The sequence below is a fragment of the Microcoleus sp. B3-A4 genome, from assembly GCF_036705385.1.
GTDB lineage: Bacteria > Cyanobacteriota > Cyanobacteriia > Cyanobacteriales > Microcoleaceae > Microcoleus.
Genome location: NZ_JAUBUI010000022.1, coordinates 1 through 83,118 on the forward strand (window position 1 = coordinate 1; position 83,118 = coordinate 83,118).

General features: G+C 46.4%; 71 protein-coding genes and 1 pseudogene. 37 read left to right on the top strand and 35 right to left on the bottom strand.

What is annotated here, in order from left to right:
• Nucleotides 1–639: 639 nt before the first annotated feature.
• The 3 genes from QUB33_RS11610 to QUB33_RS11620 all read left to right on the top strand — a co-directional run bounded on the left by QUB33_RS11610 (nucleotide 640) and on the right by QUB33_RS11620 (nucleotide 3,621).
• Nucleotides 640–2,004 (top strand): P-loop NTPase fold protein, encoded by a 1,365-nt coding sequence (locus tag QUB33_RS11610; protein ID WP_333350497.1) that lies wholly within the window; start codon nucleotides 640–642, stop codon nucleotides 2,002–2,004.
• 175 nt (nucleotides 2,005–2,179) lie between these two features.
• A complete protein-coding gene (locus QUB33_RS11615) occupies nucleotides 2,180–3,082 on the top strand; it encodes a shikimate dehydrogenase (RefSeq protein ID WP_333350499.1) in 903 nt (300 codons plus the stop codon).
• Nucleotides 3,083–3,189: 107 nt separating this feature from the next.
• A complete protein-coding gene (locus QUB33_RS11620; protein WP_190657424.1) occupies nucleotides 3,190–3,621 on the top strand; it encodes a hypothetical protein in 432 nt (143 codons plus the stop codon).
• Nucleotides 3,622–3,881: 260 nt separating this feature from the next.
• Here QUB33_RS11620 and QUB33_RS11625 read toward each other — a convergent pair whose 3' ends face one another.
• The 3 genes from QUB33_RS11625 to QUB33_RS11635 form a co-directional block, all read right to left on the bottom strand.
• The gene (locus QUB33_RS11625; RefSeq protein WP_333042371.1) at nucleotides 3,882–4,169 is read right to left on the bottom strand and encodes a YggT family protein; all 288 of its coding nucleotides are present in this window, start codon (nucleotides 4,167–4,169) and stop codon (nucleotides 3,882–3,884) included.
• 231 nt (nucleotides 4,170–4,400) lie between these two features.
• On the bottom strand, nucleotides 4,401–4,724 hold the full coding sequence (locus tag QUB33_RS11630; protein ID WP_333042370.1) for a hypothetical protein: 324 nt from the start codon (nucleotides 4,722–4,724) through the stop codon (nucleotides 4,401–4,403).
• Nucleotides 4,725–4,923: 199 nt separating this feature from the next.
• Complete coding sequence (locus tag QUB33_RS11635) at nucleotides 4,924–5,298, bottom strand: YkgJ family cysteine cluster protein (protein ID WP_333188185.1); 375 nt, start codon at nucleotides 5,296–5,298, stop codon at nucleotides 4,924–4,926.
• A 350-nt stretch (nucleotides 5,299–5,648) separates the two neighbouring features.
• On the opposite strand from QUB33_RS11635, the gene psb30 reads away from it, so the two are divergent.
• Complete coding sequence (gene psb30 / locus QUB33_RS11640) at nucleotides 5,649–5,789, top strand: photosystem II reaction center protein Ycf12/Psb30 (protein ID WP_015175616.1); 141 nt, start codon at nucleotides 5,649–5,651, stop codon at nucleotides 5,787–5,789.
• A gap of 121 nt (nucleotides 5,790–5,910) precedes the next feature.
• Here the strand turns inward: psb30 and recJ are convergent, their stop codons facing one another.
• The gene (gene recJ / locus QUB33_RS11645; RefSeq protein WP_333350501.1) at nucleotides 5,911–7,992 is read right to left on the bottom strand and encodes a single-stranded-DNA-specific exonuclease RecJ; all 2,082 of its coding nucleotides are present in this window, start codon (nucleotides 7,990–7,992) and stop codon (nucleotides 5,911–5,913) included.
• A gap of 370 nt (nucleotides 7,993–8,362) precedes the next feature.
• Here recJ and QUB33_RS11650 point away from each other — a divergent pair, with 370 nt between their 5' ends.
• Nucleotides 8,363–9,268: a bestrophin family ion channel gene (locus QUB33_RS11650; protein ID WP_333350503.1), complete on the top strand. Its 906-nt coding sequence runs from the start codon at nucleotides 8,363–8,365 to the stop codon at nucleotides 9,266–9,268.
• Between the two features lie 60 nt (nucleotides 9,269–9,328).
• Here QUB33_RS11650 and lnt read toward each other — a convergent pair whose 3' ends face one another.
• The 3 genes from lnt to QUB33_RS11665 form a co-directional block, all read right to left on the bottom strand.
• Entirely contained in the window at nucleotides 9,329–10,930 is a 1,602-nt protein-coding gene (gene lnt, locus QUB33_RS11655; protein ID WP_333350616.1) for an apolipoprotein N-acyltransferase, read from the bottom strand.
• A gap of 280 nt (nucleotides 10,931–11,210) precedes the next feature.
• On the bottom strand, nucleotides 11,211–12,293 hold the full coding sequence (gene psbA, locus QUB33_RS11660) for a photosystem II q(b) protein (protein ID WP_333350506.1): 1,083 nt from the start codon (nucleotides 12,291–12,293) through the stop codon (nucleotides 11,211–11,213).
• 549 nt (nucleotides 12,294–12,842) lie between these two features.
• A complete protein-coding gene (locus QUB33_RS11665; RefSeq protein WP_333229492.1) occupies nucleotides 12,843–13,190 on the bottom strand; it encodes a histidine triad nucleotide-binding protein in 348 nt (115 codons plus the stop codon).
• A gap of 206 nt (nucleotides 13,191–13,396) precedes the next feature.
• On the opposite strand from QUB33_RS11665, the gene QUB33_RS11670 reads away from it, so the two are divergent.
• From QUB33_RS11670 to QUB33_RS11680, 3 genes are all read left to right on the top strand, one after another.
• The gene (locus QUB33_RS11670; RefSeq protein ID WP_333350508.1) at nucleotides 13,397–14,926 is read left to right on the top strand and encodes a YifB family Mg chelatase-like AAA ATPase; all 1,530 of its coding nucleotides are present in this window, start codon (nucleotides 13,397–13,399) and stop codon (nucleotides 14,924–14,926) included.
• Between the two features lie 316 nt (nucleotides 14,927–15,242).
• The gene (locus tag QUB33_RS11675) at nucleotides 15,243–15,383 is read left to right on the top strand and encodes a hypothetical protein (protein WP_333350510.1); all 141 of its coding nucleotides are present in this window, start codon (nucleotides 15,243–15,245) and stop codon (nucleotides 15,381–15,383) included.
• Between the two features lie 353 nt (nucleotides 15,384–15,736).
• Nucleotides 15,737–17,122: a hypothetical protein gene (locus QUB33_RS11680; protein WP_333350512.1), complete on the top strand. Its 1,386-nt coding sequence runs from the start codon at nucleotides 15,737–15,739 to the stop codon at nucleotides 17,120–17,122.
• A 293-nt stretch (nucleotides 17,123–17,415) separates the two neighbouring features.
• On the opposite strand, the gene QUB33_RS11685 is transcribed toward QUB33_RS11680, so the two are convergent.
• The gene (locus QUB33_RS11685; protein WP_333350514.1) at nucleotides 17,416–18,258 is read right to left on the bottom strand and encodes a hypothetical protein; all 843 of its coding nucleotides are present in this window, start codon (nucleotides 18,256–18,258) and stop codon (nucleotides 17,416–17,418) included.
• Between the two features lie 985 nt (nucleotides 18,259–19,243).
• Entirely contained in the window at nucleotides 19,244–19,642 is a 399-nt protein-coding gene (locus tag QUB33_RS11690) for a DUF4342 domain-containing protein (protein ID WP_190735383.1), read from the bottom strand.
• A 1,431-nt stretch (nucleotides 19,643–21,073) separates the two neighbouring features.
• On the opposite strand from QUB33_RS11690, the gene QUB33_RS11695 reads away from it, so the two are divergent.
• On the top strand, nucleotides 21,074–22,558 hold the full coding sequence (locus QUB33_RS11695; protein WP_333350517.1) for an ATP-binding protein: 1,485 nt from the start codon (nucleotides 21,074–21,076) through the stop codon (nucleotides 22,556–22,558).
• A gap of 120 nt (nucleotides 22,559–22,678) precedes the next feature.
• Here the strand turns inward: QUB33_RS11695 and QUB33_RS11700 are convergent, their stop codons facing one another.
• The 5 genes from QUB33_RS11700 to QUB33_RS11720 all read right to left on the bottom strand — a co-directional run bounded on the left by QUB33_RS11700 (nucleotide 22,679) and on the right by QUB33_RS11720 (nucleotide 28,331).
• Nucleotides 22,679–23,065: a hypothetical protein gene (locus QUB33_RS11700; RefSeq protein WP_333350520.1), complete on the bottom strand. Its 387-nt coding sequence runs from the start codon at nucleotides 23,063–23,065 to the stop codon at nucleotides 22,679–22,681.
• A gap of 74 nt (nucleotides 23,066–23,139) precedes the next feature.
• Nucleotides 23,140–24,108: a protein translocase subunit SecF gene (gene secF / locus QUB33_RS11705; RefSeq protein WP_333350522.1), complete on the bottom strand. Its 969-nt coding sequence runs from the start codon at nucleotides 24,106–24,108 to the stop codon at nucleotides 23,140–23,142.
• Between the two features lie 137 nt (nucleotides 24,109–24,245).
• Nucleotides 24,246–25,643 carry a protein translocase subunit SecD gene (gene secD, locus QUB33_RS11710; RefSeq protein ID WP_333350524.1) on the bottom strand — a complete coding sequence of 466 codons (1,398 nt, stop codon included), beginning with the start codon at nucleotides 25,641–25,643 and terminating at the stop codon, nucleotides 24,246–24,248.
• 185 nt (nucleotides 25,644–25,828) lie between these two features.
• Nucleotides 25,829–26,812, bottom strand: coding sequence for an alpha-ketoacid dehydrogenase subunit beta (locus tag QUB33_RS11715; protein WP_333350526.1), 984 nt, complete (start codon nucleotides 26,810–26,812; stop codon nucleotides 25,829–25,831).
• Nucleotides 26,813–26,963: 151 nt separating this feature from the next.
• Nucleotides 26,964–28,331 (bottom strand): NACHT domain-containing protein, encoded by a 1,368-nt coding sequence (locus tag QUB33_RS11720; protein WP_333350528.1) that lies wholly within the window; start codon nucleotides 28,329–28,331, stop codon nucleotides 26,964–26,966.
• A gap of 248 nt (nucleotides 28,332–28,579) precedes the next feature.
• Between QUB33_RS11720 and QUB33_RS11725 the strand changes: the two genes are divergently transcribed.
• Nucleotides 28,580–29,422 (top strand): SH3 domain-containing protein, encoded by an 843-nt coding sequence (locus tag QUB33_RS11725; RefSeq protein ID WP_333350530.1) that lies wholly within the window; start codon nucleotides 28,580–28,582, stop codon nucleotides 29,420–29,422.
• Between the two features lie 74 nt (nucleotides 29,423–29,496).
• Here the strand turns inward: QUB33_RS11725 and QUB33_RS11730 are convergent, their stop codons facing one another.
• Nucleotides 29,497–30,222 carry a M15 family metallopeptidase gene (locus QUB33_RS11730; RefSeq protein ID WP_333350532.1) on the bottom strand — a complete coding sequence of 242 codons (726 nt, stop codon included), beginning with the start codon at nucleotides 30,220–30,222 and terminating at the stop codon, nucleotides 29,497–29,499.
• A 94-nt stretch (nucleotides 30,223–30,316) separates the two neighbouring features.
• Between QUB33_RS11730 and QUB33_RS11735 the strand changes: the two genes are divergently transcribed.
• Nucleotides 30,317–30,553, top strand: coding sequence for a hypothetical protein (locus QUB33_RS11735; RefSeq protein WP_333350534.1), 237 nt, complete (start codon nucleotides 30,317–30,319; stop codon nucleotides 30,551–30,553).
• 75 nt (nucleotides 30,554–30,628) lie between these two features.
• Here QUB33_RS11735 and QUB33_RS11740 read toward each other — a convergent pair whose 3' ends face one another.
• Together QUB33_RS11740 and purB are read right to left on the bottom strand one after the other, a co-directional pair.
• On the bottom strand, nucleotides 30,629–31,279 hold the full coding sequence (locus tag QUB33_RS11740) for a pyroglutamyl-peptidase I family protein (protein WP_333350536.1): 651 nt from the start codon (nucleotides 31,277–31,279) through the stop codon (nucleotides 30,629–30,631).
• Between the two features lie 183 nt (nucleotides 31,280–31,462).
• Complete coding sequence (gene purB / locus QUB33_RS11745; protein ID WP_333350618.1) at nucleotides 31,463–32,758, bottom strand: adenylosuccinate lyase; 1,296 nt, start codon at nucleotides 32,756–32,758, stop codon at nucleotides 31,463–31,465.
• A 367-nt stretch (nucleotides 32,759–33,125) separates the two neighbouring features.
• Between purB and QUB33_RS11750 the strand changes: the two genes are divergently transcribed.
• From QUB33_RS11750 to QUB33_RS11770, 5 genes are all read left to right on the top strand, one after another.
• Nucleotides 33,126–33,572 (top strand): helix-turn-helix domain-containing protein, encoded by a 447-nt coding sequence (locus QUB33_RS11750; protein WP_333350538.1) that lies wholly within the window; start codon nucleotides 33,126–33,128, stop codon nucleotides 33,570–33,572.
• A 19-nt stretch (nucleotides 33,573–33,591) separates the two neighbouring features.
• Nucleotides 33,592–34,389: a PIN domain-containing protein gene (locus QUB33_RS11755; RefSeq protein WP_333350540.1), complete on the top strand. Its 798-nt coding sequence runs from the start codon at nucleotides 33,592–33,594 to the stop codon at nucleotides 34,387–34,389.
• A 77-nt stretch (nucleotides 34,390–34,466) separates the two neighbouring features.
• Nucleotides 34,467–34,697 (top strand): type II toxin-antitoxin system HicB family antitoxin, encoded by a 231-nt coding sequence (locus tag QUB33_RS11760; protein ID WP_333350542.1) that lies wholly within the window; start codon nucleotides 34,467–34,469, stop codon nucleotides 34,695–34,697.
• Between the two features lie 155 nt (nucleotides 34,698–34,852).
• Nucleotides 34,853–35,257 (top strand): helix-turn-helix domain-containing protein, encoded by a 405-nt coding sequence (locus QUB33_RS29660; RefSeq protein ID WP_445299521.1) that lies wholly within the window; start codon nucleotides 34,853–34,855, stop codon nucleotides 35,255–35,257.
• Entirely contained in the window at nucleotides 35,254–35,985 is a 732-nt protein-coding gene (locus QUB33_RS11770) for a restriction endonuclease (RefSeq protein WP_333350544.1), read from the top strand. The genes QUB33_RS29660 and QUB33_RS11770 overlap by 4 nt, the downstream gene beginning before the upstream one ends.
• Here the strand turns inward: QUB33_RS11770 and QUB33_RS11775 are convergent.
• Complete coding sequence (locus tag QUB33_RS11775; protein WP_333350546.1) at nucleotides 35,948–37,141, bottom strand: DNA cytosine methyltransferase; 1,194 nt, start codon at nucleotides 37,139–37,141, stop codon at nucleotides 35,948–35,950. The two genes, QUB33_RS11770 and QUB33_RS11775, sit on opposite strands and share 38 nt — an antisense overlap.
• Nucleotides 37,142–37,523: 382 nt before the next feature.
• On the opposite strand from QUB33_RS11775, the gene QUB33_RS11780 reads away from it, so the two are divergent.
• The 5 genes from QUB33_RS11780 to QUB33_RS11800 all read left to right on the top strand — a co-directional run bounded on the left by QUB33_RS11780 (nucleotide 37,524) and on the right by QUB33_RS11800 (nucleotide 42,877).
• On the top strand, nucleotides 37,524–38,579 hold the full coding sequence (locus QUB33_RS11780; protein WP_333350548.1) for an alpha/beta fold hydrolase: 1,056 nt from the start codon (nucleotides 37,524–37,526) through the stop codon (nucleotides 38,577–38,579).
• A 407-nt stretch (nucleotides 38,580–38,986) separates the two neighbouring features.
• The gene (locus QUB33_RS11785) at nucleotides 38,987–39,133 is read left to right on the top strand and encodes a hypothetical protein (RefSeq protein WP_333162925.1); all 147 of its coding nucleotides are present in this window, start codon (nucleotides 38,987–38,989) and stop codon (nucleotides 39,131–39,133) included.
• 118 nt (nucleotides 39,134–39,251) lie between these two features.
• On the top strand, nucleotides 39,252–40,853 hold the full coding sequence (locus QUB33_RS11790; RefSeq protein ID WP_333350550.1) for a metallophosphoesterase: 1,602 nt from the start codon (nucleotides 39,252–39,254) through the stop codon (nucleotides 40,851–40,853).
• Nucleotides 40,854–40,999: 146 nt separating this feature from the next.
• On the top strand, nucleotides 41,000–41,728 hold the full coding sequence (locus tag QUB33_RS11795; protein WP_333350552.1) for a DUF3891 family protein: 729 nt from the start codon (nucleotides 41,000–41,002) through the stop codon (nucleotides 41,726–41,728).
• Nucleotides 41,729–41,908: 180 nt separating this feature from the next.
• Nucleotides 41,909–42,877, top strand: a complete 969-nt coding sequence (locus QUB33_RS11800; protein WP_333350554.1) for a YegS/Rv2252/BmrU family lipid kinase — start codon at nucleotides 41,909–41,911, stop codon at nucleotides 42,875–42,877.
• Nucleotides 42,878–42,929: 52 nt separating this feature from the next.
• On the opposite strand, the gene QUB33_RS11805 is transcribed toward QUB33_RS11800, so the two are convergent.
• The 4 genes from QUB33_RS11805 to QUB33_RS11820 all read right to left on the bottom strand — a co-directional run bounded on the left by QUB33_RS11805 (nucleotide 42,930) and on the right by QUB33_RS11820 (nucleotide 48,008).
• A complete protein-coding gene (locus QUB33_RS11805) occupies nucleotides 42,930–43,286 on the bottom strand; it encodes a hypothetical protein (RefSeq protein WP_006631047.1) in 357 nt (118 codons plus the stop codon).
• A 282-nt stretch (nucleotides 43,287–43,568) separates the two neighbouring features.
• On the bottom strand, nucleotides 43,569–45,293 hold the full coding sequence (locus QUB33_RS11810) for an ABC transporter ATP-binding protein (protein WP_333350556.1): 1,725 nt from the start codon (nucleotides 45,291–45,293) through the stop codon (nucleotides 43,569–43,571).
• 314 nt (nucleotides 45,294–45,607) lie between these two features.
• Nucleotides 45,608–46,090: an FxLYD domain-containing protein gene (locus QUB33_RS11815; RefSeq protein ID WP_333350559.1), complete on the bottom strand. Its 483-nt coding sequence runs from the start codon at nucleotides 46,088–46,090 to the stop codon at nucleotides 45,608–45,610.
• Nucleotides 46,091–46,304: 214 nt separating this feature from the next.
• Nucleotides 46,305–48,008 (bottom strand): NAD(P)/FAD-dependent oxidoreductase, encoded by a 1,704-nt coding sequence (locus tag QUB33_RS11820; RefSeq protein WP_333350561.1) that lies wholly within the window; start codon nucleotides 48,006–48,008, stop codon nucleotides 46,305–46,307.
• A 93-nt stretch (nucleotides 48,009–48,101) separates the two neighbouring features.
• Between QUB33_RS11820 and QUB33_RS11825 the strand changes: the two genes are divergently transcribed.
• Nucleotides 48,102–49,013 (top strand): PPC domain-containing protein, encoded by a 912-nt coding sequence (locus QUB33_RS11825; protein ID WP_333350563.1) that lies wholly within the window; start codon nucleotides 48,102–48,104, stop codon nucleotides 49,011–49,013.
• A 286-nt stretch (nucleotides 49,014–49,299) separates the two neighbouring features.
• Here the strand turns inward: QUB33_RS11825 and QUB33_RS11830 are convergent, their stop codons facing one another.
• Complete coding sequence (locus tag QUB33_RS11830; RefSeq protein ID WP_333286581.1) at nucleotides 49,300–49,896, bottom strand: hypothetical protein; 597 nt, start codon at nucleotides 49,894–49,896, stop codon at nucleotides 49,300–49,302.
• A gap of 45 nt (nucleotides 49,897–49,941) precedes the next feature.
• On the bottom strand, nucleotides 49,942–51,117 hold the full coding sequence (gene ribD, locus QUB33_RS11835) for a bifunctional diaminohydroxyphosphoribosylaminopyrimidine deaminase/5-amino-6-(5-phosphoribosylamino)uracil reductase RibD (protein ID WP_333350566.1): 1,176 nt from the start codon (nucleotides 51,115–51,117) through the stop codon (nucleotides 49,942–49,944).
• A gap of 11 nt (nucleotides 51,118–51,128) precedes the next feature.
• Here ribD and QUB33_RS11840 point away from each other — a divergent pair, with 11 nt between their 5' ends.
• The 3 genes from QUB33_RS11840 (at nucleotide 51,129) to QUB33_RS11850 (ending at nucleotide 52,773) form a co-directional block, all read left to right on the top strand.
• On the top strand, nucleotides 51,129–51,311 hold the full coding sequence (locus QUB33_RS11840) for a hypothetical protein (RefSeq protein WP_333350568.1): 183 nt from the start codon (nucleotides 51,129–51,131) through the stop codon (nucleotides 51,309–51,311).
• An 83-nt stretch (nucleotides 51,312–51,394) separates the two neighbouring features.
• Nucleotides 51,395–52,255 (top strand): FAD-binding domain-containing protein, encoded by an 861-nt coding sequence (locus QUB33_RS11845; protein WP_333350570.1) that lies wholly within the window; start codon nucleotides 51,395–51,397, stop codon nucleotides 52,253–52,255.
• Nucleotides 52,256–52,359: 104 nt separating this feature from the next.
• Entirely contained in the window at nucleotides 52,360–52,773 is a 414-nt protein-coding gene (locus QUB33_RS11850) for a hypothetical protein (RefSeq protein ID WP_006631038.1), read from the top strand.
• Between the two features lie 79 nt (nucleotides 52,774–52,852).
• On the opposite strand, the gene QUB33_RS11855 is transcribed toward QUB33_RS11850, so the two are convergent.
• A complete protein-coding gene (locus tag QUB33_RS11855; protein WP_190657511.1) occupies nucleotides 52,853–53,392 on the bottom strand; it encodes a cyclic nucleotide-binding domain-containing protein in 540 nt (179 codons plus the stop codon).
• A gap of 160 nt (nucleotides 53,393–53,552) precedes the next feature.
• Here QUB33_RS11855 and QUB33_RS11860 point away from each other — a divergent pair, with 160 nt between their 5' ends.
• From QUB33_RS11860 to QUB33_RS11895, 8 genes are all read left to right on the top strand, one after another.
• Nucleotides 53,553–53,837: a hypothetical protein gene (locus tag QUB33_RS11860; RefSeq protein ID WP_333350573.1), complete on the top strand. Its 285-nt coding sequence runs from the start codon at nucleotides 53,553–53,555 to the stop codon at nucleotides 53,835–53,837.
• A 213-nt stretch (nucleotides 53,838–54,050) separates the two neighbouring features.
• Nucleotides 54,051–55,160: a hypothetical protein gene (locus QUB33_RS11865; RefSeq protein WP_333350574.1), complete on the top strand. Its 1,110-nt coding sequence runs from the start codon at nucleotides 54,051–54,053 to the stop codon at nucleotides 55,158–55,160.
• A 248-nt stretch (nucleotides 55,161–55,408) separates the two neighbouring features.
• Nucleotides 55,409–55,771: a hypothetical protein gene (locus QUB33_RS11870; RefSeq protein ID WP_333350576.1), complete on the top strand. Its 363-nt coding sequence runs from the start codon at nucleotides 55,409–55,411 to the stop codon at nucleotides 55,769–55,771.
• Nucleotides 55,764–56,105: a type II toxin-antitoxin system PemK/MazF family toxin gene (locus QUB33_RS11875; RefSeq protein WP_333350578.1), complete on the top strand. Its 342-nt coding sequence runs from the start codon at nucleotides 55,764–55,766 to the stop codon at nucleotides 56,103–56,105. The genes QUB33_RS11870 and QUB33_RS11875 overlap by 8 nt, the downstream gene beginning before the upstream one ends.
• Before the next feature lie 64 nt (nucleotides 56,106–56,169).
• A complete protein-coding gene (locus QUB33_RS11880; RefSeq protein WP_333350581.1) occupies nucleotides 56,170–59,289 on the top strand; it encodes an SMC family ATPase in 3,120 nt (1,039 codons plus the stop codon).
• 378 nt (nucleotides 59,290–59,667) lie between these two features.
• Nucleotides 59,668–62,976 (top strand): PAS domain S-box protein, encoded by a 3,309-nt coding sequence (locus QUB33_RS11885; RefSeq protein ID WP_333350583.1) that lies wholly within the window; start codon nucleotides 59,668–59,670, stop codon nucleotides 62,974–62,976.
• 159 nt (nucleotides 62,977–63,135) lie between these two features.
• A complete protein-coding gene (locus QUB33_RS11890) occupies nucleotides 63,136–65,010 on the top strand; it encodes an adenylate/guanylate cyclase domain-containing protein (protein ID WP_333350586.1) in 1,875 nt (624 codons plus the stop codon).
• A gap of 120 nt (nucleotides 65,011–65,130) precedes the next feature.
• The gene (locus QUB33_RS11895) at nucleotides 65,131–65,733 is read left to right on the top strand and encodes a Uma2 family endonuclease (RefSeq protein WP_333350588.1); all 603 of its coding nucleotides are present in this window, start codon (nucleotides 65,131–65,133) and stop codon (nucleotides 65,731–65,733) included.
• A gap of 9 nt (nucleotides 65,734–65,742) precedes the next feature.
• Here the strand turns inward: QUB33_RS11895 and QUB33_RS11900 are convergent.
• From QUB33_RS11900 to QUB33_RS11920, 5 genes and pseudogenes are all read right to left on the bottom strand, one after another.
• A pseudogene (locus QUB33_RS11900) lies at nucleotides 65,743–65,892 on the bottom strand (YebC/PmpR family DNA-binding transcriptional regulator); the annotation flags it as partial.
• Nucleotides 65,893–65,987: 95 nt separating this feature from the next.
• Nucleotides 65,988–68,234, bottom strand: coding sequence for a restriction endonuclease (locus QUB33_RS11905; protein WP_333350590.1), 2,247 nt, complete (start codon nucleotides 68,232–68,234; stop codon nucleotides 65,988–65,990).
• Nucleotides 68,235–68,244: 10 nt separating this feature from the next.
• The gene (locus QUB33_RS11910; protein WP_333350592.1) at nucleotides 68,245–69,012 is read right to left on the bottom strand and encodes a YebC/PmpR family DNA-binding transcriptional regulator; all 768 of its coding nucleotides are present in this window, start codon (nucleotides 69,010–69,012) and stop codon (nucleotides 68,245–68,247) included.
• 145 nt (nucleotides 69,013–69,157) lie between these two features.
• On the bottom strand, nucleotides 69,158–69,796 hold the full coding sequence (locus QUB33_RS11915; RefSeq protein ID WP_333350594.1) for a histidine phosphatase family protein: 639 nt from the start codon (nucleotides 69,794–69,796) through the stop codon (nucleotides 69,158–69,160).
• A gap of 166 nt (nucleotides 69,797–69,962) precedes the next feature.
• A complete protein-coding gene (locus QUB33_RS11920; RefSeq protein WP_333350596.1) occupies nucleotides 69,963–71,159 on the bottom strand; it encodes an endonuclease NucS domain-containing protein in 1,197 nt (398 codons plus the stop codon).
• A gap of 183 nt (nucleotides 71,160–71,342) precedes the next feature.
• Here QUB33_RS11920 and QUB33_RS11925 point away from each other — a divergent pair, with 183 nt between their 5' ends.
• Nucleotides 71,343–71,699 carry a DUF4864 domain-containing protein gene (locus QUB33_RS11925; protein ID WP_190738115.1) on the top strand — a complete coding sequence of 119 codons (357 nt, stop codon included), beginning with the start codon at nucleotides 71,343–71,345 and terminating at the stop codon, nucleotides 71,697–71,699.
• A 7-nt stretch (nucleotides 71,700–71,706) separates the two neighbouring features.
• Here the strand turns inward: QUB33_RS11925 and QUB33_RS11930 are convergent, their stop codons facing one another.
• Nucleotides 71,707–72,408, bottom strand: a complete 702-nt coding sequence (locus QUB33_RS11930; RefSeq protein ID WP_333350599.1) for a class I SAM-dependent methyltransferase — start codon at nucleotides 72,406–72,408, stop codon at nucleotides 71,707–71,709.
• A gap of 331 nt (nucleotides 72,409–72,739) precedes the next feature.
• Here QUB33_RS11930 and QUB33_RS11935 point away from each other — a divergent pair, with 331 nt between their 5' ends.
• The gene (locus tag QUB33_RS11935) at nucleotides 72,740–74,605 is read left to right on the top strand and encodes a polysaccharide biosynthesis/export family protein (protein ID WP_333350602.1); all 1,866 of its coding nucleotides are present in this window, start codon (nucleotides 72,740–72,742) and stop codon (nucleotides 74,603–74,605) included.
• A gap of 620 nt (nucleotides 74,606–75,225) precedes the next feature.
• Here QUB33_RS11935 and larE read toward each other — a convergent pair.
• The 4 genes from larE to fraC all read right to left on the bottom strand — a co-directional run bounded on the left by larE (nucleotide 75,226) and on the right by fraC (nucleotide 78,962).
• Nucleotides 75,226–76,053 (bottom strand): ATP-dependent sacrificial sulfur transferase LarE, encoded by an 828-nt coding sequence (larE, locus tag QUB33_RS11940; protein WP_333350604.1) that lies wholly within the window; start codon nucleotides 76,051–76,053, stop codon nucleotides 75,226–75,228.
• Between the two features lie 358 nt (nucleotides 76,054–76,411).
• On the bottom strand, nucleotides 76,412–77,185 hold the full coding sequence (locus tag QUB33_RS11945) for an ABC transporter permease (protein WP_333350606.1): 774 nt from the start codon (nucleotides 77,183–77,185) through the stop codon (nucleotides 76,412–76,414).
• Nucleotides 77,186–77,439: 254 nt separating this feature from the next.
• Nucleotides 77,440–78,438, bottom strand: coding sequence for a DUF5357 family protein (locus tag QUB33_RS11950; protein ID WP_333350608.1), 999 nt, complete (start codon nucleotides 78,436–78,438; stop codon nucleotides 77,440–77,442).
• A 5-nt stretch (nucleotides 78,439–78,443) separates the two neighbouring features.
• Nucleotides 78,444–78,962, bottom strand: a complete 519-nt coding sequence (gene fraC / locus QUB33_RS11955) for a filament integrity protein FraC (protein ID WP_333350610.1) — start codon at nucleotides 78,960–78,962, stop codon at nucleotides 78,444–78,446.
• Between the two features lie 227 nt (nucleotides 78,963–79,189).
• Between fraC and QUB33_RS11960 the strand changes: the two genes are divergently transcribed.
• Both QUB33_RS11960 and QUB33_RS11965 read left to right on the top strand, forming a co-directional pair.
• A complete protein-coding gene (locus tag QUB33_RS11960) occupies nucleotides 79,190–80,323 on the top strand; it encodes a cob(I)yrinic acid a,c-diamide adenosyltransferase (protein WP_333350612.1) in 1,134 nt (377 codons plus the stop codon).
• Nucleotides 80,324–80,786: 463 nt separating this feature from the next.
• Complete coding sequence (locus QUB33_RS11965; RefSeq protein ID WP_333350614.1) at nucleotides 80,787–82,757, top strand: calcium-binding protein; 1,971 nt, start codon at nucleotides 80,787–80,789, stop codon at nucleotides 82,755–82,757.
• Nucleotides 82,758–83,118 lie beyond the last annotated feature (361 nt).

Genomic DNA, 83,118 nt, shown 5'->3' on the forward strand with positions numbered 1-83,118 from the left:
TGATTTTAAACCATCCTAATCTTCCTTCAGTCTTGTCTTATGGTACTTTGGCTGCTTAAAAACTGTCCGGAGTATTGAAATAAGTAGATCCTAAAAAAATATCGCACCAAGAAACCCGGTTTCTTACACAACACCTTCGCGCCTAAGTCAAAATGCTCTAAGAAAGTAGGTTGGGTTGAGGCACTCGTACCCAAAATTTTAGATTTTACATTTTTGCTCCCATCTAAAATAGCCAATCTAAAATCTTTTGTTGGTTTCGCTCCACTAGGGTTCAACCTACAAGGTATTATAAAAAAAACCTGGTTTATGGATACCTGATTTATACCTGTTTTTTATTCGGTTAACCGTACTTCAATAATCACTTTATTGGAGAACCTTACTGTAATTTTTTCGTCTCTCCTGTCAATGAAGTCGCGTTCGCTATACGAGGATTACTTACTGCTTTATGGGAGTTTTTAGTGAGTTTTATTTATTTCCAGTACCCAAAAAAAGTATAATTTTGGAGTGCTGATTTAGGCAGGGAGCAAGATATTGATTCCGCCGTAAAACAGCGAAATCAACTGAGAAGTTGAGCTGATTATTACCATAGCGAAACGAATAAGCTATTAGGGCATAATGTTGTGAAAGATGGAACAGGGTATGGAACTAAATTTACAGAAATTTTATAGCGCCTGCAATCCCAGCTACACCCTGGCAGTAGCAAATCAAAAAGACCGACAATACTATATCGATTTCTCTTCAGTGCGTGGCGGCACAATCGTCGAACAATTGGAGCGCACCATCAGCCGTCTGTCCCCCGATTCACCTACCTGTCAATTATTCACCGGCCACATTGGCTCTGGTAAATCAACTGAATTGCTGCGGCTGCAAGCTCAATTGCAGCAACAAGGATTTCATGTTGTTTACTTTGAGTCGAGTAAAGACTTAGACATGGCCGATGTAGATATCACTGACATTTTGTTGAGCGTTGCTCGTCAGGTGAGCGAAAGCATCGAGAAAATGAAAATCAAGCTCCAACCGACAGGTTTTAAAGCTTTGCTCAAAGGGGTTGCTGATGTTTTTCAAACTCAAATAGACTTGAGGGCTGAAGCTAATGTCCCCGGTTTTGGGGAAATAAATGCTAGCACGGAGGGAGAGTTTTCTCTGGCGCTGGGAATTGGCAAAATTACTGCTAAGGCGAAAGATGCTCCGAATCTGCGATCGGAGTTGAGGCAATATTTGGAGCCGCGAACTAACGTAATTTTAGATGCGCTTAATAAGGAGTTGTTGGAGCCGGCTAATCAAGAACTCAAACGCCAAGGTAAACAAGGACTTGTAGTAATTATCGACAATCTCGATCGCATACACCTGTGCGCGAAACCGACGGGGCGGCTTCAGCCGGAATACCTGTTTGTCGATCGGGGTGAACAGTTGGCAAGACTAAATTGCCACGTCGTGTATACAATTCCTTTGGTGCTAATTTTCTCTAACGATTTGGGCCAGTTGACCAATCGATTTGGGGTAGATCCGAAGGTTTTGCCGATGGTGCCGGTGCAGTTGAGCGACGGTTCTGAGTGCTCTGAGGGTGTGGAATTGCTGCGACAGATGGTTCTGGCGCGGGCTTTTCCAACGGTGCATCCTTCGCAGCGCTATGCTTTGGTAGGCAAAGTTTTCGACTCTGCCGAAACTCTCGATCGCCTGTGTCGAGTCAGTGGCGGTCATGTCCGCAATTTGCTGCAACTACTGTATGGCTGTCTGCAGAAACAAGACCCTCCTCTGTCGCGGGAAACTTTGGAAAATGTGATCATCCAGCGCCGCCACCAGCTTACTTTGGCGATCGAACCGGAGGAGTGGCAATTGCTGCGCCAAGTATCCGCTACCAAAACTGTGAACGGGGAAACTAAATACCAAATCTTGCTGCGTAGTCTCTGGGTGTTTGAATACCGTTACGGCGAGGATTATTGGTTTGATGTCAATCCGATTTTGGCTGACGCCAAAGAGTTTCGGCAAACAGTTGAGAATTGAGAGTTGACAGTTAACAGTTGACGGTTTACAGTCACTCGGCGAGGAAAATCGCTTTTGAACCAACGAATTTCACTGCTAGCCGACGAAAGAATAAGGGCCCAACTGTAGCAGGATCTGGTATGAAATAACAAAACTAAACCGTTAACAGTCAACTCTCAACACTCAACTAACAAAAATGATTAAAGGCACTACTAAACTGCTGGGAGTAATTGGCCATCCTGTCGAACATTCTCTGTCGCCGGCAATGCACAATGCTGCTATTTCCCACTTGGGAGTCGATTTTGTTTACTTGCCGTTTCCAGTAAAACCAGGGGATTTAAAAGCTGCTCTTGCAGGATTTGCTGCGATCGGCGTTCGCGGATTTAGCATCACGATTCCGCACAAACAAGCAATTTTACCGCTGCTGTCGGAAGTTTCCCCGATCGCCCGAGCGATCGGCGCAGTCAATACCGTATACCTTACTGACAAAGGTTGGTGCGGCACAAATACTGACGTTGAAGGCTTTCTCGCGCCGCTGCAAAGCCCCCCAACCCCCCCTTACCAAGGGGGGGCTAGGGGGGGTTCCGATTGGAGTCAGAAAGTAGCGGTCATTTTGGGGAATGGCGGGGCGGCTAGGGCTGTTGTGGCTGGATGCGCTCAATTGGGATGTGCAGAGATTCACGTTGTCGGCCGCAGCGAACAAAATTTAGCGGAATTTCAGCAGAGTTGGGTCAATTCTCCGATGCCCGTGCAGAATTTGCAGGTTCATACTTGGGAGAATTTGTCAATGTTAATCTCACAGGCAGATTTGCTGGTGAACACGACGCCTGTGGGGATGTACCCGCAGGGCGAAAAGTCGCCGGTTGTGGCTGGTGAGATCGATCGAATTTCAGCAGGTGCGATCGTCTATGATTTAATTTATACCCCTAATCCTACCCAGTTTCTCAAAGATGCACAGCTTAGGGGAGCGCGAGCTATTGACGGACTCGAAATGCTAGTTCAACAAGGAGCAGCCGCCTTAAAAATTTGGCTCAACAAAGAATCCGTCCCAGTCGATGTGATGCGCCAAGCCTTGCGACAGCATTTAGGTCTAGATTAATGCCATTTCTTAAAAAAGTAGCTGTAGTTTTCCGAATTCCTATAAGTAGGAATTTGAGGCTGAATTCGCGCTAAGCTGAGAATTAAAATATACTTGCCCCGCAATTTATGAAATTTCGAGCTATCAGCCTTTTTTTTGCTACTTGCCTAATCGGAATTTTTAGTTTGGTATTCACTCCACCTGCTTGGGCTCTGACGCAGATTAAACTTTCCGACCTTTCTTATCGCGAATGTCCGGCAGAGATGGGAGAAGGAACAGTCACCAGTGGCAGTTCTATGGAAGCTACCTGCTTTTTGATTACTGGGAAAGCTGAAAATAGCACGGGCAAACCAGTTGTCAATGCCGATATTTTCGGCCGCATTTATGATGCTGACGACAATCCGGTGATGCAAAACCGGACTCGCTTGGGTTCTATAGAAGAAGTTCCTCCCGGAGTTAGCGATTTTCAGCTCAGAATTTCGGTTGCCGCCAATCAACGAACACCTTTGAAGCTCAAGCAATTTAAAGCTACAGGTTTTACTGGCGTGGTTCGCCGCTAACGAAACTCTTGGAGATTTTAGATTGCTGAGAAAGAGATTTTGGGTTGGCTGTCCGTGAAACCGCGAGGCAGTTTTGGATTGTAGATTTTAGATTTGAGATTGTTGAGTGGCTGGCAATTTCTGATTTCTCATGTACGATGAACTCCCCAGCTTTTCAACCGGGGAGTTCATCTAAAAATCTCAACTCTAAAATTTAGTTGCCTGCAGCTACGTCTGCCAAACAATTTACGCTCGATGCTTAAAAACTTAAGCTTTTCAAACTACAAGGATGTTTGCAAGCTGGTCAAAAGATTGATCAAGAATTCCGAGCCGAACTGAAGTACAAAAAAAGCAATCAGTGGCGAAAAGTCAATCCCTCCCAAGGGGGGGATAATCGATCGGAATAGATTCAGGTAAGGATCTGTTAACTGACTCAAAATCGAAAACGGGGGGTCGTACCAATTGATATTCGGGAACCAGCTTAATAGCACCCGAAAAATCATTAGGGCTACATAGATTTGCAGAAAGGTGGACAGCGTGGTTGCCAAAAGGCCTATGGAATAACTCATATATTCTCGTTGAAGTTTGAGTAAAGTTTACAGACACTTTAACTTAAAGTTTAGCATAGGTGGGGGAGAGGGGTAGCATGAGGCTGTTTACGGGCGGGCTAGAAGAGTAACGGCCCACAATAAAATTCACTCTTGGCTTCACAGGCCTGAAAAGCCTGTGAAGCGAGAATGGTGCAAGATGTCAGTAGCGCGCATTGATCTGCCCGACTAATCTAAAATCTTAAAAAGGAGTTAGGAGTCTTGAGGGATCGAACCCTCGCTGCCCGGCGCCGGCGCGTTGCCGTTTACGTCGCCGAGTTGCAGCCGCACGTCATCTATTGCCTGATTAAGCTGGGCAATTTTATCTTCTAAACTCAGCCTTGCTACTTCCATGCTGTCGGCTTCGAGTTGGCTGGCTTTCCTCTGGCGGATTTTTCTGGTTTTTGCGTCTGAAGGTTCATTCAGCAAAGCTTCAGCAGCGCGCCGCGACAGCACCGCACCCAAAACTGCACCCACCAAGCCGCCAACGGCAGCTCCGGCAATAAATCCCCCTGTAAAACCCTCTCGATTACTCATAGCTCAACTCAACTGCGCGATATTTCCTTGATTTGTTTATTTTGACACTCTACCGGTGAGAAACTGGGAGATTGTTAGTGGTGAGGTAGGCGTTGCCCCATTTGATGAGGATGGTTGTGGGGTGTCCCGCCTGCTGTGAAAATACACGCCTTCGGGATCAGGGGCCCATCCCCCAAAAAAAATCAAAATTATCCCGCAATTATGAAACACCGTCAGGTAAGGCGAGAATTCCGACTTCAGAGTTAAAGCGGATCATTTCCAAAGATCGATCGCCATAAAGATCTTCAATGTGCTCCAAGCAGCACTCGATCGCGAAATCGTTTAATTGGGCCGGCTCAACGCCGTACATCTCCTCAAACACCTCTGAGTCTACCCGACAAAAGCGCGGTCGATCGGCGTAAATTCCGCATTCTCGCGTCGCTCTGTCAAAATTGATACACCAACCGTCCTCTCCGACTAAGCTCAAATAGAGCGCTAATTCGTCTTCAGATAAATACTCGTCTAAGTCTGGGCGCTCTGTTGGGTCGAGGTAACAACAAGCACCGCACTGCTTTACGCAACGCCAAGTAGCCATAGTTTGATTTTAGATTTTAGATTTTAGATTTTAGATTTTAGATTCGGAGCATTATGTGGAAAATGCCAAACTTTAGGAGATTGGGGCTCTTAAAGTATATCAATTGCCAGCGCCGGAGACGGAGATTCCGAAGGGGCGGTTCGATTTTAGATTTTAGATTTTAGATTGGGGGCACTTTCCGGGAAGGGGCATCAAGTCTCTGGTTTCCTGTGACTGGGAGGTCGATCGTAGTTTACATTTTGTTGAATTTTGTAAAGTTCCTTAAAAAATATGGTCGATCGCCCGGTAAAATCAGAAGCGGATTTTCTAATTCAACAATCTAGACTTAATCACTACAGTCAGGAGGACAAATGGACTTTATAACCGATCTTTTCAGTGGTCTGGGTGGTGTAGACTACCAACTCATTGTTCAGGTAGCTTTACTCGCAGCCGTCGTGCTTTCTGGCCCGATCGTGATTTTTCTCTTGGCAGCTAAAGGCGGCGACCTGTAATTATAGCACGCTCCGGGGCGATCGAGAGTTGGGAGTTTTGAGTTTTAAATTATTCAAAATTCACAACGCTCGATGGCCAATTTTCCCTGCTGCACGAGCTTTCCTATCAAATACCGAGTTATCAAATACCCAGGGCGTGTTTAGCAGTTTGAATCAAATTCTCAAAAAAAGGTAGAGATACATCGACTTCTCTAGCATCTTTGCGGGAGTTACCTAACAAACCGATGTTTTGTCCGGGTGAAACAGCCAGAACTTGCCCTTGAGAGTTGCGAATTCTCAATTCCTCGATCGAGCCTGCAGGAGAGAGACTGCAAGAATAAGTGCGATCGCAATAATCAAACTCAACTTTTCCGAACCTCGGCGGCCTGGAAGTAGCAGCATTTGCCGGTAGCCGAACGCCCAACAATTCTAACTCAACTGATGTCTTGCCATTAAAACTATTTTCCCGCAATCGGTAAGCAATATCAACCCGCCGAGGCAAAGGAAAATATTCCCCCCAACGCCAAGCAATCGCCTTCACACTAGCCGATACATTTCCATCTTGAGTTGCAGTTAGTTTAACGTGACCTCCTTTCCCCACAATTTTCTGTTCAGTTATGCAAACATTAGGCGTCCAAAAGACAGGAGCCTTATTTTCAATCCCACAAGGTTCCAAAGCATCAATTTGTCGGTAAAGGTCAAGATTAATCTCAGCCAAATCTGCTCGCACGTCAACTGAAACCAGCGGCTTTAGGTGTTCCGGCTGCAAACATTGATTAGCAAAAATTGACAGTTGATTGCGGAATTGTTCGAGATTCTGGGCCGGCATAGAAAAACCGCCAGCCGCTTTATGTCCGCCAAATTTAGTTAATAAATCAGCGCAAAAATTCAGCCCGTCAAATACATTAAACTCAGGAATTCCTCTCGCCGAACCCCTGATAATTTTATGGGCAACCTCCCCTACAGCCTCATCCTCAAAAGTACCGATAAACACAGGTACGCCGTAGCGTTCCACCAACCGAGAAGCTACAATCCCGATAACCCCGTGGTGCCAACCCGGTTGCACGACAACTAAAACTCGTTCTTGCTGCAAGTCTATCGCCCTTTCCTCGCACCAAGCGATGGCTTCCTGCTCAATTTCCTGGCACAACTCCTGCCTGCGCTGATTGATTTGTTCGCACTGCATCGCGTTTTTCAGAGCCAATTCGCGATCGTCCGTAGTCAGCAACTCTATCACAATTTGAGGATCAGCCAGGCGCCCCACAGCATTAATCCGGGGCCCCAGCCTAAAACCAATATCTTCTGGCTTTAAGGAATTATTAGTTTTATTTTGCGAGTTAAGAATTGAGGGACTTTCCGCACTTCCCGGCTGCACTCCCGCCACCTGAATCAAAGCCTGAATACCAGCCAATTGCGAGTGAGGCAACAGCCGCAAACCCCGCTTTACCCAGCGCCGATTAACTCCTGTCAAAGGCGCTAAATCCGCAATAGTTCCTAAAGTAAATAACTCCAGAAGCGGATTCACCAACCCGCCAACTTTTTTCATATCCTGAGCCAAAGTAATCGCCAAAACATAAGCAACGCCTACGCCAGCCAAACCGCGATAAGGCGAAGATTCTGCAATTAATTTCGGGTTGAGAATAGCATCTGCAGGGGGCAGTTTTGGCGGCAAATCGTGGTGGTCTGTAATAATAACTTTGACACCGAGTTCTCGCGCTCTAGCAACCGGGCCGTAGGCTGCAATTCCGTTGTCAACAGTGAGAATGAGAGCGACACCTTCCGAGTGAAATTCTTCTACAATGCGATCGTTAATCCCATAACCTTCTCGCATCCGGCTCGGAATAGCATAATCCACATTCGCGCCCAGAGCCCTGAGAGCTCGCAGCAACAAAGCCGTGCTCGTCATCCCGTCAGCATCGTAGTCGCCGCAAATCGCAATTTTTTGCCCTCCCGAAATCGCCTCCCGCAACAATTTGACACTCGCAGCCAAATCTGGAAACTCATCCATTGGCGCGGGCAAAACCAGAGATTCCGGTTCGATAAACCCTTGCACTTCATTGAGAGAATCGATGCCCCGGTTAATCAGCACCTGTGCCAGCAAAGGCGACAAACCGATTTCAGTGGCAAACTGTTCGGCTTGCTGTGGTTGAGGCGAATAAATTTGCCACCGTTGGTTTGGCAATCGGTGAAAATGCGGGGGCACAGATGTCGGTAGCTCTTGCACGGAAGCTGAGGTTTAAATATACATAGTTAATCTTACCTAATTAAGTCACTGCGTCAATCAATTGTAGATTGTAGATTTTAGGTTTTAGATTGAGCGTAAAGATGAGTTTTTTGGGTAAAATCCAAAGGTTGTTTGTAGGAAAGCTTTTTTCGGAAGCTGTTACCGCACCCAAATAGGGATATAAGCCCTGACAGCAGTCGTGGAGAGCAAAAAATTTTAGACCAAAGTTCAAACCCCCCAGATTTATCTGTGGAGTCAATCTAAAATCTCGAATCTCAAATTGACTGGCGGGAGCCGAAGAACTAAGTTTAGCAGGCATTTGCGCTGCCAGCCCTAGGGCGCAGACTACTAATTTAATGAGGAGACTTGCATGAGTGTCGATCGACCGTCGTGGTTTAAAATTGCATTACAGGTTCGGGGGTCTGTCATTCCCTCAATTTTGCCCCGCGTTTTGCTGTGCGGCGGCTTTGGAGTTTTTATTTCCCTGCTGCACTTTTTTAAGTTGCCGGTGTCCATGCCCATTTTATCGAGTATTGTACCGAGTATTGTTCTGGGTTTACTGTTAGTTTTTCGGACAAACACAGCCTACGAAAGATTTTGGGAAGGTCGGAGATTTTGGGGTACTTTAAACAATAACATCCGCAATTTGGCTCGTCAAATCTGGGTAGCAATTGAGGAAAAAGACCCGCAGGATATCATAGAAAAAAAGTCAGCACTGCGCCTATTAGTTGCCTTAGCAGTGGCAATGAAACTGCACTTGCGGCAAGAATTAGTCAATCCAGAGTTGGAGCCGTTAATGTCCCCAGCGCGGTACCAAAAGCTCAAATCAATGAACAATCCGCCCCTAGAAATTGCCTTTTGGATTGAGGATTATATGCACGAGCAGTACGAGCGCAATTGCCTGGATGTTTATCAGTTAACTGCTATGAAGGAGTTGCTCAACTCTATGATTGATGTATTAGGCGGCTGCGAGCGGATTTTGAAGACGCCTATCCCTTTGGCTTACGCGATTCACCTCAAACAGCTATTATTACTTTACTGTTTGGCACTGCCCTTTCAAATGGTGAAGGATTTGGGTTGGGGAACCGGCCTTGTTGTGGCTTTAATTAGTTTTACTTTGTACGGAATCGAAGAAATCGGCATTGAAATAGAAAATCCCTTCGGGCACGATGCCAATGATTTGCCTTTGGACAATATGTGTGCTGCCATGCAGCGCAATATGGACGATTTAATTTCTTTATCTCCTAGCGTTCACGAACAGGTGAAAGATAAGTAAATTAATTCCATTTTAGATTTTAGAATTGTATCGAAAATCTAAAATGGTATAAGCTAGTGGTTAATTTTTAACAATCAACCGCATTAACCCCGCCAATACTAACAATACAGGCGTCAGCCAATCTCCCCACCGCACGTACAAAGTCCGAGTTTGCCGCCGATAAATAGTAGCATCTCGGACTTCATAGGTATTAATTCCAGACTTCCAAACCGTCTCGCCGCGAGGATTTACAAAAGCAGAGTAACCCGTATTAGTTGCGATAACTGCCCATCTATCCGTCTCAATTGCTCGCATCACATCGAGAGCATGGTGTTGATCCAACATTGGTGGTTTGTAATGGGCATTGTTGGAAGCGGTGATCATAAATTCGCCTCCATTCGCCGCCTGATATCGGAAATTTTCAGCAAAGGCTGAATCGTAACAAATTCCGACAATGGCGCGGCCAAACGGCGTATCAAACAATTGTTGAGAATTGCCGGGTACTAAATGAGCATCTAAGGGAGAAAGCCGATTAATAATCCCGCCTAAAATTTCGTAAAAAGGGATATATTCGCCTAAAGGTACTAGCTTTAATTTATCGTATCGGCCGACAATTTCTCCCGTGCGATCGATCGCCAATAAGCTGTTAGTGATACTATTCTCTTGTTGTCCGAATCCTCCCACCCAAGCCACAACGCCACGTTCGAGAATAGCTTGGTAAAAAGAAAGAGTAGAACGCTGATACTCGTTTGTCCAGATAAAAGGCAAAGCCGTCTCTGGAATTAACACAGCATCGACTTTTCTGTCTGCTAACTGTTTGTATCCAGTGGTGTAACCTTCCAAAGCGCGCCCCCAACCCGCTGAATCAAACTTAATCTCGTTAGGAATATTGCCTTGAATAATGCCAATTTTTAAAGCAGTTGCAGCTTCTTGATTCAAAGGGCGGTTGTATAAGCTCCATCCTGCAATATGCAAAAGTAAACACAAACTAGCAGGCAAAATATAAGCAATCCAATTCTTCCGTCTTCCTTCTTCCGTCTTCCTTCTTCCTTCAATAAAAGCTTCGGCGATTAAGCCATTTACTGCTACAATAGCGGCTGTTACTGCGCTGGGACCGGAGAGTTGACCGAGGTGCAATATTGCTAAATTGTGGGGGCTTTGCGTGTAAGATAGTGATGTCCACCACAACGAACCTGTACTCCAAATACTTTCTAAGGCACACCACAAAGCTGTGCCAATTAAAACGCGAGTTAATGCTGAAAATTGAGCTTTATCCCCCCCAGCTCCCCCTTGTAAAGGGAGGGAGTTAAGAATAAGAATAGGATTTTTGCCTGGTAAAGTTAGGGAGTTGAGAATTACAAATAGCCACGCCCAAAGGGCGACTAAGGCGGCTCCCCAGAGGGTGATGAATGCCCAGCAAAAAAGTGCGATCGCCAAACTCGGCCACCAAGGAACTCCCAACCAAGTCATCGGGTGAATTCCCATAATCCAAGATAAAGCTAATCCGTGATAGCCAATTCCCCAGAGTGAAGGAAAAAGGAAGAATGAAGCAGGAAGAAAAAAGAATTTTGGTTGTTTTACTTCTTGCTTTGGTCTTTCATAACTAACAACCAAAATCCAGAGGGGAACTAGGGCTACCCAAGCCAATAGCCAAGCATTTACTGGTGCGGTTGTCAATGCCATCAAAATGCCGCTAAAAAATGCGATCGCCCAGGCTAATGTTTTGGATTTATGAAGCACGAGTTTTTCAAATTTGTGCCTGTTAAATATCGCCACTTTGATGATTGCCAAAAATAATAATTCTTAATCAATATATCAGATTAATCAGGAAGAAGGAAGCTCGGCAACGCGCAGTGTAAGGGACTTAACGGATTTAACAGAAGGAAATCTATCCAATTCTACTTGCCAAAACAAAAAGCGCCCCTATTTCTAGGAGCGCTTTTTGTTAAATCAAAAGCTAAATTTAGCCGTTGATGGAAGGAGCAACCATTGCTACTGGGGTGACTTCACCGGCGGCCAAGTCGAGGGGGAAGTTGTGAGCGTTGCGCTCGTGCATTACTTCCATACCCAAGTTAGCGCGGTTGATGACATCAGCCCAAGTGTTGATGACGCGACCTTGCGAGTCGATAACCGATTGGTTGAAGTTGAAACCGTTCAAGTTAAACGCCATCGTGGAAATACCCAAAGAGGTAAACCAGATACCGACAACTGGCCATGCACCTAACAAGAAGTGCAAAGAACGGCTGTTGTTAAAGCTCGCGTATTGGAAAATCAAACGACCGAAGTAGCCGTGGGCTGCAACGATGTTGTAGGTTTCTTCTTCTTGACCGAATTTGTAACCGTAGTTCAAAGATTCAGTTTCGGTTGTTTCGCGAACCAAAGAAGATGTTACCAAGCTTCCGTGCATGGCGGAGAACAGAGCACCGCCGAAGACACCAGCCACTCCCAACATATGGAAGGGGTGCATCAGGATGTTGTGCTCGGCTTGGAACACGATCATGAAGTTGAATGTGCCGGAAATACCCAAGGGCATACCGTCAGAAAAGCTGCCTTGTCCGATCGGGTAGATCAAGAACACTGCGGTTGCTGCTGCAACTGGTGCAGAGTAAGCGACGCAGATCCAAGGACGCATACCTAAGCGGTAAGACAATTCCCATTCACGACCCATGTAGCAGAAAACGCCAATGAGGAAGTGAAAAACTACCAATTGGTAGGGGCCGCCGTTGTACAACCATTCATCGAGGGAAGCTGCTTCCCAGATGGGATAGAAGTGAAGGCCGATCGCATTCGATGAAGGAACAACAGCACCAGTAATGATGTTGTTGCCGTACATCAAGGAACCTGCAACTGGTTCGCGGATGCCGTCGATGTCCACAGGAGGAGCAGCGATGAAGGCGATGATGTAGCAGATGGTGGCACTCAGCAAGGTGGGAATCATCAAGACGCCGAACCAACCCACATAAATGCGGTTGTCAGTGCTAGTTACCCACTCGCAGAACCGTTCCCAAACGTTGCCGCTTTCGCGACGCTGTACGGTTGTTGTCATTTGGTTTATGATGGCTTAATTGAATTTTCAAGGTTCGTTGTGGGGATGCCCCACGCTTATATTAGTAACACCATTCACTAAAGTTTGCCAAGGGATTACTGCTGACAATTTAAACATTTTACAAACTTTTACAAAAACTTGATTATTAGTAAAGATTTGTACTTTTTTACAAAGTAAAATTACACACCAAATCGGTTAAATACAGCGACCAGAAGAACTGAATCTATTGTCTGTAGCTTGGTTCAGTAGTTCGAGCAAATTATTTTTGTTCAGGTCGATTCTCTTTCTATTTAAATATCTGTTAATTAGGTCGTGAAGAGATGATTTTTAATATTTATTTACATATCATCGGTGGATTCTGCGAGGGGAAATTTTTATCGAGAGAATACTGAAAACCGGGTTTCTAGTGCGATCGGGCTGCATTCTCAATAATCTCCAATCAACCCGGTTTATTGACGAAAAAAGAAACCCGGTTTCTCAGGCGCTTGGCAATAGAAATCAACCGGGTTTCTGAGGATGAGTCCGTAAGTTCTGCGTAAAAATTAGGCTTTAGCCTGGGGGCCACTTCATCTGCCGGCCGCCGAGAATGTGAAGGTGCAGGTGGTCTACAGTTTGGCCGCCGTCGCTGCCGCTATTAATGACGACGCGATAGCCGTTGCTAAGTCCGAGTTGTTCTGCTACCCGTTTGACAGTCAGCAGCAAGTGTCCCATGAGAGCATGATCTCCCGACTCGGCATCGGCTAATTTGGCAATAGGCTGTTTGGGAATGACGAGGATGTGGACGGGCGCTTGCGGATTGATATCTCGGAACGCGAGGGCCAAGTCGTCCTCATAAACGATGTCTGCGGGAATTTCTTTGCGGATGATTTTGCTGAAAAGCGTTTCTTGAGTTGTCATGGGTGTTAACGAAGTTCGGCAACGGATTTTGTAACGGATGTAACGGATGTCGGGAAGAGGGAAGAGGGAAGACCCAGCAGGAGAGAGGGAAGAGGAGAAAAAGAAGAGGCAAGGAAAAGTTTTTCTTGCCTCTCCCGATATTCATTAGTCATTGTTAATCATAATAGATGATGAATCAAGGACAGGCAAATTAAGGATTAAGAAAAATGCTTGCTAGGGTTTGGAGTGCATCGATCGTTGGAATTGACGCGGTAAAGGTGGGTGTTGAGGCTGATGTGTCAGGGGGGCTACCGAAAATTGTGGTTGTGGGATTGCCAGATTCGGCGGTGCAAGAAGCTAAAGAAAGGGTTAAGGCTACCCTAAAAAATTCGGGATATGCTTTTCCGATGCGGAGTATTGTGATTAATTTAACTCCGGCGGATTTGCGGAAGGAAGGGCCGAGTTTTGATTTGCCGATCGCCATTGGGATTTTGGCAGCATCGGAACAAGTCAGCGGTCAACTTTTGGGAGATTATTTGTTTTTAGGGGAACTTTCTTTAGATGGGAGTTTGCGGCCTGTGGCTGGGGTTTTGCCGATCGCCGCTGCTGCTCAAAAAATGGGTATTTCGGGGTTGGTTGTACCGGCTGGTAACGCGCAGGAAGCGGCTTTGGTGCACGGAATATCTGTTTATGGTTTTGAGAATATTTTTGCTGTTACTGATTTTTTAAACAATCCTGAAGTTTATTCGCCTGTAGAAGTAAACGGTCGAGAAGAGTTAGCAAAAACGCGGTTTTCGGGTCTAGATTTAAAGGATGTAAAGGGGCAAACTCACGCGCGGCGGGCTTTGGAAATTGCTGCGGCGGGGGGACACAATTTAATTTTTGTGGGGCCGCCAGGGAGCGGTAAGACGATGTTGGCGAGACGTTTGCCTGGTATTTTGCCGCCGCTGACTTTTGAGGAAGCTTTGGATGTAACTCAGATTCATTCGGTGGCTGGGTTGTTAAAGGATAAGGGAAGCTTGGTGGGCGATCGGCCTTTTCGCAGTCCTCACCATTCGGCATCGGGGCCTTCTTTGGTAGGTGGCGGCAGTTTTCCGCGTCCGGGTGAAATTTCTTTAGCACATCGCGGCATCCTTTTTCTCGATGAATTAACTGAGTTTAAAAGAGATGTTTTGGAGTTTTTGCGACAACCGCTGGAAGATGGTTATGTGACGATTTCTCGAACTAGACAATCGGTGATGTTTCCGGCTCAATTCACTTTAGTTGCTAGTACGAATCCTTGCGCTTGTGGTTATTACGGCGATTCGATTCAACAGTGTACTTGTTCGCCGCAAAAGAGGGAGCAATATTGGGCAAAACTTTCGGGGCCTTTGATGGATCGGATTGATTTGCAAGTGGCGGTTAATCGTTTGAAACCCGAGGAAATTACGCGACAGCCGACGGGGGAAGAGTCGGAACCGGTGCGGGTGAGGGTGCAGCGGGCGCGAGAGCTCGCTACTCGCCGTTTTCAGTCGGAATCTAGTTTGCGCTGTAATGCGGAGATGCAAAGCAGTCACATTAACAGATGGTGTCAGTTGGATGAGGCTTCCCGGAATTTACTGGAGATGGCGATTCGGAAGTTGGGGCTTTCGGCGAGGGCTAGCGATCGCATTTTGAAGGTTGCTAGAACTATTGCTGATTTGTCGGGGGATGAAAGCTTGAAAACGAATCATGTGGGGGAGGCGGTGCAGTATCGGACGATCGATCGGATGCAGTAAGTCAGCAACGGCTCAAAAGACACAATACCCCGATCCCCGACTTCTTAAAGAAGTTGGGAATATAACAGTTGATTCGGCGATTTAAATCGCTTCTAAACATACAAAGTCCCAGCCGAGGGGGACTGAGGGATTAAGGAGGTATTTAAGCTCGATTGATGTTATCCAATTATTTAATTGAGCCAGTGAAACGCCCCCATATTCCCATGTTTATTGCCTGATTTTGTGCTGCATGGTGCCAGGCTCACTGGTGAGAGTTGCGTAAGTTCTGTTAGTGTTAGATTGGGGGAGGCGACAGCAAACCAAGACAGCAGTTTAAGTGGCGATCGAGGAAGCTTTAGCTCGATTTTCCGAAAGCTACTCAACAGAAGTGTATCAGCCCAAAAGTCAAGAGGTTTACCAGCACCTCTACGAATCTTATTCTGAGGCTGGACGCAGTATTTATACCACCGCAGGTTGAAGCTGGTGTCAATCCCACCCACCCACAGGTTTTGTCAAAAACCCCTCATAATTTAATCAAAAATTCATCAAGTTGTTACCAACTTTTTGTCATTTTTACTGTAATTTATGATACCGATCGCCCAAGTTGCCCTAATCTCCACAACGGCAGAATTTTTAATATTTAATTTCCCGCTCCCCCTCTCCCTCGCTATTCCTCGCTATTCCTCGCTATTCCTCTTTCCCTCGCCCCTTATCTCTGTTTCACCCTAAAATTTGAAATTTTTGAGTGATGAATCATGGCACGATCGCAGCGCGTTTTGATACCATGCAATCAAGCGGAAGACAATCAGGGAATGCACTGGAGGTGTGTAAATGGAGCTTTTAGCAGAACAAAAACGGTGCTTGGATTGCTTGGTAAGCTCGATCGAGCAATTGGGAGGTCGAGTAGACATTCCAAAGCTGGAGCAGATAGCTGAGCTAATCATTCAAACGATGAGAGGGCCTTGGCGCTCCTTTCACACGTCGGAACACATTTTTGAGGTCGGGGGGTCAGTCGATCCGATCGAGGTGCTGGCTGCGCTGTTTCACGACCTCGTGTACGTGCAAGTCGATGAGGGGGTTAGTTTCAATATTAGCAGCGCCCTTTGTCCTTTTGTCAAAGAGGTGCGATCGCAGTTAGTTATTAGAGATGAAACCGAACTGCCCGACGATGCCATGTATCAGCTAGTGGCCTCAGTATTTGGGTTTATTCCCGGTAAGACTCTCTCTCCGTTTGCCGGCAAAAACGAATTTTTGAGTGCCGTTATTGCTGCCAAATCTTTGGAGCGTTTTTTGCCAGCTAGTACGATCGCTGAGATAACAGCTTGCATCGAAGCTACTATCCCTTTTCGTCCCGTTTCGCCCAGCGGTTTGAGCGCGATCGAACTTTTGCACCAGCGTTTGGTAAGTGTGAACCGCGATTTTAACTTGGGATGGAGCGATGCCCAAACCGTAGAAATTGTCAAGCGATCGGTCAGGTTAGCAAATCGGGATGTAGAGAATTTTGCCTCTCCAAATTCCTCTAATTTCTTAGACAATACCTGGAACTTGATGCCAGAAACCAACCACGAATTGAGCAAGGCTAATTTGTATACTGTTGCCGGATATCGCAGGTCGCTGCAAAAAATGGAAGGATTTTTGAAGTTCCTCAAACCAGAACTGGTTTTCCAGCAGTTTAGGCAAGAGCCGGACGATGAAACCTATGCTAACCTGATTGCCAGAACTCGAAAAAATATCGAAGTTGCTAAACTTTATCTGGGGATCAAGCTAATTACCATCGCTATTTTAGAAGCTCTTTCCTACCGTTTGGGGCGCGATATTCCGCTTTCAACTATGATGGGAGAATTGCGAACATCAGGATTTAAAACCGAGGTTTTGGAGGATTACTTGCCCAACAGACAGAGCGCCTACCCATTAGAAAGTCAGTTGCAAAGAGAAGTGTTAGACCTGCTAGAAATAGGACGCAATCAAGAATCGCCCTATGATATTAAAAACTCCCCGGTTTCTACGTTTATTATCAAATCTATCGGCTTTGCTGAAACAGAAAACCTTTTGAAGAAAGCTCAAGACTTTTTTGCCGATCATATTTCGTCGGAAGAGTTTCTGTCTTACTGTTCTCCCGATGTCATCGAGACCATCTCCTCCGGGGTGATGAAACTCTTTGACAGCAGGAAGAGGGCTTTAGGGAAAGTTAAATTAGTTCACCAAACTGTTTCTTAGGATAGGTTGGCACCATCTTAAAACGTTTTCCATTGCAGAAACCAGGTTTCTTGAGTTCAGCCACAATGTCCGGTTAGTCTGAGATGTTGCACCATTCTCGCTTAACAGGCTTTCGGGCCTGTTCCACGAAGAATGAGTTTTCTTGTGGGGTGGGCAGGAGATCCCGCCCATAGCAGGCTTATTGAGAATGGTGCAAGATCTCAGTTGAAACCATAAAAAAAAGTCCTCTTTCAAGGACTTTAGCTATGAGTCTGGGGTTTGAACCCCTGGCGGACTAATTTGACATCCAACTTCTATTGCGGTGAACCAGTCGCACCCTCTGCGCCGGAGTTGCTATCAGGTACAGCCGTACCCGTAGGATTAGAATCGCTCTGGCTTTCGGTATTAGTTGGGCCGCTGGTACCCGATCCTGGAGCGCCCTCATCTTGAGTGGGAGATGGAGTAGCTGAACTCTCAGGTGCTGGAGTTGGGGCAGTGGAAGCTGGCTCATCCTGCGGAGTCGGAACCGTAGTATTGGTATTATTTGACGGCGAAGATGGAGACGGCGCTGCTTGCTGAGCGGGTGCATCTTGCTGCTGTGAATTTGGAATTGTAATATTGATATTGGGAGCCGGACTTGGTTGAGTATCCGGAGTTGCCTTTTGAGCTGGACTTGGTTGAGGAGCAGGCGTAGGTTTTTGAACTGGAGATGGTTGAACCGGAACCGGAACAATTTTTTGAATTATCGTTTTTTCTCTCTCTATAGTCCGAGTCGGAGAAGGTGTTGCTGAAGGTTGATTCGCTTTCGGTACAACAATCACAGGAGCAGCAGTAGGAGTAGGAGCCTCCTCACCCCGATTGAAGTAATATACACCGCCCAAAACTAAGCCTGCCAAAGAAGTAAGAAGAATCCCTAACAGTAACCCGCGGCCCGCATTCTCATTATCGCGGACTTCTTGGACTCCAAGTTGGCGGTGGTTTTCGGCCATTTCACCCTGTACATAACCTTGGTGATGAGCTGCTTCTTTAGAAGCCTTCGCCGTTGTACTCGGAACACTTGTAGTAGTTCGGGTTGTACTGACGTGACCGTTAGTTGCATCTGTGTGAACTTCTTGATGAATTTCACGGCTAGAGCTATTTTCTTCGTTAGGTTTCATAATTAATCTTCGCCACAACTATTCAAAAAATATTTGTCTGTAGGAGATGCTCTGGTTTGAAAACTTGGGCTAAGCTGTTCAGCATTTAAATCACTTACTTCGATTCACTGTCAAGATTCACTCAAGATTCATTTGTAAACCTTTGGCGTTTTGGTCATACCCAGTTTAAATGCTTAACAGCTTAAGGCTTAGGGAGTTTAGAGAACTGTTGGCTTTTCCTTAATCTGTATCGAATCTAACTAACCAACGCATTAACCAGGCTCTACCCTCCGAGTGATTGTCTGAGTCCTCCAAAGGAATAGGATTAGCGGGACTTAAACAAAAAATACAGGCTAAATGAGTTTATATGCTTGCAGAGCAAGTATATAAACTTAAAAGATGAGCAATGAAGGAGATAATCCCCGTCGCAATGCCCCCCTGCTTTTATAAATGGTGCCCAAGATTTGACGATATCTTGCGTCATCAAGCCCAAAAACGGGAGTTTAGGAACTATTTAGGCGAATTATTGGGAGAAAGTGAGCCAAACCACCTCTCGCCGATGGTGGCACACGCCGTGCGAGTAACTTTCCACAAATATACACCATTTTTTAAGCGCAGCGCCTTGGTCATTCACTGAAATAAATCAACACCACTTGGAGGTAATGAATCAGTGTCATCAAACCACGAGCGGCCAAGGATTTAACCTCATCTTAGATAATTCATTGCAGCGCTACAAGTGGCAACTTTACTGCCAGAGTGGGAAGGCAATAGATCATAGAAATCGGGAAAAAAGAGAAGGAAGTAGTAACAGTTACTAGCCATCTATTTATCAAGCCAGTTTGTGCTTGAAGTTTGTTTAAGTCCGGTTAGATAACCACAATTAATTTAGTAGTAATAAAGGTGATTTTTCTCTCATCCATAAAGATAGGAGGGTCTTACTCACTACCAACAAGGTTGATTGCGGGAAATTAACCGGACATCAGCTATTACTAACAACTGAGTTTTTTTACTCGGTTCTTTCAATGATGATAGTCATGTGAGCGACTAATGCACCTATCGCTCCTACTGCTGCAATGACTGGAAATAAGGCCGCACCGATGACTCCACCGACTACTCCGACCGTCAGAGGAACTTCTACCAAGATCCGTCCCTCTTCATTTTTGATGATGATGCGGCGGATATTTCCTTCGTGAATCAGTTCTTTAACTTTAGCAACCAAATCGTCGCCGTTAATTTTCACCTCCTCGACGCTAACTTTTTGCTGAGTATAAGCTGGGGTTTCTAAAGGAGTCGTTTCAAAATTAACCTCACTAACTTTTTGGGAAGAAACTTTGTCAGATACAGGTATTGATTCGAGTTCTCTTGTCCCGACCGGTTCTTGTAGGCGCTCTGTAGGGGTGTCCATTTTTTGTTCTCCTTTTAGGTAAAAGTATTTTTGTATAGAATTATTTAGAAATATAACACGCAACTTTTTGTCGATCAATCATTCTTTTGGGTGATATTGCTGTTGGTGCTATTGTGCTTTTTTCTCTCGATATTTAACGGCGATCGCCTAAAATCCTTCCTCGGTAGGTCCTAGCTGCCGGCTTCCCTAGTGCCGCTTGGTTAACAGTCTGCTTCTGCGCCTCGCACCGCCCCACTCTTCAAAAACCTCCGATCCAGACAGCCCAAGGATTAAAGGGACTTTCACACTCTCACAGACTCAGACTCAACAGGTGTACAGGTTTAAATACTGACATTGTACTGAAAGTACGATCGTCCCGCCGTGTTATAGAGTTACCACCTCTCGTTCGGGAAACCGCACATGGAAACCGTCGTTTACTTTCCTCATATGTCATTTCAATTTAGCTCAGTGCGATCGCCCAACCAAACCCCACCCCCCGAGGTTCCTCAAATCAACATCTTAGAGTTTCTAATGAGAATTGCCTAAAATCAAGGGGGAGGAGAAATAATAATGATCGAAATATTATCGTAACCAAACCAACTTCCTCAAATTGAAGTTGAAGTTGGGGAAAAGTCGGGTAAAATAGAATTATTTCTTTCTGCTTCCTCTTGATTCTCCGTGTCGGAGTTGCCAGCGACAGAGTTTGAATCTCAAGTTCGTGGCCCGACCGTACTTTTGTGGAAACTTTTAAGGCACATTAAGCGGATGTGTGGAATGTGAGTTTTAGTTGCGATCGCACAACTTTAGCATCTGCCGGGAAAAATTTCGTCGGTGAAGCTTTGGAGTTTCGATGCAGCTAAAGTATAAGCTGCCGAACTTGACAAATTGCTCGCTATCGGCTGTCCCTGGTTGGAAGACTACCTACATGACAATCCTCGGGTTGAGTGCGATCGGCATTTGTGCAAAAAAACTGACAATTGAGATTCATTGGCAATTTCCAGAAACCTGTTTTGCCTGAATTTTAAAATCGGGCGATCGGCTGCCGATTTGTCGCTATTGTTGTCTTATTGTAATATAATTTTACGCAAGGGGTAATACGAAATGTACTGCCACAGGTCGCAGATGTCTATCCATCTGAACCAAATTAATGTCATCAAACATTAAAAATAGTTATGACTGTTATATTCGGATTAGTAAAATCTTGGATATATAAAATTCAATACATAGTCAGGTTTCAAAGTGGTATAGGCTGTTAAATCAATCTAACCTGCAATATCGTTTCGGGGAACACCAGCATGATTCCAGGCAAAAAAAATCCTGCTGAATTAACTGGATTCCCGGGAGCAGAGGGAAGGTGATAACTAAGCTATAAAAAGAGTTAAAAACGCCGTCTAAATAGTAGGCAAGACTCCAGCAGCTAACCGCAACTGCCAATTACCAAAGGAGGGAGCAGTGTATGAAACTGACGGGTTGAGTCCCCTAAAATCGCCGCTTGGTTTGCGATCGACTCTACAGGAATTAACCCTGTATGACTTTCTCCTAGAATCTGAGTGTCTGGGGAACGAAGTTGCTAAAATTTTTCAAGCAAACCCTTTAGTTCCGGGCATCATCATCACTCAGCGAGGAAAGTTTATAGGGATGATTTCGCGGCGGCGTTATTTTGAACACATGAGCCGCCCCTACAGCTTGGAGTTATTTTCTCAACAGCCTTTGTTCATACTCTACCGCTTTACTAAAACTGATATGTTGGTTCTCGATCGCGAAACCTCTATTATGACGGCAGTGCGACAGTCTTTGGAGCGATCGCCCGAACTCATCCACGAACCAATTGTAGTACAAGTAGAACCGGATACTTACAAACTTTTAGACGTACACCAACTGCTGCTTTCTCAGTTGCAAATTCACGAGTTATCAACCGTGGCGATGCGAGAATCGCAAGCGCAATTGAGACATCAAGCCCAACAGCTCGAACTTGCCCTGCTGGAACTTCAGCGCACTCAAACTCAACTAATTCAAACAGAAAAAATGTCTTCTTTGGGGCAGTTAGTAGCCGGAGTTGCTCACGAAATTAACAATCCGATCGGCTTTATTTATAGCAATTTGCACCACGCTAAAGAGTACACGCAAGGTTTAATGCGGATGCTCGACATCTACCGACAGCACTGTCCCGAACCCATCGCAGCAATTGAAGCGGAAGCAGAAAAAATTGAATTCGATTATTTGCTAGAAGACTTGCCGAAAGTCTTAAATTCTATGCAGCAAGGTGCAGAAAGAGTGCGCGATATAGTTTTGTCGCTGCGGAATTTTTGCAGGTTAGACGAAGCTCAAATGAAGCAGGTCAACATTCACGAAGGTATCAACAGCACGATTATGCTTTTGCAAAGCCAGCTTAAAGGGAAACCGGGGCAGGAGGCGATAGAAATTCACAAAGAATACAGCGACTTGCCGCTGGTGCAGTGCTATCCCGGACAGCTCAATCAGGTATTTATGAATATTTTACTTAATGCAATTTACGCTCTGGTTGAGTCTAATAAATACGAAAATGTCGATAAAAAAACCTCTAAAAAGTCGCACATAGGCAACCAAAAGCAGTCTTGTACAACGACCCAATCATCACTTTCTAACTCTGAGCGCCTGGTTCCTACGATTCGGATTCGCACCGAGTTAATTGAGAAAAAAAAGGTAATAATTAAAATTTCTGACAACGGCCCGGGGATGACAGAAGAGGTTCGGAAGCGGTTGTTTGACCCTTTCTTTACTACTAAGCCAGTCGGCCAAGGAACGGGTTTGGGACTGTCGATTAGCTATGAAATTGTTGTCAACCAACACGGCGGCGCATTGAAGTGCTTTTCGGAACCGGGAAAAGGAGCAGAATTTGCGATCGAAATTCCGCTACAACAGTCTTCCGTAGCACATATTTTGCCTCGCTTTGCGTGATACAACAGAAGGAAGAAGGAAGAAGGAAGAAGCAATAAAAGTTAGAGAATCGGCCGTTGAAATCGCTTAAAATTCAAACTTTCCTCCCTCTTTAAGAGATTAAATAATAAAGCCCGTCGGCTACCGCGAACCTTTGCAAACCCACTTCCACAAAGGATGACTCGGCCCCTGTTGGCGAATGCGGCGAACTTGTTTTTCTAAACCCTGTTTTTCCTGCAGGGGCAATCCTCGCACCATATTGCGACTTTGCCAAGTTAGCACTGCTAAAGTCATTCCCAAGCACAAACCCAAACCGAGAGTTGGCCAGCGATGAAAAAATAAACCGTAGCGCACTGCCGCCCAAGTGAAGTGTTCTAACCACAAAGCGATTTCGCGGCGCAAACCCCAAATGCTCAAAGAACCGACGCTAATCCACAGCAATATCACAGTTAACCAGCGGCCGTAAACTGTTAGTTTGTGAAGCCTTTGGACTTCAATTTGAAAATTTGCGTCGCTTTCATTAGTCATTAGTTATTAGTCATTAGTTATTAGTCAGTCAACAGTCAACAGTCAACAGTCAACAGTCAACAGTTAACAGTCAACTAAACTTCCTCTGACGGGTTAATGGCTTCTACAGGGACGGGGATAGAGTGGCCGGTGCGACTGCGCCACCAAGCTAGCAACGTACTGGCAATGAAAATACTCGAATACGCACCCGCGATAAAGCCGACAATCAATGCTAAAGCAAAGTATTTGAGCGTTTCGCCGCCAAACAAAAAGATGGAAAACAGTGTCAGGAGAGTAGCAAAAGTCGTGTTAATTGACCTTCCCATGGTCTGCATAACAGCATCATCGACAATTTGATCGATCGACTGTCCCGGATTTAGCTTGATTATTTCTCGCACGCGATCGTAAATTACCACTGTATCGTTAACAGAAAAACCGATAATTGTCAAGAGCGCCACCACAAATAAACTGTCAACTTCCACTCCTTGAACTAAACCCAAAAACGAGAAAACACCAAGAGTCACCAACACGTCGTGGAAGAGAGCAACGAAAGCAAAAAAGGCATAATCCAACTGAAACCGGAAAGTTAGATAAACCGTAATTGCGGCAAAGGAAAGGAATAAAGCCAACAATCCCGAACTAAATAATTGTTTACCGAGGGTAGGCCCAACCGTATCAATTTGAGTAGATTGAGGAGAAAAAGCGCCTATCTTTTCGCTCAAAGCTGTTTGCAAATTAGTCCGCTGTTCGACATCCAAAGTTTTCGTTCGCAGCGACAAACCTCGCTGTTCTTGACCGATAACTTGAATGCTGCTGCCACCTAAACCTTGGGCGTCCAGGACTTCGCGGACAGCAGCAATATCGATGGGTTTACAATTTTCCGGTTTCGTGCAGTCGAGTTCAAATTGCAGCCGAGTGCCGCCGATAAAGTCCAAACTGGGGCGCAGCGGTGCGCGGATGTCGGGACGAGTCCAAGAAATCGCCATCGACACTATACCTGCGAGGATTATAGCGGCGGAAATACTCCACCAGAGCGATCGCTGTTTGATAATACTGAATTTCATAATTTGAAGGAAGAAGGAAGTTTGCCAACCAGCAATATACGCGATGTAACGGATGGAAGAAGGGAGGAAGAAGTTAGTTAAAAAATTACCAACAGTCAACAGTCAACAGTCAACAGTCAACAGTCAACTGTTAACTGTTAACTATTAGCAGTTTTAGACAAATCGGGGCAGAACCACTGAGGTTTTCGCAGCGCCGGAAAGCCCAACACTACCAAAAGTAGAGTGCGGCTGCAAGTAATAGCAGAAAACATACTCACTACTACGCCCAATCCCAGAGTTACAGCAAACCCTTTAACTAAACCAGCGCCCAACCAGAACAAAGCAGCACAAGCAATAACTGTTGTGACGTTACCGTCTAAAATGCTGGAAAAAGCTCGGTAAAAACCCGATTCGACCGATCGATAAAGCGATTTCCCCGCCCGCAACTCTTCCCGCGTGCGCTCAAAAATCAGCACGTTAGCATCGACTGCCATCCCGATGCTGAGGACAAAACCAGCAATTCCCGGCAGCGTTAATGTCACTCCCAAAAGTACGAAAGCTGCCCAAGTTAACAGAGCATAAATTAACAGCGCAATATTGGCAATTACGCCGGGGAGTCGATAGTAGGCCACCATGAAAATCAAGACTAAAACTAGGCCGCCTATACCTGCGTTAATACTGCTTTGAATGCTGTCTTTACCCAAGCTAGCGCCGACAGTACGGTTTTCGACAATTTCGACCGGCACCGGCAAAGCACCACCGCGCAATTGCACTGCCAAATCGTTGGCTTCTTGCGTTGTAAAGTTGCCTTGAATTACGGCACTCCCACCAGTAATTCCTGTTTGGGCAAATTCAACGCCGACCACTGGAGAACTGATCATTGTTTCGTCTAGGAAAATACCGATACTGCGCCCGGTGCCTGCTAAATTTTTAGTAAGTTGGGCAAAGAGTTCGCCTCCTTTGGTATCGAAAACAAGAGCAACGTTCCAGTTATTCCCAGCCGCCAAGGGTTGAGGTTGAGCGTCTTTGAGGTTTTCGCCGCCGAGGCCGCTGCTTTTGAATAGTTTGGCGATCGCCTCATTGCTTCTTTTCAAAGCAGCCTGATTTGCTTTAATTTCTGCCTCATTCGGGCTATTTTTCAATTCTGCTTGTTTGGCGAGTAATTCCTGCTGAAACTGCCTTTCAATGGCTAATTGTGCTTCTGTTCCAGGCAGTTGTTCCAGAAATTCTAGCTTGGCGGTGCCGCCCAAAACTCGTTCTGCTTGCTGCGGGTCATTTACTCCGGGCAACTGGACGAGAATTTGGTCTTCTCCTACTGTTTGCACTAAGGCTTCGGAAACTCCCAAACCGTTGACGCGGTTTTCGACAATCCGCCGCACTGCTTCTAACATTCCCTGGTCAATTTTGGGAATTGTGGGGGTAGTTTTTACTTGAATTGTGAGTTGCGACCCTCCTTGCAAGTCTAATCCCAGCCGCGTTGGAATAGTTACTATTACAGTAATGGCGGCGATGATTAAAACAAAAATTAGGGCTAATATTGAACGTTGTTTTTGCATACTTAATTATTAGTCATTAGTCATTAATCATTAGCCATTAGTCATTGGTCAGTAGTTAGGTGGAAGAAATAATCAATCTGTGCATCCGTGTTTTAGCATCAATGTCCTGCTGGCAGATATCGTTAGTTTTAGCGAACAACCAAAGAGTGATAACTAATGACTAATGGCTAATGACTGATGACTATTTATACTCGCAATGCTACCATTTTTTGGACGGCTTCGACAATTTGAGTGGGCTGAACAATTGTCAGTCTTTCTAAATTACCGTTGTAAGGTGTGGGAATATCTTGTGAAGATAGGCGCAAAACCGGTGCGTCGAGTTCGTCAAAAAATCGATCGCTAATCGAAGCAATTAGTTCGGCACCGATGCCTCCTGTTTTCATGCACTCCTCTACAATAATTACTTTGTGAGTTTTGCGAATGGATTCGCCGATCGTCTCCATGTCCAGGGGTTTGAGAGAAATCAGGTCGATTACTTCTGGATCGTAACCTTCTTTTAGCAGGGCGGGCACGGCTTGCAAGACATGGTGCCGCATCCTGGAATAAGTCAGGATGGTGACATCTTTGCCCGATCGCACAATTTCTGCTTTGTCCAGCGGCACTAAATATTCTGTTTCTGGCAAATTTTCTTTGAGGTTGTAAAGAAGGACGTGCTCGAAAAACAGAACGGGGTTATCGTCGCGGATAGCTGATTTTAAGAGTCCTTTGGCGTTGTAGGGAGTCGAACAGGCGACTATTTTCAAACCCGGTACTGCTTGGAAATATGCTTCTAACCGCTGGGAGTGTTCTGCGCCGAGTTGCCGGCCCACGCCGCCTGGCCCGCGAATTACCATTGGCATTTTGAAGTTGCCGCCCGATGTGTAGCGCAGCATTCCGGCATTGTTGGAAATTTGGTTGAAGGCCAGCAGCAAAAAGCCCATGTTCATGCCTTCGATGACCGGCCGCAGTCCCGTCATTGCTGCGCCTACTGCTAGGCCTGTAAAGCTATTTTCGGCGATCGGGGTGTCGAGCACTCTAAGTTCGCCGTATTTGTTGTAGAGGTCTTTGGTGACTTTATAAGAACCGCCGTATTGACCTACGTCTTCGCCGAGTACGAATACGGCGGAGTCGCGGGCCATTTCTTCGTCTAACGCCTCGCGGAGGGCGTTGAACAATAAGGTTTCTGCCATAGGAGGTGAAGCAATGATTGCAGGAGGGTCAGATTAGAATCTTAACCTTTTGGGGGTGTGGATGAGGATGCGATCGCAAATTCGGCAATTCAACCAGGCAGAATTGGCCAGACCTTTATCATAATTATTTAATTTTGTCAACCTCGTCCATTTATATCTCGGAAAAATGTTTTTGCAATAAATCGTGAATAAATCGATAACGCCGATCGCCCGTTTTTTGCAGCAACAGGCGATCGGTCGCAGCATCGAGAAAACGCCTGTAATCCCAAGGAATGTAGCCGTTCGACCACAGAACCAGGCGCAATATAAAACTTTCAATCCCCGGAATTCCCGGCAAAAAAGCACTAATTACCGCAGCAACAGCACCCGCAACTATTCCCCAAATCGATCCGGAGATTAGGGTGGCAATTAATCCCAAAATCACCCAAATCAGCCCGCAAACCAGCTTAACTCCAAACTGATACTTGCGCCGTTCATCGGCTGTTTGCAGCCAGCTAGACGGTATGCGATCGAGGTAAAATTCTTGAATTCCTTGCTGTCCCATCCTTCTCGCTAACCATCCCAGCCAGTGGCGAATTTGTTCCGGCCGCAGTTCTTTACCTCTGGGATACTGCTTGACTTGTCCGGTCATTTGGTGGCGAATATAGGCTGTTAACAGATATTTGCGCTGTTCTTCGGCAGAAGTTAGCCGCTTCCAAGCTTCGATTAAAATATCGTCGTAAGCCAGAGCCATCATGCTCAAAAGCAAGGGAACTTTTGCTATTTTTAACAACTCCGGCTCGCGCTCAATGCTGTACCAAAGTTCGCGGCTTCTTGCTTCTTGCAGATAATTTTTAATTTGAGTTTCTGTTAAAGGTTTCAATAAAACTGCGGCTTGCAGGCGAAATCTCGTTTCGCAGTTTTTGTAAGCTTCAAAACTGCTGCAAGCTACTAAATGTTTGGGTTTAAATTCGCTTTCAACAAACTGATTGATTGCTTGAATACAGATATTTTGGCGGTGGGTTTCTACTTCGTCCAAGCCGTCGAGGAGAGGCAGCAATTTTTGTTCGGCAAGCCATTTTTGGCCGACAGCAGGAGAGATGCCGTATTTGAACTGAAGTTGAGCAATTAACCAATCTGCGATCGCCCCGGATTCTGCTTTCCACGATCCGAGTTCAAACAGCACTGGTACTGGAAAACTAGCATCTTTTTGGGCGCGGGAAATTAACACCCGAGCTAATTCTAACAGCGTCGTAGTTTTGCCTGCACCCGTGGCTCCCAAAATTACCAATTTGCCGCCGGCGCGATCGAACACTTTAGCAACGCTTGCTTTGGGAGGAAGCCGAAAACTTGGACGGTTGCCCGCTTTCACTTCCACATCCCAACAGCGGTTAACACCAAGAGGCGGCGAGTCTTGGCTGAGGTTGGCCACCACAGCAGCGTGTAAAGACTGCGATCGCCCTGCTTGGACTTCCTGCTTCACCTCCTCCAACAATCGATCGCGGGGCGCTTGTAATCTCAGAAAAATCAATTTTGACATTTTATGTACCTCGCGCTGAACGCTTACCTTCGCAAATTTGCGCGCAAATAACCCAGAGCAAGATTACCATCTGTATAGGCGTCCAGTATATATTATTGACTCAAATTATTGCGGCACTTATGGATCGGAAATTTTATATAAAAATCCTGACCCTGTGGCCCGCACTAGGTATTTCCACTATAAATTAACTGGCGATCGCCCCAACTCCCAAACAAAAATTATTAGTATAGATACAGAGAGGCTTTTTTATGTCATTTACTAAGGGTCAAATCATCACAGTAAGCTTAGCAGGACTGGCAACAGCGGTGGGAGTGGCTGTTGCAACTATACAGTCGGGTGCGATGAAACAATCCGATCTTCCCCTTGCAGAATCCCCGGCATCCACCAGAAACCAGATTGCAGGGCCGACGAACAACCCTGAATCTCGGCAACTAAAACCTCTGCAAGCACAAACCCAGGCCACGGAATCTCCCCCATCCCAACCCCAACCGGCAAAAACCCCAGCACATCAATCCTCGCTAGTTGCAGGAGTCCCTCCACGAAAAGTTGAGCCAGTAGTTGTCACACCGCCAAATTCGGGTTGCAAAATCAGCCAAGCTGTAGTCAGCGATCCGAATCCACCGCTAAATGTGCGATCGATCCCGCAAGTAAGGGGCAGCAACATAGTAGGAAAACTCAAAAATAATACCTTTGTTTCAGTCGCCGAAGAACAAAACGGTTGGCTGCGAATTACCGATCCAGTTTCCGGTTGGGTTGCGAAAAAACGCACCGAAAGCAGTTGTTCTAACGTCAACCAGCAGATTAATTTTGTGCCGGGAGGAGATGAAGCCATTGTTAAAGGTCGAATTATCGGCGGCGGCAGCCACTCTTACCGGATTCGCGCCCGAAAAGGTCAAACAATGACTGTTAGGAATCGGAAAGATGTTTTTCCCCAAATTATAACTCCTCGTGGCAAACTTTTAGCCGGAGATTCTTATCAAGGCAATGAAGCAGAGTGGAGTGGAAAAGTGCCAGTAACAGGCAATTACACTTTACAATTAGACTCAAATTTCCGGGGATACGAATACGAATTTTCTGTTGAATTGCGATAATTTCCCTGATATCTGTATGCACAGCGTCGTGCCGTGTCCATACCCGGATCTGCGACTTTTAATAAATAGTATAATTAAGGAATCTCGGAAAGCGATATATCCAGAATCGCAAACTTCTGCCAATCTTCCGAATCAAAGTGCCACCATTCAGTTGTTATAGCGATAAATCCGTGTTTTTTCATCGCATCCTTAAGCACTTGACGATTTTTCCGAGATTCTGCGCTGCCGCCTTGATAATCTCCATGAGCTTTTTCGGTAAAATCATCGTAAGGTGTAGGCATTTCTAATTCTTTGCCCGTGCGATCGACTAAAGTCAAATCAATAGCAGCACCGCGATTGTGTCGCGAACCCCTAGCAGGATTAGCAACATAGCGCGGATCTGGCCAAGCTTGCCACATTTGCTTAGTCACAGAGAAAGGCCTGTAGCAATCGTAAACTTTCAAACCCAATCCGATTTTTTCCAAATCTGTTTGAACTAGCCCTAACTGTTGAGCAACAGAACTTCTCAAAGCGCATTTCGATATAGGGTAAAGCTTTCGTTTCAAGAAATTGTTAGTAGTGGCGTATCGGATATCGAGGCGAATGTTGGGATTTACGGTGCGGATGTCAACCAGTCGCGCCGAACGCGGAAGTTGACTCATGAAAATACTTTCAGGTAATACTGGGTTTGGTTCTGGTTGGGTAATTTGCACTTGTGGCGGCTCCTGGGCGCGGACAAATGTTATATGGTGCAGACCGATCGCACATAGCAACACTAGCATAAATGCGATCGGGTATTTTCCAAAACGATTAAATTTCATAGCTGTTCTGATTGTGAGTGTTAAAAAGTAGATTGAGGTCGTTGTTCTATGCTATAACCAATATTATGATGTCACCGTGACAGCAAGGAGAGCTATGAAAACTGCAATTTCACTTCCAGATTTAGTTTTTGAAGAAGCCGAGGCTTTGGCTAGTCTGTTAGGGTTATCGCGCAGTGAGCTTTATACAAAAGCATTGCAGGCGTATCTGCGGCGACACAACCGATCTCGAATTTTGAGCAAACTGAATCAAGTCTATTCTGAAGAGTCTTCTAAACTAGATCCTGTCTTGGCAAAGATGCAATTTATGTCCTTACCGCATGAGGATTGGTAATACCAAGTCCGGGTTCGGCTATTGAAATTGCTACTAGACAAAAAAACTTTCGGGGGTCGGCGTGCATGGGCTTTATTAACCCACGTATAGACTTGGATCAACAGACTGAATTTGCCTACTAATAATTAGGGACAGAGCTTTACGGGTCATTTCTATTGGCATAAATGGTGACTCTGACCAGTATTTAATGACTTGCTCCGGCAATGCTGGAATGTGAATAAAACCAACCTTCATATCAGAATTATGAATCTCCTTCCAATGAAGAAAGTGATAAAAAACTTGATTGCATAGATGAGTTCCACAATCATTTGAAATCCTAGTTGGAATGTTGTGGCTTTGTAACAGGGAAACCAAATCTTGGGGATCTGCTAGACAATCCCAATAGGCAATAGGAGCATTGGGGACAATCGGTTTTCCCTTGGGTGCGTTTCCTGCTGCATCCAAAGTCACAAAATATCTTAAATTCTTTGCCATTCGCTCAATAGCTATTTTGTTGTAACCCCGCGCCTGACCGATCCCAATACAAATATCCGGTGAAAATGCTTTGAGAGTTTCATCAACTACGTGTCCGAGGGTGTTGGTATTACCAGGCAGAATCTTGAAGTCAATGCAATCAACGTACTGACCGATCTCCTGAGTAGGATTGTCGCGTAACGACACCACAACCAACTCTGAGGCATTCAAACCATCATCATTTGGCTCAAAGCCAGTTATTAAAACTCTCATCCCAAAGCACCATATCACTGATCGCTTTATTTTAGTCTTATTGAGTTGGGTAGGTTGGGTTGAGTGTAAGCGAACCCTACGCAACGCTAGAGCCCAACACCTTATTTTAGTTAGAAGAGTTGGGTTTCGTTCCTCAACCCAACCTACACTATCCAGATCCAAAGTCGGAAATTCAAAAAATTTTTAAATTCCCAACCGCTGATACACTAAATCTAAGTGCCTCAATTGATACTGCGGATCGAAACAATCATCAATTTCTTTGGTCGTCATCTTAGCTGTTACTCGATCGTCCTTAGCAATTAAATTGTAGAAATTGCCGCCCGGTTTGTTCCAAGCTTCGTGAGCACAAGATTGCACAATTTTGTATGCGTCTTCGCGACTCGTGCCTTTTTCTACTAAGGCTAACATCACGCGCTGGCTGAAGATGACTCCGCCGTAAAGGTTCATGTTTTGCTTCATGTTTTCGGGATAGACTAGCAGGTGTTTTACTAAGTCTGTGGTTTCTACTAACATGAAGTGAGTTACTGTAGAACTGTCAGGCAAAATCATCCGTTCTACGGAACTGTGAGAGATGTCTCGTTCGTGCCAAAGTGCAACGTTTTCTAAGGCTGCGACGGCGTTGGCGCGGACAATTCTTGCCATCCCTGTGAGTCTTTCGGATCGAATCGGGTTGCGTTTGTGGGGCATGGCGGATGAGCCTTTTTGCCCTTTGGCAAAGTATTCTTCGACTTCGAGAACGTCGGTGCGTTGCAGGTTGCGGATTTCTACTGCAAAACGCTCGATCGATGCTGCTAAGAGTGCTAAGGTTTGGACGTATTCGGCGTGTCGATCGCGCGAAATGACTTGAGTCGATGCGGTATCGGGTTCGAGTCCGAGGTTTTGACAGGCGATCGCTTCAATTCGCGGGTCAATATTAGCATAGGTTCCGACTGCGCCGGAGATTTTGCCGACTGCAATGGACGATCGCAAATTCACCAATCGGGCGCGGCTGCGAAAGACTTCTGCCAGCCATCCTGCTAGTTTAAAGCCAAAGGTGATGGGTTCGGCGTGAATTCCGTGCGATCGGCCAACCATGACGGTATTGCGATGTTGTTGAGCCTGATAGCGAATAGCTTGACTCAATTCTTCGACACGTTCTAACAAGATATTGACGCTAGCGACTAATTGCAGCGCCAAAGCGGTATCGAGCACGTCGGAACTGGTTAAGCCGAGGTGAATGTAGCGGCCGGCATCGCCTACATATTCGTTGACATTTGTCAAGAAGGCGATCATGTCGTGGCGGACTTCGGCTTCAATTTCGAGGACTCGTTTGGGGTCAAAATTAGCCTTTGCTTTGATTTCTTCGACTGCGGCGGCGGGGATGTAGCCGAGTTCGGCTTGAGCTTCGCAGACAGCGATTTCTACTTGCAGCCAGCTTTTCAGTTTGGCGGTTTCAGTCCAGATGTTGCCCATTTCGGGCAAAGTGTAGCGCTCTATCACGGTGGGAGTTGGGGAATGCGATCGTCCTATTGTACCTCTGCGAGGCATCCGTCTTCAGTCGGGATGGGGAATTTGGGGCGATCGAACTATCCCTCTTCTGAGTTTGAATATTTCGTTTGTTTCGGATATTGCGTTTATGGCAGGGTAAGTGTTATCGTGAAGGAAACAACCAAGTATATATCGGCCAAATACTTACATACCCCTCCCAGTAATAGCTGCACGGGTTGTGCCCGATCGCAGATTCTGTCTGCTGACCAATAAAACGGGGTCTGGCCTAATCAGCGGTTTAAACCGCTGATTAGACCAACTTATACCACCCTATTGACTCTGTGCTTCAAAAACAATCACATCAAAAAAGAGATTAATTATGTTGAACCAAAAAGCATCGCTTGAGTCAGTTTTGATTCCCGAACAAAAACAAGAAGAAATAGCAAAATTAGATCGGATTCTCAGCCACGAATTTGCACAACTAAAATTAGTCGGAAGTAAAGGAGAAGAGATAGTAATTCCTGAATCAGTCTACAGCATTTTGCGTCAGGTCGTGCGTGTAATGGCATCAGGTCAAGCTATCTCTCTAGTACCTCACAATCACGAACTGACAACACAAGAAGCTGCTGATATTCTGAATGTATCCCGACCATTTCTGGTCAAGTTACTAGACCAGGGAGAAATTCCTTGTATCAAAGTAGGAAAGCATAGACGTATTCGTTTGGAGGATTTAACTTTATATAAAGAACATCGAGACAACAAACGTCGCAAACACTTGGATCGGCTAATCGAGATGACCGAAGAAGCTGGTTTGTACGAGGCATAGAAATAATTCCAACATTAATATGTCTAAGCTTAGTGTTGTCCTCGATGCTTGTGTCCTGTTTCCTATGTATCTGCGCGATACTCTGCTTTCCACCGCCGAGGCTGGTCTGTATTTACCGTATTGGTCGCAGAAAATCCTTGATGAAGCAATGAGCAACCTTGTCCGCCAAGGGATATTATGCCAGGAAAAAGCAATCAATCTTGAAGCGGAAATCAATGCAGCCTTTCCCGAAGCAATAATGGAAGTACCTGTCGGCTTAGAGCAAATCATGAAAAATGACCCTAAAGACCGTCATGTTCTTGCTGCTGCTGTAACAGCCAAGGCTGATGTCATTGTTACCAGCAATCTCGCGGATTTCAAAGAAAAGGATTTAGCTCCTTGGAACATCAAATCGCTGTCACCTGATGAGTTTATGAGCGAGCTATTTGACGAATACCCGGACTTAATAGTGAGATTATTACGGCAACAGTCGGAAAGGTACAAAAAACCTCCGAAGACTGTTGCTGAATTACTTGAATTTTTGGAAAAAAAAGCAGGTATGCCCAAATTTGCTAGTAATATTTTGTTATATGAATATAGTCTAGATATTGTGCAAACTGCGGAAACAGTCTTAAGGAACTACGGCAGACAAATACCCGAAGGCGGTAAATTTCTTGAGGGAGATCGGTATCGTATTTGGCAGCAAGAAGAAACACTTACAATTACTGCGAAAGATGGTAGAGGTGAAATTCTGCGATTTCAGAATGAGGAAATTGAGGGGAATATCTCATCAGAGGATATCAAATCATTCCAAATATTTGCTCAAAGCTTGGAGTGAGAATTAACAATAAATAGGGTTGAGGAGCAACAAGCTGATTAAAATAACCGATTTGCAGGAGCTAAAGGAGCTACAAGATGAATAGTCGTTACAGCCTCATCATCCAGTGGTCAGAAGAAGATCGACTTTTTGTTGTCAGTTGGCCTGAGTTTACCGATGTCATGCAGCCTTGCACTCACGGACACACTTACGAGGACGCGGCAAAACACGGACAAGAATTGTTAGAAACATTGATTGAACTCTATCAAGAAGATGGGCAACCTCTACCAGAACCTCAGACCTTGGGGAAACGATGGCAGATTGCGTAAAGTTGTTAATACCAAGAATTATCAATCCAAACCTATACTATTTCATTTTTACTAAGCGATCGCGTCCCTTGAGTTAGTTGGATGACTGGTAAAATAAGTGCGATCGCCTCCTTTGTCGGTGAAGTAAGGGAGGAGTGATCGCAGTATTTTTCAAGATGCCGTACTCCGCTGATAACGCACCCTACTTTACTATTGTAGCTCTGCGAGGCCTTCGTCTTCAGTCGGGATGGGGAATTTGGGGCGATCGAACTTTTCAGATATGTGACACATCGTCCGTAGACCGATCGTCCGCAGAGACTGAAAATTGGGAGATGAGTCGATCGAAACAGAAGATTCTGCGTGCTTTAGGTCATCTGGTAAAGCAACGCAGGACAGCGTTGGGAATTTCGCAAGAGGAGCTTGGAATGCGGGCTAATTTAGACCGCACCTATATATCTGGAGTCGAACGCGGAGTCAGAAATCCGTCCCTCACTGCAATTGCAAGTCTAGCTAGCGGCTTGGGCACAACAGTTTCCAATCTTCTCGAAAATCTAGAAATAGAAGCGGAAAATATAGAGTGAGCAATCAAGATTTAGCAGGAACAATTAAAGCTCAATTAAAACAAGATTCAACTCAATTCAGAGTCTTTAATCTCCTCTCGGACCAAAAATGGCACTGTCGGGAGTGCGAAGGCAAACAGATAGCCTCAGCTCAATATGCTGGCGGTGGCGGAATTCAGGGATTGCAGCGCGGAACAAGGAAGCGCCCCGGTCTTGTTATTCTAACAGAAAAGAGATACTGTCAAACTTGTCAGGCAACACGCTTGGGCGATTTATGGACAGGAGAAATTAAATCAGCAAATTCTGCTGCTAACATACCCGCTTCTCTGGTAAAAATAATTCTCGAAGTTTACTTTTATACAGATGTAATCGAACAGAGAACACGAGCAGCTCATGAGTTAGTAATTGACCATAGATTCCCAATGGAGCGTTGGGGGGATAATGAGCCACCACACCTGGCATCTATGAGCGCATCTGAAATCAAGGCAAAGTTTCAGTTGCTCAAAAAAGATGCTTCAGGCAATCACAATCTTCTAAAATCTCGAAGTTGCGAACGCTGCATCAAAACAGGGAAAAGAGGCACACCTTTCGGAATCAAGTTTTGGTATGAAAGAGGCGAAGACTGGCCTTCCATACATCAGCGCGGCGCTGAAGCTGAGGAAGGCTGCACAGGATGCGGCTGGTATGATTTTGAAACTTGGCGAAATGCTCTCAATCAAAAACTAGCTGAATCTGTTCGGGATGTTTAACAGTAACTAAACTAGGCTTGTTAAGCGCAATATCAGTCAAGTATGGAATAAGTGCAAAACCGATACACTCTGCTAAACGCGGCGGCACGGCATTTCCAATTTGCCACATTGCCTTTTTCATTGAGCCTTCAAAAATAAATGAATCCGGGAAACTTTGCAATCTAGCCATTTCGCGAGCTGAAATCACGCGATTGAGATAAGGATGAATATGAGTGCCGCCGTGATTTTCTTTAACAGTCATACTCGGTTTTCCCGGATACTGTCGCTTGAAAGCATCGGCGTAGCTTTCATACAAAGAACCGCCTGGTGGCACTTTAGCAAGTCTTTCCATGTACTCAACAGAATGACGAGTCCATTCGTGGTTAATTTCGGGTATGGGAGTATGCTCTGGTAAATCATCAATTGCTGACTCAATCGGTTTGTATTGTTCGGGCAACAATTGCGGCTTCGGATAGGGATTTTGCATCCCGAATCTATTGGCAATAAAAATAGCTCGCGGGCGGATTTGCGCGACTCCATAGGCCGCTGATTCAAGAACAGCAACGGACATATGGGGATAGCCAATTTCCTCAAAAGCCTCGCAAATGGCTTGCTTAACAGCTCCTTTTTGTATAGTCAATATTCCGGGTACGTTTTCCATGACAACATACCAAGGACGTATTTCAGAGACAACGCGGACAAACTCTCTAAATAAGCGATTTCGAGGGTCGTTGGGGTCGCGTTTTCCTGCAACTGAGAAGCCTTGACACGGCGGCCCGCCTACAACAACATGAACTTCTGGCGAACCAATTTCAGCGAGCAAATTTTGGGGATTTAAGTTTTTTATATCGTCGCACAAGTGATGGCAATCAGGAAAGTTTTTTGTATGAGTTGCCGAGGCGATGGAATTAATTTCAACACTTGCTACTGGTCGAAAACCTGCTTGGAATAAACCTTGGGTCATGCCGCCAGCACCGCAAAAAAGATCGAAAAATGTATAGTCTGATTTTGGCAGTGACTGAGATTCAACATCAATGAATATCTTGTAGGGGTCGCAGTCATTTGCTTCTAGTTCGCGTTGGATGCGTTCGTAACGCCCTAATTTTGCTTTCTTCTGCTTTTTGGCAGGAATTGGTTCTTCCTCTTTTAAGAATAAAGACAGTTGTATTGCTTCCATTTTATATTTGTTTACTGCGTTCTATCTGATGTTGCCCACTTGGGGCAGGTGTAGGGTTCGATCACGCTTGGAGTCGGAGAGTGCGATCGTCCTATTGTACATCTGCGCGGGGATGAAAGACTCAGAAACCCTGTTTCTGAAAGCAACCAGGTTTTTGTAGTTTGGGCGATCCGCTACAATATGCTAAACCTCGTTAGCTGGCATTCTTCTCTATTCGCCAATAAATGGTTCCAAATGAATAGCCATTAATATTTTGGCTTGACTTCGCCCTTGAGTGCATTTACTCAAAAAGTATTGCGGTTTTCAGGGTTATTCGCTAGAATAGCCAACCTGTCAAGTAAAAAAATCCCACCAACGAGACAGACATTTCCGACATTCGCTTATGACCATTGCCTATACTCCACCTTGGCTGCTGAACAACGGCCTATTAATGACGTTGTACACCGCATTAAGGGCTAGTCGCGGTTGGGAAAAAACGATCCCTTACCCAGAACCCCCTTACCGAGAACACATCTTTACTGGCGCCTGTGGAGTCCCGATTTTTGGCTGGGTTGCCATCCCCGAAAATCCTCGATATACCATTGTCGGGACTTACGGCATTACTGGCGATCTGGATAATCAATGGTATCTGAAGCTACTAGGCCGTAAAGCTTATGCCCAAGGCTGTGCAGTGGTATTATTTGACTGGCGAGCTCACGGCAAAACTGCCCAACTCTCTCCCACCCTGACTTCTGATGGCCTATACGAAGGCGAAGATTTCGTTCGGATTGCTGCCGCTGCTAAAGAAATGGGATGTCCCGCCCCTTTTTGGTTCACGGGTTATTCCCTGGGCGGACAATTAGCCTTGTGGGCCGTAAAATCAGCTCAGACGATCGCAGATTGGGGACCGGACTTAGGGCTCGAAGAGTCAGAACTAGCAGGCGCGGCGGTGATTTGCCCCAGCTTGGACTCGAACCGTTCTCTGTCTTATCTAGTTAAAGATGAGTGGGGGAAATTTTTAGAAAAAGCGATCGCGCGACAGTTAAAAAAACTAGCAAAAAACATCGCCGCATCGCATCCGGGGGCGATCGATCCTGCCGCCATTGAACGCGCCAACAGCATTTGGGGCTTTGACCACGAACTGGTAATTGGCCCGTTAGGTTTCTCCTCTGTGGAAGAATACTATGACGCTAGCAGCGCTCTACACATTTTGCCTCACCTCAATAAACCCACTTACATCCTTTATGCAGCCGACGATCCGATGTTTGACCCGGTGCTTGTCTCTGAGTTGCAAGCCATTAGCGCGAACAATCCTGCCTTAGAATTAGTGGTGACAGCCTACGGCGGTCATGTGGGGCATATCAGTAGTAAACGTTGTCAGCATCAATTTGCTGATAGCGATCGGTGGTGGGCATGGAATCGGATTTTACAGTGGTTCGATGCCTTGAGTCTTGATTAAGATTATCAAATAAAACCTGAACACTCCTCGGCAATAGTTGCCGGGAGGAAAGGATTAGGGGGTTTAATCTATCTAGTCCAGAACCTTGAAACTATTTCGCAAAAACACTAGACATCTGGGCACAAGCTGAATGGCTCACTGGGACACAATTGTGCATAATTTGCAAAGCCAGTTGACTTAACCTATATTTGACGACAGCATAAGGATTAGAAGCAATTATAGTTAATAACTGGTGAATAAATATCGATTAACTTATTCGTTTTTTTGAGAATAGTGTCAGCTATTAACTAGGTAAAACTAAAGCTCCAAGTCTTAATCTAATCAAACCGCAAAGAGCGATAATTACTCTCTCGTATTTAGAGTTCGCTGTAGTTGGCTAGCATTGTTAGTGTTATCTTCCCACGTCCTTGATTGATGCCCTCGTCCTCGGCAACAACAAACAGCACCGCCTCGTACAAAATCTTATTTTAGTTGAGAGACGGGGCGATCGCATCAAAACCAAAGAAACCGGGTTTTTGGCCGTTGCTGTCGGTTTTAACGCTGTATTCTCCTAAAAAACCAGGTTTCTGACCACCCGCGCCTCGATTTTCAGCTTTTAGAGAGAGGTAAAAACTCGCCCGATCGCTACACTATGATTAACTAGGAACTCAGCAATTTTGGAGAAGAGGTGAATTGAAATTCGTTTCCGACCCGCAAATAAAAGTCAAAATCCGCAAAATGAACGAGCGGGTGCGGTGGCAAGAAAAATCGATCGTCGATCGGGGAATCGACCAAACTCGGATGGTTTTGGAATCTCCAACCACCGACTCTCCAGAGTTTTCGTTTTTAGTCGTAGGCGACAGCGGCACGGGCAACCACCGCGGCTACAATCCCCAGCGGCAGATTGCCGAACTGATGGTTTCGGAGCGCGAAACTTGCCGTTTCGTCCTCCACACGGGCGATGTAGTTTATCTCGTAGGTTCCAGCGAATATTACTTGCAAAACTTTATTCGCCCCTACCGAGAATTTATAGTCGGCGGCGAGCATCCCTCCCGGATTGCCTACGATCGCATGGTGTTTAATTTTCCGTTTTTGCCCGTACCGGGAAACCACGACTATTACGACTTGCCGATAGTCTACGGCCTTCTGTCGGCGACAGCTTTGCCGTTGCGCCGGCTGTTGGGTTCCAAGTTGGATCTCGATGTCGGCTGGCACGGTTCCGATCGCGGAAATGCCTACGCCAAAGCCTTTCTGGACTACCTGCAAGCTCACAAAATGCCGGGAGAGATCGATCGCCACCTAGACGCCCACTACACCGCCAGCACCAGCACAGGCCGCTGCCTCCGCTACCAACCCGGACGCTTTACCCGCTTACCCAACCGCTACTACACCTTCCGCAGCGGCGGCATAGACTTCTTCGCCCTCGACTCCAACACATTCAACGAACCGTTACCGATCCCGAAAACCAAACAGGGCGACATTCGCCGCCAGAATTTGGAACTCGATCGTCAGAAATTGGAACAAGAAAAATTGGCAATGCTCGAAATGTGCGATCGGCTCAAGCCGGAGATTCCCGAGGAAGACGAACAGCTAGACGACTTGACCGCCAAATTAGAGCAAGTTGACGAAATGCTGATGGATATTGACAAGCAACTGTCGCCCGACAAAACAGCCTCCACGGACGTTGAACAGCTCGAATGGCTCAAAAAAAGGCTGATTAACTCTTGGCGCGATTCCGAGGTGCGGGGGCGGGTAATTTACCTGCACCATCCCCCCTACGTGACCGAGGCGACAAAGTGGAATCAAGCTCAAACTTTGGCGGTTCGGTTGCGATTGCGCGAGGTGCTTGACGGGGTGGCCGATGCAGTTGGGGACGCGGCGCGGGGGCGTCCGCTAGTAGATTTGGTGCTGACTGGCCACGCTCACTGTTTGGAATACCTGCGGACTGGGAATACCGGACACGGCGACTCTGGGATTAATTGGATTGTCTGCGGGGGAAGCGGCCACAGTCTCCGCCGCCAGCGCCCGGAAGGGCCGATGTTGCAGGAAGCATTGAGTCCTGAAGCTTATCGGTTGGCGCGGCAGTCTGGTTCCGAAACAGCCAGCCGGCGGGTAGCGGAATCTTTGCTATTTGTCGGCCGCAGCGGTCAAGGTTCCTACAAACGCCGTCCTTATTCGTGTTTGCGGATTGATGTTCTCGACGGGTGTCCCCCGAAGTTCCGCATCCGACCTTTGGTTGTCGAACGATTTGAGGGGAAATGGCAGGATATCTCGATCGAACCTTTTGTGATTTAACTTTCGTTTTTCTGTAAGTCTCGATCGCCCTTAAAAATTTGGACTTTGACCGATTCCGGTTCCCCCCTTTTTAAGGCGCCGGGGCGATCGAGAGCCGAATGCTCGCACACAATACTCGTATTAACTTAATTCAGGAGAAAAATTCAATGATTGCTAACTTAACCGCCACCGGCTGGGAAATTATTTACCACCGCGCCCACGCCTTGCTCGCGGCCCAACTTGGCGGACAGTGGAAGCGCTCGAAATCTCCGCTTCGCCTCTACGAAACCATAGCCGCGATTTCGCATCACGATGATTTGGAAAAGGAGTGGGAAGAAAATATTTTGACTGAAGCGGGCGCGCCCTTTGATTTTACGTTGCAGACGGAAACTTCTCTGCCGAAAATTAAAGCCATGGCGCAGAATGCCCTATATCGTGGTAGGTGGGTAGCAATGCTGATTTCTATGCACATGAGCTTTCTCAATGAAGGAAAGCGGGGAGAGTCGAAGGAACTCGACGAGTTTTTGGACGAGCAACTGGAAAATCAAAAAAAATGGCGCAAAGAGTTGGAAGTTTCCGAGGAAGATGCTAAGGCAGCTTATGCTTTTTTCCAGTGGTGCGATCGGCTATCATTAATTCTTTGCAGCCGCGAGTTACCCGCCGGAGAACGAGCTTTAGAAATTAGTGTGGGCCCGGACGGCAAGCGCTACGATATTGTACAGCACAGCAACGAACTCGTGACTGTAACTCCTTGGCCTTTTGAAGAAGATAAGTTTACTGTGAACGTCGAAGCGTGCCTTTTGGATAAAGTCAAGTTCGACAGCAACAAGGAAATTAAGGAAGCGCTGCACAAAGCTCCCCGCGAAGTCTTAGAGTGGACTTTTGTCAAGTCTTAATTAAACCTCTACCACAAATACTGCACCGTTCTAGGTTTGTAGCGAGAACTTCAGTTTGATCGAGTTTGATGAGAACTGAAGTTCTCGCTACAAACCAATTTGATTGTTGGCGATTTACCGGACATAATATTATCAATGAGTCCTTACCAATTACCCATTAGCCATTACCAATTACCAAATATGGAACGTTCAGCTTGCCTAATTTTCAATCCCGTCGCCGGCCACAGCGACCCCGACCAAGACTTAGCTAAAATTCAGGAACTTTTAGAGCCTTTTATTGACTTAGACATTCGGCTGACAACCCCAGAATTAGACGCAGATCAAATCGCCCGCGAAGCAGTTGCTAGAGGAGTTGAGGCAATTATTGCTTGCGGGGGCGACGGCACATTATCCGCAGTCGCTGGGGCGATTGTGGGCACAAATATTCCTTTAGGAATTATTTGTCGGGGAACGGCTAATGCTTTTGCTAATGCTTTAGACATTCCGAATACAATTGAAACCGCCTGTGCAACTATTTTTGGAGGGTTGACGCGGGTGGTGGATGCGGCGATTTGCAACGGTGAAATGCCGATGGTTTTGTTAGCTGGAGTGGGCTTTGAGGCAGAAACTGTCGAACTTGCCGATCGCGAAATGAAGAATCGTTGGGGAATGCTGGCTTACATTCTTTCAGGAATTAAACAGTTAAACAATTTAGAAAGATTTGAAGCGGAAATCGAAACCGAAGATAGAATTATCAGCCTTACTGCTGTGGCGGTGACAGTGGCAAATGCAGCGCCCCCTACTTCCATTTTAGCTCAAGGCCCGGCAGGGATTATTTTTGATGACGGCTTGCTGGACATAACGCTGGTGGCGCCTCAGAATAAAGCTGGGGCAATCGCAGCTTCTTATCACCTATTGCAAACAGCTTTGAGCGGCAATCCTACCGATCGCGACGACATCGGTTATTTGCGGGCAAAAAAAGTAACAATTAGTGCCGATCCGCCTCAAAAAGTGGTTGTAGACGGCGAAATCATCGGCATGACTCCGGTTTCTATTGAGTGCGTTCCGGGAGGTTTAACTATTTTTGTACCGCGAGTTGAAGAAGAACCCGTGGTGGAAAAACTCACCGGTTTAGCGGATATCGAAATTACATTGAAACCCTCAACTTAAAATTTTTAGCGACACAAACAATAAGAAAGACCGCCCGGGCGGTCTTTCATTTTTAGGCGTCTAAAATTTGACGAATGCGGCGCTCCAAACGTTCGAGATCGAGTCCGCCTTCATCGCGGCTGATGCGGCGCACGGTGACGTTAACATTGCTCAAATCTGCCAGCAAATCTTGCAGGATTTCTTGTTGCTGGCGAGCTTGAGTTATTTCGCGCGGTTCCTGCACCAAATCGCGAACAATTGTATCTTCAGCGCGCGAGGCAACGATCGGGTCTGCTTCGCCGTCTACGTGCACGAAAGTGCGCCGGCCAGGCCCCCGTTCTTCTTCAATTGGTATTACTGCTGTTACTCGATCGGAGCGTACATATTTTCCAAATCCCAGGTGGACTAAGACAGAAGATTGTATTTTCATAGTTAGCACGATTTATTGGTTAGTTATCTATATTTTAACTCGCAATTTCAGGCTGTGACAAGTAATGGCCAAGCGGGTTTTACACCTATTTTGAAGAGTTTTTAGGGGTATGAAAGGTGGCTATTTTTTAGTAAATGTGGTAAGTTTTTAGTTGGATATAAACATCTGAATAAAGTTTTTTTATGAAGAACGTCCGTCCTAATTACCCAAACTTTGAGGACGGACGTTTTCACTGCCAACGTAGAAAGGCAGAGCCTTGAAACGAGGAAATAACGCAGCTTATCAGCTAAACTGTTGAGCGTAGTATCCTGCGTAGCGAGATCCCTTTTCCAGCAACTCCTCGTGCGTCCCAGATTCCACAATTCTGCCTTTTTCCAAAACTAAAATGCGATCGGCTCTCCGCACAGTAGCCAAGCGGTGAGCGATAATAAACACAGTGCGATCGCGCATCAATCTTTCCAGCGCTTCTTGCACTAAACTTTCGGACTCCGAATCCAGCGCCGATGTCGCTTCATCCAAAATCAATATTCTGGGATCAAGCAAAACTGCACGGGCGATCGCAATTCTTTGTTTCTGTCCCCCAGATAAATTTACACCCCTTTCTCCTACCCAAGTTTGATAGCCGTCGGGAAACTCACTAATAAATTGATGGGCGTTAGCAATCTCCGCAGCTTTTTGAACATCTTTGAGTTCATAATAAGATTGACCGAAAGCGATATTTTGAGCAATCGTACCCGAAAATAAAATCGTTTCTTGCGGTACAATTCCAATTTGCCGCCGCAGAGTATTTAAGGTGACATCTTGAATATCAATCCCGTCAATTAAAATCTGTCCCGCTTGCGGATCGTAAAATCTGGGTAGCAAATTTACTAAAGTAGTTTTACCCGCACCGGATGCACCCACGAGAGCAATCATTTCTCCGGGCAGCACTAACAAACTCATATTTCGTAAAATCGGTGTCTCTGAGTTATAGGCAAAATTAATATTGCGGTATTCGACTTTTCCGGTAACGTGGGGAAGTTCAATGGCACCCGGTTTTTCAACGACTGTGGGTTCAATTGCTAATAATTCAAAAATGCGATCGCTAGAAGCTTCTCCCTGCTTAAAATCCCCGTAATTAGCAGTTGTAATAGCGATCGGGTCAATTAAAAGTGCCACCCCTGCGATATAACTGATAAATTGAGTACCTGTGAGATTTCCTTGAGAAATTTGCCAACCTCCCAGGAAAAAGAGCAAAATCACGCTCATCGCTTCCAGAAAGCCCACTACAACGAACTGAAGTGCTTTTATTCGTTCTGACAGATACTTAGCGCGGCGGTTTTGTTCTGCTTCTTCTGCAAAGCGGGCAATTTCGTAGTCTTCAGCCACAAATGCTTTGATTAAGCGAATGCCGCTGAATACTTCTGTCAGCAAAGCGGATAAATCAGAGATGCGATTTTGACTTTGGCGCGAGTAACTTAGCAGTTTCTCCCCAAACCAACCAATTAAGATAGCCATCAGCGGTGCAATAATTAATGCACCTAGAGTTAATTGCCAGTTGAGATAAATCATATATCCCAGGACGGCAATTAGCTGCAAAACACAAGGAATAAACTGATGAAAAAATTTATTTACGACTTCGCCAATGCGGTCAATATCTTCGGTGAGGCGGTAGGATAAATCTCCGGTTTTGGCGGTTTCAAAGTAGCCGATATTGAGTTTTTGCAGGTGGGAGTAGACTTTTTTGCGGATTTCTAAAGCAATAGTCAAAGCAGCTTTTGCCATCAGCGTATCTTGACCGTACTGGGCTGTACCCCGAATTAGAAATATAATGGCGCTGAGTGCAGCAATTTGAGCGAAGCCTTTTAAATCTCCATTGCCTATAAATTTGGCTGTCTCGCCAACTAGCCACGCTATAATTGGCCAAAATACGGTAAATACTACGGTACAAGCTAATGCTTTACCGATGGTTTGTTTTTGGGGACGGAGGTAGGGTAAGATTTGCCAGTATGTCGATCGAGTTTTCAAGATATTTTGCCCTCGCAAATTCTGTTCTTGGGGATCTCTGCAAGAATATTCAAACTTCGATCCCCCCTAACCCCCCTTAATAAGGGGGGAAAAAGATTATTATTCCAAGTCCCCCTTTTGAAGGGGGATTTAGGGGGATCTCTGCGTAAGTCATAGAGATATCTGAGCCAGAATATGATAACAGCGATCGGGCAAATCTCAACAATCATTCTTCACGCAAAGCATCCGGGATAGAAAGGTCACGGATTCATCTGTGGGGTTCATTGTCCAATTCTTCAATCTAAAATCTAAAATCTAAAATCTAAAATCTAAAATCATTCTTGACCGTCGGCATGAGTAGCCTGTACTTTAGACCCCGCGACAACTTCGCCCCGAAAGGCGGCTGACTGTCCGGGTGCAAGAGTAACTGGTTCAGCGTAGATAAATCCGTTGTCAATTAAATTGCCTGACTCGTCCAAAACTTCATAATTGACTTTGACATTCTTGATTATTTTGCAGCCTTGATTAAGGACTTGACCGCTGAAAAAGTTGCCGTCATAATTAGCCGCCGCAATTGATACTTTCGCAGCAATGTTGGAACCGGGAATGCAAGTTTGGGAAGTTCCTAAAGATGGCTGTTTCTCGCATAACTTGCCCAAGTCTACTGTTTTGCCGTCGGGGGTTTTCATGTAGCAAAACGGCTCATCAACTGGTAAAGCTTGAGCCATTGTATTTGTAAAGTCTGTAAGCAGAGGGCGAGCCGAGAGCGGCGATATTAGCAAACTAGATAAAGCTAGTGTTAAAGGTAAAATAATCATGTTTTTTGGCAATAAATTGTACAATTTAATTAACATAAATTTTACATTTGCATATCTCTATGTATGGTGGATGTTATAACTAATTTAATTTTTCGGGCGGGCTAGAAGCCCACCCCAAAAGAATTAGATGTGCGTTGCTCACAGCCACACCACAAGAAGTAGATGCGCGCTGCTCAAAGCCACCACACAAGAATTAGATACGCACCTTACGAAATTATCTAATACTCGGCTTCCTATTCCTAAGATTCTGCGCTCCGGGAACCTTCCGGCTGGGACGGCGATTGTTCAAATTACTCGCAGTTCGAGCATTCAAAGCATCAGCAGAAGGTATCAAACCCAAGTCTTGCAAAATTTCAACAGCCGCCCTTTGTCCAGTTTCGCAACCGCCTTCCATGTAACCTTGATTTTCCAGCGAAGTGTGTTCCCCGGCAAAATATAAATTGCCAACTCGTTCGCCTTCAACGCCGTACATTTGCGTCCACTGTCCGACTAAATAGCAGGAATAAGAACCTTTGAAAAAGCGTTCTCCCGGCCAATAAGCTCGCACAGCTTTGCCCGATCGCAAATTTCTCACTCCGGGAAAAACTCTTTCAAATTGGTTCAAAAATCTTTGTGCTTGGTCTTCTGGAGTGCCTGCACCGATCGACAAACCCTGCTTTCCTCCTGTATAATTAGTGATCAAACCGTTAGGAGTAGGAGCAAAAGGCGTAGCTTCCCAGGTATTCTGGAATTCTAAATCGCTATAAACAGAAGCAGTCGATCGATAAAGTTCCCGCCAAATTCGGCTGCGGTAGCCGGTAATTAACTTAGAATTAGTACCGTAACCCAACTGCTCGATCGCCCTGCGCTTTGGTTGGGGCAAAGGTACGTTAATTCTAACGTCTCGCAGAGTGCTGAACGGCAAAGTTAACAAAACTCGCTCGTAAGTGCGCTCGAACGCGCTTTGTCCCGATCGCAAATTTACCCGATAGCGGCCATCCGGCAAAAGAGTAATCGCTTCCAAAACCGTCCCCGCCTCGATCGAACCTGACAATTGACCCGCCAAACGGTTGATAATTTGACTATTACCGCCGTCAATTTGATAACGCTCATCGCTGTTGCCGTACAATTCAAAACTGCCCGCCTCAGAACCGATTAAAAACAGCAGATTTAACGCCGACTGTTCTTCAGGATCTCGACCGTATTCAGTTGTGTAAGCAATGCGGAGTAACTGCCGGACAAGCGTGCTAGTCTCAGCTTGGTCTACATATTCAGCGATCGAAAGATTGTCCAATCTTTCCGCTGCTTCCGTAAAATCAAGATAGCTAATTTCATCGCCAACCGTCTCCAAATCAGCACTAATTTTACTCGCTAGCGGCGCAAATTCCGCGATTATTTGCTCAAGAGAAAAGCGGCGGCCTTGAAAGAAAAAAGTATCCTTCACCAATCCACTCTGCACTTGGGCTAAGTCGATCGCCCGCAAACCCAATTCCGTCGCCAGCGAGATTAAATTAGTATGACCGGTGTCAATAAATTCTCCCCCCAACTCCGCCGGAATTAGCGTTCCAGCCACCTTGGGAATAGTGCGAATCCGCCCCCCCACGCGGTTAGTTGCCTCGATTATATCGGCGCGCACACCCGCTTGCCGCAAGCGATAAGCCGCCGTCAAACCCGCAATCCCCGCACCCACAACCAAAATCGGCGATCGTCCGCCCTGTTGAGCAAAAGCTCCCCCTCCCTCCCTGGTAAAAGTCGCAGCAGCGACAGCCCCCGCAGCAGCTAAGCCCCCGTGCAGCAAGCGGCGCCGAGATATGGCAGAATTGGGAATGCCAGCGCTCAGCATCCCCAGCAGTTCATCAGCCGGAATGCCCGTTTCCCTTGATTTCTGAGCAATACTCGCAGCGCGGCGGAGCATTGCCATCAGTCCAGATTTAGCCATAATTAAGACATCCTCACAAAACAAAACTTTGATGTAAACTGGATTCTCGATCGTGCACTTTCCAGACTAAAGTCCAGAGAGATTTTTTTAATAATGCTAACCCTCAGAACACTGTTCGACAGCAAATTTTATCTCGAAAACAACCCAGATGTCGCGGTAGCAGTTGCCAGAGGCACGGTATCGAGTCCTTTCGATCACTACCGAAAAATTGGCAAATTTGAAAATCGCGACCCCAATGCCCTGTTCGACGCCAGCTATTATTTAGACACCAATACAGATGTAGCGGCATCAGCGAAACTCAACGGTTTTTCAGTCGCCGATCACTTTATCAGATTCGGTCAATTTGAACGACGCAACCCCAACCCTTTCTTCGATGTTGGTTTCTATTTAGCAAGCAACCCCGACGTTCAGACAGCAGTCCAAACCAATCAATTTACCCCATTTGAACACTACTTCAAAGTCGGTCAATTAGAAAACCGCAAACCCAGCGTTTTCTTCGATCCCAGCTTTTATCTAGAAAAATATCCGCTGGTAGCAGCAGCAGTCAACAGCGGCGCAGTTAAAAGTGCGATCGACCACTACATTCAATTCGGTCAACAAGAAGGACTGTTGAGCACTCTCTCCGATCCCGCAGACAATTTGAACGCAGCAAAAAGCCTAGGCATTCTGACAGAAATTCAAACGGCGAGCGATTTTGTAGGAGCTACTGAACCAGCCGACATTTACAGTTTCATCCTCAATACTCCCAGCCTTTTCAGTGTAACTGTTGACGGTTTGAGTGCAGATGTTGATGTTGAATTAATTCAAGATCTCAACGGCAACGGCGCAGTTGGATTAGACGATATTATTGCTTCGTCTAACAATTTAAGCACGGCTTCAGAAACAATTGTCAGCAATGGGCTTTTACCTGCGGGCACTTATTTCGTCCGCGTTTCTCAATTTCAAGGCGATACAAATTATGACTTGAGATTGCTTTCCGCTCCTTCTCCCACGCCGCTTCTATGACATGAGGGTTTACACTCTAAGGCAGTCCCAATCAGAAGGTGGAAGACAGAATGCAGAATTAAATAAAATTTTATAATTAAATAATTCTGCGGGTTTGTCAGTTAGATACTGTCCGGTTAATGACTTATAATATAATTGTTTGTTGTTACCCTCTTAAGAGAAGAGAAGACTTAAGTCCTTACTACAAACCTAATTATAAATTTTTGACCGTAATTGATATTAAAACAAACAATTCTCTCTTCCATCTTCCACATTCCATTGGGCAGATCTTTCACTTATTAGTTTCTTACCCCCTGGGAGAGGGCAAAGATTGAACAGGTGCCGGAGGCCAATTAGAGCGACTTCTGGTGAGAGTAGTAGACACCAAAGCATAGCCCAAAACAGCCGGAAGCACGATCGCACTCAGAAACACGATCGCCGCAGCCCAACTCATCGCATTCGAGATCGGGCCGTAATGAGTGCGGTAAGGGTCAAAGGTGGGTAAATTAGGCCTCGGGGCGTCCCGCAGCGCGATCGGACGTTTGAAGCGCACTCGCCTGTCGTCGAGCTTTTCGAGCAAAATCCAGCCAACCTCCGCCTCTTCCCGGCACAGCTTGTGAAAAATCGCAGGATTGCGAAACAAATCGTTGCTAGCCCGCACAATCTTGTACTCCCAAACCGTCAAATCAACAGCATTAGGAGCGGGTTTGGGATTGCCATTGGAGGGCGCATTTTCAGGCGCATTAAAATTATCCTCTTGAGATTCGTATCGAGTCAAAACTTCCTCCTCCTCGTTGTATTTTTGCCACGCAGCCGCTTGCTCGCGGCTCACCAATACACCCGCGAGCGCCGCCTCTAAGCCGAGACTGCCAACCATCAAACTCCAAATCAGAATTTCAACCATAAAAGGAGTTAAAAATCAAAAACTAGAAAGACTCACTTTTAACTTTCAATCTTTAATTTTCAAATAGCCTTCCACCACACAATCTGCACCCACTGCGCGCCAAGAAACCCGCTCTAAAGTCAAAGCATCAGTCATTGCCGAAAACCCCAAATCTCCTACAGGAGTTGGAGCTCCTTGGCCGCCGACAATTTTAGGAGCAATAAAAGCCATAATTTTTTGAACTGCACCCTCAGCAATTGCCTCGGCCGCCAAAGTGCCACCACACTCCCAGAGTACAGAAAGAAAAGATCGATCGTACAAATAAGCCATAGCATTAGTCGGTGTCAGCGGCGAGAGCTCGACAACTTCCACCCCTTTGGCGATCAAAAATTCCTGAAATTCCGGGTTAACCCCAGGTTCAGTCAGCACCAAAGTAGCCGCCACAGAGGTTTCCCACAACCAAGCCGACTTCGGCAAATCCAAAGTGCGGCTCATCACCACCCGCAGGGGATTATTCCTATCAGGCTGGTGACTTGTCAGTAGAGGGTTGTCCAGACGCACCGTATTTCCCCCAACAATCACAGCATCGCAGCCGACGCGCAACCGGTGTACCTCGCTCCGAGCCTCCTCGCCTGTCACCCAAGCGCTGTGGCCGCTACTGGTAGCAATTTTACCGTCCAAAGTCATTGCATATTTCAAAATTCCAAAAGGCCGGCGGTACAAAATCCGGTGCACAAAAGCCTCGTTGAGTTTCTGGCAAGCTTCCCCTTCCACTCCCGCCACCACTTCAATGCCAGCCTCTCGCAACCGGGCCAGCCCAGTTCCAGCTACCAAAGGATTCGGATCGACCATGCCAGCCACTACTTTTGCCACCTTGGCCTTAACTAGAGCTTCGGAACAGGGGGGAGTCCGGCCGTAGTGGTTGCAGGGTTCCAGGTTCACGTAGACGGTCGCTCCTTCGGCGAGTTCCCCCGCTTCCCGGAGCGCAAAAACTTCGGCGTGAGGTTGACCGGCACCGGGATGAAACCCTTCGCCGACAATCTTGCCGTCTCGGACAATTACTGAACCGACAAGGGGGTTGGGTGCGGTTTTGCCGAGAGCGCGGCGAGCCAATTCTATGCAGCGGCGCATCATTACTCGATCGAACTCTTGAATTTCGCTGTTGTCCAGTTGTTTTGTCCCTTGCTGCTGTCCGTTAGGTAAGCTGGCGATCGCTTGAGCGTCCGCCGGAAAAGTTTCCATAAGATTTTGGTATGATATCTATCCCTGAGTGTACTGACTTTGATGTTAATTTTGGCTGCGATCCGACGATCGATTGCGGCTGGGGCAAACTGTACGTTACCACTGAGATATTGCACCATTCTCAATTAGCCTTTTATGAACAGGCAAGATGCCTGTTGCTGACAAGGGTGCAAGATGTGAGTTACCAGGAGTGAAAAGCAATTTAGGGCGATCGACCCCGCACGTCCCAAAAAATAGCTTTAACATGAGGAAAGAATAGCAGGCGCTTGAAAAAACAATGAGTCAGGACATGAAGCGGGAATTTGCCAACCGCGACGAATTAATTGCCTACGTGCGTGAACAGTTCCCCGAAGCCGCCGCCCGGGACAGCAGCGTACCCCCAACCCCAGGCGGGCGGAAAGCAGCCGAGACAGCCCTGCAACAAGTCGATCCCGGCAAGTACGCCTCAACCCGCAATTTCCTCAACGGTGCGATAACGCGCTTGTCGCCCTATGTGCGCTACGGAGTTTTGAGTCTGGCGGAAGTCCGGGATGCTGTGCTGGAGAAGGTGCGGCATCGAGAAGAGGCCGTAAAACTCGTCAACGAGTTGGGTTGGCGGGATTATTGGCAGCGACTGTACGCGGAATTGGGCAACGGGATTTGGCAAGACCGGGAACCCTACAAAACTGGCTACACTGCTAAAGATTACAGCGAAACTCTCCCGGAGGATGTCATCGAGGGATCGACTGGTTTGGTTTGCATCGACAGTTTCAGCCGCGAGTTGCGAGAAACTGGTTATTTGCACAATCACCAGCGGATGTGGACTGCCGCTTATCTCGTACACTGGCGCCGCGTGCGTTGGCAAGCCGGAGCTCGCTGGTTTTTGCAACATTTGCTAGATGGAGATCCGGCGAGCAACAATCTTTCTTGGCAGTGGGTAGCAAGCACTTTTAGTCACAAACCTTATTTTTTTAATCGGGAAAATTTGGAGCGTTACACTAAGGCGGTTTATTGTCGCGATTGTCCTATGTACGGGCAATGCGATTTTGAGGGAACTTACGAATATTTGGAAGGAAAGTTGTTTCCTCATGGAGAAAAGGTAGATCGTAGCGGCGGTTCTAAAAGTTGGCAAGACTTTCAAAAGCGCCGGAAAAATTAAGGAAGTTCGGCAACCGATTCGCTTTCTTCGGATTTAACGGATTTAACACCCATTCTCAATTCCCGATGCCCAATTCCCGATGCCCAATTCCCCATTCCCAATTTATGAACAATCCGATTATTTGGCTGCACGGCGACTGTTTGAGTCCTGAAGGCCCGGCTTTTAAAGCGCACCCAGAGGCACCGGCAATCTGGGTTTGGGATGACGCGCTCATTGATGAATGGCAGTTGAGTCTCAAACGAATGGTGTTTATTTACGAATGTTTGCTGGAGTTGCCGGTAGTTATTCGGCGGGGCGATGTGGCTGCGGAAGTTATCGCTTTTGCTAAAGAATCCGGCGCGAATCAAGTGGTGACTGCGGAAAGTCCCAGCCCTCGGTTTCAGGATATTTGCCGGGAAATTAAGCGATCGCACCCTGTAGAAGTTTTGCCACCCGAACCCTTTGTCCGCTACGATGGTTACATTGATTTGAAGCGTTTTTCCCGCTATTGGCGCGTCGCTGAAAAATATGTTTTCTAATTTTAATTGGGAATTGGAAATTGGAAATTAGAAATTGAAAAGAGGTGTTCTTTTATCTTCTTCCCTCTTCCCTCTTCCTTCAACTCCCCTTCAAACGCTCCAATAGCCATTGAAATCTCGATTCAGCCAAATCGGGATTTTCGACATTTTCCGGGATAGCCCCCTCGTCGTCGGGCTCTTGATATATTAAACCATCACTATCATCGCCGAAGCGCTGGACTGTACCCCGCAGTCTCGACGACAGAAATTTGGTAATCGCCCGATAAAACCGCAGGGAAAAAAGCACGTCTTGCTCTAGTTTTTCAGTTAGCAGCCGCCGGGGAATTGACAGGATGAGGCACTCTTCAATTGCCGTGACAGTAGCAGAAGGAAGCCTCCCGTCTACAAAAGACATTTCGCCCAAAACTTCCCCGGCAATAATTTTTCCAATTTCTTTGTCGCCCAAAGATGATACAGCAACGCTCAAAGTTCCCTCCAGAACTATGTACAGGGCGTCTAAGGGCTTACCTTCGGTAATGAGGGTGGTGCCGGGGAGGATTTGGGTGCGGGTGCCGTTGGCGAGCATCCAATCGATGTCGCGATCGCTCAATTCGCCTAAAATGACTAGAACTTTGCTCATAAAGTCAGGTTGAGATGAGATAATTTGTATTTTTTTACTTGTCTAGTTGCGTGCTGTTGTTAGATGGTCAGACCCTGAGCGAAAGCGAAGGCTAAACTTTACAAATAGAACACTAAATTTTACACAATTTTCATAAAATTCAGTAATTTTGACACGATCGATGCACAAATATTTCTCGGATCGGTGGTATTATTCTACATTAATTGTCACGGACTGTGCAGCAGCCGATCGCGTTGTTTTAACTGCACTTGCTTTAGACGGCGGGGCTGCCAAAACTGTTTTGAAAGCTTGTTGTCTCTTGATTTCGAGCTGGTGCGCCCTCAAAAACCGGATTTTTCCAGCGTGGCTGCTAGTGCAGCGCCCCCAAGTACAGTATTGTAGAATGCCAGCCAGACGCGCGATCGACCTCTCAATTAAACAGGAGCAAGGGTGCAATCATCCCTAGGATTGATTTTTTGCCGATCGATCTGTAAATTAAAATTAGCCTCTAAACCCACCGTCCGTTCTTGAATCTAATCAGCTTGAGAGTTGACTATTCAACGGTAAAATGGCAATCTAGGAACAACACAACTCATATTTGTGTCTTTTCTTAGCAAAGCTCTCGACGGTCGCCCTCAAACACTTACACTTTTAACACACCCTTCATTGAGGAGTTTCTATGAATAGTCTATTTTCCAAGTCTACTTTTGCGTTAATAAATCTTGCAGCTTTAGCTGTTTGTTGCAGTACCATGTCAGCGAAAGCTGAAACTGGCAACTTGCCCGAGGTCGCTACAACTGCAACAATAGCCGCTCAAAATATTGACCAAATTTCTGAGCCGACAGCAACTTCAGCAGTTAAGCCCGACGCAGAAACAACGGCTAGTAATAAAAAAATTGATTCTATCAGTTGGAGCGAACTAACAGAAGCAGCAGAGCCAGTCGCCTCTGAACCGGCAGCAAACTTGCAAGTATCTATTGCTGCACCCGAAAAATCGGAAGCAGCAACATCTGAAATTGCTGAGACAGAAACAGCGCAAAATACCTCTATTGCTGCTGAGACTGAAAATTCGGAAGAAACCGCTAAAATTGCTGATAATGGTGTCAAAGTGCAGTCAAAAGTCGAGACTGCCAAAAAGAGCGATCGACCTACCTCAATTGTTGCCGAGAACAATAATCTTGAAGTAACAGCAACGAAGGAAGAACAAGAAGTCAAAACAGCACAAGAATTGTTGAGCAATCCTGTCAGCACTTCCGCCTCAGCTTTGACAAACCAACCGAAAGTTGCTGAAAAACCCGCAACTGCCTCAGAACCAACTGGAAAAGTGGCTCAAGGAACTCAAATCCGACCAGGCCGAGCAACCCGTTCTGGACCCAGCTATGTTGGCATTGGCGGCAATGTAGGTTTTGGCGGAGATTCAGCCTTAGGCGACGGTTCATTTGCGATTATTAGCAAAATCGGTTTGACGAACAATTTGTCGGTGAGACCGACTGTTTTGCTCCGCGACAACTTAACTCTTTTAGTTCCCGTTACCTTCGATTTTGTATCTCAAGAGACCGTCGAAGTCAGCGAGGATTTTGTGATTAGTGCTGCTCCCTATGCAGGTGCTGGCGTGATAGTTACTACCGGGGATGACGGTAATTTTGGCTTCCTGATTTCGGGGGGTGTAGATGTGCCGCTGACGAGAAATTTAACAGCAACAGCGGGATTGAATATTGGTTTTGTTGACGGAGCTGACGTGGGATTGTTAGTCGGTGTCGGCTATACGTTCCCGAATATTGCCCGGTAGTGTTGCTGTTTGAGCAAACGCAGGACAAATAAATAGGCGCGGGGTTGGCTGTAGGAATACAGTCAACCCTTTTTGATGATGGAAAATCTGCCTGTGCGATCGATGTAGGGTACGCCACAAGCAGAGAGCGCCGAGATTGATTTTTGTGAAAGATATAATGATGGTTGGATCGATCTGAGATGTTGCGTCATATTCAATAAGCTTTTTATGGACGGGCAGGATGCCCATCCCACAATCAAATTCACTCTTTGTGGAACAGGCCCGAAAGCCTGTTCTTGAAAATGGTGCAAGATATGGGATCGATCGCACTTTCTCACCCACCACCCGAAAAAACCGTGACTAAAACAGAAATCTTAGCAGCACTCAAAAATCTGACAGCAGAAGAACGCCTAGAAATCATTGAAACAGCTTCGCGGATGATGCGCGAAGAAATAGAAGAAAAAGCCCAGCGCAAAGCTGAGCGAAAACAGAAACTCAGAGCCGCAGCAGAAGCAGCAGTCAAAGATTATATGCCGGGAGGTGCTTTACATGATTTGTGGTCGGCTGACAGCGAACCCTATTTTGAATCCGAGGAAGAATACCTTAATGCAGGGATAAAAACTAATGCGTAGAGGTGAAATCTGGCTGGTTGCCCTTGAACCTACTGTGGGCGCCGAAATCGGCAAAACCCGTCCGGTAGTAATTGTCAGCGATGAAACGGTGGGAATTTTGCTGCTTGAAGTTATTGTTCCCATCACTGACTGGAAAGAGCGATACACAGAGAGAAATTGGATGGTTCGACTAGAACCGAGTGGCGAAAAAGGCTTGACTAAAGTCTCCGCAGCCGACGCTTTTCAAGTCCGTTCCGTTTCCCAACAAAGATTTGTCCGACAACTCGGAACCCTGTCCGAGACAATTATGGAAGAAATTGCAGAAGCACTGACAATTGTTCTGGATCTAGATTGAATAACTAGGCAACAGCGTACAAATAGTGTTATTTATAGATAGATTGTATGGCGCGATGGCCTAAATGATTCCTATACAACTTACACTCAAAAATTTTCTCAGCTATCGCGAAGCTGCTTTAGACTTTCGCGGCTTGCACACCGCTTGCATTTGCGGGCCTAACGGTGCTGGCAAATCCTCCCTCTTAGAAGCCATATGCTGGGCACTTTGGGGCTGTTGCCGCAGCGATACGGAAGACAATATCATCCACATCGGCGAAACTGATGTGCGCGTTGATTTCACTTTCTCCACCGGCGGCCAAATCTACCGGGTGATTCGCAACCGCCGGCGCGGACAATCGGGAAGTGTGGAGTTTCAAGTCAGCTTGAATTCGGCCGTAACCGAGGAAAAACTTAATTTTCGCACGCTCACAGACAAGGGCCTGAGAACAACTCAGCAAAAAATCCTCGAACATATCAAACTAGATTACGATACTTTCATCAACTCGGCGTATTTGCGGCAGGGGCGAGCTGATGAATTTATGCTTAAAAAGCCGATCGAACGCAAGCAAGTTTTAGCCAACCTGCTCAAACTCGACTCCTACGATACTTTATCCGAACAAGCCAAAGATACCTCCAAACAATTTAAAGCTCAAGTCGAAGTGCTCAAACAGAGTTTGCTAACTGTACAAGAGCAACTGCAACAAAAAGAGACCATCGCCTCGGAACAAACTCAATTGCAGCAAGCAACCGATTTGCTTCAGCAGCAGCAGCAAGCCGACACAACCGAGTTACAGCAACTGCAACTCCAGCACCACAACCGCCAAACTTGGCAAAAACTCCTCGCCGGCCACCAGCAACAGCACTACAATATCACTCAAGAATGCCGCCGCTTGCAGCAAGAACTCAGCGCAGCCAAACAGCAGCAAAATGAGCTACAAGCCCTCCTAGGGCAAGAAAAGGAAATAACAGCAGGCATCGCTTATTTCCAGAGCTTGCAAGCCACAGAAGAGACTCTTGCTGGCAAATTTAAGGCAAACCAACAAGCCCAAAATCAGCGTCAGCAATTGCAAGAACAGCAACGGCAAGAACTGAGCTTTTTGCAAAGCAAAATTCAGCAGTTGCAAGCTCAATTAGAGGTTTTAGAACAAGATGAAAAAGATGTTCTGGAAATTCTCAAACAGCAGCCGGAGGTTGATAAAGGACTGGCACAGTTGCAAGCAGTTCGATCGCGCCTCAACGAACTAGAGCAACTGCAACTGCAAGTTTCGCCGCTGCTACAGCAGCAGCAGCAAAAGCAACAAAAGCTCGATCGCGCCCGCGCCGGTTTAACCGCCCGCTTAGATGAAATCAACCGACAGGTGCAAGTTCAGCAGCAGCAGCGACAGCCGCAATTACAGCAGGAAATCTCGGCCATCGCCAATCAAATTTTGCAGTTGGAAAACAAGCGAGTTTATCAGCAGCGAGTGCGCGAAAAAGGTCAAGAAAGGCACGACTTTCTAGGAAACCTGCAAGCCAAAAGCCGCGACTATCAAACCAGACTCGCCGAGATCGACCAAAAACTGCAACTGCTGCGGAAACATGAAGGAGAAAAAACTGCAGGCGAAGGTAAAGCCTCGAATTTTGCGGAAAATGAGCCATCGAATTCGCCTTTAATGGTGCGAGATACAAATTTTGGCAATTGTCCTTTGTGCGATCGACCTTTAGACGAACACTACTGGAATTTGGTAGTCACAAAACACCACACCCAACAGCAGGAAATCTGGAACCAACTGTGGGTTGTCCGCGAACAGTTGGCCGTCTCCGAGCGCGAAATTCAAGTTCTCAGACATGAATACCGCGAACTAGAAGAGGAATTAGCGCCCTACCAAGAATTGCGGGAACGCCGCAGTCATTTACAAGCACAACTAGATAGCCTGGGCCAAGATGAAAACCGGCTGCAAAGTATGCGTCAAGACGCGGCCGAAATAGAGCGGTTGCTACGCACCGGCGAGTATGCAGCCGATGATTTGAGCGAACTCCAGCAAATCGAACAGCAACTGCAACAGCTCAATTACAGCGATCGCAGCCACTCGCTCGCCCGCAGCGATGAAAAGCGCTTGCGGTGGGCGGAAATTAAGCAAGCTCAAATCAAAGACGCTCAGCAGAAACTGAATAAAATTAATGCCCGCCGCCCGGATTTGCAAACTCAATTAGCCACGGTACAGCAACAGTTAGAACAGCAAAAAAATAGCTCGGAAATACAGCAGCAAATTCTGTCTTTAGATAGATACATTGCAGAAGTTGGTTATAATTTGGAGCAGCACGAACACGTCCGCAGCGAAATGCGCCGATCGCAGTTTTGGATCGCCCGCGCCGAAAAACTGCGATCGGCAACTGTGCAGTACCCGCAAGTGCAGCAGCGGGTTAATGAAATAGCAAATTCCATCGCCGTGCGCGATCGAGATTTGCAAGCTGTCAGCGCTCAAACTGCCGCGATGAACCAGCAATTGCAAGAACATCCCGATCCCGCAGCCCGCATCAGCGCGATCGAACAGCAAATGAGTCGCCGCCGCCAGCAGCTAGACCAACATTTGGGAAGTCTCGGACGCCTCCAGCAGCAGCAGCAAAATCTGGAAACTCTGCAAGTTCAGCTAGTAGCTCAAAAAGAGCAAATGCAAGTTGCAAAACGCCAGCAGCGAGTTTATCAAGAGTTGGGTCAAGCCTTTGGGAAAAACGGCATTCAAGCTTTAATGATTGAAAATGTTTTGCCTCAACTCGAAGCTGAAACAAATCAGATATTGTCGAGATTGAGCGCGAATCAATTGCACGTTCAATTTATTACTCAGCGGGCTGCTGCTTCTAAAAAAGCAACTAAATTGATTGACACTTTAGACATTTTAATTGCTGATGCTCGCGGTACTCGCGCCTACGAAACTTACTCGGGCGGTGAAGCTTTTCGGATTAATTTTGCGATTCGGCTGGCCCTGGCGAGACTGCTGTCTCAGCGGGCGGGTACGGCTTTGCAAATGTTGATTATTGATGAGGGATTCGGAACTCAGGATGCTGAAGGGTGCGATCGGCTGATTGCTGCAATTAATGCGATCGCCTCCGATTTCGCCTGCATCCTCACCGTTACCCATATGCCCCACCTGAAAGAAGCTTTTCAAGCCAGGATCGAAGTAAGCAAAACTGCTCAGGGTTCTTCCATCAGCTTGTCAATTTAAAAGGGTTGACGAGCCGGATGGAAGGAGGAGGAGAAAAAAAGTTGAAAATATCAGTATTTTCACCTTCTGTTTTCTTTGGGCATTCGCTATTTTCACCTTCTGTTTTCTGGATAAGTGCGGAATGTCTTTGGTTATACTAAATTCCCCAAAAGAAGGCAATTGTCTGCCCGTGGCCCAAACCATAATGGAATCAGTCATTGCCGATCTAAAATCTAAAATCTAAAATGGTATTAGTCGTCTCCCCCGTCGGCTTTTTTGGGCTGCTGACTTTGTTAAGAAAGCTAAATTGAAAATAAAATTATAGAATAAGAATGGCTCAAGCTATTTATAAATTTTTATTGTTCTGTCCCCTCCCTGGGAATTTGGATATTGCCACAGATGACAACAGACTCTTTCCACCTGTCTCTCCTAGAGCGGGCGATGGCAGCTTCGAGCAACAGCATCCTCATCGCGGATGCTCGCAGGCCTGACATACCTATTATCTACTGCAATCCTGCTTTTGAGAAACTGACCGGTTACAGTGCCGAAGAAGTTATTGGACGCAACTGCCGATTTTTGCAGGGCCCCGATACAGATCGGGCCGAATTAGATAAACTCCGCAGCAGCTTGCGATCGGGAACGGAAATTCAGGTAGTTCTCAAAAATTATCGCAAAGACCAAACTCCTTTTTGGAACGAATTAATCGTTTCCCCGATCCTAGACAACGAGGGAAAATTAACTCATTTTATCGGAGTTCAGAACGATATTAGCAAAAGAGTAGCAGCCGAAACAGCCCTACAAGAAAGCGAAGAAAGATTGCGGGCGATCGCCACTGTGACTCCCGTCCCCATGTCAATTACGCGGCTGGAAGACAGCGTTATTTTGTATGCCAATCCTGCCCTCGGGGAAAGTTTAGGTGTGAGTCACGAACAGCTTATCGGACTCAAAAAAATTGAACTTTATGCCAATATCAATGACCGCCGTCAATTGATAGAATTAGTCAAACAAAACGGTTTTAGCGACAGCGAACAAATCTGCCTTAGGAAAGCAAACGGCAGTTTGTTTTGGGTGAAAATGTCGATGCGCTCGATTAATTTTAACGGCGAAGCCGCAATTTTATCGGCATTTTACGATATTACCGATCGCGTAGAAGCAGAAACAGCATTACGGCAAAGCGAAGCTAGGTTTCAAAAACTAGCTGCCAACGTTCCCGGGATGATTTATCAATTTCAGTTAGCAGCAGACGGTACTTTGTCATTCCCCTACGTCAGTTCCGGCAGCCGCGAACTCTGGGAATTAGAACCAGAGGTACTCCAAAATTCAGCTATTCCTGCGATCGAAATGATTCATCCAGAGGATGCGCCCAGCTTCCATGAATCTGTTGCTATCTCAGCTAAAACTTTAAAGCCTTGGCGGTGGGAAGGCAGATTTGTTTTCCCGGGCGATCGGATTAAGTGGATTAGCGGGGCTTCGCGACCCGAACCGGGCGAAAAAGATGACATTATTTGGGACGGCTTGTTGATTGACATTAGCGATCGCAAACTTGCAGAATTAGCATTGCGGCAAAGCGAAGCCAGATTCCAAAAAATGGCCGCCAACGTGCCGGGAATGATTTATCAATACTTGCTGCATCCCGACGGTTCCGATGAATTCATTTATGCCAGTTCAGGGTGTTGGGAACTCTACGAATTAGAACCAGAAAAAATTCAAGAAAACTCCGGTTTAATGTGGTCAATGGTGCATCCAGAAGACCTAAAATCCATGTTAGAATCAGTGGCAATTTCCGGCGAAACTTTAAAACCTTGGATATATGAAGGGCGGATCGTAACCGGATCTGGAAAAGTAAAATGGATTCGCGGCATTGCCCGCCCCGAACTGCAACCGGGCGGCGACATACTGTGGGAGGGAGTGACAATCGACATCAGCGATCGCAAGCTAGCAGAAATCGCCCTCAGCGAATCAAAAATGGCCCTGCAACAAGCCAATCTAGAACTTGAAAAGCGCGTTCTAGAACGCACGGAAGCCTTGCAAACATCCCAAAATATGCTGTGGTCGGTAATCAACAACATCCCTCAGTTAATTGCCTGGAAAGATCGAGATTTAGTTTACTTGGGAGGCAACAAAAACTTTGCCAAAGTCGCAGGTTTCAATCACCCCAGTGAAATCGCTGGTCTCACCGACTTCGATATGCCTTGGAAGCCCGAAGAAACAGAAATTTTTCGAGCGTGCGACCGTCGCATCATGGCAACAAACACCCCAGAATATCACATCACAGAATCCAAAATGCAAGCCGACGGCACCCAGTGCTGTCTGGATACAAATAAAATACCTTTGCACGACAATTCCGGCAATGTTGTCGGCATTTTGTCTACGTTTGAAGACATCACAGATAGGCTTTCCCTAGCAGCTAAAGTCCGGGCCAGCGAGGAACTATTTCGCACAATTTTTGAAGATGCACCCATCGCTATCTACTTAGCCAATTTAGACGATAACAAGTTAGTGCGAGTCAATAAAAATTACTGCGAAATGCTGGGATATACCGCCGAAGAATTGCTGAGCAAAACATTTATAGAACTTGCACACCCCGAAGATTATCCAAAAAACCTCCAAGTTGCTCATTCTCTTGAGCGGGGAGAAATTAATAGCTATCAACTTGAAATCCGCCAGCTTGCCGGTACAGGTAAAATTGTTTGGGTAAACGTGACCGCTACTTTGATTCGAGACGGCGAAGGAAAACCTATTTACAACTTAGGGATGATTGAAAATATAACGAACCGCAAAATTTCCGCCGCCGCACTCCAAGCTTCCGAATCTCAATTAAGAAAACAAGCCACCCAATTGCAAGAAGCCTACGAACAACTACAAAACGCTCAAATCCAATTAGTTCAATCCGAAAAAATGTCGAGTCTCGGTCAGATGGTGGCTGGGATTGCCCACGAAATAAACAATCCCGCAACTTTTATTAACGGCAATATTGCTCACACTGACAACTATTTTAACGATTTAATTGAACTGTTAAGTCTCTACCAGGAATGCTATCCGTCCCCAGTGCCTAAAATTGCTAAGAAAGTTAAGGACTTAGAGTTAGATTTTCTGAAGGAAGACTTGCCAAAAATGCTAAATTCCATGAGATTAGGAGTAGAAAGAATCAGTAAGATTGTGTTGTCGCTGCGGAACTTTTCGCGACTGGATGAATCAGAAATGAAGTTGGTAAACGTTCATGAAGGAATTGACAGTACACTGTTAATCTTGCAGCACAGATTGCATCAGGCAAGTATAAAAAGCAGGATTGAAGTTATTAAAGAATACGGAAAAATATCCAAAATTTACTGTAGTGCGGGTCAGTTAAACCAGGTATTTCTAAATATTATCAGCAATGCGATCGACGCTTTAGAAAACCAACCGCAACCTCGGACGATCGTGATTCGTACCATCATGAAAAAAGCTGACCTGAAAAGCCACAGTAAAAACCAGGTCAGTGATGGCGATCGCATTGTAATTTGCATCGCCGACAGTGGCCCGGGAATGAGCGAAGACGTTCGCAAGCGGCTATTTGACCCGTTCTTCACTACCAAGCCCGTAGGGGCTGGAACCGGCTTAGGATTATCCATCAGCCATCAGATTGTGGTAGAAAAACATAAGGGAAGCCTGCGGTGCATCTCAGCGCCCGGACAGGGAGCGGAATTCTGGATTGAAATCCCCTGCTGAGCGATCGTCCATTAATCTAAAAGTTTAAATATCTAACTTTTAATTCCCAATTGCCGTCGGTGCTTGAGTTATCAGGGTTTTGAATTAACCGCACTCAGAGGCCGGAACAAATCGCACTCAGCGGTGTGCTAATCTGCTGCCCTTATTCGCTAGGCAATTATGCTAAAAAAACTACCTTTATCCTGGTCTCGCTACATTCCAGCCGGGTTGACGCTGGCTTTGGGTGTCGGACTGTCGGTTCTGGCATTCGCCTTGGTTTGGGACTGGGAAGACAAGCGCCGCGACTACGAAATGCAGCGCCGCATCGACGATATTTCGATCGGCATCGAACGCCAGCTCAACTCCGACTTAGATACTGTTCTAGCCCTCAGCGACTACATGAAAGCCTTCAGCGCCGTCGAGCGTTCCTCTTTTGCCCGGTTTGTCGCCCGGCCCCTATCCGTCCACCCCAGCCTGCAAATTCTGGCTTGGGCCCCCCGCGTCCCGAATTCGCAGCGGCGCAACTACGAAATCAAAGCTAGAACCGAAACAGAGCCCAGCTTCGAGATTACAGAGCGCGGCCCGCGAGGAGAACTCCGCAAGGCCCTCCAGCGTTCCGAATACTTCCCGGCTTTCTACGTCGAACCACCAGCCGGAAACGAGACAGTATTGGGCTTTGACCTCGCCTCCCACCCAAAAATCCGCGTCGCGCTCGATCGAGGGCGCGATACAGGGGAAATGATTGTCACCAACTACATCGGCTTAACTCAGGGCAATTCCCCGGAACTAAGTCTTTTGGCCATAGTTCCGATTTACGAAAACAGCAGTAAACCGACTACCCTCGAATCCCGTCGCCAACTGCTACAAGGATTTGTTCTGGGCGTATTTCGAGGCAAAGATATTTTCCAAACCTCTTTAAAAGGACGCAATACCGACTACCTCAATATTTATCTCGTTAGCGAGGCTCCAGACAAGCAAGAAGCACCGTCGCTGTTACCCCAAACGGGGAACCCAGTTCTCAAAAATCTCCCTGCTGAGGGCCAAATTCAGCAATTTGCGGTGCAGTTCCAATCCGCCAGCCAACAAGTGCTTCCAGCATCAGCCACTGTTGACCGAGCCCTGATGCAAAACTGCCCGATTCTTGACAATCCAGGCCCGAACTATACAGCTTGCAGAAGGCGGCTGAAAATTAGCAGCCGCCAGTGGTCTATGTACGTGTCTGCAACGCCGGAAATTCGCAGGATTCGCAAGCACTGGCGCTCTTGGGGAACTCTGACGATGGGGATGCTGTGGACTTTGATTCCGGTGACATATATGCTGACATCTTTGAGCCGCACCGCCCAAATCGAAAAGCTAGCCCGAGAAAGAATTCGCCAAGCCGAACAGTTGCAGGCTGCTTACCTACAGTTGGAACTCGAACAAGCTAAATCCGAGCAACTGCTGCTGAACGTTTTGCCGGCAGCGATAGCCCTGCGTTTGAAGGACAACGAACACAATATCGCCGAAAGTTTTGCGGAAGTAACTGTGATGTTTGCCGACATTGTGGGGTTTACAGAGCTTTCGTCGAGAATTTCAGCGACGGCGGTGGTGGAAGTGCTCAACGATATTTTTTCGGCTTTTGACCACTTGGCCGATCGCCACGGGTTGGAGAAAATTAAGACTATTGGTGACGCTTACATGGTTGTCGGCGGTTTGCCGACGCCCCGAGAGGATCACGCCGAGGCGGTTGCGAACATGGCGATCGATATGCTGCACGAAATTAGGCTCCTGAGTTTAGAACATTCGGAACCTTTCAGCATTCGGATTGGGATTAGCAGTGGCCCTGTCGTTGCCGGCGTCATCGGCTTAAAAAAGTTTATTTATGACCTCTGGGGCGACACAGTAAATATTGCTTCGCGCATGGAATCCCACGGGATTACCGGCTGCATTCAAGTCACCGCCGAAACCTACCAGCTATTAAAAGATAAATATACTTTTCAGAAGCGCGGCGCTATTCAAGTTAAGGGCAAGGGATACATGGTTACTTATTTGCTGACTGGGAAAAAAGATTATTGACCCAGCCCAAAAACGGATACAAGCATCCGATTTCCCTAGCGACTAAGACTTTCGATCGCCAAGCTAAAATAGTGTAAGCTCAAGCTATTCTATCACCCCTGCACCAACTGAGGAAAAACCATGACGACGCTGCTAATTCAAACCGAAAGCGTCCCACTGACGGTCAATTTCCCTGCGATCCAATCGATGACTGTTGAACAGTTCTATGAATTCTGTCTAGTTAATCGCGATTTGAGAATTGAGCGTACTGCCAGTGGGGAAGTCATTATCATGTCACCAGCCTTTTCAGATACAGGGAACCGCAACATTAAAATTGCTCAGCAACTTGCGAACTGGGCAGAACAAGATGGCACAGGTGAAACGTTTGACTCCAGTGCAGGCTTTACCTTGCCGAATGGAGCAACCCGCTCCCCCGATGCCTCATGGATTAAACTAGAGCGCTGGAATGCCTTAACTGAAGAACAAAAAGCCTCATTCGCACCGATTTGTCCAGACTTTGTGATTGAATTGCGGTCTGCTAGTGACAGTCTCAAGGGATTGCAAAACAAGATGCAAGAATATATTGACAACGGTGTATCGCTCGGCTTTTTGCTCGATCGCAAAAACAGAAAAGTCTACATCTACCGTCCCGATCGCGAACCTGAAATCTTAGATAATCCTGAAACAGTCAGCGGCGATCCAGAGTTACCGGGATTTGTCTTGCGGATGGCAAAAATCTGGTGATTTAGAGCGTTACACCATACTCAAAGACATCAATTCATCTGTCATTTCAAAATTAGCCGTCACGCTTTGCACATCATCCAAATCTTCCAGTGCATCCATTAACTTAAGGAGCGATCGAGCTTTTTCAGGAGTGTCTATTTCCACTGTATTGCTGGGAATCTAGCGAGTTTCCGACTGCAAAAATGCCAAGTTTTTGTGTTTCAAATGACACTCCCCGCTCTTTCAGAGACTGGGATTCTTGGTTCATAGATACCTTATTTTTTAGCTCGAATCACTAAATCAATTAACTGTTCTCTTCCCCAGAGTTGTACCCCATTCGCTTGAGCCAGTTTATGAGCATTGGATGTAAACATACTGTTTGTAATAACGATCGCATCTTGCGCCCCGTAATACTTAACCGCACTAACCACTTCTTGCACGGCGGAATTTCCCACTTTTCCTTGATAGCGTTTTGCCTGGACAACGGTTTTCTTGCGGGCTTTAGAGAGAATCAAGTCCGCACCAAAATCCCCCGTTTTGGGTGTCATTTCGACCGCATAACCGAGATTGCGGAAACAGCAGGCTAAAAATTCCTCAAACTCTTCTCCCGTCATGCGATCGACCTGATCGATTAAATACCCAATCTCTGCCACTTCTAACCGCGTAGAACCTGCTAAAATCTGCTTGAATTTTTTCAGCAGAATTGCACTCAACTTAGTAGAAGGAGAATGAGAAGATAAGGGGGGAGCTTGTGATTCAGTATCTATTAAATTCGCAATCTTTGGCACGTCTAATCGCCCAGCAAATTTTATGATTTTTTGGAAATTTTGCAGCATACTCGAACTAAACTTATTAGTAGAAGGAGAATCAGAAGATAAAGAGGGAATTTGTGATTCAGCTTGGACTTCAGTTTGTGCTTCAGTGGCTTCCGATACCCCATCCTCGATCGAAGTTTGCTGGGCTGGATTTTGAGCTTGCTTTCTCTTGCTCAAAACAGCCCGTTGAATTGTCAGCAAAATTTTCCCCTCTTGTTGATTAATTTCACCGTCAGCCTCGATGATCTCAGTGCATCGCTTTAAAAGTGGTTCGGCAAAGTCAAGTTCGAGTTGTGCGAGTAAAATATCCAACTTGGGAAGCAATTTAGACTTATTTGTCACAGCTTCAATCTCAGCTAAAGTCCTGGGATTTAAATTCGCCGCTCGTAATTCCGGTAATAACTCATCCCATCGGGTGAATTTTTTGCTGGCATAGACGACATACACCAAAATCCAATCCATCACCGTTTCTTGTGCGATCGCTGTCTCTAAATATTGCTCACTTTCCGCTTGCAATACCTCTTGTAAATCTCCGAGCTTGGTTTCGATTTCCGAGGAATCCAGATGCGCTTCATAAAACCGACAAGCACCGTATCCCAGCGCGTAAATCATTGTCGCACTGGCGCTAGCATTAATTACCGCACCCGCCAAGGGAATATTGCTGACAAGCGTAACTCCAGCTTCGATCGCTAAATTGCTACCCAAGGACAAACCAAAAATAGCGACAACTTCTGCTTTGCGATCGCTCGATCGCAAATCCATGCCATAGGCGGCAGCAATTTGATAAACCAACTCGGCAGATAACGCCGTCATTGCCGCTAAATCCATGCCAGACAACGCCAAAGCCACGCCGGGAACTAAACTGCTCACCAAGCCACTTCCTGCCGCTAGCAAGGCTTTTTCCACCATCAAGTGATGTGCGATCTCTTCGGGTTTCTCGTGAGGATATTGGCGCTGTAACTCTCGAACTTGCGCCTCGGCATTTACGACATCAACAGCATCTATAGCATTAACTAACCAGTCGATTTTGAAATTTTGGGTCAGTTTTTTCAGGATAGGACTCTGCGAAATAAAAACTAGGGATGAACCAAAAAAATTGGGAACTTGCATTGCTGCACTTCCCGCACTCGCCGCTGCATTCCCCACCGCACTCGCGGTATTAACAAAAATCGCACTTCCAGCACTGACGGCGGCATTCCCCACCGCACTCGCCGTATCAACAATCGCACTTCCAGCAGTGCCGGCGGCATTCCCCACCGCACTCGCCGTATCAACAATCGCACTTCCAGCACTCGCCGCCGCACTCCCCACCGCACTCGCCGTATCAACAATCGCACTTCCAGCACTCGCCGCCGCACTCCCCACCGCACTCGCGCTTGCAGAGACGGCTCCGAAAACGGAACCGAACCAATTGGATGTATCCTCTGGTTTAGCCGGCACCTCCGATTTGGCTCGATCCTTGGTTTCTGAGACTTCGGTTGCTGAGAGAACTTCTTGTGAGTGGGTGCTGTCTTTTTTGCTTTCGTTGTCTAGCATGGCTTTACTGTGGGTGGAGATTTTCAATGCAGCTTTTTCAGCAATTCCTTGGATTGACACTCCCCCCTCGCGTACAGATGGGGATTCGTTTCCTGGTAATAGTGTAGCGCGATCGTCCCGCTGGCTAGTTTCGTCTTTTGGAGTGCCAGCAGGACGCTCCCAATCCCTCATCTTTCAACCATTAAACCATGACCGAAGACATCAATTCATCTGTCATTTCAAAATTCGCCGTCACACTTTGCACATCATCCAAATCTTCCAGTGCATCCATTAACTTAAGGAGCGATCGAGCTTTTTCAGGAGTGTCTATTTCCACTGTATTGCTGGGAATCCAGCGAGTTTCCGACTGCAAAACAGCAAACTTTTTGTGTTTTAAAACATCAGCCAACTGTTCCAAATTAGCCACACTTGTAAATACCTCTGCACCTTCAGTATCCTCATCAATTAATATCAAAGCATAAGATTCGGCAGCCGCCTCTAGCGACGCTTCAAACAATTGTTCCTCATCAATCGGGCCGCGTACCGTACAAACTCCTTTGTGGTCAAACATCCAGCCCACACAACCAGTTTCGCCCAGGTTGCCGCCATTTTTAGTAAAAGCTTCTCGCAAGTCAGCCGCTGTGCGGTTGCGGTTGTCTGTCAGCGCTTCAATTAGAATAGCAACCCCGCCAACGCCGTAACCTTCGTAGCGAATAGCTTCTAAATCCGAACTCCCCCCCGCCAAGCCAGCACCTTTGGCGATCGCCCTTTCTATGTTTTCATTAGGAATACTCGCCGCCTTGGCTTTTTCTATAGCCGTCCGCAGTTGAAAATTGCCAGCGGGATCGGGAACTCCGCTGCGGGCCGCGACAATAATTTCGCGAGATATTCTAGCAAAAACCTTGCCTTTAACGGCATCAACTCTAGCTTTTTGGCGTTTAATATTCGCCCACTTACTGTGTCCAGCCATACCGATTTGAGATTTGAGATTTAAAATTTGCGATCGAGATTAAACAATAACACCCTGATTCGGACAAATCCGATTAACGTAGGGTACACCTCGGCGCACCTTACACACATAGCATAAAATGCGATTTTTCGCACGAATCTCAACTTTAATTAAACCGGATCACGGTTTCAGAGTCACTCAGGTGAGAAGTATCGCCATTAAGTGCGATCGACCATTCTCCCTCACCCCGCACCACTTTCACCAAACAGCACAAAGAAGCGTTAATTTCCGTTTCAGCACAGCCCGCCAGCCCGATCGCAGTTCCTAAAACCGACGCACCGTGACCTACTAATAACATATCTTCGGGAAACTCAGCCGCGAGGCGTTTAGCAGTTTCCCCCGCCCTTTTGAGACAAGCTTCCCCAGTTTCGGGATAATTAGCAATACCGCCTTTGTAGGAAGCATCAATCCTGGGAAAACGCCTGCACAAAGCTTCGACGGACTCAGTTTCTGGCATTGCTGGCATCCATTCCGGATTCAGCCATTCGCACAGTCCCCACTCTAGTTTAATTGACAAATCGAGAGCTTCGGCCGCGTGATTTGCTGTTTGGACAGTTCGCAAAAAAGGGGAAGCAAAAATATGAGAAATTCCTTCACCTTTGAGGCGGTTGGCGAGTTGTTTAGCTTGAATGTGACCGTCTTCGGAAAGGTGGGGATCATAGGGGCGTTCTGCCGTGAGAAACCAGTCGGGGTTAACGAAGTCGATGCGGTTTCCGTGTCGTGCGATCCAGACTGTTTGTGGCATGAGTTGGTTTGAGTTTTGCTTCTAGGTGTAATATTATATCAAAGTTTGTTAATTTGATTTGTTGCGAAGCTATTGATGAGATTTTTTTAACCGCAGATGCACGCAGATAGACGCAGATGGATAGTGGATTTGGCAAGGGGCGATGGGTGCGATCGTATTTTTCTCCTTAAAGTCTTTCCAGCCATTTTTGCAAGGCTAAATCAATTAATTGACCTGAACTAAATTTACAGGCGCGTTTGTCTAACTCGTCTATAGTTTCTAAAATGTCCGGATATCGCTGGGCAATGTTCATTTTAATAAAAACATTTTTTACATCCTTAGCTAAATCTATATACTTCATGTCTTCATAAGTGAAAATTTGAGAAACCGCAGAAGTTTTAATAATTTTAATGGCGCTGTTAATATACTCTATCAAGGCTTTTTCATTAAAATAAGTATATCTATAATTTTGTTGCCACTGTTGGATATTTGTTATGTGCTGCTTTAATTTTTCTGTTTGAGTAGCTATTACCTTCTTGTTAGAGCTAACTTTAGCACCAATTCCGCTTGACACGTAGCCCTCTATCAAAGCATTGCCATCCCAATCAGTCCAGATTCTTGCTCGGCCAAGAGTTTTACTTGTCAGACCTTTTAAGGGCAACCACAGAAATAAAATTATATTTCCTTTACTATCCGAACACAACTCAGCGCAGAATTTACTATTTTTACTATTTCCATTTCCATACTTGATACTGCCAGCCGACACAACTTCTTGCATCCGCTTATCAAAACAGAGAAGCTTATGCCGAGTTTTTAATATTTCTTGCTGTTGACTAAGTTCGCAATTATTCAAAAGTTTCAAAAGTGCTTTGGGTGGACTGGGTATGTTCTCTGTGCTTTCTCTTTCTTGATATGTAATCTCTACTTGTGCAATATGTTCGGCATCTACATCTTTCAATTGTAAATATAATTTTTCCCCGTCAGGAACGATCGCAAATTGCAAAAATTGAAAAAATAGCCCGTGATACTTCCTGTCTGTAAAATTATCTCTGTGAAATTTTGGCGCAATTGCTATTAAGCGAACGGGTTGAGCGTAATCCACGCGCTCGGCAAAAGGTTTGTGTTCCAACAAAGCATCGTAATAACGAGTTAACTGCTGAACGACATATCTATCTTCGCCGTTTTTCAACTCCAGCACAACTAACCGTTTATTCTCGTCCACCGCTATAATATCGCATCTTTGCTCGTTGACAGTGAATTGCCGCTTGATGACTGTTAAACCGAGCAAACTTTGCAAGTGAACTTCGACAAAATCCTCTAACGCTTCTTCATTTGCAAATTCCCACCCAGACCCTGTTTTCCTCAATGCAGCGCTGCTTAGCATTTTGACAATTCTTAAAGTCTTTAACCAATTTTACCACTAATTTCTGTAGTCCGGCGGGGGGTTTAAATAAACCCCGATCGCCCTGACAGCTTCCCAGCCATCCCGCCACACAATCGCCTTTAAGTGGGAGCGCTATAATAGTAACTATTCGACACTCCCATCTCTTGACAAATTATTAAAAATATGCTCATCAGTGAAAGCGATCGCGCTACCATTCGCTCAGTCGTAGAACAGCAACTGCAAGCATTTCAAAAAGACGATGCTGCGCTCGCTTTTTCCTTCGCCAGTCCCGGAATTCAGCAGCAGTTTCGCACAGCAGAAAACTTTATGCACATGGTAAAAATTGCCTATGAAGCTGTCTACCGTCCGCGATCGGTATTATTTGAAAACCTCGGCACTGTAGAAGGAATTCCCGCTCAGCCGGTGCTGTTGCTGGACTCGGAAGGCATCCCCATCAGAGCCATTTATCTCATGGAAAAACAGTTTGATAAGAGTTGGCGAATTAATGGCTGTTATTTAGTTTCCCTCCCCGAAGAATAACTTATGCTTACTTTTCGGCTGAGCTTTTTTTGCTAACTCGCAGCATCTTATTTCCGCCTTTTTGAAATTCGTAGGGAGCCTCTTGAATTTCTACACTAAAACTTCTCTTTTTTAATTCGGTGACGATCGGGTTTAAGTGCTGGGATTCCTCCCCGCTAAAACTCTGCAATAGAGGGAATACCCGGACTTCCTTCGCAACCCGACACATTTCTGTAATTGCTTCCAGATGAAATTCTTCCGAAAGCAGGTGAGAATAAGCAAATAAGAAATGGCTGCACAAAGCTAGATCGAATTGACCGTTCTCGAAAGGCAAAACTGGCAGCTCAGCAGTCATGTAGCGACCTTGCTGCAAACCAGAGGGAAAATCTTCTAAAAAATCCTGCATCGCCTTCATTCGCACTTCGCCTAGCTGGTACGGCGATTCAAAATTGTTCCACAGATAGCCGTCTAGATTTGCCTTAACCCCATCAATGACAGTTTGATATGTTTCTTGGATGCGATCGCCAATTTCCACCGCAGTAAACTGATAAACTGGATCGCAAGAAATTACCTTTTTACCTTGGCGAGTCATTTCGGCATTGAAACTTGCCGGGCCGGCGGCACAATCAAGAATGTTTAGCTTGAGGTCACTTGAGGTCAAGCTAAACATTCCTATGTATTCATCCAAGCAGCGTCCCCAGGGAATTACTTGATCCAGTTTTAGTGACACTTTTCTTTGTCCTGCAGAGAGAATTATTTAATATTTTACCTCACATCATGGCGTTTTTTTTTATCCATTTCTTTGGGGGGTTGATTTGTATCCCGAGTTATGTATGAATAATTTTGCCCAAACGAGATCCTAATCCTGATAACAGTTGGCAGGCTTTACAGTTTCTTTACAAACAAGGTGCAAAATAGTTAAGTGCGATCGCACAATTTTTATGCTTCCACCTGTGGATTTTGCAGCGAAGCGAGGCTACACTGGACAGCAGGGAAAATAAACTAAAATCAACTAGCTAAATTGCTCTCGTTCATTGGCAGGCTGCAACCAGGGAAGAAAGATGAAACATACCGTTCAAACCGCTACAAGTCTTAGTTTGTCAGCACTCCTGGTGCTATTGAGTTCGCTGCCCAGTATAGCTCAGTTGCCTGCAGTCAGAAATCCTGCGCCCGCTAGGAACCCAAACCAACCGAGAGTACCGCCGCCGCCGCCTCCGGGTTCGAGTTTGCCGGCGGGTGGCAATTCTGGTTCGCTGACACCAGAAGCAGCTTATACTCTAGGCCCGGGCGATCGCATTGCTTTAGATATCTTCGGCGTCCCTGAATTCAGCAAGGAATATCAAGTTTTAGTTGACGGGACCCTCAATTTGCCAATCATTCGCAGCGTCTCAATTCAAGGGTTGACGCTGCAACAAGCTGCTAACGTGATTACCCAGCGATACGAACCCTTCATCAATGTTCCCGTTGTTACTGTGACTGTGATCGTCGCTCGCCCCCTAAATATAGGTCTTGCGGGTGAAGTTACTCGCCCGGGTTCCTACAAGATTAATCCTACGAGAGAAGGAGGAGGAGTAAAATTCCCGACTTTGATGGAAATGCTGCAACTTGCACAAGGAGTGACATCAGCAGGAGATATGCGAAATGTCCAAATTCGCCGTCCCCGCAGAGGCGGACCGGAGCAAGTTACTACTGTAGATTTGCAGGATTTTTTAGAGACGGGAAATTTGCGTCAAGACGTTACCATTCGAGATGGAGATACAATTTTTGTACCGACAGCAAGGGCCCTGAATACTCAAGAAGTTCGTCAAAGAGCCAGTGCTAGTTTTTCCGCTGATATTACTAAACCAATTGGCGTGGTAATTGTCGGGGAAGTAAACCGGCCGGGGCCTTATACTATATCTGCTGCTGATTTGCGATCGACCAACCAACAAACAGAACTGAGTTTTGTATCTATCGAGCAACAGCAAGGAGCCGTTGTAGGTTTACCAACAATAACTAGAGCACTCAAAATTGCTGGCGGTATTACTACAGAAGCGGATATTCGCCGCGTACAAATCCGCCGCAGAATTAGAGGAGGTACTGAACAAACTATCATGGTAAATCTTTGGGATTTGCTGCAAAAAGGTGATGCTACCCAAGATGTTTTGCTGCAAGAAGGAGATAGCGTGATTATCCCGACAGCATCTACTGTAGACTTAGCTGAAGTTTCTCAAGTCGCCAATAGCAGTTTTTCTCCGAACGCGATTAGCATCAATATTGTAGGAGAAGTAATTAGGCCTGGGGCTTTGCAAGTTCGACCCAGTACATCCCTGCACCAAGCTTTGCTGACCGCAGGCAGTTTCAATCAATTGCGGGCTAAAAAAGACAAGGTAGAACTATTGCGTTTGAACCCCAACGGTACTGTTTCTCGCCGCACGATCGAGGTAGATTTTGCTCAAGGCTTGAATCCTAATAATAACCCAACTCTTCGCAACAACGATGTGATTCTCGTAGCGCGATCGGGCTTTACTAGGGTAGCAGACAATATCAACACATTCTTGCAGCCGATCGCCGGAGTTGCAACTGGGATCAGCGCTGTTAGCGGCGTTTTTACTGGGTTTCAAACAACTATCAACGCTTTTCAAAACTTATTTTTGGGAGGAGATTTCGAGCGGCGAAATCAGCTCAGACAGCTTCGCGAACAACGTCAAGACAGACAAGAGCAACGGGAAGACAGACTGCTAGAAAGAGAGCTACAACGTGAAGATAGATTGCAGGAAGCAGAAGACAGAAGACTGGAAGCAGAAGACAGAAGACTGGAAGCAGAAGACAGACAGCGGCAAAGAGATCTTGATAATCGGCAAATTCAGATCGATGAGCAGCAACTTCTGCTCCAAAATCAGCCGCAGCAAATGCAGCCACAGCAAATTCAGCCAACTACTCCTTGATAAGACTCGGGCTTTGAAAGTTAGCCACCCTCTTTATGAATCGGCGGTTGAAACCGCTGCATAGAGTCAAACTTTCGTCCGAGCAAAGGAGGACTAAGAAATAAAGGGGGTATTAAAACCGGATTTGCTATTACATGGCACATCCCAAATCTACGGCAAACATCCTAGGCGTTGCTCATTTACGGTATGAAACGTTAAATATGCGCGTCATAAAAACCAGTATCCTTAAAGCTTTTGGATTTTAAAGTTATTTTTTCATACTCTGATTAAGCAACCGCACTTTGAGATTGCTTCATATTGTTTCCGGTTGCATCGGAATGATATAGAGGACACCGCGAGTGCCTAAATCCCTACAATGAATGGGGGTAGGGACTTAGGCACTCGCGGTATCCTGACTGTGAGTAATATTAATTCCGATGCTACCCGAGTTGATATCACTGAGTTCGCTGGGCGACAGAAATACGTTACTGTGGCGTAAGTCTTGTAATCCTAACAATTCGAGCCTTGGAAGGTATAAGTCGCTACATCAACCAAGGTAAAGGTTCGATTGACATTGTTCCCATTTGTCCATGTCCCAAACTATATCAATCATGAGAAATTTTTGTATTAGGGAAAATTAATCAACCTTTTGCCTGCAACAACTGCGGCTGCAAAACCTGATTTAATTTGCCGCTGCGAAACCCCTCCAAATCCAAAGTCGCGTACACAAAACCAAACTCCTGAAACACCGCCACCAATGCAGGCAAATCCGTATTTAGCACAAACTCCCGAATCTCCTCTGCGGGTAACTCAATGCGCGCCGTATCTCCGTCCGATCGCACTCGCAAATTTTTCAGTCCCAACTGCCGCAAATACCGTTCGGCGCGCCCCACTCTTTGCAACTTTCCAACGGTGATTTCTTCGCCGTAAGGAAAGCGCGAACTCAGACAAGGTTGAGCAGGTTTGTCCCACCAAGGCAAATCCAATTCTTTTGCCAACTGCCGCACTTCAAATTTAGTGATTCCTACTTCTGCTAAGGGCGATCGCGCACCGCGTTCCTTTGCCGCCTGAATCCCTGGACGGTAATCCTTTAAATCGTCAGCATTTACACCATCCACCACATAAGGATAACCCTTTGCTAGTGCTAGCGGTTTCAAAGTATCGTGCAGTTCGCTTTTGCAGAAATAGCAGCGGTTAACCGGGTTAGAAGTGTAATTTGGATTTGCCATTTCCTGAGTTTCTACTTCCTGGTGAGCAATGCCAATTTCTGCTGCTTGAATGCGCGCATCTTCTAAATCTTCTGGCAGTAAAGACGGGGAAACTGCCGTCACTGCCAAAGCGCGATCGCCCAACACATCAAAAGCGATTTTTGCCACCAAAGTGCTGTCAATTCCGCCGGAGTAGGCAATCAAAGCCCGTTCCATTTGTGCGAAAATATCTTTTAATTGTTCGAGTTTTTTCACTAACATAATTTCAATTTTTGTTACTGCTAAGCTATCGCAATCTAATTTACAGGGTGATGTCTCTTCAACATCTTTAGGGCTTACGCACTATTGTTTAGAAACGAGGTTTTTTTTACGAAAAGACGCATTGTAGACCGCAGATTCGGTAAAAAACCGGGTTTCAGGGCCCCGATGCGTAAGTCCCGAGCTTGTGGGGAGGGCAGAAAAGTCCGCCCAAAGGTACTATTTAAATACAGAAGAGCTTATTCGGGATCAATTAAAAGTTTGAGTTTTAGTCGAGATTTCTGAGCGATCGCCTCCTTGATATTTTAGCGTGATAATTTGATAGATATACTCAAACTTTTGAAAGTAGGGCAGGCGCGTTTTAAAATTCCCTACGGGAAAATATGGCGATCGCAATTGACAGCAGCAGCACCACATACAGCAAACCGTAGCCAGCATCTGTAATCAAACCTGCTAAGTAAGGAACTTGTCCGTAAACAGCATCGTTTCTCAAATTGAATCTAGCTAAATCCGGCAAAACGAGATAAAGTCCCATCATCAATTGTTCAAGACCAGGATTTTTAGTTAACTTACCCAAAGCCACTAAATCCCGCGTCGAATGTCCCATTAAATAAACGCCAAATGTCAGTAAAGTCGCCAGCAGCGAACTGCTAAAAACCCCAAATAAAATCCCGACACCAGCCATCAGACACAGCTCAAACCAGACAAACAACGAAGCGATTAAAATGCTTTCCAAAGGGAAAGGAATGCGGCTCAAACTCAGAATAGCCAGATAGATAACAGTCATTGCTGCTACAAGCACCGCCAGCACCGCCGACAGCCCTAAGTGCTTGCCCACAATTAACTCAGCCCGACTTATCGGCTTAGCAACTAACAGATAAACAGTGCGCTTTTCAATTTCTTTGTTGACCAGTCCGGTAGCCACAAAAACTGTGGCAATTAGACCGAGAATGCTCATAGCAGCCAAACCGACATCTAAGATAATTTTCTTCTCGGTTGTCGCCGCCAATTCCGGTATCAACCGTACCGAGGCGCCCATCAACAGAGCAAAAATAATAATTAAGTAAAGGATGCGATCGCGAATTACTTCCCAAAATACATTGGTCGCGACTGTCAAGATTCTTCTCAAATTCATCTAGTTATTAACCCGCTGAAAACTTTCGCAATCAATACTTTAATATAAGGAAGAAGGAAGTTCGGCAACGCGCAGTGAATGGGGATTTAAGGGATTTAACGGATTGGATGTTGAACGAAGAAGTCCGAGGTTCGAGGGAAGATTCTCCCCCATCTCCCACTCTCCCCATCTCCGCCTCTCGGGCTCGGATACTCTCCCCATCTCCCCCTCTTCCCCTTTCTTCTGGAACACTCTCCTAACTGCCTGAGACAAGCTCAAACTTGACTGTCCCCCGCCGTTCCATCTTTTTTCTGTCCGGGTTGAGAGCGTTTGATGGCACCGCAGGTTACAGTCGCCCTATTGCCTATCTCGAACACCTCGCAAGATTTGGTAAACGAATATGTTTCCTGTCTAAAAACCAGCCCCAGCCAAATTGCCTCCATCTCTAACTGATAGCGGGAATCTCCTTGGACGATCGAAGTTTTGACATCCCACCTCGCATCTTCTGCGACTACCCCAGTTGTTTTTAAGGCTTGATTCCGCAGAAAAAATCGCTCGTTGTCCATATCTATTAACATTTGCTCTACCTGCGCCCACGGTTTTGTGCGGGCTTCATTTTGTAGGTATCGCTCCATTGCATTGAGGATAACAACTCCTCGGGAGCGATTAATAGTTGGCTGTTGAAATGTCACAACATAATCGCTTTGCCTCAAATCCTGGGATAAAACGCTCGGGTACTGTCGTATCCAACCTTGAATTAAAAAGTGAAAAGCAAACCAACAGGAAAACAGCAGGTGAACTAGAGTAATGATCAAAAACTGAGGGCGCAGCAACGACCTCATACCTTCCCGTTTTGACTCGCTATTCCAAACCTCTATTGTAGCAAGAACTACTACTGCTATAATAGGGCCGGATATCCATGCTATTTCCTTCCTATCCGACGGCAATCTTACGAGCAACCACAATCCAATTAAAATGCTTGTCACCCACGGACTCAGACTTACTCCTTTAATCACAAAAGGTTGCTGACTCGTCAGCAAACCCATTGAAAGTGTAAAAAATAACCAGCTCATATCAAAAAGCAGAGTTCTCGTCCGCCAGTCAGTGACTGTCGCCACTGTCAGCAAAGCTAAAAAGATGCTGAGCAGTAAAGGAGTCTTCCAGTGGACAACTTTAGGCGGAATCATCGCCTTTTGGATTTTTTTATTGGTTTCCCAAAGGTTGTTCGTCAGTTTAGTGAGTTGCTGAGTGACATCCAAAAATTGCTTCATCATAAATTTCAATAAACGCTTTGCAAAAACAACACGGTTAAAATAACGACATTGCTAACAATGTGGGCGATTAAAATTCCCCCAAACTGGGTAGTTACTTGAAAAGTTCTTTTGGGAGGACGGCGGGTGAGGGTTGGCGGTCCTAAAAACTGAGGCTTGGAAGCTTTTTTATTGCCGGAAACCATATTCTCTATGAATTCTAATCCCTGCCATTTAGCTATAAAAGTTACTGCTAATACTGAGAGGGCTATCATAGTTATTGGAGCGTAAACATTATCCCCTCTGCCTAATAAAATATAACCGATAAGCTGTTCCCGTAAATCTTTGGTAAGAACGCTTTCAATGCCCAAGAAAACTAACCAGCCCACACAAGTGCAAGAGAGATTGAGGATGGCTGTATATTCAATGCTGGTTTTGGGGCCGAGTTTAAGTAGTTTTTGCAAAAACCACGATTCGATCGCGATCGCCAAAAACATAATTAAAATTTGCACCAAAACAGTCCGAAATGGGAAAACACTCGCAATCATAAGCCTTTAGGTATATCAGCCCGTGTTAAATTTTAATTGTACAGCACAAACGGAATAATCTTGACTGGAGGTTTGAGCACCTGATTGCGTTAGATCGATGCTTAAAAGATTGGGGGTTAGGAGTTATCGTATAATCTGTTGAGATCCGCCAAGAGAATGGAAAAATTAAACATTCAAGGCGCGCGATCGAATACCCACCCCGCTACAGACTCAAACAACTGCTGATTATGGTAAGGAATGGCATTGGTATTCGGACAGCCTCATCCCGGTCGGAACGCGCCACGGGCCAGATTCACGTCTACGACGGCGCTGGTAAAGGCAAGTCTCAGGCAGCTTTGGGAGTAGTGTTGCGGTCGATCGGGCTGGGTATTAATTCTGACTCGCCCACGCGTGTCTTGTTGCTGCGCTTTCTCAAAGGCCCCGGCCGCTCCTACGACGAAGACGGGGCAATAGAAGCCTTGCAACGGGCATTTCCGCACTTGATCGACCAAGTGCGTACCGGCAGAGCCGAATATTTTGGGGCCGAAGCAATCACCCGCTTCGATCGCGCAGAAGCTCAGCGAGGCTGGGATATCGCCAAAGGAGCGATCGCCAGCGAGCTGTATTCCGTGGTGGTACTAGACGAACTAAACCCCCTATTGGACTTGGGTTTGCTGCCTGTTGACGAAGTAGTCCAAACCCTCAAAAACAAACCCGAATATTTAGAAGTCATCGCCACAGGCCGAGCGGCCCCGGAAGCTTTGCTGGAGATTGCCGACTTACACTCAGAAATGAAGCCCCACTATCACCCCGCAGCGGCAGAGCATCATATTTCCGGTATCGAAATATACACTGGAGCGGGCAAAGGCAAGTCTACGAGCGCTTTGGGCAAAGCTTTGCAGGCAATAGGTAGGGGTATCAGTCAAGACCAATCTCACCGGGTGTTAATCGTGCAATGGCTCAAAGGTGGCACCGGTTATACAGAAGATGCGGCGATCGCAGCTTTGCGGCAAAGCTATCCACAGCTAGTAGACCACCAGCGGTGCGGCCGAGATGCTATAGTTTGGCGGGGGCAACAGCAAGAGCTAGACTGCATAGAAGCAGAACGCGGCTGGGAAATCGCCAAATGTGCGATCGCCAGCGGCTGGTATAAAACGATTATTCTCGACGAGCTCAATCCCACAGTAGACTTAGAACTGCTGGCAGTAGAGCCGATCGTAGAAGCCCTGCTACGCAAGCCGCGGGATACAGAAATTATTATCACCGGGCGCTGCCACAAACCCCACGCTTACTTTGACTTGGCAAGCGTACACTCCGAGGTATACTGTCACAAACACTACGGCGATCGGGGCGTAGAACTAAAGCGGGGCGTAGACTTTTAAAGCCCGGAGCGGTACGGAGTTCAATCCGGGCCAGAATTATTAAATGACGGCCCTGCCTGGAAAACCGGAAATTGCCACAAAGCCTTGTTACCAAGTAACAAATCTCCCAATTTCCCTTGTCTTCCCGATCACCCAGATCTGCCTTTTTTAATCTTTAATTTCCTCCCCCGGACGCGATCCCCGACCGCCAATCCAGAATGGAACATTAAGAAGATGAGCCGCGTCTTCTTGAGCGTGAGCACCTGAGACAGTGCACCAGGATTATTAAAGGGTGAAGACTTTGAAAATAAAAGCTTACAAGCAAAAAGTCCGCGAGGGAGAAAGTCTAGACAGGGTTAAGGCCAGTAGGCTAGACTTGCGGCTGGCAAACAGGTTAAACTACAGCGGAATCCAAACATTCGGTGTTCTAGGCAGTGTCTGTAGTCGCACCAGCGATGACCAACAAGTAGAGGAGTGAAGCTTTATGACAACGTTAGATGACAATCCTAATCAACTAGATTTAAACCTTCCGGGACTAGGCCCGGATACAGTATTCGCCGGAGCTGGGGCTGATTTCGTTAGAACTTCCACCCTGGGCGGCAGCTTAATATTTGGCCAAGGCGATAACGATACTCTAGTTTCAGTTGGCCCGAACGATACCATATACGGCGGCGACGACGAAGATTCAATCAGATCTCAGCGCACTCCGGCTTTGCTATTTGGCGACGCAGGCTCGGACACCATAGTCGCTGAAGCCCGCGCTACCGTGGCCGGCGGTTTGGGAGATGACATCCTCCAAGGTACTGTCGAAGCTAACCTGATGTTTGGTAATCAGGGCGCAGATACGATGCTGGGAGGGGCGCAGAGAGGAGATTCCCTCTACGGGGGTAAGGACAATGACGCGATCGGCTTCTTCATCGCAGGCGGTGGCAACAACCTTTCTTTACAGGGTGGTTTGGGTATTGGTTTCGCTGGCAATGAAGGCAGCAACTACTTGCGGGGTGATTTGGGCGACGACTTGGTTGTAGGTATCAATGTAAGAGACACTCTCTTTGGCGGTAGAGGCAACGACACCCTAAGAGGTGTGGCCAGCAGCAGCTACCTGTCGGGCGATCTTGACGACGACATCTTAGTTATTACCAACAGTACGCAAAGCAGCCCATTTACTTCCGACGTCATCACGATCGGAATTGAGAGAACCACCTTGATTGGTGGTGGCGGCAACGATTCTCTCACCGGGGCGATCGGCGAGTTTGGTGCCGGCAGAAACTTCTTTGAGGGCGGCGACGGTAACGACACGATCAACGTTTTTGCCACTTCTGATACTGCGTTGGGAGGTGCAGGCGACGACTTCATCGTGTCGGCGTCGGTGCCGAATGTAATTTCGAGCGTAGGCGCGCGGAGTTCATTTCCTGGCTTCGCGGGTCGCAACTTGCTCGACGGCGGAGTGGGCAATGACACGATCGTCGCTGCCTTCTCCAGCGATACGATGATTGGCGGTGAAGGCAACGACAGCCTGAGCGGTACCTTTACTAACGCAGGCGGTGGAGATGGCAACGATACTATCGATGCTACCAAGGCCATTTTTGCTGGTACTGGTACTGCTTTGATTACTCTCGAAGGCGCGATCGGCAACGATCTGTTAATTGGCTACACCAATCCTACTACTGGCAGCAGCTTCACCGTCACCAACCTCATGAACGGTGGCGAGGGAAGTGACACCATGATCTTTGGCAGCGCGCGCGATCGCGTGATTGGCAACGTTGCGGGTAACGACTTCATTTCCTACGCCACCGGCGTCAGCTTTGCCGATATTACAGCGCCAAACTTGATTAGCGATACCTTAGGCAGCAACTTCATTATTGGTGGCAACGGCACTGATGTCATAACTACTGGTAACGGGGATGACATACTGTTCGGCGACACATCCAATACTACCCTCGGAGGATTCGGGGACGATACCTTAAATGCCGGTGGCGGGAACGACACCTTGCTGGGCGGCTTTGGGAACGACTATTTAATCGGGGGTGACGGTAACGACTCTCTCGGCGGCGGGCCTGGTGCTGACACGCTGATTGGTGGCAGCGGTAATGACAGCTTCTACTACAACAACTTCGGCGAGGGCGGAGAGGGTAGTAGCCCAGACCAAATCGGCGATTTTGTGGCGGGTCAAGACAAGTTTATCTTGCAGTTCAACAGCTTCCCCGGATTGAGTGCAGTCGAAGGTACGAATCGACTTTCTTCGAGGTCGTTCTTGGTGCTTGAGAGCGGTGCTTACACTGGCCAGTTTGGTCCAGCCGGGGCGCTCGCGTCAGATCCGTTCGTCTTTTATGAAAATTCAACTGGACAACTAGGATATGACTCTAACGGTGTTGGTACTGCTGACGGAGTAGTTACGCTGGCAATTCTGAATGGCAGACCGGGCATTACGGCTGCTGACATTACCCTAATTTAAGTTGGGTAAAAGAGGGTGGGGTCGATTCTGAAACATCGCCCTACCAACTCTCAAAACTAATTCTGCTATGTTTCGAGCTGGGGATATCCATCCCTGGCTTTTTTGTGGGCATCAGCATGGGGCAATTTTAGATTTTAGATTTTAGACTGATTGGTAATTTTAATCGAAAATCGAAAATCGAATCGGGTATGGGGCGGGTTCACCGGTGAATTTTGCCACGCGCCCATAATGTTTAGAACTGACGCATCAGAAGAACCAAAGAAACCGGGTTTTTCACTCCTAGTTATAGCAGCCGCCAAGGCAGTTAGGACGCTTGACGTAAGACATCTTCAATGGCGTCTCGTAAACAATCAAACTGCTC

Coding starts and splice junctions, on each gene's coding strand:
- QUB33_RS11610 (WP_333350497.1), top strand. CDS start 640: ATGGAACTAAATTTACAGAAATTTTATAGCGCCTGCAATCCCAGCTAC.
- QUB33_RS11615 (WP_333350499.1), top strand. CDS start 2,180: ATGATTAAAGGCACTACTAAACTGCTGGGAGTAATTGGCCATCCTGTC.
- QUB33_RS11620 (WP_190657424.1), top strand. CDS start 3,190: ATGAAATTTCGAGCTATCAGCCTTTTTTTTGCTACTTGCCTAATCGGA.
- QUB33_RS11625 (WP_333042371.1), bottom strand. CDS start 4,169: ATGAGTTATTCCATAGGCCTTTTGGCAACCACGCTGTCCACCTTTCTG.
- QUB33_RS11630 (WP_333042370.1), bottom strand. CDS start 4,724: ATGAGTAATCGAGAGGGTTTTACAGGGGGATTTATTGCCGGAGCTGCC.
- QUB33_RS11635 (WP_333188185.1), bottom strand. CDS start 5,298: ATGGCTACTTGGCGTTGCGTAAAGCAGTGCGGTGCTTGTTGTTACCTC.
- psb30 (WP_015175616.1), top strand. CDS start 5,649: ATGGACTTTATAACCGATCTTTTCAGTGGTCTGGGTGGTGTAGACTAC.
- QUB33_RS11650 (WP_333350503.1), top strand. CDS start 8,363: ATGAGTGTCGATCGACCGTCGTGGTTTAAAATTGCATTACAGGTTCGG.
- lnt (WP_333350616.1), bottom strand. CDS start 10,930: ATGGCATTGACAACCGCACCAGTAAATGCTTGGCTATTGGCTTGGGTA.
- psbA (WP_333350506.1), bottom strand. CDS start 12,293: ATGACAACAACCGTACAGCGTCGCGAAAGCGGCAACGTTTGGGAACGG.
- QUB33_RS11665 (WP_333229492.1), bottom strand. CDS start 13,190: ATGACAACTCAAGAAACGCTTTTCAGCAAAATCATCCGCAAAGAAATT.
- QUB33_RS11670 (WP_333350508.1), top strand. CDS start 13,397: ATGCTTGCTAGGGTTTGGAGTGCATCGATCGTTGGAATTGACGCGGTA.
- QUB33_RS11680 (WP_333350512.1), top strand. CDS start 15,737: ATGGAGCTTTTAGCAGAACAAAAACGGTGCTTGGATTGCTTGGTAAGC.
- QUB33_RS11685 (WP_333350514.1), bottom strand. CDS start 18,258: ATGAAACCTAACGAAGAAAATAGCTCTAGCCGTGAAATTCATCAAGAA.
- QUB33_RS11690 (WP_190735383.1), bottom strand. CDS start 19,642: ATGGACACCCCTACAGAGCGCCTACAAGAACCGGTCGGGACAAGAGAA.
- QUB33_RS11700 (WP_333350520.1), bottom strand. CDS start 23,065: ATGACTAATGAAAGCGACGCAAATTTTCAAATTGAAGTCCAAAGGCTT.
- secF (WP_333350522.1), bottom strand. CDS start 24,108: ATGAAATTCAGTATTATCAAACAGCGATCGCTCTGGTGGAGTATTTCC.
- secD (WP_333350524.1), bottom strand. CDS start 25,643: ATGCAAAAACAACGTTCAATATTAGCCCTAATTTTTGTTTTAATCATC.
- QUB33_RS11715 (WP_333350526.1), bottom strand. CDS start 26,812: ATGGCAGAAACCTTATTGTTCAACGCCCTCCGCGAGGCGTTAGACGAA.
- QUB33_RS11720 (WP_333350528.1), bottom strand. CDS start 28,331: ATGTCAAAATTGATTTTTCTGAGATTACAAGCGCCCCGCGATCGATTG.
- QUB33_RS11725 (WP_333350530.1), top strand. CDS start 28,580: ATGTCATTTACTAAGGGTCAAATCATCACAGTAAGCTTAGCAGGACTG.
- QUB33_RS11730 (WP_333350532.1), bottom strand. CDS start 30,222: ATGAAATTTAATCGTTTTGGAAAATACCCGATCGCATTTATGCTAGTG.
- QUB33_RS11735 (WP_333350534.1), top strand. CDS start 30,317: ATGAAAACTGCAATTTCACTTCCAGATTTAGTTTTTGAAGAAGCCGAG.
- QUB33_RS11740 (WP_333350536.1), bottom strand. CDS start 31,279: ATGAGAGTTTTAATAACTGGCTTTGAGCCAAATGATGATGGTTTGAAT.
- QUB33_RS11750 (WP_333350538.1), top strand. CDS start 33,126: ATGTTGAACCAAAAAGCATCGCTTGAGTCAGTTTTGATTCCCGAACAA.
- QUB33_RS11755 (WP_333350540.1), top strand. CDS start 33,592: ATGTCTAAGCTTAGTGTTGTCCTCGATGCTTGTGTCCTGTTTCCTATG.
- QUB33_RS11760 (WP_333350542.1), top strand. CDS start 34,467: ATGAATAGTCGTTACAGCCTCATCATCCAGTGGTCAGAAGAAGATCGA.
- QUB33_RS29660 (WP_445299521.1), top strand. CDS start 34,853: ATGCCGTACTCCGCTGATAACGCACCCTACTTTACTATTGTAGCTCTG.
- QUB33_RS11775 (WP_333350546.1), bottom strand. CDS start 37,141: ATGGAAGCAATACAACTGTCTTTATTCTTAAAAGAGGAAGAACCAATT.
- QUB33_RS11780 (WP_333350548.1), top strand. CDS start 37,524: ATGACCATTGCCTATACTCCACCTTGGCTGCTGAACAACGGCCTATTA.
- QUB33_RS11795 (WP_333350552.1), top strand. CDS start 41,000: ATGATTGCTAACTTAACCGCCACCGGCTGGGAAATTATTTACCACCGC.
- QUB33_RS11800 (WP_333350554.1), top strand. CDS start 41,909: ATGGAACGTTCAGCTTGCCTAATTTTCAATCCCGTCGCCGGCCACAGC.
- QUB33_RS11805 (WP_006631047.1), bottom strand. CDS start 43,286: ATGAAAATACAATCTTCTGTCTTAGTCCACCTGGGATTTGGAAAATAT.
- QUB33_RS11815 (WP_333350559.1), bottom strand. CDS start 46,090: ATGATTATTTTACCTTTAACACTAGCTTTATCTAGTTTGCTAATATCG.
- QUB33_RS11820 (WP_333350561.1), bottom strand. CDS start 48,008: ATGGCTAAATCTGGACTGATGGCAATGCTCCGCCGCGCTGCGAGTATT.
- QUB33_RS11825 (WP_333350563.1), top strand. CDS start 48,102: ATGCTAACCCTCAGAACACTGTTCGACAGCAAATTTTATCTCGAAAAC.
- QUB33_RS11830 (WP_333286581.1), bottom strand. CDS start 49,896: ATGGTTGAAATTCTGATTTGGAGTTTGATGGTTGGCAGTCTCGGCTTA.
- ribD (WP_333350566.1), bottom strand. CDS start 51,117: ATGGAAACTTTTCCGGCGGACGCTCAAGCGATCGCCAGCTTACCTAAC.
- QUB33_RS11840 (WP_333350568.1), top strand. CDS start 51,129: ATGATATCTATCCCTGAGTGTACTGACTTTGATGTTAATTTTGGCTGC.
- QUB33_RS11845 (WP_333350570.1), top strand. CDS start 51,395: ATGAGTCAGGACATGAAGCGGGAATTTGCCAACCGCGACGAATTAATT.
- QUB33_RS11850 (WP_006631038.1), top strand. CDS start 52,360: ATGAACAATCCGATTATTTGGCTGCACGGCGACTGTTTGAGTCCTGAA.
- QUB33_RS11855 (WP_190657511.1), bottom strand. CDS start 53,392: ATGAGCAAAGTTCTAGTCATTTTAGGCGAATTGAGCGATCGCGACATC.
- QUB33_RS11860 (WP_333350573.1), top strand. CDS start 53,553: ATGCACAAATATTTCTCGGATCGGTGGTATTATTCTACATTAATTGTC.
- QUB33_RS11865 (WP_333350574.1), top strand. CDS start 54,051: ATGAATAGTCTATTTTCCAAGTCTACTTTTGCGTTAATAAATCTTGCA.
- QUB33_RS11875 (WP_333350578.1), top strand. CDS start 55,764: ATGCGTAGAGGTGAAATCTGGCTGGTTGCCCTTGAACCTACTGTGGGC.
- QUB33_RS11880 (WP_333350581.1), top strand. CDS start 56,170: ATGATTCCTATACAACTTACACTCAAAAATTTTCTCAGCTATCGCGAA.
- QUB33_RS11885 (WP_333350583.1), top strand. CDS start 59,668: ATGACAACAGACTCTTTCCACCTGTCTCTCCTAGAGCGGGCGATGGCA.
- QUB33_RS11890 (WP_333350586.1), top strand. CDS start 63,136: ATGCTAAAAAAACTACCTTTATCCTGGTCTCGCTACATTCCAGCCGGG.
- QUB33_RS11895 (WP_333350588.1), top strand. CDS start 65,131: ATGACGACGCTGCTAATTCAAACCGAAAGCGTCCCACTGACGGTCAAT.
- QUB33_RS11905 (WP_333350590.1), bottom strand. CDS start 68,234: ATGAGGGATTGGGAGCGTCCTGCTGGCACTCCAAAAGACGAAACTAGC.
- QUB33_RS11910 (WP_333350592.1), bottom strand. CDS start 69,012: ATGGCTGGACACAGTAAGTGGGCGAATATTAAACGCCAAAAAGCTAGA.
- QUB33_RS11915 (WP_333350594.1), bottom strand. CDS start 69,796: ATGCCACAAACAGTCTGGATCGCACGACACGGAAACCGCATCGACTTC.
- QUB33_RS11920 (WP_333350596.1), bottom strand. CDS start 71,159: ATGCTAAGCAGCGCTGCATTGAGGAAAACAGGGTCTGGGTGGGAATTT.
- QUB33_RS11925 (WP_190738115.1), top strand. CDS start 71,343: ATGCTCATCAGTGAAAGCGATCGCGCTACCATTCGCTCAGTCGTAGAA.
- QUB33_RS11935 (WP_333350602.1), top strand. CDS start 72,740: ATGAAACATACCGTTCAAACCGCTACAAGTCTTAGTTTGTCAGCACTC.
- larE (WP_333350604.1), bottom strand. CDS start 76,053: ATGTTAGTGAAAAAACTCGAACAATTAAAAGATATTTTCGCACAAATG.
- QUB33_RS11945 (WP_333350606.1), bottom strand. CDS start 77,185: ATGAATTTGAGAAGAATCTTGACAGTCGCGACCAATGTATTTTGGGAA.
- QUB33_RS11950 (WP_333350608.1), bottom strand. CDS start 78,438: ATGATGAAGCAATTTTTGGATGTCACTCAGCAACTCACTAAACTGACG.
- fraC (WP_333350610.1), bottom strand. CDS start 78,962: ATGATTGCGAGTGTTTTCCCATTTCGGACTGTTTTGGTGCAAATTTTA.
- QUB33_RS11960 (WP_333350612.1), top strand. CDS start 79,190: ATGGTAAGGAATGGCATTGGTATTCGGACAGCCTCATCCCGGTCGGAA.
- QUB33_RS11965 (WP_333350614.1), top strand. CDS start 80,787: ATGACAACGTTAGATGACAATCCTAATCAACTAGATTTAAACCTTCCG.